At 74.1% G+C, this 112,850-nt stretch carries 102 protein-coding genes, 4 pseudogenes and 1 riboswitch (1 of these 107 only partly in view); of the genes and pseudogenes, 57 read left to right on the forward strand and 49 right to left on the reverse strand.

Features of this window, described 5'->3' with window-relative positions; all coding sequences use genetic code 11:
• The 3 genes from BMY40_RS06195 to BMY40_RS06205 form a co-directional block, all read right to left on the reverse strand.
• On the reverse strand, window positions 1–336 hold a 336-nt coding region (locus tag BMY40_RS06195; RefSeq protein WP_245769890.1), incomplete at its 3' end, for an NAD(P)-binding protein.
• A 12-nt stretch (window positions 337–348) separates the two neighbouring features.
• Window positions 349–2,268: an AMP-dependent synthetase/ligase gene (locus BMY40_RS06200; RefSeq protein WP_093656268.1), complete on the reverse strand. Its 1,920-nt coding sequence runs from the start codon at window positions 2,266–2,268 to the stop codon at window positions 349–351.
• Window positions 2,269–2,427: 159 nt separating this feature from the next.
• Window positions 2,428–3,744: an acetyl-CoA C-acetyltransferase gene (locus tag BMY40_RS06205; protein WP_093656270.1), complete on the reverse strand. Its 1,317-nt coding sequence runs from the start codon at window positions 3,742–3,744 to the stop codon at window positions 2,428–2,430.
• Window positions 3,745–3,818: 74 nt separating this feature from the next.
• Here BMY40_RS06205 and BMY40_RS06210 point away from each other — a divergent pair, with 74 nt between their 5' ends.
• Window positions 3,819–5,213: a 3-oxoacyl-ACP reductase gene (locus BMY40_RS06210; protein ID WP_093656272.1), complete on the forward strand. Its 1,395-nt coding sequence runs from the start codon at window positions 3,819–3,821 to the stop codon at window positions 5,211–5,213.
• 14 nt (window positions 5,214–5,227) lie between these two features.
• Entirely contained in the window at window positions 5,228–6,217 is a 990-nt protein-coding gene (locus tag BMY40_RS06215; RefSeq protein WP_245769891.1) for a MaoC family dehydratase, read from the forward strand.
• Here the strand turns inward: BMY40_RS06215 and BMY40_RS06220 are convergent.
• Window positions 6,203–6,937, reverse strand: coding sequence for a TetR/AcrR family transcriptional regulator (locus BMY40_RS06220; protein WP_093656274.1), 735 nt, complete (start codon window positions 6,935–6,937; stop codon window positions 6,203–6,205). The genes BMY40_RS06215 and BMY40_RS06220 overlap by 15 nt on opposite strands.
• A gap of 79 nt (window positions 6,938–7,016) precedes the next feature.
• Between BMY40_RS06220 and BMY40_RS06225 the strand changes: the two genes are divergently transcribed.
• From BMY40_RS06225 to BMY40_RS06235, 3 genes are all read left to right on the forward strand, one after another.
• Window positions 7,017–7,487, forward strand: coding sequence for an SCP2 sterol-binding domain-containing protein (locus BMY40_RS06225; protein ID WP_093656276.1), 471 nt, complete (start codon window positions 7,017–7,019; stop codon window positions 7,485–7,487).
• 16 nt (window positions 7,488–7,503) lie between these two features.
• On the forward strand, window positions 7,504–8,718 hold the full coding sequence (locus tag BMY40_RS06230) for an acyl-CoA dehydrogenase family protein (protein ID WP_093656278.1): 1,215 nt from the start codon (window positions 7,504–7,506) through the stop codon (window positions 8,716–8,718).
• A gap of 73 nt (window positions 8,719–8,791) precedes the next feature.
• Window positions 8,792–9,706: a serine hydrolase gene (locus BMY40_RS06235; RefSeq protein ID WP_218158235.1), complete on the forward strand. Its 915-nt coding sequence runs from the start codon at window positions 8,792–8,794 to the stop codon at window positions 9,704–9,706.
• Here the strand turns inward: BMY40_RS06235 and BMY40_RS06240 are convergent.
• The gene (locus tag BMY40_RS06240) at window positions 9,676–10,683 is read right to left on the reverse strand and encodes a LysR substrate-binding domain-containing protein (RefSeq protein WP_093656280.1); all 1,008 of its coding nucleotides are present in this window, start codon (window positions 10,681–10,683) and stop codon (window positions 9,676–9,678) included. The two genes, BMY40_RS06235 and BMY40_RS06240, sit on opposite strands and share 31 nt — an antisense overlap.
• An 83-nt stretch (window positions 10,684–10,766) precedes the next feature.
• Between BMY40_RS06240 and BMY40_RS06245 the strand changes: the two genes are divergently transcribed.
• Window positions 10,767–11,822 (forward strand): MBL fold metallo-hydrolase, encoded by a 1,056-nt coding sequence (locus BMY40_RS06245; protein ID WP_093656282.1) that lies wholly within the window; start codon window positions 10,767–10,769, stop codon window positions 11,820–11,822.
• Between the two features lie 99 nt (window positions 11,823–11,921).
• Here BMY40_RS06245 and BMY40_RS06250 read toward each other — a convergent pair whose 3' ends face one another.
• The gene (locus BMY40_RS06250) at window positions 11,922–12,812 is read right to left on the reverse strand and encodes a universal stress protein (RefSeq protein ID WP_093656284.1); all 891 of its coding nucleotides are present in this window, start codon (window positions 12,810–12,812) and stop codon (window positions 11,922–11,924) included.
• A gap of 264 nt (window positions 12,813–13,076) precedes the next feature.
• Complete coding sequence (locus BMY40_RS06255; RefSeq protein WP_093656286.1) at window positions 13,077–13,712, reverse strand: hypothetical protein; 636 nt, start codon at window positions 13,710–13,712, stop codon at window positions 13,077–13,079.
• A 306-nt stretch (window positions 13,713–14,018) separates the two neighbouring features.
• On the opposite strand from BMY40_RS06255, the gene BMY40_RS06260 reads away from it, so the two are divergent.
• The 5 genes and pseudogenes from BMY40_RS06260 to BMY40_RS29040 form a co-directional block, all read left to right on the forward strand.
• Window positions 14,019–14,480, forward strand: a complete 462-nt coding sequence (locus BMY40_RS06260; RefSeq protein ID WP_093656288.1) for a Crp/Fnr family transcriptional regulator — start codon at window positions 14,019–14,021, stop codon at window positions 14,478–14,480.
• A gap of 72 nt (window positions 14,481–14,552) precedes the next feature.
• Window positions 14,553–15,227: a CBS domain-containing protein gene (locus BMY40_RS06265; protein WP_425443084.1), complete on the forward strand. Its 675-nt coding sequence runs from the start codon at window positions 14,553–14,555 to the stop codon at window positions 15,225–15,227.
• A gap of 223 nt (window positions 15,228–15,450) precedes the next feature.
• Window positions 15,451–16,158, forward strand: coding sequence for a response regulator (locus BMY40_RS06270; RefSeq protein WP_093656290.1), 708 nt, complete (start codon window positions 15,451–15,453; stop codon window positions 16,156–16,158).
• Window positions 16,159–16,289: 131 nt separating this feature from the next.
• Complete coding sequence (locus BMY40_RS06275; RefSeq protein WP_093656291.1) at window positions 16,290–16,718, forward strand: pyridoxamine 5'-phosphate oxidase family protein; 429 nt, start codon at window positions 16,290–16,292, stop codon at window positions 16,716–16,718.
• Window positions 16,719–16,734: 16 nt separating this feature from the next.
• Window positions 16,735–16,989, forward strand: a pseudogene (locus tag BMY40_RS29040) (hypothetical protein); the annotation flags it as partial.
• A 122-nt stretch (window positions 16,990–17,111) separates the two neighbouring features.
• Here the strand turns inward: BMY40_RS29040 and BMY40_RS06280 are convergent.
• The 6 genes from BMY40_RS06280 to BMY40_RS06310 form a co-directional block, all read right to left on the reverse strand.
• Complete coding sequence (locus tag BMY40_RS06280; protein ID WP_245769892.1) at window positions 17,112–17,486, reverse strand: cupin domain-containing protein; 375 nt, start codon at window positions 17,484–17,486, stop codon at window positions 17,112–17,114.
• On the reverse strand, window positions 17,483–17,998 hold the full coding sequence (locus tag BMY40_RS29125; protein WP_425443079.1) for a respiratory nitrate reductase subunit gamma: 516 nt from the start codon (window positions 17,996–17,998) through the stop codon (window positions 17,483–17,485). Before BMY40_RS29125 ends, BMY40_RS06280 begins: the two co-directional genes overlap by 4 nt.
• Before the next feature lie 220 nt (window positions 17,999–18,218).
• Window positions 18,219–18,731 (reverse strand): GNAT family N-acetyltransferase, encoded by a 513-nt coding sequence (locus tag BMY40_RS06295; protein WP_093656295.1) that lies wholly within the window; start codon window positions 18,729–18,731, stop codon window positions 18,219–18,221.
• An 85-nt stretch (window positions 18,732–18,816) separates the two neighbouring features.
• Window positions 18,817–19,698: an alpha/beta fold hydrolase gene (locus BMY40_RS06300; RefSeq protein ID WP_093656297.1), complete on the reverse strand. Its 882-nt coding sequence runs from the start codon at window positions 19,696–19,698 to the stop codon at window positions 18,817–18,819.
• 11 nt (window positions 19,699–19,709) lie between these two features.
• Window positions 19,710–20,315, reverse strand: coding sequence for a TetR/AcrR family transcriptional regulator (locus BMY40_RS06305; RefSeq protein WP_093656299.1), 606 nt, complete (start codon window positions 20,313–20,315; stop codon window positions 19,710–19,712).
• 209 nt (window positions 20,316–20,524) lie between these two features.
• Window positions 20,525–20,800 (reverse strand): helix-turn-helix domain-containing protein, encoded by a 276-nt coding sequence (locus BMY40_RS06310; RefSeq protein ID WP_093656301.1) that lies wholly within the window; start codon window positions 20,798–20,800, stop codon window positions 20,525–20,527.
• A 116-nt stretch (window positions 20,801–20,916) separates the two neighbouring features.
• On the opposite strand from BMY40_RS06310, the gene map reads away from it, so the two are divergent.
• Entirely contained in the window at window positions 20,917–21,684 is a 768-nt protein-coding gene (gene map, locus BMY40_RS06315; protein WP_093656303.1) for a type I methionyl aminopeptidase, read from the forward strand.
• Here the strand turns inward: map and BMY40_RS06320 are convergent.
• Window positions 21,671–22,498 carry a methyltransferase domain-containing protein gene (locus BMY40_RS06320; RefSeq protein ID WP_093656305.1) on the reverse strand — a complete coding sequence of 276 codons (828 nt, stop codon included), beginning with the start codon at window positions 22,496–22,498 and terminating at the stop codon, window positions 21,671–21,673. The genes map and BMY40_RS06320 overlap by 14 nt on opposite strands.
• A 113-nt stretch (window positions 22,499–22,611) precedes the next feature.
• Here BMY40_RS06320 and BMY40_RS06325 point away from each other — a divergent pair, with 113 nt between their 5' ends.
• From BMY40_RS06325 to BMY40_RS06335, 3 genes are all read left to right on the forward strand, one after another.
• Window positions 22,612–23,586, forward strand: coding sequence for a LysR family transcriptional regulator (locus BMY40_RS06325; protein ID WP_093656804.1), 975 nt, complete (start codon window positions 22,612–22,614; stop codon window positions 23,584–23,586).
• 265 nt (window positions 23,587–23,851) lie between these two features.
• Window positions 23,852–25,465: a DNA translocase FtsK gene (locus BMY40_RS06330; RefSeq protein WP_143071737.1), complete on the forward strand. Its 1,614-nt coding sequence runs from the start codon at window positions 23,852–23,854 to the stop codon at window positions 25,463–25,465.
• A 149-nt stretch (window positions 25,466–25,614) separates the two neighbouring features.
• Entirely contained in the window at window positions 25,615–27,009 is a 1,395-nt protein-coding gene (locus BMY40_RS06335) for a carbohydrate-binding protein (RefSeq protein WP_093656309.1), read from the forward strand.
• A gap of 182 nt (window positions 27,010–27,191) precedes the next feature.
• Here the strand turns inward: BMY40_RS06335 and BMY40_RS28925 are convergent, their stop codons facing one another.
• A complete protein-coding gene (locus BMY40_RS28925) occupies window positions 27,192–30,857 on the reverse strand; it encodes a substrate-binding domain-containing protein (RefSeq protein ID WP_093656311.1) in 3,666 nt (1,221 codons plus the stop codon).
• A 162-nt stretch (window positions 30,858–31,019) separates the two neighbouring features.
• Window positions 31,020–31,991 carry a pectate lyase family protein gene (locus BMY40_RS06345; protein WP_093656313.1) on the reverse strand — a complete coding sequence of 324 codons (972 nt, stop codon included), beginning with the start codon at window positions 31,989–31,991 and terminating at the stop codon, window positions 31,020–31,022.
• 399 nt (window positions 31,992–32,390) lie between these two features.
• Between BMY40_RS06345 and BMY40_RS06350 the strand changes: the two genes are divergently transcribed.
• Window positions 32,391–34,220, forward strand: coding sequence for an AMP-dependent synthetase/ligase (locus BMY40_RS06350; RefSeq protein ID WP_093656315.1), 1,830 nt, complete (start codon window positions 32,391–32,393; stop codon window positions 34,218–34,220).
• Window positions 34,221–34,310: 90 nt separating this feature from the next.
• Window positions 34,311–35,822, forward strand: a complete 1,512-nt coding sequence (locus BMY40_RS06355; RefSeq protein WP_093656317.1) for a membrane-associated oxidoreductase — start codon at window positions 34,311–34,313, stop codon at window positions 35,820–35,822.
• Window positions 35,823–36,079: 257 nt separating this feature from the next.
• Here the strand turns inward: BMY40_RS06355 and BMY40_RS06360 are convergent, their stop codons facing one another.
• Window positions 36,080–36,724, reverse strand: coding sequence for a CBS domain-containing protein (locus BMY40_RS06360; RefSeq protein ID WP_093656319.1), 645 nt, complete (start codon window positions 36,722–36,724; stop codon window positions 36,080–36,082).
• A gap of 175 nt (window positions 36,725–36,899) precedes the next feature.
• Between BMY40_RS06360 and BMY40_RS06365 the strand changes: the two genes are divergently transcribed.
• The 5 genes from BMY40_RS06365 to BMY40_RS06385 all read left to right on the forward strand — a co-directional run bounded on the left by BMY40_RS06365 (window position 36,900) and on the right by BMY40_RS06385 (window position 40,100).
• Entirely contained in the window at window positions 36,900–37,568 is a 669-nt protein-coding gene (locus BMY40_RS06365) for a class I SAM-dependent methyltransferase (protein ID WP_093656321.1), read from the forward strand.
• Between the two features lie 128 nt (window positions 37,569–37,696).
• A complete protein-coding gene (locus tag BMY40_RS06370; RefSeq protein WP_093656323.1) occupies window positions 37,697–37,990 on the forward strand; it encodes an ArsR/SmtB family transcription factor in 294 nt (97 codons plus the stop codon).
• Window positions 37,987–38,373 (forward strand): VOC family protein, encoded by a 387-nt coding sequence (locus BMY40_RS06375; RefSeq protein ID WP_093656325.1) that lies wholly within the window; start codon window positions 37,987–37,989, stop codon window positions 38,371–38,373. The genes BMY40_RS06370 and BMY40_RS06375 overlap by 4 nt, the downstream gene beginning before the upstream one ends.
• A gap of 300 nt (window positions 38,374–38,673) precedes the next feature.
• Window positions 38,674–39,489 carry a hypothetical protein gene (locus tag BMY40_RS06380; RefSeq protein WP_177213900.1) on the forward strand — a complete coding sequence of 272 codons (816 nt, stop codon included), beginning with the start codon at window positions 38,674–38,676 and terminating at the stop codon, window positions 39,487–39,489.
• Between the two features lie 83 nt (window positions 39,490–39,572).
• A complete protein-coding gene (locus BMY40_RS06385) occupies window positions 39,573–40,100 on the forward strand; it encodes a DinB family protein (RefSeq protein ID WP_093656327.1) in 528 nt (175 codons plus the stop codon).
• A 28-nt stretch (window positions 40,101–40,128) separates the two neighbouring features.
• Here BMY40_RS06385 and BMY40_RS06390 read toward each other — a convergent pair whose 3' ends face one another.
• On the reverse strand, window positions 40,129–40,635 hold the full coding sequence (locus BMY40_RS06390; protein ID WP_093656329.1) for a GNAT family N-acetyltransferase: 507 nt from the start codon (window positions 40,633–40,635) through the stop codon (window positions 40,129–40,131).
• 65 nt (window positions 40,636–40,700) lie between these two features.
• A complete protein-coding gene (locus BMY40_RS06395; RefSeq protein WP_093656806.1) occupies window positions 40,701–41,168 on the reverse strand; it encodes an ATP-binding protein in 468 nt (155 codons plus the stop codon).
• Between the two features lie 175 nt (window positions 41,169–41,343).
• On the opposite strand from BMY40_RS06395, the gene BMY40_RS06400 reads away from it, so the two are divergent.
• From BMY40_RS06400 to BMY40_RS06415, 5 genes and pseudogenes are all read left to right on the forward strand, one after another.
• The gene (locus tag BMY40_RS06400) at window positions 41,344–42,255 is read left to right on the forward strand and encodes a helix-turn-helix domain-containing protein (RefSeq protein ID WP_093656331.1); all 912 of its coding nucleotides are present in this window, start codon (window positions 41,344–41,346) and stop codon (window positions 42,253–42,255) included.
• Window positions 42,218–42,346 (forward strand): DUF397 domain-containing protein, encoded by a 129-nt coding sequence (locus tag BMY40_RS28450; RefSeq protein ID WP_093656333.1) that lies wholly within the window; start codon window positions 42,218–42,220, stop codon window positions 42,344–42,346. The genes BMY40_RS06400 and BMY40_RS28450 overlap by 38 nt, the downstream gene beginning before the upstream one ends.
• A 271-nt stretch (window positions 42,347–42,617) precedes the next feature.
• Window positions 42,618–43,499, forward strand: a pseudogene (locus BMY40_RS28455) (hypothetical protein); the annotation flags it as partial.
• Window positions 43,456–43,656 (forward strand): annotated as a pseudogene (locus tag BMY40_RS06410) (DUF2201 family putative metallopeptidase); the annotation flags it as partial. The pseudogenes BMY40_RS28455 and BMY40_RS06410, both read left to right, overlap by 44 nt.
• Before the next feature lie 161 nt (window positions 43,657–43,817).
• Window positions 43,818–44,510: a hypothetical protein gene (locus BMY40_RS06415; protein ID WP_093656335.1), complete on the forward strand. Its 693-nt coding sequence runs from the start codon at window positions 43,818–43,820 to the stop codon at window positions 44,508–44,510.
• Window positions 44,511–44,704: 194 nt separating this feature from the next.
• Here the strand turns inward: BMY40_RS06415 and BMY40_RS06425 are convergent, their stop codons facing one another.
• Entirely contained in the window at window positions 44,705–45,733 is a 1,029-nt protein-coding gene (locus BMY40_RS06425; RefSeq protein WP_093656339.1) for a LacI family DNA-binding transcriptional regulator, read from the reverse strand.
• 209 nt (window positions 45,734–45,942) lie between these two features.
• Between BMY40_RS06425 and BMY40_RS27955 the strand changes: the two genes are divergently transcribed.
• From BMY40_RS27955 to BMY40_RS06445, 5 genes are all read left to right on the forward strand, one after another.
• Window positions 45,943–46,101 (forward strand): hypothetical protein, encoded by a 159-nt coding sequence (locus BMY40_RS27955; protein ID WP_177213901.1) that lies wholly within the window; start codon window positions 45,943–45,945, stop codon window positions 46,099–46,101.
• 105 nt (window positions 46,102–46,206) lie between these two features.
• Window positions 46,207–46,755, forward strand: a complete 549-nt coding sequence (locus BMY40_RS06430) for a GNAT family N-acetyltransferase (RefSeq protein ID WP_093656808.1) — start codon at window positions 46,207–46,209, stop codon at window positions 46,753–46,755.
• Window positions 46,756–47,052: 297 nt separating this feature from the next.
• Window positions 47,053–49,155 (forward strand): neutral/alkaline non-lysosomal ceramidase N-terminal domain-containing protein, encoded by a 2,103-nt coding sequence (locus tag BMY40_RS06435; RefSeq protein WP_093656810.1) that lies wholly within the window; start codon window positions 47,053–47,055, stop codon window positions 49,153–49,155.
• Between the two features lie 71 nt (window positions 49,156–49,226).
• Window positions 49,227–50,162 carry a helix-turn-helix transcriptional regulator gene (locus tag BMY40_RS06440; RefSeq protein WP_245769894.1) on the forward strand — a complete coding sequence of 312 codons (936 nt, stop codon included), beginning with the start codon at window positions 49,227–49,229 and terminating at the stop codon, window positions 50,160–50,162.
• A gap of 76 nt (window positions 50,163–50,238) precedes the next feature.
• Complete coding sequence (locus BMY40_RS06445) at window positions 50,239–51,135, forward strand: dioxygenase family protein (protein ID WP_093656341.1); 897 nt, start codon at window positions 50,239–50,241, stop codon at window positions 51,133–51,135.
• A gap of 96 nt (window positions 51,136–51,231) precedes the next feature.
• Here the strand turns inward: BMY40_RS06445 and BMY40_RS06450 are convergent, their stop codons facing one another.
• Window positions 51,232–51,867 (reverse strand): hypothetical protein, encoded by a 636-nt coding sequence (locus BMY40_RS06450; protein WP_093656343.1) that lies wholly within the window; start codon window positions 51,865–51,867, stop codon window positions 51,232–51,234.
• A gap of 354 nt (window positions 51,868–52,221) precedes the next feature.
• Here BMY40_RS06450 and BMY40_RS27960 point away from each other — a divergent pair, with 354 nt between their 5' ends.
• On the forward strand, window positions 52,222–52,377 hold the full coding sequence (locus BMY40_RS27960; RefSeq protein WP_177213902.1) for a hypothetical protein: 156 nt from the start codon (window positions 52,222–52,224) through the stop codon (window positions 52,375–52,377).
• A 53-nt stretch (window positions 52,378–52,430) separates the two neighbouring features.
• On the opposite strand, the gene BMY40_RS06455 is transcribed toward BMY40_RS27960, so the two are convergent.
• On the reverse strand, window positions 52,431–53,564 hold the full coding sequence (locus BMY40_RS06455) for a LysR family transcriptional regulator (protein WP_245769896.1): 1,134 nt from the start codon (window positions 53,562–53,564) through the stop codon (window positions 52,431–52,433).
• Between the two features lie 324 nt (window positions 53,565–53,888).
• Here BMY40_RS06455 and snpA point away from each other — a divergent pair, with 324 nt between their 5' ends.
• Window positions 53,889–54,545, forward strand: coding sequence for a snapalysin (gene snpA, locus BMY40_RS06460; RefSeq protein WP_093656347.1), 657 nt, complete (start codon window positions 53,889–53,891; stop codon window positions 54,543–54,545).
• 250 nt (window positions 54,546–54,795) lie between these two features.
• Here the strand turns inward: snpA and BMY40_RS06465 are convergent, their stop codons facing one another.
• The 4 genes from BMY40_RS06465 to BMY40_RS06480 all read right to left on the reverse strand — a co-directional run bounded on the left by BMY40_RS06465 (window position 54,796) and on the right by BMY40_RS06480 (window position 59,081).
• Window positions 54,796–55,806, reverse strand: a complete 1,011-nt coding sequence (locus tag BMY40_RS06465) for a zinc-binding dehydrogenase (protein WP_093656349.1) — start codon at window positions 55,804–55,806, stop codon at window positions 54,796–54,798.
• An 89-nt stretch (window positions 55,807–55,895) separates the two neighbouring features.
• On the reverse strand, window positions 55,896–56,927 hold the full coding sequence (locus BMY40_RS06470) for a glutathione S-transferase family protein (RefSeq protein WP_093656351.1): 1,032 nt from the start codon (window positions 56,925–56,927) through the stop codon (window positions 55,896–55,898).
• A 232-nt stretch (window positions 56,928–57,159) separates the two neighbouring features.
• Window positions 57,160–57,849: an FMN reductase gene (locus BMY40_RS06475; protein ID WP_093656353.1), complete on the reverse strand. Its 690-nt coding sequence runs from the start codon at window positions 57,847–57,849 to the stop codon at window positions 57,160–57,162.
• A gap of 122 nt (window positions 57,850–57,971) precedes the next feature.
• Window positions 57,972–59,081, reverse strand: a complete 1,110-nt coding sequence (locus tag BMY40_RS06480) for an LLM class flavin-dependent oxidoreductase (protein ID WP_093656355.1) — start codon at window positions 59,079–59,081, stop codon at window positions 57,972–57,974.
• 264 nt (window positions 59,082–59,345) lie between these two features.
• Here BMY40_RS06480 and BMY40_RS06485 point away from each other — a divergent pair, with 264 nt between their 5' ends.
• The gene (locus BMY40_RS06485; RefSeq protein WP_093656357.1) at window positions 59,346–59,534 is read left to right on the forward strand and encodes a hypothetical protein; all 189 of its coding nucleotides are present in this window, start codon (window positions 59,346–59,348) and stop codon (window positions 59,532–59,534) included.
• Window positions 59,535–59,592: 58 nt separating this feature from the next.
• Here BMY40_RS06485 and BMY40_RS06490 read toward each other — a convergent pair whose 3' ends face one another.
• Window positions 59,593–59,907, reverse strand: coding sequence for a DMT family transporter (locus BMY40_RS06490; RefSeq protein WP_093656359.1), 315 nt, complete (start codon window positions 59,905–59,907; stop codon window positions 59,593–59,595).
• A gap of 40 nt (window positions 59,908–59,947) precedes the next feature.
• Window positions 59,948–60,011, reverse strand: a riboswitch (guanidine-III (ykkC-III) riboswitch).
• A gap of 1,560 nt (window positions 60,012–61,571) precedes the next feature.
• On the opposite strand from BMY40_RS06490, the gene BMY40_RS28240 reads away from it, so the two are divergent.
• Window positions 61,572–62,234, forward strand: a complete 663-nt coding sequence (locus BMY40_RS28240) for a dienelactone hydrolase family protein (protein ID WP_218158244.1) — start codon at window positions 61,572–61,574, stop codon at window positions 62,232–62,234.
• An 82-nt stretch (window positions 62,235–62,316) separates the two neighbouring features.
• Window positions 62,317–62,970, forward strand: coding sequence for a phosphoribosyltransferase (locus BMY40_RS06500; RefSeq protein ID WP_093656363.1), 654 nt, complete (start codon window positions 62,317–62,319; stop codon window positions 62,968–62,970).
• Between the two features lie 68 nt (window positions 62,971–63,038).
• Here BMY40_RS06500 and BMY40_RS06505 read toward each other — a convergent pair whose 3' ends face one another.
• From BMY40_RS06505 to BMY40_RS06520, 4 genes are all read right to left on the reverse strand, one after another.
• Window positions 63,039–64,229: a globin domain-containing protein gene (locus tag BMY40_RS06505; protein WP_093656365.1), complete on the reverse strand. Its 1,191-nt coding sequence runs from the start codon at window positions 64,227–64,229 to the stop codon at window positions 63,039–63,041.
• Between the two features lie 150 nt (window positions 64,230–64,379).
• Window positions 64,380–64,832, reverse strand: coding sequence for an RrF2 family transcriptional regulator (locus BMY40_RS06510; protein WP_093656367.1), 453 nt, complete (start codon window positions 64,830–64,832; stop codon window positions 64,380–64,382).
• Window positions 64,833–64,844: 12 nt separating this feature from the next.
• Entirely contained in the window at window positions 64,845–66,071 is a 1,227-nt protein-coding gene (locus tag BMY40_RS06515) for an anhydro-N-acetylmuramic acid kinase (RefSeq protein ID WP_093656369.1), read from the reverse strand.
• A 114-nt stretch (window positions 66,072–66,185) separates the two neighbouring features.
• Window positions 66,186–67,565 (reverse strand): MFS transporter, encoded by a 1,380-nt coding sequence (locus BMY40_RS06520; RefSeq protein WP_093656371.1) that lies wholly within the window; start codon window positions 67,563–67,565, stop codon window positions 66,186–66,188.
• A 286-nt stretch (window positions 67,566–67,851) separates the two neighbouring features.
• On the opposite strand from BMY40_RS06520, the gene BMY40_RS06525 reads away from it, so the two are divergent.
• The 4 genes from BMY40_RS06525 (at window position 67,852) to BMY40_RS06540 (ending at window position 70,579) form a co-directional block, all read left to right on the forward strand.
• Complete coding sequence (locus BMY40_RS06525; protein WP_093656373.1) at window positions 67,852–68,088, forward strand: hypothetical protein; 237 nt, start codon at window positions 67,852–67,854, stop codon at window positions 68,086–68,088.
• Between the two features lie 124 nt (window positions 68,089–68,212).
• Entirely contained in the window at window positions 68,213–69,559 is a 1,347-nt protein-coding gene (locus tag BMY40_RS06530) for a 6-phospho-beta-glucosidase (protein WP_093656375.1), read from the forward strand.
• A 101-nt stretch (window positions 69,560–69,660) separates the two neighbouring features.
• Entirely contained in the window at window positions 69,661–70,071 is a 411-nt protein-coding gene (locus BMY40_RS06535; RefSeq protein ID WP_093656377.1) for an SRPBCC family protein, read from the forward strand.
• Window positions 70,072–70,177: 106 nt separating this feature from the next.
• A complete protein-coding gene (locus tag BMY40_RS06540; protein WP_093656379.1) occupies window positions 70,178–70,579 on the forward strand; it encodes an OsmC family protein in 402 nt (133 codons plus the stop codon).
• Here the strand turns inward: BMY40_RS06540 and BMY40_RS06545 are convergent.
• The 3 genes from BMY40_RS06545 to BMY40_RS06555 all read right to left on the reverse strand — a co-directional run bounded on the left by BMY40_RS06545 (window position 70,548) and on the right by BMY40_RS06555 (window position 75,162).
• Window positions 70,548–72,170 (reverse strand): ABC transporter substrate-binding protein, encoded by a 1,623-nt coding sequence (locus tag BMY40_RS06545; RefSeq protein WP_093656381.1) that lies wholly within the window; start codon window positions 72,168–72,170, stop codon window positions 70,548–70,550. The two genes, BMY40_RS06540 and BMY40_RS06545, sit on opposite strands and share 32 nt — an antisense overlap.
• Before the next feature lie 5 nt (window positions 72,171–72,175).
• Complete coding sequence (locus BMY40_RS06550; protein WP_245769897.1) at window positions 72,176–74,149, reverse strand: hypothetical protein; 1,974 nt, start codon at window positions 74,147–74,149, stop codon at window positions 72,176–72,178.
• 155 nt (window positions 74,150–74,304) lie between these two features.
• Entirely contained in the window at window positions 74,305–75,162 is an 858-nt protein-coding gene (locus BMY40_RS06555; RefSeq protein ID WP_093656385.1) for a 3-hydroxyacyl-CoA dehydrogenase family protein, read from the reverse strand.
• 304 nt (window positions 75,163–75,466) lie between these two features.
• Between BMY40_RS06555 and paaI the strand changes: the two genes are divergently transcribed.
• From paaI to BMY40_RS06580, 5 genes are all read left to right on the forward strand, one after another.
• A complete protein-coding gene (gene paaI / locus BMY40_RS06560) occupies window positions 75,467–75,928 on the forward strand; it encodes a hydroxyphenylacetyl-CoA thioesterase PaaI (protein WP_093656387.1) in 462 nt (153 codons plus the stop codon).
• The gene (paaK, locus tag BMY40_RS06565; RefSeq protein WP_093656389.1) at window positions 75,925–77,283 is read left to right on the forward strand and encodes a phenylacetate--CoA ligase PaaK; all 1,359 of its coding nucleotides are present in this window, start codon (window positions 75,925–75,927) and stop codon (window positions 77,281–77,283) included. Before paaI ends, paaK begins: the two co-directional genes overlap by 4 nt.
• 137 nt (window positions 77,284–77,420) lie before the next feature.
• Complete coding sequence (locus BMY40_RS06570) at window positions 77,421–77,906, forward strand: MSMEG_6728 family protein (RefSeq protein ID WP_093656814.1); 486 nt, start codon at window positions 77,421–77,423, stop codon at window positions 77,904–77,906.
• A 198-nt stretch (window positions 77,907–78,104) separates the two neighbouring features.
• On the forward strand, window positions 78,105–79,928 hold the full coding sequence (locus BMY40_RS06575) for a PP2C family protein-serine/threonine phosphatase (protein ID WP_093656391.1): 1,824 nt from the start codon (window positions 78,105–78,107) through the stop codon (window positions 79,926–79,928).
• A complete protein-coding gene (locus BMY40_RS06580; RefSeq protein WP_093656393.1) occupies window positions 79,925–81,025 on the forward strand; it encodes a cobalamin B12-binding domain-containing protein in 1,101 nt (366 codons plus the stop codon). Before BMY40_RS06575 ends, BMY40_RS06580 begins: the two co-directional genes overlap by 4 nt.
• Before the next feature lie 124 nt (window positions 81,026–81,149).
• Here the strand turns inward: BMY40_RS06580 and BMY40_RS06585 are convergent, their stop codons facing one another.
• The 3 genes from BMY40_RS06585 to BMY40_RS06595 form a co-directional block, all read right to left on the reverse strand.
• On the reverse strand, window positions 81,150–81,623 hold the full coding sequence (locus tag BMY40_RS06585) for a hypothetical protein (RefSeq protein WP_093656395.1): 474 nt from the start codon (window positions 81,621–81,623) through the stop codon (window positions 81,150–81,152).
• Window positions 81,623–84,151, reverse strand: a complete 2,529-nt coding sequence (locus BMY40_RS06590; protein WP_093656396.1) for a molybdopterin oxidoreductase family protein — start codon at window positions 84,149–84,151, stop codon at window positions 81,623–81,625. The genes BMY40_RS06585 and BMY40_RS06590 overlap by 1 nt, the downstream gene beginning before the upstream one ends.
• A 193-nt stretch (window positions 84,152–84,344) precedes the next feature.
• Window positions 84,345–86,201 (reverse strand): SpoIIE family protein phosphatase, encoded by a 1,857-nt coding sequence (locus tag BMY40_RS06595; RefSeq protein ID WP_093656398.1) that lies wholly within the window; start codon window positions 86,199–86,201, stop codon window positions 84,345–84,347.
• 378 nt (window positions 86,202–86,579) lie between these two features.
• Between BMY40_RS06595 and BMY40_RS06600 the strand changes: the two genes are divergently transcribed.
• Window positions 86,580–87,827 (forward strand): FUSC family protein, encoded by a 1,248-nt coding sequence (locus tag BMY40_RS06600; RefSeq protein WP_093656400.1) that lies wholly within the window; start codon window positions 86,580–86,582, stop codon window positions 87,825–87,827.
• A 148-nt stretch (window positions 87,828–87,975) separates the two neighbouring features.
• Window positions 87,976–89,001: a sigma-70 family RNA polymerase sigma factor gene (locus BMY40_RS06605; RefSeq protein WP_093656402.1), complete on the forward strand. Its 1,026-nt coding sequence runs from the start codon at window positions 87,976–87,978 to the stop codon at window positions 88,999–89,001.
• Between the two features lie 66 nt (window positions 89,002–89,067).
• Here the strand turns inward: BMY40_RS06605 and BMY40_RS29045 are convergent.
• A pseudogene (locus BMY40_RS29045) lies at window positions 89,068–89,667 on the reverse strand (STAS domain-containing protein); the annotation flags it as partial.
• On the opposite strand from BMY40_RS29045, the gene BMY40_RS06615 reads away from it, so the two are divergent.
• Window positions 89,588–90,337: an SDR family oxidoreductase gene (locus tag BMY40_RS06615; RefSeq protein ID WP_093656404.1), complete on the forward strand. Its 750-nt coding sequence runs from the start codon at window positions 89,588–89,590 to the stop codon at window positions 90,335–90,337. The pseudogene BMY40_RS29045 and the gene BMY40_RS06615 sit on opposite strands and share 80 nt — an antisense overlap.
• A 76-nt stretch (window positions 90,338–90,413) precedes the next feature.
• Here the strand turns inward: BMY40_RS06615 and BMY40_RS06620 are convergent, their stop codons facing one another.
• From BMY40_RS06620 to BMY40_RS06630, 3 genes are all read right to left on the reverse strand, one after another.
• The gene (locus BMY40_RS06620; protein ID WP_093656406.1) at window positions 90,414–91,238 is read right to left on the reverse strand and encodes a MerR family transcriptional regulator; all 825 of its coding nucleotides are present in this window, start codon (window positions 91,236–91,238) and stop codon (window positions 90,414–90,416) included.
• A gap of 117 nt (window positions 91,239–91,355) precedes the next feature.
• The gene (locus tag BMY40_RS06625) at window positions 91,356–92,312 is read right to left on the reverse strand and encodes an alpha/beta fold hydrolase (protein ID WP_093656408.1); all 957 of its coding nucleotides are present in this window, start codon (window positions 92,310–92,312) and stop codon (window positions 91,356–91,358) included.
• A gap of 265 nt (window positions 92,313–92,577) precedes the next feature.
• Entirely contained in the window at window positions 92,578–93,213 is a 636-nt protein-coding gene (locus BMY40_RS06630) for a DUF4230 domain-containing protein (protein WP_245769898.1), read from the reverse strand.
• 987 nt (window positions 93,214–94,200) lie between these two features.
• Here BMY40_RS06630 and BMY40_RS06635 point away from each other — a divergent pair.
• The 6 genes from BMY40_RS06635 (at window position 94,201) to BMY40_RS06660 (ending at window position 99,962) form a co-directional block, all read left to right on the forward strand.
• Complete coding sequence (locus BMY40_RS06635; protein WP_093656412.1) at window positions 94,201–94,851, forward strand: DUF4360 domain-containing protein; 651 nt, start codon at window positions 94,201–94,203, stop codon at window positions 94,849–94,851.
• Window positions 94,852–95,319: 468 nt separating this feature from the next.
• On the forward strand, window positions 95,320–95,994 hold the full coding sequence (locus tag BMY40_RS06640) for a DUF4360 domain-containing protein (protein ID WP_093656414.1): 675 nt from the start codon (window positions 95,320–95,322) through the stop codon (window positions 95,992–95,994).
• Between the two features lie 348 nt (window positions 95,995–96,342).
• A complete protein-coding gene (locus tag BMY40_RS06645) occupies window positions 96,343–97,047 on the forward strand; it encodes a nucleotidyltransferase family protein (RefSeq protein ID WP_093656416.1) in 705 nt (234 codons plus the stop codon).
• A complete protein-coding gene (locus BMY40_RS06650; protein ID WP_093656418.1) occupies window positions 97,044–97,331 on the forward strand; it encodes a BON domain-containing protein in 288 nt (95 codons plus the stop codon). Before BMY40_RS06645 ends, BMY40_RS06650 begins: the two co-directional genes overlap by 4 nt.
• Window positions 97,328–98,092 (forward strand): metallophosphoesterase family protein, encoded by a 765-nt coding sequence (locus tag BMY40_RS06655; protein ID WP_093656420.1) that lies wholly within the window; start codon window positions 97,328–97,330, stop codon window positions 98,090–98,092. Before BMY40_RS06650 ends, BMY40_RS06655 begins: the two co-directional genes overlap by 4 nt.
• A 67-nt stretch (window positions 98,093–98,159) precedes the next feature.
• Window positions 98,160–99,962 carry a RecQ family ATP-dependent DNA helicase gene (locus BMY40_RS06660; RefSeq protein WP_281250740.1) on the forward strand — a complete coding sequence of 601 codons (1,803 nt, stop codon included), beginning with the start codon at window positions 98,160–98,162 and terminating at the stop codon, window positions 99,960–99,962.
• Between the two features lie 31 nt (window positions 99,963–99,993).
• On the opposite strand, the gene BMY40_RS06665 is transcribed toward BMY40_RS06660, so the two are convergent.
• Together BMY40_RS06665 and BMY40_RS06670 are read right to left on the reverse strand one after the other, a co-directional pair.
• Entirely contained in the window at window positions 99,994–100,779 is a 786-nt protein-coding gene (locus BMY40_RS06665) for a VOC family protein (RefSeq protein ID WP_245769899.1), read from the reverse strand.
• Window positions 100,780–100,939: 160 nt separating this feature from the next.
• Window positions 100,940–101,749: an SDR family oxidoreductase gene (locus BMY40_RS06670; protein ID WP_093656422.1), complete on the reverse strand. Its 810-nt coding sequence runs from the start codon at window positions 101,747–101,749 to the stop codon at window positions 100,940–100,942.
• Between the two features lie 225 nt (window positions 101,750–101,974).
• Here BMY40_RS06670 and BMY40_RS06675 point away from each other — a divergent pair, with 225 nt between their 5' ends.
• Entirely contained in the window at window positions 101,975–102,340 is a 366-nt protein-coding gene (locus tag BMY40_RS06675) for a chaplin (protein ID WP_093656424.1), read from the forward strand.
• A 114-nt stretch (window positions 102,341–102,454) separates the two neighbouring features.
• On the opposite strand, the gene BMY40_RS06680 is transcribed toward BMY40_RS06675, so the two are convergent.
• Window positions 102,455–103,378: a LacI family DNA-binding transcriptional regulator gene (locus tag BMY40_RS06680; RefSeq protein ID WP_093656426.1), complete on the reverse strand. Its 924-nt coding sequence runs from the start codon at window positions 103,376–103,378 to the stop codon at window positions 102,455–102,457.
• Window positions 103,379–105,883 (reverse strand): glycoside hydrolase family 2 protein, encoded by a 2,505-nt coding sequence (locus BMY40_RS06685; RefSeq protein WP_093656428.1) that lies wholly within the window; start codon window positions 105,881–105,883, stop codon window positions 103,379–103,381. It abuts the gene before it with no gap.
• A 295-nt stretch (window positions 105,884–106,178) separates the two neighbouring features.
• Here BMY40_RS06685 and BMY40_RS06690 point away from each other — a divergent pair, with 295 nt between their 5' ends.
• The gene (locus BMY40_RS06690) at window positions 106,179–108,377 is read left to right on the forward strand and encodes an alpha-galactosidase (protein WP_093656430.1); all 2,199 of its coding nucleotides are present in this window, start codon (window positions 106,179–106,181) and stop codon (window positions 108,375–108,377) included.
• Between the two features lie 294 nt (window positions 108,378–108,671).
• On the opposite strand, the gene BMY40_RS06695 is transcribed toward BMY40_RS06690, so the two are convergent.
• From BMY40_RS06695 to BMY40_RS06710, 4 genes are all read right to left on the reverse strand, one after another.
• Window positions 108,672–109,691, reverse strand: coding sequence for an ABC transporter ATP-binding protein (locus BMY40_RS06695; protein ID WP_093656432.1), 1,020 nt, complete (start codon window positions 109,689–109,691; stop codon window positions 108,672–108,674).
• Window positions 109,688–111,631 carry a dipeptide/oligopeptide/nickel ABC transporter permease/ATP-binding protein gene (locus tag BMY40_RS28465; protein ID WP_245769900.1) on the reverse strand — a complete coding sequence of 648 codons (1,944 nt, stop codon included), beginning with the start codon at window positions 111,629–111,631 and terminating at the stop codon, window positions 109,688–109,690. The genes BMY40_RS06695 and BMY40_RS28465 overlap by 4 nt, the downstream gene beginning before the upstream one ends.
• A gap of 19 nt (window positions 111,632–111,650) precedes the next feature.
• Entirely contained in the window at window positions 111,651–112,640 is a 990-nt protein-coding gene (locus BMY40_RS06705) for an ABC transporter permease (RefSeq protein WP_093656434.1), read from the reverse strand.
• A 77-nt stretch (window positions 112,641–112,717) separates the two neighbouring features.
• Window positions 112,718–112,850, reverse strand: the 3' end of a protein-coding gene (locus BMY40_RS06710; RefSeq protein ID WP_093656436.1) for an ABC transporter substrate-binding protein. The gene runs 1,556 nt beyond the window's last position; 133 of the gene's 1,689 nt are visible here — the last part of the coding sequence; its start codon lies off the right edge, out of view; its stop codon occupies window positions 112,718–112,720.

Raw genomic sequence — 112,850 nt, forward strand, 5'->3', positions numbered from 1 at the left:
GTTGGCGTAGTTCAGCGAACCGCCGCCCACCCCCGCGCCGGCCAGGATCATCACCTTGTCCATCAGGTGGATGCGCTGGATGCCGTACAGGCCCAGCGCCGGGGCCCACAGGTAGTTCCGCAGGTCCCAGGAGTTCTTCGGCAGCGTCTGGCGGGTGAAGCGCCGCCCCGCCTCCAGCACCCCGACCCGGTAGCCCTTCTCGGTCAGCCGCAGCGCGGCCACCGAACCGCCGAAGCCGGAACCGACCACGATCACGTCGTAGTCGTACGCGCGGTCGCCGTCGCCGCCCCGGCCACTGTGGTGCCCGCAGTGGTGCTCGCCGTGGTGCTCGCTCATGGCGGTACCCCCTCACTTCCGGTAGAGGGCGTCGATCCGGTCCGCGTGGGCGGCGGCCACGGCATGGCGTTTGATCTTCAACGACGGTGTCAGCAGGCCGTTGTCCTCGGTGAACTCCCCCTCGACCAGGGCGAAGCGGCGGATCGACTCCGCCCGGGAGACGGCCTCGTTCGCGTAGTCCACGGCGCGCTGGACGTCGGCGAGGAGCTCGGGGTCCTTCTCCAGCTCTGCGAAGGGTGTGTCCAGGGGGCGCCTGCGCACCGACAGCCAGTGCTCCAGGCCTTCGGGTTCGAGGGTGATGAGCGCCGCCACATAGGGGCGGCCGTCGCCGACGACCATGCACTGCCCGATCGGCGGCCGGCTGCGCAGCCGGTCCTCCAGCACGGCCGGGGAGACGTTCTTGCCGCCGGAGGTGACGATGATGTCCTTCTTGCGGCCGGTGATGGTGAGGTAGCCCTCCTCGTCCAGCGAGCCGAGGTCTCCGGTGGCGAGCCAGCCGTCCCTCAGGGCCTGGGCGGTGGCCTGCGGGTTGTTCCGGTAGGAGGTGAAGACGACACTGCCCCTGATCAGCACCTCGCCGTCGTCGGCGATGCGCACGGCGGTGCCGGGTATGGGCTGCCCGACCTTTCCCGGGCGCGGGTCCAGGGGCGGGACGAGGGTGGCGGCGGCGGTGGTCTCGGTGAGGCCGTAGCCCTCGTAGACGATGATGCCGCAGGCGGCGAAGAAGAGGTTGAGGCGGCGGTCCAGGGGGGAGCCGCCGCTGATGGCGTAGTGGAGTCTGCCGCCGAGCTCCTTGCGGACGCGCCGGTACACCAGCAGGTCGTACAGGCCCCGGGCGAGGGAGAGTTTGAGGCCGGGGCCGGTCCCGGCACTGCGGAAGGTGTCCATGAAGGCCTCGCCGTAGCGCACGGCGATGCGGTCGGCCCTCTCGAAGGAGGAGCCTCGGCCGATCCTCTCCGCCGTGGCACGTCCGGTGTCGTGGATCTTCTCGAAGAGGTAGGGCACGCCGACGAGGAAGGTGGGGCGGAACCGCTTGAGTTCGGGCCGCAGTTCGTCGGGCTTGATGCTGGGCCAGTGGCCGAGTTCGATGCGCGCCTGGAGGCAGGCGATCTGGATGGTGCGGCCCAGGATGTGGGCCAGTGGCAGGAACAGCAGGGTGGAGGCCTTCTGGCCGGTGGCCGCCTCGAAGACCGGGTGCAGCAGTTGCACGGTGTTGTACGCCTCGGCCTGGAGGTTGCCGTGGGTCAGCACGCAGCCCTTGGGGCGGCCGGTGGTGCCGGAGGTGTAGCAGATGGTGGCGACGGTGTCGGAGGTCAGGCCCGCGCGGCGCTCGGTCACCTTCTCGTCGCCCAACTCCCTGCCCAGGTCGGACAGTTGGGCGACGGCCCCGGCGTCGATCCGCCAGGTGCGCGGCGGTTCGGGGAGGGAGACCGAGGCGGCCGCGGCGGTGACGGCGTTCTCCTCGGTCTCCACGACCAGGAACCGGGCGCCGGAGTCGTGCAGGATCCACTCGATCTGCCCTGCCGAGGAGGTCGGGTAGACCGGTACGGTCTGCCCGCCGGCCGCCCAGACGGCGAAGTCGAACAGCTCCCACTCGTAGCGGGTCCGGGACATCAGCGCGACCCGGTCGCCGGCCTGGAGCCCGGCGGCGATCAGCCCCTTGGCGACCGCGTTCACCTCACGGGCGAAGGCCGCCGCGGTGACCGGGACCCACCGGCCCGCCTCCTGGCGGCGCAGCACCACCGCGTCGGGGTCCTGTTCGGCGCCGGTGAAGGGGATGTCGGCGGTGGTGCCCTGGGCGGCGGGCGGCGGGGTGCGCCAGGAGGAGCGCGCCTCGCGTACGGCGCCGCCTTCCCGGATCAGTTCCACCGTCACGCGGTCGGCGAGTTCGCTGCGCTGCTTCGCCCTCTTCAGATCCTTGCGTACGCCCATGGTCGGCTCCTGTTCGCGGCGTGGGGAGGACTGCACTGGCCGGTGTGGGGGGTGGGAGGTGCGGGTCGGGTTCGGGGAGCGGGGGTCGGGGAGCGGTGTCGGGGTCGAGCCGGGAAAGGGGCGGGCCCGTACGGGCGGTGGCTCGTACGGGCCCGGCGGTCAGCGTTCGAGGAGTGCGGTCACGCCCTGCCCGCCCGCGGCGCAGATCGATATCAGGCCGCGCACGGTCGGCTCCCCTCCGTCGGCGGGCCCGCCGCGCTCGGCGGCCTGCTCGTGGAGCAGTTTGGCGAGGGTGCCCACGATCCGGCCGCCGGTGGCGGCGAAGGGGTGCCCGGCCGCGAGGGAGGATCCGGCCACGTTGAGGCGGTCGCGGTCGACGGTGCCCAGCGGGCCGGGCAGGCCCAGGCGGCGGGTGCAGAACTCCTCGTCCTCCCAGGCGGCGAGGGTGGCCAGGACCTGGGAGGCGAACGCCTCGTGGATCTCGTACAGATCGAGGTCGCCCAGCTTCAGCCCGGCGGCCCGGAGCAGCTTCGGCACGGCGTACACCGGTGCCATGAGCAGCCCGTCGGAGCCGTCGACGAAGTCGACGGCGGCGGTGCGGGAGTGGGTGAGGTAGGCCAGGACCGGCAGACCGCGCCGCGCGGCCCATTCCTCGCTCGCCAGCAGCACGGTGGAGGCGCCGTCGGACAGCGGGGTGGAGTTGCCGGCGGTCATGGTGGCCCCCTCGCCCTCGCCGAACACCGGCCTGAGCCGGGCGAGTTTCTCCGGCGTGCTGTCCGGGCGCAGGTTCTGGTCGCGCTCCAGGCCCCGGAAGGGCGTGACCAGGTCGTCGAGGAAGCCCCGGTCCCAGGCGGCGGCCAGGCGCCGGTGGCTGGTGGCGGCCAGGGCGTCCTGGTCGGCACGGGTGATGCCCCACTCGGCGGCGGTGCGGGCGGCGTGCTCGCCCATCGACAGGCCGGTGCGCGGCTCGGCGTTGCGGGGGATGTCGGGGACGGCGTGCCTGGGGCGCAGCCCGGCCAGGACGCCCAGGCGCTGGGGCAGGGAGCGGGCGCGGCGGGCCTTGAGGAGCAGTTTCCGCAGGTCGTCGTTGACGCCCAGCGGTGCGTCGCTGGCGGTGTCCACACCGCCGGCGACGCCGCACTCGATCTGCCCCAGGGCGATCTTGTTGGCGACGAGGATGACGGTCTCCAGACCCGTTCCGCACGCCTGCTGGACGTCGTACGCGGGGGTGCGGTGGTCCAGCGCGCTGCCGAGCACCACCTCCCGGGCGAGGTTGAAGTCCCGGCTGTGCTTGAGGACCGCGCCCGCGGCGAACTCCCCCAGCAGTTCGCCGCGCAGGCCGTGGCGCTCGACCAGACCGGCCAGCGCGGCGGAGAGCATCTCCTGGTTGGAGGCGGTGGCGTAGGGCCCGTCCGCCCGGGCGAAGGGAATGCGGTTGCTGCCGACGATCGCGACGCGGCGGACGGCCGTTGCCATGGCCACCACTCCTTGTGGTAGGAAACCCCTCTACTTACTTCGGAGTAAACTTACTCATGCGTAAGGAGAAATCAATGGTGGATCGCTACCAGAAAATGACGGCCTCCGGACCCGGCGCCCTCCTCGCCCGGCGCCTGGGCCTGCCGCGCCCGGAGATACTGGAGCGCCACCGCCCGGGCCGTCCCGTCCTGTCCGGCCCGGTGGTCGTGGACGGCGCCGAGGGCGGCCGGCTGACCGGGCCGCTGCGCGAGCTGGTGGCCTCGCTGCCGAGCGCGGCGAGCGGCTCCGCAGGCTCTCCCGGCTCTCCCGGTTCCCCCGGCTCCTCCGGTTCCCGGAACGCCACCGCCGCACTGGTCTTCGACGCCACCGGCATCACCGGCAGCGGCGGGCTGCGCGCCCTGCACGACTTCTTCCACCCGCGGATCCGCTCACTGGCCCCCTGCGGCCGGGTCGTGGTCCTCGGCACCCCGCCCGAGGCGGCCGGCGGGGTGCGGCAGGCCGTCGCCCAGCGGGCGCTGGAGGGCTTCGTGCGCTCGGTCGGCAAGGAGTTGCGGCGCGGGGCGACCGCGCACCTGCTGCTCGTCGCGCCCGGGGCGGAGGACGCGGTGGAGTCCACGCTGCGCTTCGCGCTCTCGGCCCGTTCGGCCTACGTCTCCGGCCAGGTGGTCCGGATCGGGCAGCCCGTGAAGGGGACCGCCGCACCGGCCGACTGGGAGCGCCCGCTGGAGGGGAGGACGGCCGTGGTCACCGGAGCGGCGCGCGGCATCGGCGCGGTGGTGGCCGAGACCCTTGCCCGGGACGGGGCGACGGTGGTCTGCCTGGACGTGCCCGGCCAGGGCGGGGAACTGCGCGAGCTGGCCGGGCGGATCGGCGGGGACGCGCTGGAACTGGACATCACCGCCGACGGCGCCGACGGCGTCCTGGCGGAGCACCTGAGCGCCCGCCACGGCGGCGTGGACGTCGTGGTGCACAACGCGGGCATCACCCGCGACAAGACCCTGGGCCGGATGGACGCCGCGAAGTGGGACTCGGTGGTCGCGGTCAACCTCACCGCGGTGGAGCGCCTGACGGAACGGCTGCTGGAGACCGGGGACTCGGGGAGGCCGGTGCTGCGCGAGGGCGGCCGGATCGTGTGCACCTCCTCCATCAGCGGCATCGCGGGCAACGTCGGGCAGACCAACTACGCGGCGAGCAAGGCGGGTCTGATCGGGCTGGTCCAGGCCCTCGCACCGGTCGTGGCCGGGCGCGGTGTCACCGTCAACGCGGTGGCCCCGGGCTTCATCGAGACGAGGATGACGGCGGCGGTGCCGCTGTTCGTGAGGGAGGCCGGCCGCCGCATGAACAGCATGAAGCAGGGCGGGCAGCCCGTCGACGTGGCCGAGGCCGTCGCCTATCTCGCCTCGCCCGGCAGCGGCGGGGTCAGCGGCCAGGTGCTGCGGGTGTGCGGCCAGTCCCTGCTGGGAGCGTGAGGGGTGTGAGGGGCATGAGAGGCATGGAGGGCGCGGGAAGCCCGGAGGACGCGGGCAGCGCCGGCCGCGGGGGGCCGGGACCGGAGACGCTGGAGATGCCGTCCGCGCCGGGCACGGCCGGGCTGTACCTCCGCGCGGTGCTGCCCAAGTCCGGTGGCGGGCGGGGAGTTCCGGTGCCGGCGCGGCGGCTGGTGCTGCGCGATGTCGCGGCCGACCCCGGGCGGCTGCGCCGCTACGCCGGGATCTGCGGCTTCGCCGACACCTCCCGGCTGCCCGTGACGTATCCGCACCTCGTCGCCTTCCCGCTGGCGATGTCGCTGATGACCCGGCGGGACTTCCCGCTGCCGCTGCTCGGGCTGGTCCACATCGCCAACCGGATCGACCGGCACAGGCCGGTCGAGGCCGGGGAGCGGCTCACCTACCGGGTGTGGGCCGGGGACCTTCGGCCGCACCCGAAGGGCACCGCCTTCGACGTGACGGCCGAGGCCGACGACGGAACCCGTACGGTGTGGCGGTCCGTGAGCACGTACCTGCGCCGGGGACGCGGGGCGGCCGGAGCCGGGCCGCGCACCGGGGCCCGGCTCGGCGGGACCGCGTCCGGCGGGGCCCTGCCCGACGGGGTCGGCGACCCGGGCGGTCCGGTGCTGGAGGAGCGCTGGGAGGTGCCCGGCTCGGCGGGGCGCGCCTACGCCGCCGTCTCCGGTGACCGCAACCCGATCCATCTGCATCCGCTCACCGCGCGGCTGTTCGGCTTCCCGCGCGCCATCGCGCACGGCATGTGGACCAAGGCCCGCTGTCTGGCGGCGCTGGAGGAGCGGCTGCCCGACGCCTGCCGGGTGGAGGTCTCCTTCCGGGCCCCGGTCCCGCTGCCCTCGGCGGTGCGCTTCCGTGCCACGGGCCCGGCCGCGTCCTCCGGCACCGGCGTGCTGTGGGACTTCCGGCTGCGCGGGGACGGCGACGCGGGGCGCGAGCATCTGCGCGGCGAGGTCTCACTCCCGGACTGAGCGCCCCTCGCCGGCCGGGCCTGCCGGCGCCGCCGGCGCCCCGGACCTCCCGGCGGGCTCCGGGCCCTGGGGCCCGGAACCCGCCGGCGGTGTCCAGATCTCGCCGGCGAGCACGTTGCGCATGCCCACCCACACCATGTTCATCAGACGCCGGGTGACCCGTTCGGGGGACTCCCCGGGGTGGCGCTCCATCCAGTCGGTGAGCGAGTCCGCCGCGCCCACCAGCGCGTGGGCCACGAAGTCGGCCTCCTCGTCGGCGACCGGGACCGGTCCGAGGGCCTCGCCGATCCCGTCCCGGACCAGGCCCGCGACCTCGGCCATGACCGCGCGGCGGGCCTGGGCGACCTCGGCGGTGATGGTCTCGCTGAGCTGCGAAGCCTGGCGGTGGAGGACGACCCAGCTGTCGCGGTGCTCGGCCACGAAGGCGAAGAAGGCCGACAGCCCGGCCCACAGCCGCAGTTCCGGGGTGCGCACATCGCGCGCCGCGCCCTGGAAGGCCGCCACCAGCCGCTCGGCCTCACGGCGCAGGCAGGCCAGGAACAGGCCCTCCTTGGAGTCGAGGTAGAGGTAGACCATCGGCTTGGAGATGCCCGCCAGTTCGGCGATCTCGTCCACCGAGGCGGGGTGGTATCCGCGCCTGGCGAAGACCTGGACCGCCACGTCGATGATCTGCTGTTCCCGGATCCGCCGGGGCACCCGTCGCCTGCGTTCGCCGCTCACTCTTGCCAGCCTACCTACCGCATCGTAATCTTACTCACCAGTAAATTTACTTCGGAGTAAGAAGAGTGAGGGGAACCCCATGACCAACGGCGTCAGCCGGGAGCCGGCCGACCTCGCCGCCCTCGACTTCGCCGCCGTCTCCCCCGAGGAGTTCGCGCGGATCGTCAAGGGCCTGTCCAACGGGGAGATCGCCGAGATCATGCGCGGCGAGCTGCGCACGCGCGTGCTCGGCGAGGTCTTCCGGCGCATGGAGCGGCAGTTCCGCCCCGAACGGGCCGGATCGCTGGACGCCGTGATCCGCTGGAAGGTAACCGGGGAGACCGAGGTCGTCCACGAGATCGCCATCTCGGGCGGCACCTGCACGGTCCGCGAGGGCCGCGGCGACACCGACCCGCGCGTGACGCTGACCATGGGCGACGCCGAGTTCCTCAGGCTCGTCTCCGGCAACGCCAGTCCCGTGACGATGTTCATGACGCGCAGGCTGAAGCTGGCCGGCGACGTCGGCCTGGCCTCCGGCCTGACCCGCTACTTCGACATCCCCAAGGCGTGAGGGGCGGACTGCGGTCATGAGCGGTTTCTCCCTCGACCTCACCGAGGAGCAGCACGACCTGCGCGAGTGGGTGCACGGCTTCGCCGCCGACGTCGTGCGCCCGGCCGCCGCCGAGTGGGACGAGCGGGAGGAGACTCCCTGGCCCGTCATCCGGGAGGCGGCGAAGATCGGCCTGTACGGTTTCGAGTCCCTGGCCGACATGTACGGCGACCCCTCCGGCCTCTCCCTCCAGATCGCCAACGAGGAGCTGTTCTGGGGCGACGCCGGCATCGGCATGGCCCTGTTCGGCACCTCGCTCGCGGTGGCGGGCATCTTCTCCGCCGGCACCCCCGACCAGCTCGCCGAGTGGGTCCCGCAGTGCTTCGGCGACCAGGACGATCCCAAGGTGGCGGCCTTCTGCGTCTCGGAGCCCGAGGCCGGCTCCGACGTCTCGGCCATGCGCACCCGCGCCCGGTACGACGAGGCGAGGGACGAGTGGGTGATCAGCGGCCAGAAGGCATGGATCACCAACGGCGGCATAGCGAACGTGCACGTGGTGGTGGCCTCGGTGGAGCCGGAGCTCGGCGCCCGCGGCCAGGCCGCGTTCATCGTCCCGCCCGGCACGCCCGGTCTGGAGGCCGGGCGCAAGATCAGGAAGCTGGGGCTGCGGGCGTCGCACACCGCCGACGTCTTCCTGGACGAGGTGCGGGTGCCGGGCCACTGCCTGCTGGGCGGCAGGGAGAGGCTGGACGCGCGCCTGGCCCGCGCCCGCGAGGGCGGAGGGGCCAAGGGCCAGGCCGCCATGGCGACCTTCGAGGTCAGCCGGCCGACCGTGGGAGCGCAGGCGCTCGGCATCGCGCGCGCCGCGTACGAGTACGCCCTGGAGTACGCGGGTGGCCGCGTCGCCTTCGGCCGCCCCATCGTCGAGAACCAGGCCGTCGCCTTCACCCTGGCCGATCTGCGGACCGAGATCGAGGCCGTCCGGCTGCTGATCTGGCAGGCGGCCTGGATGGCCCGCAACGGCCGCGCCTTCGACGCGGCCCAGGGCTCGATGTCCAAGCTGCGCGCCGGCGAACTGGCCGTCGCCGCGACCGAGAAGGCCGTCCAGATCCTCGGCGGCGCCGGATACAGCCGGGAGCACCCGGTGGAGCGGATGTACCGGGACGCCAAGATCTACACCATCTTCGAGGGCACCAGTGAGATCCAGCGCCTGGTGATCGCCCGCGCGGTCTCCGGCCGCCACATCCGCTGACGCCGGCACACCCCGTCCCCCTCCGCCGGGCGGGCGCTCGCCCGAGGGGGACGGGGTGCGGCAGGATGGCCCGGTGGCGGAACCGGGGGACGTGGAGCGGGAGTTCGGAGCGCTGGGTGCCCGGGTGCGGCTGCACGCGCGCTGCGTGGACTGCGGGCGGCAGACGGGGACCGGGGCGGACGAGCCGGTGGTGCTGGCCTCGGTCGTCAAGGTCCCGCTGGTGCTGGAGTTCGCCCGGCAGGCGGCGTACGGCCAGCTTGATCCGGCCGAGCGGGTGCTGGTGCGGCAGGCGGACCGGCTGGGCGGCACGGGCACGGCCGGCTGCCGGGACGACGTGGAGATGAGCCTGCGCGATCTGGCGTTCCTCGCCCTGTCGGTGAGCGACAACACCGCCGCCGACGTGCTGTTCCGCAGGGTGGGCACCGACACGGTGGCGCTGCTGGCGCGGGAGCTGGGGCTGGAGGGCACGCGGATCGCCGGATCGCCCCGGGACCTGCTGGAGAGCGTGCTGGCGGAGGTGGGCGCCGCCGATCCCGCCGCGTTCGCCGCCGTCTACCCCACGCTCTCCCCCGAGCGGATACGCTCCCTGCCCACGTCGGACCCGCGGCGCACCAACAGCGGCACCGCCCGGGACATGACCCGGCTGCTCGCCCTGATCTGGACCGACCGCGCCGGGCCGCCGCGGGCGTGCGCCGAGGTCAGGGAGCTGATGGCGCGGCAGGTGAGCTGGCACCGGCTGGCGGCGGCCTTCCCCGAGGAGGTCGCGGTCGCCGCGAAGTCGGGCACCCTGCCCGGCGTCCGCAACGAGATCGGCGTCGTCTCCCCGCCCGGTGGCGGCCGTTACGCGGTCGCGGTGTTCACCGAGACCGAGAGCCTCGACCGGCGCCGCCCGGACCTCGACGCGGCGATCGGCGCGGCGGGGCGGGCGGCGGTGGAGGCGCTGTACGGCTGCTGCGATCAGCCCTCTTCCGGCCGCCGCACCGCGTAGACCACGTCCCAGGGGCGCGGCGCGCCGTCCGACTCCGCCGTCCTCGGTCCGGGCCGCCCGGCCAGGAACTCGCCCGTCCCGCCCGCCTCGGCGCGCAGCGCGGCCGTCGCGGTGGCCGCCAGGCGCCGGGCGGCCGGATGGGGCGCCGCGGCCGGCCGCACGAAGGAGACCGGCCACCGCGGGCCGTCCGTGCCGAGCGGACGCCACAGGACGCGGGGTTCCTTGCGGGCCACGGCCTCGTGCGCGAGGGCGGCCCCGCGCCCGGCGATCACCAGGCCCATCACCACCTCGGGGCTTCCCGCGTGGACGATCCGGGACGGGTGCCAGCCCTGCGCGCGGCAGGCGCCGAGGGTGGCGTCGTACAGGCCCGGCGCCGCCTGCCGGGGAAAGATCACCAGCGGGCTGCCGCCGAGCGCGGCCAGGGGCAGCGGGCCCGTCCCCGCCTGCGGGGAATCCCGGGGCAGGACGACGCCCAGCGGCAGACCGGTGGCCGGTTCGCCCACCAGTCCGGCCGGCTGCAGTTCCACCGGGTGCTGGAGGAGTCCGGCGTCCAGCTCCCTGTCGGCCAGCAGCCGCACCTGCTCGGCGGTGCTCAGCTCCCTCGGCTCCACCTGCACACCCGGGGCCTCGGCGGCGAAGGCGGTCAGCATCCGGGCCAGCACGCGTCCGGGCAGCTCCGGCGGCACCCCGATCCGCAGCGTCCCGTGCTCGCCGCGGTGGGCGCGGGCGACCAGGGTCCGCATCCGCTCGGCCCGGGCCAGCAGCTCACCGGACTCGGCCAGCAGCGTCTCGCCCGCGGCGGTCAGCCGTACGCCGCGCGAGGTGCGGTCGAACAACCGCGCACCGAGCTCCTCCTCCAGCGAGCGGACGCTCCGGCTCAGCGGCGGCTGGGCCATGTGCAGCCGTTCCGCCGCCCGCCCGAAGTGCAGCTCCTCGGCGACGGCCCGGAAGTACCTCAGGTGCCGTAACAGGTCCACGCTGGGACGATACCGTTTCCGGTATCGCCGGGAACGGTTTTCGATCTTGGACGGGCCGCCGTCGCACGTGCTCTGATCACGGCATGCGACCACTTCCCCGATCCTCTCGCCCCTCCCTTTCCTCCCCCGCCCGCACCTCCCCGGTGTCCCGGCGCGGTCTGCTCGGCGCCTCGGCGGCCGGTGGTCTGGCCGCCGCCGGCCTGACCGCGGCCGTCCCGGCCGGCGCGGCGCAGCCGGCGGCCCGCCCCGCGCGTTCCGATCGCCCCGAGCCGGGCGGGTCCGGCTTCCGGCTGCGCTGGCTGGGCAACAACGGCTGGGAGATCCGCGTGGAGCGGCCCGGCGCCGCACCCGCCACCGTGCTCGTGGACCCGTGGCTGACCCGCTTCCGCACCGGCACCTACTCCCGTAAGGGGGCCGACCCGGAGACGCCGGTGACCGTCGACCGGGCCGCCATCGACCGCCACCGGCTGCGCGCCGACCAGATCCTGGTCACCCACGGCCACTACGACCACATGCCCGACGTACCGCATCTGGCGGCCCGTACCGGCGCCACCGTGCTGGGCACCGAGAGCCACGCCAACATGATGCTGGCGCTCGCCCGGCCGGAGGAGCGGCGCGCCCTGGAGGAGCAGTTGTCGGTGGTGCGCGGCGGCGAGCACATCCGCTTCGAGGGCTACTCGGTCCGGGTGCTGCGCTCCCTGCACTCCATGCCGGGGCCGCGTGCCCGGGTGCCCTTCCCCGGCACCCGCCCCGGCGGCCCGCCGCCCCGCCCGAGGACCATCGCCGACCTCGTCGAGGGCGAGACCCTGGCGTACGCGGTCACCAGCGAGGCCACCGGCTTCACCCTGGTGAACTTCGGCGGCTCCAACTTCAGCGCCGCCGACCTGGCCGGGCTCGCCCCGGACCTGGCGATGATCCAGCCCGGCGGTTCCACCGTGCACGACTACGTGCCGCGCCTGCTGTCCTGCCTGGGCCACCCGCCCTACGTCGTGCCCACCCACTGGGACGACTTCGACGAGCCGCTGGACGCGCCGGCCGTGGACTGGGGCGGCCTGGAGGGCCTGCGCAGGGCGGTGGAGGAGGCGAGCCCGCACACGCGCTTCGTGGTCGTCGACCACCTGGAGGCGTTCACGCCCTGACGCGCCCGGTGCCCCGCCCTCAGACGCCGGGGCCGCGGCCCGCCGGTCTTCGCCGAAGGGTCGCGGCCCGGGGTGCGGCGCCGTCGCGGCGGGCGTGCCTCAGTCGAGCGGGACGACGGCGACGGGCGCCTTGGAGTGGTGCATGACCGCGTGGGCGACCGGCCCGATGTGGAAGCCGATCGGCGAGCGGCGGTTGCGGCGGCCGACGACGACCAGTGAGGCGTCCCCGGAGGCCTCCGTCAGATGGCGGGCGGCCCTGCCCACCACGGCCTGTGCCCTCACCTCGACGTCCGGGTACTTCTCCCGCCAGTGGCGCAGCGCGTCGTTCAGTGCCCGGGAGCTCTCCTCGGCCAGGTCGGTGGCCAGGCGGGGGTCGACGGCGATGGGGTCGACGCCGTAGACCAGCGGCGGGTTCCAGCCGTGGACGACCCGCAGCGCGGCGCCGCGCCGGGCGGCGGCTTCGAAGCCGAACTCGATCAGCTCGTCGGCCGGCCGGTACAGCTCCAGTCCCATGACGACGTCGCGGGACTCGTCGGAGGGCTCGGTGCCCTCCGGTCCGCCCTCCTCCGGCGTTCCGGCCCGCACCAGCACCACCGGGCACTTCACGCGGGCGACGGTGGCCAGGCCGACGGAGCCGATCAGGAAGCCGGCCACGGGTCCCAGTCCGCGTGTGCCGACGACCAGTACCTCGGCCTGCTCGGCGACCGCGGTCAGCACCTCGGGGGGACGGCCGGTGAGCTGGTCGGTGGTGATCTCCAGCCCCGGGTGGCGGCGTGCGAGGTCGTTCGCCGCCTCGCGCGGGATCCGCTGGGCCCAGTGCTGCCGGGTCTCGGGGTCGGCGAATGAGTCCGGAGGGGTGAAGGGGTCGGGCTCCCGCACGTGGACGAGGTGCAGCGGCACCCCGCGCCGTACCGCCTCCCGGGCCGCCCAGCCGGCGGCGGCCAGGCTCTCGGCCGAGCCGTCCACTCCCACGGTGACCGTACGTACCATCACAACACCTCCGTTGACGGGCGGCTCTGTGCCGCCGTGTTCTCATGATCGATCCGGGTACCCGCGTTCGGCAGGGGTCACTGGTCCCTTCCGCGCGGGCCCAATGTCCTGCGGGGCCCGCCGTGCTGTCCCGGGGGATCGGCCGGGAGGTCCGCAAGGGGCGGCGGGGCGGTGGAGACGCGGCGGAGACGGCGGGGGAAAAACGGCCGGCCCGCGGCGCCTCGGGGGCGCCGCGGGCCGGTGGTCCGCTCGGGGGCGGCGGGTTCACCGCAGCCAGGGGAGGCTGCGGACCAGGGGCAGCCGGGCCCACCACCGGCCCAGCCCCCAGGTGTCGCCCGCCGCCGCGACCGCCAGGACGATCATGACGGCGGCGTACATCACGTGGTAGTCCACGAGCGGGTTGGTCGACATGCTGGGGCTGCCGTCCGACAGGTGCTGGGCCAGGGGCCACTCCGCGGCCCACATCAGCGCCATCATCACGGTGCCGGCGACCGCCGTGAGCCGCAGTGCGACGCCGGCGGTCAGGGCCAGGCCGATGCCGAGCAGGCCCAGCATGAACAGCCAGTCCGCCCAGGCGGCCCCGGCGATGTCGTGGAAGAACGACTCCAGGGGGCCGACGGTCACGCCGCTGAGGAAGCCCTCCGTGGGCGAGCCGCCCTCGATCCAGGCCCGCTCGGCGGGGGTCGCGTAGCCCAGACCGAAGGTCTTGTCCGCGAACGCCCACAGGAAGACGAACCCGGTCGCGAAGCGGAGCCCGGCCAGGACGCGGGCCGCGGCCGACGCCGCCGGCACCGCGGCCGCCGCGGCCGCCGTCTCACCGGACGCGGGTGCGGTCCGGGTGGTGCGCCACACCGGGAGGCGGAACCCCCGGTGTCCGTGCGTGTGGCCGTGGACTGCCATCTCACTCATCCCCTTCGCGGAAATCGGCCCGCCGGTCGGGCACGTTCACACCGTCTCGCGGCGGCGGGCGGCGCAGCAGGGGTCCGCGGGCCCGTGTGCGGGGGCCGAAGGTCCCGCCTCCGGTCCCCGTACGGCCCCTGCCCCGGTGTCGGGAGGAATCCGACGATGACGGTGAGGCTCCACTTCCCGGTCGCGGGAGTACAACGGGAGTAGAGGGAGCGGCGGCGGACCGCCACGGCGCCCGCACCGGAACCGGAAGCGGACGCCTCCGCGCACACCACCCACTCACCGCCAGGGAGGCCCGCCATGATCGTCACCGCCAACAACCTGCTCGGTGCGCTGCCTCCGGAGAGCCGCGAGCGGCTGCTGGAACTCGCGCGCGAGGTCTCCTTCCCCGCCGGCGCCCGCATCTCCGAGGAGGGCCACCGGGCCGACCGGTTCTGGGTGATCCGCACCGGCTCGGTCACCCTCGACATGCGGGTGCCCGGCCGCCGCCCGGCGGCGGTCGAGACCCTCTCCCACGGCGACCTGCTGGGCTGGTCCTGGCTCTTCCCGCCCTACACCTGGCAGTTGGGCGCCGAGGCGCTCAGCCCGGTGCGGGCCCTGGAGTTCGACGCCGCCCGGGTGCGGGAGCTGTGCGACGCCGACCCGGTCCTGGGGCGCGCGGTGGCCCTGCGGATGGCCGAGATCATCTCGCACCGGCTGCAGGCCGCCCGCACCCGGCTGCTGGACCTGTACGGGCCCTACGGAAGCGGGCCCATGCCGTGACGCGCGCCCCTGCGCGCCACGGCGGACGATCTCGAGGAGGACAGCATGGACAGTGCGGACAGCGCGGGCACGATGGGCGGCGCGGAAGCCACGGACGGCGCCCCGCACACCCCGCACACCGTCGGCGACGTGATGAGCCAGACCGTCGTCTCCGTGGGCCGGGACGCCCCGTTCAAGCAGATCGTGATGACCATGGAGCAGTGGAAGGTCAGCGCTCTGCCGGTGCTGGAGGGCGAGGGCCGCGTCGTCGGCGTCGTCTCCGAGGCGGACCTGCTGCCCAAGGAGGAGTTCCGGGACGGCGACCCCAGCCGCATGGAGCAGCTTCGGCGCCCGGAGGAGCTGGCCCGGGTGGGGGCGGTGACCGCGGGCGAGCTGATGACGGCGCCGGCGGTGTGCGTCCGCGCCCGCGCCACGCTGGCCGAGGCGGCGCGGATCATGGCGCGCCGGCGCGTCAAGCGCCTGCCCGTGATCGACGCCGACGGCCTGCTGGTCGGCGTCGTCAGCCGCGGGGACCTGCTGAAGGTCTTCCTGCGCCCGGACGAGGACATCGCCCGGGAGGTGCGCCGGGACGTCGTCGAGCCCCTCTTCCCCGGCAGGGACCGGAGCGTGGGGGTGCGGGTGGCGGACGGCGTGGTGACCTTCACAGGTGAGATCCGCAACACCGCCCTGGTCCCGGTGGCCGCCCGGATGGCGCGGTCGGTGGAGGGGGTGGTGGACGTCGGGTTCGACCTGGCGCGGTCCGCGTGAGCCGCCGGTGACCGAAGGCGGCCACCGGTGACCGTCGGTGACCGCCGAGGGCCGCTGGTGGCGGAGCCGGCGTCCGGGGCGGCGTGCCGGTATCGGGCGGCCCCGCGTTCCCGCCCGCGCGTGCGGGCGGTGGGGCCGTTGGGCCCTGGCGCCGGACGGGCGGGTCGGGGCAGGATCGTGGGGCAGGGGGGCGTGCCCCTGACCGACAGCGTGAAGGATCCGTATGACCCAGGCCCAGCAGTTCTCACCACAGGACCCGATCCGGGTGTTCCTCCTCGACGACCACGAGGTGGTACGGCGCGGCGTGCACGACATGCTGGACGCCGAGCCCGACATCGAGGTGGTCGGCGAGGCCGGCACGGCCGAGCAGGCCCTCGCGCGCGGCCCGGCCCTGCGCCCTCACGTGGCCGTCCTGGACGTGCGCCTGCCCGACGGCAACGGCATCGCCGTCTGCCGCGAGCTGCGCTCGCGGATGCCGGAGCTGGCCTGTCTGATGCTGACCTCGTTCGACGACGACGACGCGCTGCTGGACGCGATCATGGCCGGTGCCTCCGGCTACGTCCTCAAGCAGATCAAGGGCTCGGACCTGATCGCCGCCGTGCGCACCGTCGCCTCCGGGCAGTCCATGCTGGACCCGGCGACCACGGCGCGGCTGATGAACAGCCTGCGGGTGCAGGACACCGAGAAGCCCGCCGAGGAGCCGCAGGACGCCGCACTGGCCTCGCTGACCCCCCGCGAGCGCGACATCCTGGCCCTGATCGGCGAGGGGATGACCAATCGGCAGATCGGCCGGCAGCTGTACCTGTCGGAGAAGACGGTCAAGAACAACATCTCCCGGCTGCTGGCGAAGCTGGGGGTGGAGCGGCGCGTCCAGGCCGCCGTCATCGCCACCCAGACCGCCCCGCACTCCACGGGACAGCAGCCGCGCTGAGCCGGTCCGCGGAGGCGGGCGGGGCCGGCGTACCGGGCGGGGGCCGCACACCGGGCGGCACCGCCCGTTTTCGCCCCGGATGGGGCCGACCGGCCCTACCCCCGCCCGGGTGGCGCGCGCACCATGGACGCATGCACCGACACGACGGCTTCCGCGAGCTCGACCGGCAGGAGTGCCTGGACCTGCTGGCCCAGGTCCCTCTGGGACGCATCGTCTACACCGAGAACGCGCTGCCCGCCGTCCTCCCCGTCAACTTCTTCCTGGACCGCGACCAGGCGGTGGTCCTGCGCACCTCGGGCGCGTCCCGGATGGCCCGCGCGGTGGACACCAGCGTGGTGGCCTTCGAGGTGGACCGGTTCGACGAGGCGACGCGCTCCGGCTGGAGCGTGGTCGTCACCGGGCGCGCCTCGAAGGTGACCGATCCCGGTGAGGCCGAGCGGCTGGGCCTGTCCGGGCCCCCGTCCTGGGCGCCGATCGAGGACGGGGTCTATGTGCGGATCGAACCGGAACTGGTGACCGGCCGGGTGCTGGACGACGTCTCCCCCACCGGGACCGTCTGAGCCGCAGACCCCGCGGGTGCCCCGGCCCACCGACCGTCGTGCGACACCAGCCCGCCGTCGGCTGCGGCAGCGTGCTGTCGAGCCCGCGGGACAGTGTGCTTGGGCTTCCCCGGCTTGCTGCTCGGCCTGGGCGCCTTCGCCGCCCTGCTCTCGGGGCGCGTCTGCACCGGGTGCTGCGGCCGGCCCTGAACACCGGGGCGCCGACCGGGGTCGCCTCGTCCACTGGCTGATCCGGCAGTCGCTCTGCGAGCTGGGCCGGATCTGCCCGTACTGCGCCGTGGTGTGGGCCGTCACCATCCCGCTCCTCTGGTACGTGACGCTGCACGACATCCGGCACGGCGTCCCTCCGGTGCCGTGCCGCGCGAGGAGCCGTGCGCGCGCCGGCCGGCGGGATCAGTCCAGCCGGACGGTGAGCAGCACCAGGGCGTCGGTGTCGGCGGTCAGGCGGTGGCGCTCCGCGGGGATGGCGATGAGGTCGTCCGGACCCAGCTCCCACTCCCGGCCGACGGTGCTCAGCGTCACCCGGCCGGTCAGGCACAGCAGCGTCGCGGCTCCCGGCGCCTGGTGCTCGGCCAGTCCGTGGCCGGAGGCCAGTGCCATCAGGGTCACGCTGAGCCCGGGGACCTTGACGACGGTCTGCGCCTTCCGCCCTGAGTCGGCCGCCCCCGCCTCGGCCAGCAGCCACTCCCCCTGGGCCTTCAGTCCGGCCACCTCTCCGGCGGGGTGCTTCTCGCGGTCCGGCTCGGGACCGCCCTGCGGAGTGATCATCGGACACGCTCCCATCCGCGCCGGGGGCACGCGAGCCCAGCCGCGTGTCCCCGGCTCCGGTAGACGATGTAGGGACGGGTGAGGTACCCCAGCGGCGCGGTCAGCATGTGCACCGACCGGGTGAAGGGCCAGACGGCGAACGCCGTAGCCCTCGTCGACGACGTCGGCGGCCACCGTGGCGCCAGCCCCGGTGCCGGTGCCGGTGCCGGTGCCGGTGCCGGTGCCGCGGTGAGCATCAGGTACATCGGCTTGTCGCCGCGGGTGGTGGCGCTGAAGACCGGGTCACCGGCCGCGAACAGCTCGGCGAGGTACTCGACGGGGACGCGCACCGCGTCGGTGGCGGCGAAGAGGTCGGCGCGGTCCTGGGCGTCGTGGTCGGTACCGCCTACCGCGTCGACGACCGGGGACAGCGGCGGGATGTACCAGACCATGGGCATGGTGCGGATCTGGGTGCCGGCGGCCGGGCCGAACCGGCCGAGCGCCTTCCACGTCGTCGGCGGACAGTTCGACACCGTCCACCGGGAGGGCGCCTACCGGCTGCGGCCGGACGATCCGGGCAGCGGCGGGGCACAGGTGCTGGACCTGGCCCCGGCCTCCGGCGGGTTCGTGGAGCTGGCCTTCCCGAGGCCGGTACCTATCCGTTCGTCTCGCACATCATGGGCGACGCCGAACGCGGCGCGAAGGGGGCCTTCAGGGTGACGGACTGAGGCACGGACCGGAGCACGGACCGGCTCACGGACCGATCCTCTTCTCGAACCAGTGGTCGGCGTACTTCCCGCCGTTGTAGTCGGGGATCTCGGTGTAGCCGTGGCGCGCGTACAGGGCGCGGGCCTCGACCAGGTCGGCGCGGGTGTCCAGGCGGATCACCCGCGCGCCCAGCACCTCGGCGGCGGCGCGCTCGGCCGCCGCCAGCAGCCGCGCTCCCCCACCCGTCCCCCGCGCGCCGGGGAGCACGAAGAGCCGGGTCAGTTCGGCGGTCCGCTCGTCCAGTACGCGCAGGCCGGCGCACCCGGCGGGCCGCCCCTCCCACCGGCCCACCAGGAAGTGGCCGGTGGGGCGGGCGAGATCGTCACTGGGCTCCTCGGCGAGCGCCGCGTCGACCTCCTCCTCCCTGGCGCGGCGGCCGTGGTAGCGGCCGACGATGTCCTCGTAGTACGCGCGCAGCAGGGCCGCGGCCTCGGGATGCCCGACGGGCAGGGGCGCGATGTCCCAGAGTTCTCGGCGTTCGGTGTCCACGTGCCCCATCCTCACCGGCGCGGTCCGTCCGCGTCCTCCCGTTTTCCGCCCTGCCCGGTCCCCGGCCGGGGACCGGGCCCCGCGCGGCCGGTGGTCAGGACGTACGGCCGTCCGCGTCGACGGAACGGGTGTGGGCGAGGATCGCGTCGGCCAGCGGCGGCACGGCCGCGCTTCCGAGCGCGTGCCCGAGCCCGGGGACGGTGACCAGCCGCGCGGAGGGGATCGCACGGGCCAGCCGGGCCGCGTGCGGCGGGGGTGTGATCGGGTCCTCCGGGGCGTCGACGACCAGGGTCGGGACCGTCACCCGCGCCAGCTCCTCGCCCCGTTCCATGCCGGACTGGTCGGCGAGAGCGTGTGCGGACGACTGGCGCCAGGTGCCGCTGTGGGCGGCGACCCGGCGTTCGAGGTCGCCGAACTCCTGGGCGTCGAAGGGCAGTACGTCGCCGTTGAGAAGGCGCCAGTGCTCCACCCGCCATTCGAGTTCGGCCTCCCGGTCGCGCTCCTGCCCCATCTGCTCCCACATCGCGAGCAGGCGGGGGTCGGGGCCGGGCAGGTCCTCGTCGCGGATCTCCGGGTCGGGGCGCGCGCCGCCCAGCACGGAGGTGCCCCACAACGCGGCGCTGAGCAGTCGCCGCGGGTGGTCCAGGAGCAGCAACTGGACCAGGTAGCCGCCCATCGACATCCCCGCCACGTGCGCCCGGTCGACGGACAGCGCGTCCAGCACCGCCACGGCGTCACCGGCGAGGTCGCGGACGGCGTAGGGCCGTTCGTGGAAGGCGCGGGTGGAGCGGCCGGTGTCGCGGTGATCGTAGCGGATGACGCGGTGGTGCCGCGCCAGCCGGGCCACGAGTGCGTCGGGCCATCCCAGGCCGCTCGCGCCGGCACCCATGACGAGCAGCAGCGGCGGCAGGTCGTCCTCTCCGGCGGTCTCGACCCACAGCCGGTAGCCGTCCCCCGCTTCGACGAAGGTCTCCATGTGTTCCCCCTTCAGTTCGGGCCGTGGTGCCGCAGGCCGTTGAGCGCGGTCTCCAGCAGCGCGTCGGCGTACTCCTCGGTCAGCGGCCCGCTGCGGGTCAGCCACCGATGCGCCATCGGCGCGAAGATCGCGTCGATGGCGATGTCCAGGTCCAGTGAGGCCGGGAGCTGGCCGGCGCGCTGCGCGGAGCGCAGCCGGGCCCGCTTGGCCTCCCGGGTGGGCTCCTCCACGCGGATGCGGTACTCCTCGGCCAGGGCCTCGTCCTCGACCATCGCGGCCGTCAGCGCCCGCAGTGGACGGTCCACCTCGGGACTGGCGAGTTCCAGCGCGGTGGCCCGCAGGACGGTGCGCAGGTCCGCCTCCAGATCACCGGTGTCGGGCAGCGGCACCGGTTCCTCTCCGTCACCGAAGCCGCGCACGAGGATCGCCTCGAACAGCACCGCGCCCTTGGAGGGCCACCACCGGTAGATCGTCTGCTTGCCGACCCCGGCGCGCGAGGCGATCGCCTCGATGCCGAGCCTGCCGTAGCCGACCTCTCCGACCAGCTCGAAGGCCGCTTCCAGGATCGCGGCGCGGGAGGCCGCGCTGCGCCGGGCGGCCGCCGGTTGCTTGGGCATGACCGGACCGTAGCACAGGCGAGACGGTACGTCTCGTCTCGCTTCCCTCACCGCAGGACACCGCTCCCGGCGGGGCGCAAACCACCGCGTTCGACCCGAAGGCCCCGTGGACACCGATCGACCGAACGCGGCTCCCGCGCCCGGTTCGACGGCGGCGCGAGCAGCGGCCCCGCCCGGGACCGGCCGGGGGGGGAGGGAGCGGGAAGGCGCTACGCCGTCAGCGCACGCTCGCCGTCGTCGCCGCTCCGGGCGCAGACGGCGGCCAGTTCGTCCAGGGAGATCCCCAGCACGGCCGCCAGGGCCGCCACGGTGAAGAACGCCGGGGTCGGCGCCCGTCCGGTCTCGATCTTCCGCAGCGTCTCCGCCGACACCCCGGCCGCCGCCGCGACCTCCACCATGCTGCGCCCACCGCGCGCTTCGCGCAGCAGTGCGCCGAGCCGCTCCCCGCGCTGCCGCTCCCACGGGGTCAGAGGAGTTCTCACCATGACCGTGATACTAATACCGGTATAAGAATTTGTTCGCATCGGCCCGGGCGATGCGCCCCGGCGTGATGCGGCGGGCCCGACACGGGCGGCCCGACACGGACAAGGAGCGGTGGAGCATGGTGGAGATCAAGACCGACGCGGCACTGGAGGCCATGCGGGAGGCCGGGCGCGTCGTGGCACGGGCCCTCGCGGCCGCCCGGGACGCGGCGGGCGCCGGCGTGTCCCTGCGAGAGCTGGACGAGGCGGCGCGCGCCGTCCTGACCGAGGCGGGGGCGCGCTCGCCCTTCCTGGGCTACCAGCCCTCCTTCGCGCCCACCCCGTTCCCGGCGGTGGTCTGCGTGTCCGTCAACGACGCGATCGTGCACGGCGTCCCCGACGGCTACCGGCTGCGCGACGGCGACCTGGTCAGCGTCGACTGCGGCGCGGAACTCGACGGCTGGACCGGTGACGCTGCCGTCAGCTTCATCGTGGGAACCCCCCGGCCCGCCGACCTGGAACTGGTCAAGGCCACCGGGGAGGCGCTCGACGCGGGCATCGCCGCGGCCACCGTCGGGAACCGGATCGGCGACATCTCGCACGCCATCGGCTCCGTCGCCGCAGCCGCCCGCTGCGGCATGCCGCGGGACTTCGGCGGCCACGGCATCGGCCGCCGCATGCACGAGGAGCCCCACGTGCCCAACCGCGGGCGCCCCGGGCGCGGTTTCCCCCTGCGCCACGGACTGGTCCTCGCCATCGAGCCGATGCTGATGGCCGGCGGGAGCGACGCCTACCGCACCGACACCGACGGCTGGACGCTGCGCACCGCCGACGGCAGCCGGGCCGCCCACATCGAGCACACCGTGGCGATCACCGAGGAGGGCCCGCGCATCCTCACCCTGCCCTGACCGGGCCCGCGCCGGGCTCCCGGCGGGCGATCAACTGGAAGAGGCGGGCTGTGTGCCGGTAGGCGGGCCGGTCGGTGACCGCGAGTTCCAGCCGCTCCAGGTCGGCGTAGAAGGCAGGGTCGTGCTTGCGCTCGTCGTCGGTGATGTAGTCGCTGATGCTGCGAATGCCGTAGTGCGCCGCCCCCGGACAGCCCAGGCCGTCCAGTCGGGAGGCGATCTCCTCGGCGGTGTGGAGCATCATGGCGGTGCCGAAGGTGCGGCCGTCGGCGCGGTCCCGGTCGAGGGCCGCCAGCGCGGCGGCCGGGTCCAGTTCGCGTACGGCCGCGACCAGCGGTGCGGAGTGGCGGTTGACGGCCATCACCGACACCACGCCGCCCTCCCGCAGCGGCGCCACGGCCGCGGCCAGCATCCCGGCCGCCGCGTCCGGACGGTCCGCGTACTGCAGGACGTTGTGGCACAGCACGACGTCCCAGCCGCCCGAGGCGATGTCCTGCGGCAACTCCTCGATGCGGGCCCGGACGCGGGTGACGCGGTCGGCGACTCCGGCCGCCTCGGCGCGTTCCCCGGCGGCGGCCAGCATCCCGGGGGCGCAGTCCACCACGGTCACGCGGTGGCCGCGAGCCGCGAGCCGGACGGCGTCGCCTCCGTCTCCCCCGGCCAGGTCCAGGATCCGCAGCGGACCGTCACCGAGTCCGTCCAGGTGGCGCAGGAGGTTGGCCTCGGCGAGGGTGAAGCGCAGCCGCCCCCAGGGCGCCTGCTGCCACTGCCGCCAGGCGGCCATGGACGAGTCGAACCTCTGAGCTGCCCCGGACATGCGAGGAGCCTAACCCGGGCGCCGACTCGGCGATCACAGGCCGGAGTTGTGGTCCGTACCAATACTCCGCCGATGTATTGCCCCCGCGTACCGGGCGGCCCAAGCTGTCGGGCATGGACCTGGAACTGCGGCACCTGAAGACGATCCGGGCGATCGCGGACGCCGGCAGCCTCACCCGGGCGGCCACGGCGCTGGGGCTGGCCCAGCCCGCGCTCAGCGCGCAGCTCAAGCGGATCGAACGCGCCCTGGGCGGGGCGCTGTTCACCCGCGGCCGGTTCGGGGTCCGGCCGACCGCGCTGGGCGAGCTGGTGCTGGACCGCGCCGGTGTGCTGCTGCCCGCGGTGCGCGAACTCCAGGAGGAGGCCGTGCGGTTCGCGCGGGCGTGGGAGGGCATGCCGCGCTTCCGGCTCGGCGGTACGCACGGGCCGCTGCTGGGCGGCCTGGTGGACCGGCTGGCGGAGTCCCACCCGCAGATCGCGGTGACCACGCGCACCTCCTGGTCGGAACGGGAGATCGCCGCGCTGGTGGTCGAGGGGCGGGTGGACTTCGCACTGGTCGGCGCCTGCGGGGAGAGTCCGCCGCCCGCGGCGGACCGGCTGGTGTGGCGGGAGATCGCCGTCGACCCGGTGTTCGTGATGCTGGGCCGGGACCACCCGCTGGCCGAGCGGCGCGAGGTGGAACTGGAGTCGCTGGCGCGGGAGTCCTGGGCGGACGTGCCGGGGGACGGCTGCTTCGCGGACTGCTTCGCCGCCGTCTGCGCCCGCGCCGGGTTCACCCCCGTCCGCGTCTACGAGACCGACACCGCCTCCTGTGTCCATCTGGTGCAGGTGGGACGGGCGGTCGGGCTGTGCCGGGCGACGTTCCCGCCGGCCCCGGGCGTGGTGACCCGTCCGCTGGCCGGGGCGCCGCTGCGCTGGCGGCACCTGATCGGCTGGCATCCGGGCTCGCCCGCGGCGGGCGTCGCGGGCCCGGTGGTCGCCCAGGCCCGCGCGGCGCACACCGAGGCCGCCGCCCGCAGCACCAGCTACACCCGGTGGCTGGCGGACCACCCCGGTTTCGGCGCGGCCTCCCCGACGGCGGTCGGATGACGGTCTGATAACCGTCGGACGATCACCGAACGGCCGACGGACGGCACCGCCCCGCACGACACGCCGGAGCACCCGACCGGTGCCGCGGCGGCCCACTCGGCTCCGCCGCCAAGGGACCGGCCGGAGAACGGAGTTGTGCGGCGGCGGGCAGGCCGCTGGTCCGGGCGTACGCCCGGACGGATGCGGAGTGCCGGTACCACCCCCGCGACGGCGTCCCCCCGTCCGCTACAGTCCGTCGTCCTGGGAAGTGCCACAAGGGGGCTGAATGCGTCGCGATACATGCCCGGTCTGCGAGCAGCGGGCGCCGGTGACCGACGGGGTCATCGGCCACCACGAGAGCGAAGGCCGAAGCTGCCGGGGAGCGGGCCGGACCGCCGCGGAGGCCCCGGCCCCGCGGGAGGACGTTCCACGTCCCGCCGGGGAGAACCGTCAGAAGACGGCCGTACGTCTGTCCACGGCTCTGGGACTGGCCGGCCTGCTCCTCGCCGTCCTCGGAGCCGTCCTCGGCTCCGTACCGCTCCTGGCGGGCGGTGCCGTCCTCCTCGTCGCGGCGGGAGCCGGTGTCCTGGTGAGCCGCCGCGCCCCGGCGGGCGGGCGCGGTACCGCCCGCGAGGCGGCCGGTGAGCGGACCGCCGAGCAGGACGGGGTGAAGGAGAGCGAGGCCGAGGAGACGGAGAAGACGGCGGAGGAGAAGGCCGCAGTCCACGCCGGGCCGGGCTCGTCGGCCGAGCCGCGGCGGGAGGCGGAACACCGCGGGTACGGGGAGGAGAGCGTCTCCGGGTCCGTCCTGGTGGAGGCGGTCTCCGTGGAGGAGAGCGCACCGGAACGGCTCTCGGTCGGCGGCCTGTTCATCTCCGACCCCGGCACGTCCGTCCCGAAGCCGGGACGTTCGGTCCTGGAGGACCGGGAAGACCGGGAAGACCGGGAAGACCGGGAGGACCGGGAGGAGAGCCGGGACGCGGCTCCCCGCACACCGGAGGCCGAGCAGGACACTCGGGAGCCGGAGCCCCGCGCCGACGACCCCGCCGCCCTCGCGGTGAAGGACGAGACGCCTGCCGAGATCCCCGCCCCCCGCGCCGAGGAGACCGCCCCGGTCGCCGTGGAGGCCCCGGCCGCCGTGGAGGTCACGGAGGTCACCGAACCCGTGCAGCCCGCGGAGGCCACCGGCGACAGGACCGCGGCCCCGGAGTCCTCCGCCGGGACCGAGACGCCCGCACCCGCGGAGACGTCCGTGCGGGACGCCGAAGAACCCACCGAGGCCCCCGTCGATGTGCCCGACGCACCCGTGGCCGAGGACGCGGCACCCCGTACGCCGGAGCCGGAGCAGACTGCCGAGGACCTCGACGGGTCAGTACCGTCCGCGCAGTCCGCGCCCGCCGCCACGGAGCCTGTCACGGAGGCCGCCGGGGAGGCCGCCGACGACGAGTCCGCGGCCCCGGAGCCCGAGCGGACCGCCGACGAGCCCGCAGCGCTCGCCGTGGAGCAGGCCGCCCCGGCGGCCGAGGGGACCGGAGCCCCCGAGGCCCCCGCCCCGGCCGCCGCGTCCACCGCACCGTCCGCCGAGCCCGAGCCCGAGCCCGAGCCTGAGCCCAAGCAGGCCGATTCCGGATCCGAGCCCGAGGGCGGTCCGCTCGCCCGGCAGGCGGAGGCCGCCGGAATGGACACCGAGACGCTCCGCGAGATCGCGCAGGCGGTCGTCACCGAGCAGAACGCCAGCATGGTCTACGTGCAGCAGCGCTTCTCCCTCTCCCGTACGGCCGCCCGGCGCGCCCTGGACGCGCTCGAGCAGCTCGAAGTGGTCTCGGCCCCGGCCAAGAACGGGCGGCGCAAGGCCCTGGTCACGTCCCTGGACCACCTCGCCCCGGTGGGCAAGCGCTGAGCCGCTTGCGGCAGCGCAGCGGAAACCGCAGGCCACAAAGGGTACGGCGGCTTCCATAACGCGGTGGGGAGAGGGGAGTTGACAGCTCCTCTCCCCACCGCGTCCGCGTCTACGGTTTCGGTCACCCCGACGAAACCGAGGAGATCCACATGCTCCACAGACGCGTCGCAGGCGCGTGCGCGGCCGCGGTGGCGGCAGGCGCACTCACCCTGACCGCACTGCTGCCGGGCACCGCGACGGCCGATCCCGCCGCGTCCGCCCCGCAGAAGGCGGACGCACGGCAGGCCTCGCCCGCCCTGTCCTCCCTGCCGCCCGGCCTGCTGAAGGCCATGCAGCGCGACCTCGGCCTCACCGCCGGCCAGGCGAAGGACCGGCTGGTGAACGAGAGCCGGGCCGGGGCTGCCGCCGGAGAGCTGCGCCTGGCGCTCGGCGGCGACTTCGCCGGCGCCTGGGTGGCGGGCGACGACGCCGCGACCCTCACCGTGGCCACCACCGACGCCTCCGACGCCCGCCGGATCTCCGCGAAGGGCGCCCGGGCGAAGGTCGTCGAGCACACCCTGGCCGAACTCGAGGCCGTCAAGGCCGGACTGGACCGCGCCGCCGAGAAGAACTCCACCACCGCCGCGCCGGTGTGGTACGTCGACGTCAGGACCAACTCCGTCGTCGTCCGCGCCTCCGACACCGCGAAGGCCCGCGCCTTCGCCGAGGCCGCCGGAGCCGGCAGCGACCTGGTGCGCGTGGTGAAGTCCGCCGAGAAGCCCCGCCCGCTGTACGACCTGCGCGGCGGCGACGCGTACTACATGGGTGGCGGCGGGCGGTGCTCGGTCGGTTTCCCCGTCACCAAGGGCAGCCAGCAGGGCTTCGCCACCGCCGGCCACTGCGGCCGTACCGGCACCAGCGTCTCGGGCTACAACCAGGTGGCGCTGGGCACCTTCCAGGGCTCGTCCTTCCCCGGCAACGACTACGCCTGGGTCGCGGCCAACTCCAACTGGACCGCCACCCCGTACGTGAAGACCTCCAGTGGCAGCGTCCAGGTGGCGGGCTCCACGCAGGCGGCGGTGGGGGCGTCCATCTGCCGCTCCGGCTCCACCACCGGCTGGCACTGCGGAACGATCCAGCAGCACAACACCAGCGTCACCTACCCCGAGGGCACCATCACCGGCGTGACCCGGACCTCCGTGTGCGCCGAACCCGGCGACTCCGGCGGCTCCTACATCTCCGGCAACCAGGCCCAGGGCGTCACCTCCGGCGGCTCCGGCAACTGCCGCACCGGCGGCACCACCTACCACCAGCCGGTCAACGAGATCCTGTCCGTGTACGGCCTGACGCTGAAGACCACCGGCGGCGGCCCGGGCCCCGAGCCCACCGACCCGCCCACCGACCCGCCGGGCGAGGAGCCGGGCGGCACCTGGAAGGCCGGCACCGTCTACGCGGCCGGCGACCGGGTGATCTACGGGGGCGCGACCTACCGCTGCCTCCAGGCCCACCAGGCGCAGCCGGGCTGGGAGCCGCCGAACACCCCGGCGCTGTGGCAGCGGGTGTGAGCACGGTCCGAGGCCGACTCCGAGTCCGGCTCCGAGTCCGGCTCCGAGTCCGATCCCGGATCCGTTCCTGACCACCACCGCGGGCCGCCCGGGTGCGCGGGCGGCACAGGGCCGGAGGGCGCCCCATGGGGGGAGCGCCCTCCGGCCCGCCGTGCGCCGCGCGGCCGGTGGAAGCCGCCGTTCTACGGCACTTCCCGGTAGGCGTGCGGGGCGACGCCCGTCACCTTGCGGAAGACCCGGCTGAAGTAGGCGCGGTCGTGGAAGCCGACCGCGCGGGCGACGGTCTGGACGCTGTCGCCGCTGTGCCGCAGCCGCTCCTTGGCACGCTGGACGCGCAGCCGGGTCAGGTACTCCCACAGCGGCACTCCCAGTTCGCGGTGGAAGAGCCTGCTGAGGTGGTCCTCGCTGACGCCCGCGGCCCGGGCGACCTGCCAGCGGGAGATGCGGTGGCGGTAGTGCTGTTCGAGGTAGACCAGCGCGCTGCGGACCGGGGCTCGGGTGCGGGAGGGCTGCGGGGACGAGGGGGAGGACGGGGACGGCGGTTCGGCGCGGCGTGCCATGACGGCCAGCAGGGCCGCGGTCTCCGCGTCCGTGAGGATGCCGCGGCCCAGGAACACCATGCCCGGGTGCGGCTCCGCGCGGCGTACGTCGTCGGCGGTGAAGCCCTCGTCGCCGACCATCAGGACGGGGGTGTCGGAGCGTTCCGCTCCGTCGTGTGTCGCCTCGGCGACGTCGAAGCCGTCCATGTCGGGCAGGGTGCGGCAGACGACCAGCAGGCAGGGGGCGTCCTCGGCGATCAGGGCCAGCGCGGCGGCGCCGTCCGCGGCGGTGCGCACGGTACGTCCCGGCAGCGCCCCGGCCAGCAGCCGCCGCCACTGCTCGCGGCGGGCCGCGCAGGGGTCGGCGACCACCGCTGGGGCGGTGAGCCCTGGGGGCCGCAGGGCGCGCAGCGCCCGGTCCAGGTCGGGGCCGGAGACGGGGCCGTAGAACAGGAAGGGGGTGTGGCGCAGCGCCGGGTGGTCGTGGAGGCGCCGGACGGCCGACCACTCCTGCGGCCGGGCCCCTTCGGCGTCCCAGACGACGGCGGCCGGTCCGCCCTCCGCGACGAGGGAGGCGAGGTCGTCGTCCGGGTCCAGGCGGCGCAGCGGCAGGTTCTGCCGCCGGGCGAGGGCGGTGGCCTCCGGGGGCGGCACGTTGGCGGCGGCGACCAGGAGGGTGCGGCCGGTGCCCGGGGCGGCTCCGGGTGCGAGGGCCGGGACGGGGGCTGTGCCGGCGGTCTCCGCCGGGGTGGGCAGCGGCAGGTCCAGGCGGAAGCCGCTGCCTGCGGGGCCGCGGTCGAGGGCGACCGTTCCGCCGTGCAGGGCGGCCAGGCGCCGGGCGATGGCGAGGCCGAGGCGCGAGCCGGGGGCGCCGGAGGCGAAGGGCTGGAACAGGTGCTCGGCCTCGCCCGGCGGTACGCGCAGCCCCGTGGCCAGGACGCGGACGCGCAGCAGGGCGGGCAGGACCTCGGCGGTGAGCCGCAGCCGCCCGCCGTCGGCGAGGTGCCCGGCGGCGGCCAGGAGGTTGAGGACGATCTGGCGCAGCCGCGGGGCGTCGGCCTGTACGGCGGGCAGCCGGCGGGGCAGTGCGAGCCTGCGGTCGGCCGAGGCGAGGAGGGGGTGCCGGGCGGCGCCGTGGAACGCCTCGACGAGCACCAGGCGCGGGTCCAGCAGCCGCCGGGACAGGTCCAGGGCGTCGATCTCGGACCGGGACAGGTCCAGCAGGTCGTCGATCAGGCGCAGCAGGCGTGCGGCGTCGCCGTGCGCGCGGCGGAGGGCGTCGGCCGCGCCGGTGTTCGTGCTGGTCTCTGGGCCGGTCTCCGTGCTGGTCTCTGGGCCGGAGCCCGGGCCGAAACCCGGGCCGGGGACGCGGGTGTGGCGCAGGATGGCTTCGACCGGGGTGCGCAGTTCGTCGGTGGCGTTGTCCAGCAGCCGGGTCTTGAGCCTGCTGGCCTGTTCGGCCGCGTCGCGGGCCCGGCGGACCTCGTCGAAGAGCCGGATGCCCTTGAGGGCGGCGCTGATCTGGTCACCGAGTGCCCGGTAGAGCGCGCCCCGGCGCGCGGCGCCTGTGCCCGCTCCCCCGTCCGGGCCCCCACCCGGTCCGCCGTCGAAGAGCGCGAAGCCGAGTTGCTCCTCGCCGATGTGGAGGGGTTCGACGACCAGGGTGAAGCGGCGGTCCTGGGGCAGCAGCCGGTCCGGCAGCAGCAACCGGGCCGGATGGGGCGCACCGTCGTCGTCCCACTCGGGCCGGGGGTACCCGGGCTCCCCCGGCCCGTCCGGCCCGCCGGGTGCGCCGGGTGCGCCGGCGGGTGCGGGCACCGGCCGGGCCAGGAGGCGGCCGGTGCCCTCCCCGCTTAGGTGACCGCCCTCGTAGAGCGCCAGACGACAGCCCGGCACGCCGGTGTCCGGCAGATGGCGGGCGAGCGCGCCGGTGAGGGCCTCCATGTCCACGGCGGTGGTCAGCGCGGTGCCCAGCTCCCGCAGCCGGCGCGCGTCCTGCTGCTCGGCCCAGCGCTCGTACTCCAGCAGCCGGTGGGACTTGTCGGCCACCATCAACCGGGCCTGTCCCAGGAGCCGTTCGGCCCTCGCCCGGGCCTCGGGGGCCAGGCGCGGGGCGAGCAGACCGCGGGCGCGCAGCAGCGAGCGGTCCCAGTCGGCCGCGTCCCCGGCGGTGCGGACGCGGTCGCCGACCAAGCGCTCGACCAGCGGGAGGAAGACCTCGCCCCGGCCGTCGGCGGACTCTCCCCCGGCGGGGCACAGGTCCGCGCGCAGCGCGCCGGCCAGCGCCGTTCCGTGTTCCGGCAGTTCCTCGAACGGCTCCCCGCGACCCTCGTCCTGCCCGGCCGCCTCCCCTGCCTCCCGCACTCCCCGGGCCCCCTGGGTGACGAGAGGCGAGTGGCAGCCGCAGGAGCGGCGGACGACCAGGGCGCCCGGCACCGCGCGCCGGGCCGGCGGCGCCGTGCCGCGCAGCCGGGCGAGGAGGGTGTCCACGGCCAGTTCCCCGAGCTCCGCGAAGGGCAGGGCGACCGAGGTCAGCGGCGGGTCCGCCAGCCGGGCCTCCAGCGAGTCGTTGAAGCCGACGACGGCCACGTCCTCGGGCACCCGTACGCCGTGCCCGGTCAGAAAGCGCAGGGCGTCGGCGGCCAGGACGTCGCTGCAGGCGACCACCGCGTCGAAGTCGCGGCCGGGCCGCAGGCCCCGTACGTCGGTCAGGACCCGCATCGCGGCGGCGCCGGCCCCGCCGCCGAAGTCCGCCGAGGCGACGGTCAGGGAGCGGTCCGGGGTGATGCGGTGGCGGGCGAGGGCGTCGGCGTAGGCGCGGTGGCGGTCGCGGGAGACGGGGTTCGCCAGCGGCCCGCGCACACAGGCGAGCCGGCGGCGGCCGTGGTCCTTCACCAGGTGGCTGACGGCCGCGCGCATCCCGGCGTAGCTGTCCAGCTGGAGGGTCTCGTGGTCCTCCAGGGCCCGGTTGAGGCTGACGACGGGTAACTCCCGCAGCCGCCGCACCAGCCGGGCGGCCCGCTCGTCGCCGTCGGCCGGCAGGCCGAGGGTGGATGTCCAGCAGATGACGCCGTCCAGCCGTTCGGGGCCGACCAGTTCGTACAGCGCGGTGCGCGGCGCGCCCGCGGGCCGCAGGGGGCCTCCGGGGAAGCACACCAGGTTGACGTCGCACCGCTCGGCCGCCGCCAGGACGCCCGACCACAGGGTCGCGCCGACGCCCAGGTGGATGTTGGCCGTGACCAGCCCGAGGGTGGGTCTTCCCTTCCCCGTGCCTTCCCTCCGCGCCGGTACGGGTCCGCGTTCCGCCATGGCCTGCCTCGCTCGTCGCTCGGTGACGGCCCCCCTCGCCCTGCGGTGTCCCCTCCCCCGGGGCGCAGGACGATAGCGGCGGGTACGCGTCCGGGCAAGACAGACGGTGGTCTGCCCTGCCCGGACGGTGTGGGGTGGGGTGGTTCGGCGGACGGTGCCGGGTCAGATCTTCCCGACGCCCGCGCCCGCGGTCACGATCGACTTCACCGACGAGGCGTTGTCGGCGGTGTAGCCGTAGGGGATGGAGGCGACGGAGCCGCCGGTCTCGCCCGAGCCGGAGTTGACGAAGTGGTTGTTCCTGGCCGCCAGGCCTCCGTCGTCCGAGGAGCCCTCACCGCGGTGGAAGGGGTCCCTGACGTTCTCGAAGTAGTTGCCCTCCACCAGCACGCCGGCGTTCTCGGTGGAGGCCACGCCGTAACTGCCGATGTTGCTGTAGTAGTTGTTCAGAACGTGGACGGGGTTGCCGAAGCGGACCCGCGGGTGGCGCTGGTTGGTCCCGTCGAACCAGTTGTGGTCGTAGGTGACCCGCAGCTTGCCGCTGTCCTCGCCGCCGTTGCTGTCGGAGTGTCCGAGCAGGAACGTCTTGTCGTGGTCGTGGACGCGGTTCCAGGAGACCGTGATGAGGTCCGAGGCGCGCTTGATGTCGAGGGCGCCGTCGTTGGCGTTCGAGATGTCGTTGTGGTCGATCCAGACCTTGGTGGAGTACTGGACGTTGATGGCGTCGTCGTTCGAGCCGGTGAAGGTCAGGTTGCGGATGATCACGTTGCTGACGTTGCTGACGTTCAGCCCGCTGCCGGTGATCTTCCCGGAGGTGCCCACGCCGACGATGGTCTTGTTGGACGCCACCTTGGTCATGCTGCTGAGGTTGATGGTGCCGTTTACCTGGACGACCTTCGAACCGCTGCTCTGCACTTCCTGGACGAACTGGCTCGCGTTCGTCACGGTGACGGTGGGTCCGCCCGCGCCGCCGGTGGTGCCGGCGCCGAAGCCGATGGGCGAGTTGGCCGCCAGCGGGCTCGGCGCCGGCGCCTCCGCGGCCGAGCCGCTGAGCGCGTTGACACCGGTGAGGGTCATGGCGGCGGCCGTGGCGGCCACGGCGCCGATCAGCTTGAAGCGTGCGCTCGTCCTGCGCATGGGGGGTGCTCCATCCGATGAGGGGGGATTTCACGGATACGCATGCGTGTGTTCGTTCCGTTACCGCGCGGCGACTCTTCACCGATGCTAGGGCGGCGTCTGTGGACGATGACGGTTGCCGTGTGGACTATGGCGCGCACATGGCCGTAGGACCCCTCACCGGTCGAACGGCCCGTGAACGCGGCGGAGTCCACGGCGCGGCCCGGCAAGCCCGGTGAACGCGGCGGGCCCGGCGGCGCCCGAGGGGTGCGGCAGCGCCCGGCCCGCCCGGCCCGTCCGGAAGACTCGTACAGGAGAACGGTTTTTGATCAAGGCCTGTGCAACGGGTGCGTTCATCGGTATTTTTCGCCCCCTGCCGCCCGGAAAGCGATGCGGCAGAGGTCCGGTTATGGGGGTGCCGTGCGCGATTTCAGCCTTCCGCCCGTGGTGGAGCCGATGCGGACGGGAGGGTTGGCGGACTCGGTCCACGAACTGGCCGAGCGCGACCCCGGCTTCGCACAGCTCGCCCGCAGCGAGGACCCGGCGGGCGGTGAGTGGGCCACCGTCACCGCCGCCGCCTTCCGCGACGAGGTGAGGGCCCTGGCCAAGGGCCTGCTGGCCGACGGCATACGGTTCGACGACCGGGTCGCGGTGATGGCCCGCACCCGCTACGAGTGGACGCTGTTCAGCTACGCGCTGTGGACGATCGGCGCCCAGGTCGTGCCCGTCTACCCAACCTCCTCCGCCGAGCAGGTGCGCTGGATCCTGGCCGACGCGCAGGTGGTGGCGATCGTCGTCGAGCACGAGGAGCACGCCATGACGGTGGGCTCGGTGTGCGACGCGGCACCGTCGCTGCGCCGCATCTGGCAGCTCGACAACGGCTGCGTACGGGAGTTGGCCGAGCTGGGGCGCGGCGTCACCGACGATCTGGTGGACCGCCACCGCCTCGCGGTGACACCGCGCTCGGTCGCCGCCGTCACCTACACCTCCGGCACCACCGGGCGCCCCAAGGGCTGTGTGATCACCCACGCCAACCTCGCGGCCGAGTGCGACATCCTGCTCGCCGGATGGCCCGGCCTCGTCGCCGCGCAGGGCGAGCAGCCGTCCATCCTCGCCTTCCTGCCGCTGTCCCACATCTACGGGCTGATGGTGCAGGTCTTCTGCATCCGCAACGGCATACTGCTGGGCCACCAGCCCGAGATCGCGCCCTCCCTGCTGCTGCCCGCGCTCGCGTCCTTCAGGCCGACGTTCGTCTTCGCCGTCCCCTACGTCTTCGAGAAGATCTACCGCAGGGCGCGGCAGGTCGCCCTGGAGGCCGGCAAGGGCGATGTGTTCGACCGGGCGATGGACGTCGCGGTGCGCTACGCCGAGGCCGTGGAACGGCACAACGCGGGCGCGGGTCCCGGCCCGGGGCCGATGCTCAGGGCCTCGCACGCGGTCTTCGACCGCACCGTCTACCGGAAGCTGCGGGCGGTGCTGGGCGGGCGTGTGCGGTACGCGGTCTCGGGCGGCTCCACGCTGCGGCGCGAACTCGGCCTGATCTTCGCCGGCGCCGGGATCACGGTCTACGACGGCTACGGACTGACCGAGACCACCGCGGCGGTGACCGGCCAGCCGATGGGCCGCGTCAAGTTCGGCACGGTGGGCCGCCCGATGCCGGGCCACTCCGTCCACATCGCCCGCGACGGGGAGATCTGGGTGCACGGCGACGTCGTCTTCGCCGGCTACCTCAACGACCCCGAGGCGACCGCCAGGGTGTTGCGGGACGGCTGGTTCGCCACCGGGGACGTCGGCCACCTGGACGACGAGGGCTATCTGGTCATCACCGGACGCAAGAAGGACATCATCGTCACCAGCGGCGGCAAGAGCGTCGCCCCGCAGATCCTGGAGGACCGCGTCCGCGCCCATCCGCTGGTCTCCCAGTGCCTGGTCGTCGGCGACGACCGCCCCTACGTCGCGGCGCTGATCACACTCGACCCCGAGGCGCTGGAGCACTGGTTCCGGCTGCGCGAGAGGGAGCCGCTGTCCCCCCGGGAGGTCCTGCGCGACGAGGAGCTGCACGCGGAGGTCCAGCGGGCGGTGTCCAAGGCCAACAACGCGGTGTCGCGGGCGGAGTCCATCCGGGCCTTCCGGATCCTGCCCGCGGAGTTCAGCATGCGGGACGGCCTGGTCACACCGTCGCTGAAGATGCGGCGGGCGGCGATCACGAAGATGTACGAGGCGGAGATCGAGGCCCTCTACGCCTCCTGAACCCGGCGCCCGGTTCGCACGGGAGCCCCGGAAAGCCGTCCCTGGAAACGGAGTTGACGCCCCCGGCGGGGCCACGGCACCATCCGCCGGGTGGAGATCACCGACCTCACCCCGGCCGAGCTCCGCGTGTGGCGGGCGTTCCCGCTCAACGAGGGCGTCGATCTCCGCGAGAGCGCGGACGACGACCCGGCGGACGGCGCGTCGTGGGGTCCCGGGCGCACCGTCCGCGCCGAAGTGCTGCGGGCGCTGCTCCTCGACGGCCCCACCACCGGTGGCCGGGTGCCCGGCCTGAAGCTGACCGGCGCGCGCGTCACCGGCCGGCTGGACCTCATGTACGGGACGGTCGACCCCGCCATGCGACTGCGGTCCTGCCACTTCGAGAAGCCGCCGAACCTGTACGGGGCGCAGGTCCGCGCCCTCGTCCTGAGCGACTCGGTGCTCCCCGGCCTCACCGCCGGCACCCTCCGCGTCGGCATCGTGCTGCGGATGACCGGCTGCCGGGTCACCGGCCCCGTACGGCTCGCGGGGGCGCAGCTGTCCGGGGCGCTCTTCCTCGACGGCGCGGTGCTGGGTGTCCCCGGAGCGCGAAGCGGCCGACCACCGGGCCCGGAGCGGGAGGATTCCGGGGAACGGCCGGAACCGGCCCTCCAGCTCAACCACGCGACGGTCGGCACCGACGTCTGGGCCGTGGGCCTCACCGCCCACGGCCGGGTGCGGATGGACGGCGCCACCGTGGGCGGACTGGTGAACCTCGACGACGCCGAACTGCACGACCCGGACGGCCTCGCCCTGGAGGCCGAAACCCTGTCGGTCGGCACCGACCTGCGCGCCGCCCGGCTGCGCGCCCGCGGCATGGTCAACCTCAGCGGCGCCACGATTCCCCGCCGGCTTGTCCTGAGCTCCGCGCGGCTCTCCACCCCCGCCGGGCAGGCGCTGCGGGCCAGCGTCAGCACCATCGGCGAACTGTGGCTGCGCGGCACGGCCCCGGTGCAGGGGGCCGTGAACCTGCGCGGCGCCCAGCTCGACCTGCTGGAAGCCGCCCCGGAGGTGTGGCCCGAGCGGGTCAGGATCGACGGGCTCACCTACCGGCGGCTGTCCCCGCACCTGCCCGCCGAGCGGCGACTGCCGCTGCTGGAACGTGAGGAGACGGGCCATCTCCCTTACGCGTACGAGCAGTTGGCCACCGCGTACCGCGCCGCGGGCGACGAGGTGGGCGCCCGCACCGTGCAACTGGCCAAGCTCCGGCGCCACCGTCGCACCCTGCCTCCGTACGCCAGGCTCTGGGGGTACGTCCAGGACGTGACCGTCGGTTACGGCTTCCGCCCGATGCGCGCCGCCGGATGGCTGCTGGTCCTGCTGCTCACCGGCACACTGGCCTTCGCCCGGGAGCGTCCCCGCCCGCTCAAGGCCGACGAGGCTCCCGACTTCAACCCCGTCTTCTACACCCTCGACCTGCTGCTGCCGATCATCGGCTTCGGCCAGGAGGCCGCCTTCGCGCCCCGGGGCGTGCACCAGTGGCTGGCGTACCTGCTCATCGTCACGGGCTGGATCCTGGCCACGACCACCGCGGCGGGCGTCACCCGCGCCCTCAGCCGCCAGTGAGCGCAGCCGCGGCGGGCGCCCTTGGATCGCTGGGCGTGCCGATCGTCGCCGACCCGGAGCGCGGGCACGTCCCCCGTACCTGCCCCTGGTCAACGGGGCGCGCGGCCGTGTCGTCCGCGCCACGGAGAGGAACGAGATCGTGCGGACGCCGGACTGGCGCCGCGTGCACGCGGCCCTCAGGCGCGCGTCCGGTCCTGCGCTCGGCCGTCGGCGTGGCCGCCCGGCGGAAGGGGCGGACCGGTGAAGGGGCGGAACGCTCAGCCCGCCCGGACGGCGGCGAGGCGGGCATCCACCGCGGCGACACCGTCAATACCCTGGCACAGGCCCACGACCACCGGGACGAGACGCGGCTCCGGGACGTCTCCCCGAAGGGTGACGACCCCGTCCCGGACCTCGACCGCGACGGCGCCCTCGTCCAGGCCCAGGATGTCCCCCAGGACGTCCTGCTCGACCTCGTCGCGGATCTCGGCGTCGGATCGGATGAAGACGTCGAGCAGGTCGCTGCGGGTGACGATGCCGGTGAGGAGCCCGTCGTCGTCGACCACCGGCAGCTGCTTGACGTGCCGCCCGCGCAGTTCCCGCGCGACACGGGGGATCGTCCAGTCGGCGCGGGCGGTGAAGACGGGGCTGCTCATGAGCGCGCCCGCGGTCCGGGCCCGGGCCTTGCCCCAGGAGCGCTCGTCGTCTCCGTCCTGCCCCTGCGGATCGGGCATGCCGGTCTCGTGCCGCAGCACGTCGGACGCGGACACGACGCCGACGGGGGCGCCGTCGTCGTCGACGACCGGGGCCGCGACGATGTCGTTCGCGTCCATCAGGGCGGCGACCTCCGGCAACGGTGTGTCGGGGCGGAAGGTGACCACGTCCTCGGTCATCACGTCACCGACCGTGTGGCGGTACAGCATGGCATCGGCCTCCTCCGCTTCACGGCGCCGGCCGCCGCGCCCTCGCCGGCCGGTCCGCGCCGTCGCCGTCCTCCCTCCCCATGACAACACCGCGCCGCTCCGGCGGCCAGTGCCGTTCGGCCCGACGGGGAGGCCGGCGGTCCCACGACCAGGGCCGCTGTCCTATCCTCGGCCGATGCGCTTACACCCCATCGACCGCCCGGCCGATCTCGACACGGTCCGTGAGTCCTATGACCGGGTGGCCGACAACTACGTTCACATGGTCCAGACGACGGGCTGCGGCGACATCCGCACCCATCCCTGGCTCAAGGCGTCGATCGACGCCTTCGCCGACACCGTGCGCGGGCTCGGCCCCGTCCTCGACGTCGGCTGCGGCCCCGGAACGGTGACCGCCTACCTCGCCGAACGCGGGCTCGACGTGTCCGGGGTCGACCTCTCTCCCCGCATGATCGAGAACGCGCGCCGTCTCTACCCGCACTGCCGCTTCGATGTCGCCTCCGCCACCGACCTCGACCTCGGTGAGGCGTCCCTCGGCGGCGTGCTCGGGTGGTGGTCGCTGTTCAACCTCCCCCGCGACGTCCTCCCCCAGGTCCTCGCCATGTTCGCGCGCGCCCTGAAGCCGGGCGGACACCTCATCACGGCGACACACGTCGGCGACGAGGACATTGCGCGCACCGAGGCCTACGGAGGCGTCCCCGTCCACTGGACGACACACCAGTGGCGGCCGGAACAGCTCGTGGACCTGATCGAGCGGGCCGGCCTGCGCCCGGTCGCCGAGCTCCGCCTCCCCGCCGATGAGCAGACCGGTCCGGGCGTGGTCGTCATGGCCAGGCGCCCCGGCTGAGGGACGGACGCCGGGCCCCGTCGCCCGGCGCCTGCCGCCGCCGTCCGCCGGCGGAGCCCGCCTCTTCGATCAGACGAGGGCGGCACGCCTCTTGATAGGCAAGTAGCCACTTGCCTATGGTGTTGGTCGTGGCGGAGGACCTCTTCAAGGCACTGGCCGACCCCACCCGCCGGCGCATCCTCGATGAGCTGGTGGAGCGGGACGGCCAGACCCTCTTCGAGATTTGCGCAAGGCTGGCGAACAAGCACGGTCTGGGGCTGTCCCGCCAGGCGATCAGCCAGCACCTGGCCGTACTGGAATCCGCCGGTCTGGTCGTTTCACGGCGCCAGGGCCGCTACAAGTTCCACGACCTGAACACCGAACCCCTCGAGCTCATCGTGACCCGATGGCTCAGGCCCGACACCCCGGAGAGCACATCATGAGGATCCACCTCACCAGCGTCTTCGTCGACGACCAGGACAAGGCCCTGCGCTTCTACACCGACGTGCTGGGCTTCGTGAAGAAGCACGACGTCCCGCTGGGCACGGACCGGTGGCTGACCGTGGTCTCGCCGGAGGATCCCGACGGAACCGAGCTGCTGCTCGAGCCCTCCGGCCATCCCGCGGTGCGGCCGTACAGGACGGCACTGGCCCAGGACGGCATCCCGGCCGCCTCTTTCGCCGTGGACGACGTACGGGCGGAGTTCGATCGGCTGCGCGGGCTCGGGGTGCGCTTCACCCAGGAGCCGCTGGAGATGGGCGCGATCACCACCGCGGTCCTGGACGACACCTGCGGCAACCTGATTCAGATCGCGCACAGCGGGTGAGGCACCGGCCCGGGCCTCCCCGGCCCCGGGCCCACCCGTTCGACGAGGCATCCGCCGCGATCCACCGTCCGCCGTCAGGTTCGGACGCACGGCACGGGCGAGGCGGCGGCACGGCGCACGGGCACCACAGCGGGGACTGCCGGCGCAGCCGCCCCTGACAGAGCAGCGCCCGCAAGGGGTCTCCGGGAGATACGGGGTGAATTCATGTCTCCCACACTGCCGACGGATCCACGTCCGGGCATCCAGGGGTCGCCCCGGAACGGACCCCGACCTCACCTGGTCACGCCCTAATCTGGCCCCATGGCAGGAGATGTGGACTTCCGAGTCGGCGACGTACTGTCCGTCACCTGTCCGTTCACCGGGGCCCGGGTGACGGGCTTCGGGCCGGATCACCTGGCTCTGGAATGGCCGTGGTGGCAGCCCGATCCCAGCGGCGAGGTCGGCCACTGGAACGGAATCGTGGCGCTGGGGCTCGTTTTCGGAACCCACGTGTGGGAAGAGACGGGACTGTTCCGCACCGACCCGGCGCCGGAGCACCTGGAGCCAGGGGACGTGTGCCGGGTCGGTGTGCCGCCGACGGTGGTCCATGTGACCGCCGTCGACCGCTTCGACCCGCCGCTGAAGACCGTCTGGTTGCCCCATCCCCGTCTGGTGGTCTCGGTGCTCCCCAGAGGTCTGTCACACCGGGAGGTTCCGGTGGCCAGCCATGACGACGGCACCGGTTACGAGATCTACCCGGGTGACGGCATACCGTTCACCTTTGACCTGCTGTTCCGGCCGTACGCCTCCCTCCAGCCCGGCGACGAGGTCGCCGACGCCGTCGGCAGGGCATGGCGGTTCGACGGGCCGTGGGCCTGGTACGCTTTTGACGGCGAGGCGGACCCTGCGGCTCCGCAGTGGCCGCTGTCACTCCTGGCTCGTGCCGGTGTACCGCGCACCCCGGAAGCCGTCGCGACGGTGGCCCGTTCCACGGAGACCGGATCCCACCGGAACGTCCTCCTACGCTGGACCGAGCTCACCGACGCCGCCCCCACGCCCCCGGCACGGTCGTCCCTTCCTCCCGGTAGTCCCGGCACCACGGGAGACTACGAGTGGAGCCCAGGCCGTGCGCGGTGACCATCCGGCCCGGGCGGCACCGGTCCCGTCTCGGGGATGATCTCCGGGAGGACGCCCGAGGAGAGCCCGGAGAGAGGAAGCACATGGCCACGACACCGGACGGCCGAACCGTCCCGCCGCCGCACGCCGACGAACGCACCATGCTGGAGGGCTGGTTGGACTTCCACCGGGAGACCCTGGTGCTGAAGTGCTCGGGGCTGGACGACCGCAGCCTTCGCACCGCCCCGCTGGAACCGTCGCCGATGACGCTGCTGGGCCTGGTCCAGCACCTGGCGGAGATCGAACGCAACTGGTTCCAGCGGGTCTTCGCCGGTCTCGACGTGCCGCCGGTCCACGCGGACGCCGGCTGGGACGGCTTCGGGCTCGTCCCGGAGCGCGGCATGGACGAGGCGCTGGCCGCCTGGCGCGCCGAGGTCGCGCGGGGACGCGAACTGACCGCCGGCGCCTCACTGGAGGCGACCGGCAGACTTTCGGAGCAGGAGGCCGCGCACATGGGCAGCGAGGACGTCTCGCTGCGCTGGATCCTGGTTCACCTGATCGAGGAGTACGCACGCCACAACGGCCACGCGGACCTGCTCCGGGAGCGCCTCGACGGCACCACCGGCCCCTGAGCGAACCCGCGCCGGCACCGCTGTGGTGTCACAGTGCCCGGCGCATACAGACCCGCGGCCACCGGTCCAGGCCGTGGGCCGCTTCGCGCTCGCGGATCTTCCGCAGACCGGGAGCGAGCCCGGTGTCGTCCATGATCTGGAAACCGCAGCGTGCGTAATAAGGGGCGTTCCACGGGACCTGGGCGAACGTGGTGAGAGTCAGGGCGGGTGCGCCCTCGCTCGTGGCGTGTGCCGCCAGATGCTCCAGCAGCGACCGGCCGACACCGCGGCGCGCGCTGTCCGGATGCACCGAGACCTGCTCGACGTGGAGGTTGCCGTCGACACGGTCGGCGATCAGGTATGCGACCGGGACATCGGCGCCGTTGGCCACGACCCAGGCCAGCCCGGCATGGTGGTAGCGGGCGAGCTCACCGAGCGAGAGCGGCTCGTCCTCGGCGATCTCCGGCATGCCGATGTCCCGGAAGCACTGCCCGGCGGCCCTCTCGATGTCCTGGAGGACGGGCAGCTCGTTCAGGCGCACAGCTCGGATGGACATGCACGCATTCTCCACGGCACACCGGAAGGCGCCGGCAAACACCCCGGCACAACCGCCCGGTCCTATCAGTGGTCCAGGGCCGCCACCTCCGCCCAGACCGTCTTGCCGACGGGGTCGCGCGGGACCGCGCCCCAGCGGGTGGCGAGGATGTCCACCAGGAGCAGACCGCGCCCCGACTCGTCGTCGGCGGACGGTGAGGGCGGGGCGGCCGGAGGCCGGATTGGGGAGGCGTCCGAGACCTCGATACGGACCACGTCCCCTCGCGCTTCGAGCGCGAGACGGAAGCCGCGTCCGGGCACGCGGCCGTGCCGTACCGCGTTGGCGGCCAGCTCGCCGACCAGCAGGGAGACGGTGCACGAGAGGTCCGACGCGGCCGGCCACCCCCACTCCTCCATGCGCCGTACGGCGAGCTTCCGGGCGAGTCTCGCTCCCTTGCCGGATGACGTGAACCGCATTGTGAACAGCAGGGTTTCGGTGTTACCCGAATGTGCCGCGCCCGGCTGCGGTTCCTCGTCGGGCGTGGTCGTCGTCATCAGCACGGAGTCGTCCTTCGCTTCCTCGTTCGATCCGCAACGTAGGCGGATCATTACGTTCCGTGCTTAAGGATCGACCGGCGGGCCTAGGCTCGGAAGGGGATGAAGCCTTACCTTCCAGCCGGTAAGAAACGGAAGTGATGTTTTGGCCAAGGATGTTGATCCCGGGGCATCGATGGCGGCCCTGTTCGGTTCGCGGGTGCGCAGACTCCGCGTCGCCGCCGGGCTGACCCAGGCGGAACTGGGCGAGAAGGCGCATGTGGTCGCCAGCCGGATCACCCAGGTCGAGCGGGCCTCCGGGGCGAGACCGACGCTTGAGCTGGCGCGCACGCTGGACGACGCGCTCGGAGCGGACAACCTGCTGGTCGACCTGTGGCCGTACGTCTACCGCGAGACGTTCCCCGACTGGTCGCGCAGGTTCATCCACCTCTCGGAGCGGGCGGTGTTCATCAAGCAGTATGCGGCGCACGTGGTGCCCGGTCTTCTTCAGACCGAGGACTACGCACGAGCCGTACTGAGTCTCGACGTACTCCTCAAGAGCCGGGAGCAGTTGGAGGAGCGGATCGCCGCACGACTGGCGCGACAGGAACGGCTCCGGTCATCGGACCGCCCCGGCCTGTGGATCGTCCTGGACGAAGCGGTGCTGAGGCGTCCGATCGGCGACCGGTCCATCATGCGGGGCCAGTTGACCCGACTGTTGGAGGCCGCTCAGGAATTCCGCATCACCGTGCAGGTGTTGCCGTTCGGGCAGGGCGGGCACGAAGCGCTGGGCGGTTCGCTCACAGTGCTGGAACTCCCGGACGGCTCGGAGGTGGCCTACAAGGAGGGCGCCGATTTCGGCCAACTCATCGAGGAACCGTCCGAGGTCAAGCGCTACTCGGAGATCTACGATCGGCTGCGGGCGGCAGCCCTGCCCCCGCTCATGTCTCTTGACATGATCCGATCCGCGCTGGAGGACAACCGTGAAGCGAGTGTCCCGTCCCGATCTCAACGGCGCCGACTGGCGCAGGAGCAGCTACAGCAACCAGGCGGGTGGCGACTGCGTCGAGGTGGCCGACGGCTTCCCCGGCAGCGTCCCCGTCCGTGACAGCAAGGTCCCGCACGGGCCGGTGCTGGCATTCCCGCCCACTTCCTGGGCCTCCTTCATAAGCGAGTTGAAGGCCGACCGCCGCGCCTGAGCGATCCGAGGGCCGGTGCGCGTCGGCTCCCCGGGCCCGCCGGACCCTCGTCCACGAGGGTCCGGCGGGCCACGAACTCCCTTAAAGAACCGGGAGAAAGAACCTCCCACCCACCCACCCTTTCCCCTCGTCACCCGTACGGGTGACGAGCTTGCGGGTTTGAGAAGCGGGCGGTTACGTTCACCGCGACAATCGCAGACAAGTACGGCCCCCGGCCGGGACTGGCATCCCGATCGAGGGCCTGACCGATCAGGAAGAAGCGACCTTCCCAATGGCTGGCCCGCAGTTTAGCGCGCCCGAACGCGCCCGCGCCGGTGCACCGACATCCGGCGTGATTCACGTACGCACCCGCCTCACCACCGGTTTCACCGTCCTCGCCAACGCACTCGCCCAGCAGCCCGGCAGCGCGGTCACCATCGGGGTGGCGGCGTACATCGCCTCCCTGCCGGACGGCGCCCCGGTGAGCATCACCGCACTGTGCGAGCACTTCTCCGAAGGCGAGATCCTGATCTCCCGGGCCCTGCGGGAGCTGGAGGCGTCCGGGCACCTGGAGCGGCGGCGCGAGCGCGGGCCGGACGGCCGGGTCCGCACCCGCACCTACTTCCACGACGTACCGCCGGGCGACGACGACCCGGACCCGACCCCGCCGCCCGGCCGCCGGCGCCGTCCCGCGCCCGTCCGCGTACCTGTACCGGCTCCGCGTACGGCCTCCGGCCCGGCACCCCTGCCGTCTCACCCTGCACCGGCCACCGCTGCCCCGGACCCGCTCCCGGCCGTGGTGCGATCGCCGCAGGCGCCGCCTGCTCCGCTCGGCGAGGCCGATCCGCACGCGGTGCGGGTCCTGGCCTCCCTCCGCACCGTCGATCCCCGGCTGATCCTCTCCGAGAGCGAGGCCGCCCGGCTCGCCCCGGACGTGGCCCGGTGGCTCGCGGCGGGCGTGTCTCCCGCCCGGATCGCCGAGACGCTCACCGCCGGCCTGCCCGAACGGCTCCTGGCCCGCCCGGCCCGCATCCTGGCCTTCCGCCTGGGCGAGCCGCCCCTGCCCGCGCCCGCCTTGGCCCCGCCGCCCGCCAAGCCGGTAGTCCTGCCCCTCCAGACCTGCGACGGCTGCGAACGCGCCGTCCGCGCGGCCCCGCCCGGACGTGATCGTGGCCCTGACGGACGGCCAGACGCCGTGGCCCTCCGCCCAGCCGCCCTGCCGTACCGTGGTCGGTCTCTTCCCCCGTCCCGCCCGCGCGGTGGACGAGGAGAACCCCGACTACGTCCCGGACGCCCCGCCGCCCTGGGCGCGCGTCGTCACCATCGGCTGAGGGTCCGCCCGCGGTCCCCGGGAGGCGGCCTGCGAGCCGGCCGGGGACCGCTCCCGGGACCGGCCCGGTCCCTCCGGGCCGTACTCAGCGGCTCGAACCGGTGGCCGCGGGCGGGGCGGCCGCGTCCTGCCCCGTACGAAGGGCGGTGCAGAATGCGGGGCATGACGCACCCCGCGGTGGACTGGTCGCAGCTCAGGCACGCGTACGGACCGGCAGACGACATACCCGTCCTCTTCGACCGCCTCACCGGCGGCCGAGAGGACGAGAGGGTGTGGCACGACCTCTGGTCGGCGCTGTGCCACCAGGGCACGGTGTACGAGGCGAGCTACGCCGCCCTGCCGGCCCTCGCGGACATCGCGGCCGGCCGTGCACCCGGCGACCGGAGGCAGGCGGTGCTCATGGCGGGCCTGATCGTCGCCGAGGCCGACGCGGCGCAGCGTTCCCGCTACGCCTCCCGGATCGACGAGTTGGCGCCCGCGGCCCGTGCCTGCCTGGCCGAGGTCCCGGCCGGTGAACCGGAGACCTTCGTGTATCTCGCGCAGAGCCTGCTGGCGTTCGAGAACGTACCGGTCTGGTCTCAGCAACTCGACCTCCTCTTCGAGGAGTTCGAGACCGAGTGTCCCGAGTGCGGGGCGGCCGTCTGTGTTCTGCTGGGCGAGTACGCGGACGAGTGCGACGCCGAACTGCACCCGGCGAGTCCGGACGAACTGACCGGCATCGGCGCCCGGGTCCACGCCATGGCGCTTGGCGCCGGCCGGTGTGAGGTCGCGGACTGGGTGACCCGTCTCTTCGGGCATGCGACGTGCCCGGAGTGCGAGGCGAGGTTCGGCGTCTCCGAGAGCGTCACCGGCTAGATGCTCCGCCCACGAGCGTTGTCGACGCTCGTGGGCCTTGGTCATGCGAAGATCCCCGCTGTGGTGGAGCTGTCCAGGGCTGCACCGCAGAGAGGGCTTCGCGTCCCACCGTGGCACCCGGCTGACCGTGCACGGCAGGCGGCTGCTGGCCGAACGTGTCACATCCGGCAGCCTCCCGTACCGGCGCGGACGGGCTACAGGGGCGCGGTGTCGCGGGAGGGGGCGGCGGTGCTGGCGCGGACGGTCAGGGTGGGGTCGGGGGCGCGGCGGTGTTCGACGCGGTGACCGGCGGCGACGGCCTTGAGCCGGCGGGCGGCCAGGGCGCCGTAGGCGGCTATGTCGCGGCGCAGCGCGGTCAGACCGGGGTGGACCAGTTCGCACAGCGGCGAGTCGTCCCAGGCCACCAGGGAGATGTCGGCGGGGACGCGGGCGCCCAGGCTCTGCGCGGCGCTCAGGCCGGAGACGGCCATCACGTCGTTGTCGTAGAGGATCGCGGTGGGGCGGTCGTCGCTCTCCAGCAGTGCGCGGGTGGCGGCGCAGCCCTGTTCGCCGCTGTAGTCGGCCTCCACGCTCCGTCCGGTGACGCCGTGCTCGGCGGTGGCGGCGGCGAAGGCCTCGGTGCGGATGAGGGTGTGCCGCAGGACGGCGGGCCCGGTGACGTGGGCGATGGAGCGGTGCCCGAGGCCGGCGAGGTGGTCCACGGCGGTGCGCACCCCCGCCGCGTCGTCGCTCCACACGGCGGGCAGGCTTCCGGTGGCGACGGGGGAGCCGATCACCACGGCGGGCAGGCGCAGTTCCTCCAGGACGCGTATCCGGGGGTCGTCCACCCGCAGGTCGACCAGGAAGACGCCGTCGACCTTGCGCTGCGCCCACCAGGCGCGGTAGGTGGCCGTCTCGGCGTCGGCGTCGGGCGCGACGGTGAACAGCAGGGAGGTGCCGTCCCCGGACAACTCGCTCTGGATGCCGGAGACCAGTTGCATGAAGAACGGCTCCATGCCCAGGGATCGGGCCGGGCGGTCCACCACCAGTCCGAAGGCGCCGGCCCTGCCGTCGGACAGGGCCCTGGCCGCGCTGTTGGGCTGCCAGCCCAGCTCCTCCGCGATGGCGAGCACCCTGGCCCGGGTCGCCTCCGACACTCCCGGGCGGCCGTTGAGCGCGAAGGACACCGCGCTCTTGGTCACCCCCGCACGGCGGGCGATGTCCACCATCGTGGGACGCTTCAACGCTTCTCCCTCCCGCCCGCGGTCACCGGCGAACCGGGACTCATCCTAGAGCGGCCCGCTCACGCCCGGAACACCGTTCCGAAGGCCGCGGGGCGGCCTTGGGAGGGCCCACACATCACCCGCGCCCGCCGGGGTAGGAGGCGAAGAGGACAACCGAGCGCAAAGGGCGCAGCTCGCCACGGCGGGCACACGTGAACGCTGGAGGAACCGTGCCGGGCATTCTGAGCAAGATCGCCATGTTCTCCCGAACCCCGCAGGGCCGCCGACTGACCGCGAAGGCCAAGAGGGTCGCCTCCGACCCCCGCAAGCGGGCCGAGGCCAAGCGCGCCCTGGGCAGGCTGCGCGGGCGCGGGTCCGGGCACCGCTGAGGCGCCCCGCCCCTGCCTTCCCCGAGCATCGCCGCCCGCCGCCGTGCCTCCACGGCGGCGGGCGGCGGCGTGTGCTGCCAGGATGAGGGCATGGTCGAGATCGGCATGGGCGGCACCGGCGGGATCGCACTCGTTCACACGGCGGATCTGGACGCCTCCGTCCGGGCGGCGGCGCGCTCCCTGCTGGACGAGGTGTTCGAGGGGGACATGACCGACCAGGACTGGGAGCACGCCCTGGGCGGTGTGCACGCGCTGGCCTGGGAGGGTTCGGAGCTGGTGGGCCACGCCTCGCTGGTGCAGCGGCGGTTGCTGCACGGCGGCCGGGCGCTGCGCACCGGCTATGTGGAGGGGGTCGGGGTCCGCGCCGACCGGCGCGGGCACGGGTACGGGGCGGCGCTGATGGGGGCGCTGGAGCGGGTGGTGCGCGGCGCGTACGACCTGGGGGCGCTGGCCTCCAGCGACGAGGCGCTGGGCTTCTACGCGGCGCGCGGCTGGCTGCTGTGGCAGGGGCCCACCTCGGCGCTCACCCCTTCGGGCACCGTGCGTACGGAGGAGGACGACGGGTGCGTCCACGTCCTGCCGGTGACCGGTGGTGCGGCCCTGGACCTGTCCGGTGAGCTGGTCTGCGACTGGCGCGAGGGCGACCTCTGGTAGCCGGCCGGCTCCGCCCGGCGGCTCCGGGTGCCTGGCGCGGCCCGCGCGGGAGGCCGCCGGACTCCGGCCGGAGCGGCTGCGGGCGCCCTCGGCCGTCCGGCGGCGATCCTCCGCAGACGGATTGTCTGCGGATGCCATGGGTGTCATGCTCACAACACCTGTCGGTAAACCGGCGGTAACCCCCTACAGCACCGTGAGGAGCCGCACGTGAGCGATTCCCGATCCCAGCGGCGCACACCGTCCGGCGACACCCCGGACGGACCGTACACACCGGCCGCACCGGGCGCGTCCGCCCGCATGCCGGGCAGCAGCCGCCGCAGCCTCCTGCGCGCCACCGCCGCGACGGCCGGGCTCGGCCTCGCCGGGCTCCCGACGGCCGCGGTCCACGCCGCCGAAGGCACCTCCGCCCTCCGCACCCCGGCCGCCACCGGGCAGACCGGCGGTGCGGGAGCCGGCTCCTATCTGGTGGGCCGCGGCATCGCGGACGCCACCGGCGAGGTGGCCGAGGTCGGCATGATGGGCTACGGGCGCACCGACCAGCAGGCCCAGGGCCTGCACAACCGGCTGCGGGCCCGCGCCTTCGTCATCGCCGACCGGGCCCCGGACGGCAGCGCCGGGGAGCGGGTGGCCCTCGTCGTGGTCGACTCCCCCATGATCTTCTCCAGCGTGCACCAGGCGGTGCTGCGCGCCCTGGACGAGCGGTACGGCGGCCTCTACAACGCCCGCAACACCATGATCACCGCCACCCACACCCACGCCGGGCCGGGCGGCTACTCCCACCACCTGCTCTACAACATCACCACGCTCGGCTTCCACGCCAAGACCTTCGACGCGGTCGTACGCGGCATCACGGAGGCCGTCGGCCGGGCCCACGCCGATCTGGCACCCGCCGAACTCTCCCTCTCCCGAGGGGAGTTGCGCGGCGCCAGCATCAACCGGTCCCGCGCCGCCTTCGACCGCAACCCGGCCGACGTCAAGGCGCACTTCCCCGACGCGACCGACCCGCTCACCACACTGCTGCGGATCGAGCGGCAGGGACGGCTGGTGGGCGCGGTCAACTGGTTCGCCACCCACTGCACCAGCATGTCCGGCGACAACCGGCTCGTCAGCGCCGACAACAAGGGCTACGCCGCCTACCACTGGGAGCGCGAGGTGGCGGGCGCGGACTACCTGGCCGGCGACGCACCCGAGGTGATCGCCGCCTTCGCGCAGACCAACGCCGGCGACATGTCCCCCAACCTCGACCTGGAGCCGCCGACCACGCCGGAGGACTTCGAGCGCACCCGCGCCAACGGGCTGCGCCAGTACGAGGCGGCGGCACGGCAGTTGGAGCGTCCCGGCACCCGGCTGTCCGGCGGCGTGGACTCCCGGCTGGTGTACGTGGACCTCTCCGACGTCACCGTGGAACCGGAGTTCACCGGAGACGGGCGCACCCACAGGACCGCCAAGCCCGCGGTCGGCGCGGCCATGGCGGCGGGCAGCACGGAGGACGGGCCGGCCTTCCCCGGCTTCTCCGAGGGCGAGAACCCCTTCTGGGACGCCGTCTCCCACTCGGTGGTCTACACCGTCTCGCCGGAGCTGCGCGACGCCCACGCGCCCAAGGCGATCGCCGTGCCCATCGGGGAGATGAACCGGATCTACCCGTGGGTGCAGGAGATCGTGCCCGTACAGCTGGTGCGGATCGGCCGCCTGTACCTGATCGGCGTCCCCGGCGAGGTCACCATCGCGGCGGGGCTGCGGCTGCGCCGCACCGTCGCGGAGGTCACCGGCGCCGGGCTGGACGACGTGCTGGTGGCGGGCTACGCCAACTCCTACTTCCACTACCTCACCACCCCCGAGGAGTACGACGCCCAGCACTACGAGGGCGGCAGCACCCTCTTCGGCCGCTGGCAACTGCCCGCGGTCCAGCAGGTATCGGCGGAGCTGGCCCGCGCGATGCGCGACGGGCGGGCGCTGCCGACCGGCCCGGAGCCGCCCGACCTGTCCGCCGCGCCGCTCGCCCTCCAGCCGCCGATCGTGCTGGACGCCCCGCAGATCGGGCGCTCGTTCGGGGACGTGCTGACCCAGCCGCGCGAGAGCTACCGGTCCGGCGAGCGGGTCACGGCCGTGTTCGCCGGGGCCCACCCCGGCAACGACCTGCACCGGGGCAGCACCTATCTGCGGGTGGAGCGGTACGAGGGCGGGGTGTGGCGCACGGTCGCCGACGACGGCGACTGGTCGACGGCCTTCCGGTGGGAGCGCGACGGGATCGCCGCCTCGAAGGTGACCGTCACCTGGGACGTGCCCGCCGGGACCGAACCCGGCCGCTACCGCGTCCGCTACCACGGTGACGCCAAACCCCTGGTGGGCGGCGCCCGTTCCTTCTCCGGCACCACGCGCACGTTCACCGTACTGGCCTGATCCCTCCCCGGCGGCCGGGCGGCCCGCACTATGCTCCACCGGGCCGCCCGGCCGCCGAGGGGGTGGGGTGAGTGACGTACGACCCGGTACCGCTGCACCGGCTGGAGGTGCCCGCGCCGAACGAACTGCCGTTCGCCATCGGCTCCTTCGACACCATCGGCCCGCTGTCACGCGCCGCCTTCCCGCACCGGCACGTCTTCCACGAGATCGTGTACGTCACCAGCGGCCGCGGCACGCACGTGGTGGACGCGGTGCCGTGGCGGCTGAGCCCGCCGAACCTCTGCGCGGTCGCCCCCGGGCAGGTGCACCACTGGCGCGGGGTCTCGGGCCTGAACGGCTGGGTGGTGCTGTTCACCGACGACTTCCTGCTGGAGCACCCGGAGGACCGCGAGACGCTGCGGGCCCTGCGGGAGCGGCCGTGGCTGCGGCCACCGCGCGACGAGGCGGTCCGGCTCTCGGCGCTGCTGCGGGAGATGGACCGGGAGTACCGCGGCCGGGGCGGGGGCTTCGTCTCCGTCCTCCAGTCCTATCTGCACGTCCTCCTCGTCCGCGCGAGCCGGCTGTCCGGCGGCGGTACACCCACTCCGGCGGCCGGGCGGACGGGTGGAACGGCCCGGGACTTCGGCCGGCTGCTGGAGGAGTCGGAGGCGGGGCGGCTGTCGGTGCGCGAGTGCGCGGCACGGCTGGGCGTGTCGGTCGGTCACCTGAACGAGACGGTCAAGCGGGCCACCGGGCGCACCCCGGGGCAACTCCTGCGGCGGGCAAGGGTGCTGGAGGCCAAGCGGCTGCTGACGGGGACGGGGATGACCGTGGGCCAGGTGGCCCGGCACACGGGCTTCGCCGATCCGGCGTACTTCTGCCGGTTCTTCCGCCGGGAGACCGGTGTCAGCCCCGGCGCCTTCCGCCGCGGAGCCGGGGAGGGCGGCGGGGCGGGCGCGGACGGAGGGGTGGACGGGGATCGCGGGGCGGACCGGGGCCGGACCGGATCGAATCACCACGAACGCTGAATCCTGTCCATCGTCTCGCCCCGGACATCCGCATAGGTTCAGACCTGCTCGCGAAAGGTCCATACCACCTTCCCCGATGCCAGGAGAGACCGTGGAAGACCACACCACCCCCCACTCCGGGACCGGAGCCGGAGACGGAGCCGGATCCGGCTCCGGGCCGCGCCCCGGACGCTCCGCCCCCATCAGCCGCAAGAGCGTGCTCAAGGGAGCGCTGCTGGCCGCTCCCCTGCCGCTGCTCGTCGGCGGCGCGCCGGCCCTGGCCCGCACCCTGCGGCCGTCGTCCGCCGGGGAACCGCTCCCGCTCACCCCGTACTGCGACGACGGGGACGATCCCACGCCCCCGCAGATGGAGGGCCCCTACTTCAGGCCGAACTCACCGCGCCGCACCTCGCTCGTCGACGCGGGCACCCAGGGCACACGGCTGACCGTCAGCGGGTACGTGTTCGGCCGGTCCTGCCGGCCGCTCCCGGACGTACTGCTGGACTTCTGGCAGGCGGACGCGGGCGGCGCCTACGACAACACCGGTTACCGGTTCCGCGGCCACCAGTACACCGACTCGCGGGGGGCGTTCGAACTCACCACGATCGTCCCCGGGCTGTATCCGGGCCGCACCCGGCACATCCACGTCAAGGCGCAGGCCCCGGGCCGCCCCGTGCTCACCACCCAGCTCTACTTCCCGGGCGAGCCGCGCAACGGCACCGACGCGATCTTCGACCCCGCGCTGCTGATGAACGTGCGGACGGTCGGCTCGGCGAAGGAGGCGACGTTCGACTTCGTCCTCGACGTCTCCCAGACGCCCCCGCCCACCACCCCGCCCCCGGACGGCCCCGGCGACACCTGGCGCGCGGGGGTGGGCTACAGGGCCGGCGACCGGGTGGAGTACGGCGGCGCCTCCTACACATGCCTCCAGGCGCATCTGTCCCAGGCCGGCTGGGAACCGCCGAACACCCCGGCCCTGTGGCGGCGGGCCTGATCCCCGGCCCCTGAGCCCCGGCCCGCGACCCCGGCCCCGCACCGGCTCCGTCCCGGCACCGCCGTGGCGGCCGACCGGCCGCAAGCGCGATCGCGGTCAGTCGGCCGCCACGGCCTCGGCGTCCGGGCCGCGGTGGGAACCGAGGCAGGCCAGGAGTCCGGCGCGGTGCAGTTCGGCGATCGGCGACATCAGGTCGGGGTGGCGCAGCAGGGGCGCGGCCTGCCGGTCGAGCCCGTCGGGAGCGGCCAGCCTGCGGAAGTCGACCGCCAGCCCCCGCGCGTGCTCGCTGCGCAGGGCGCCGGCCACCGCCGCCTCCACCAGATCCGGCGAGGTCAGCAGGCAGGCCGCCCAACTGGCGAGGACCTCGTCCACCCAGGTGCGCCAGGCACTCCCCGTCTCGCCGGGCTCACGGGGCACGGGGATCCACGGCAGACCGGCGGACGCACCGCCGGGGTCGCCGGGACCACCGGGGTCGCCGGGGTCGCCGGGACCGGCCGGCTCCGGGGCCGCCGCGCCGGTGATCCGGTCCAGCCGCAGGGCGCCGCCCGGGCCGGCGACCGCCACCAGCGCGGCGTCCAGCAGCGTCGGATAGCGCAGCCAGGCCGCGACCGTGACCGCCTGGCGCGCCTGCGCCTCGGCCAGGGACGCGCTGAGCGCACCGCCGGCGGTCGGGTAGGAGCGGACCAGCCACCGGGTGGTGGCGGCTATGACGGAGGAGAGATCAGCAGACACCTTGGTCCCGCATTTCGGAAGGGCGGATTCCGGTATTCGGTGACTCGATGGTAGCGAGCCCCGCACGGACTGCCGGGGTGAGTTGCGACACCGGGGGCCCGGCGGCGCGGAGAACACCCGGCCGGGAGGCGGGCGGGGGCGGATCGCGCGGAGAGGGTCTCGTCACAGGCCGTGCGCCGGGCTACGGTGGCGTGTGACAGCCGCGTCCTCCCGGTGGTGACCGCACCGGCGGCGCGGGCGGACCCGGCGGGACACGGCGGAAGGGGAACTGCCGTTGAACTGCACCACATGCGGAGCCACCGTGATCCAGGGCCCCGACGGGCGCTGGTCCTGCGGCAACTGCGGAGCGACCGGATGACCCCATCGCACTCCGACGTCCCGGCGCCCGACGTGGCCGTGATGCACTGCGCGCAGTGCGGCTGGGCCGTCCAGGAGGGGCCGCGCGGCGGCTATGTGTGCACCCAGTGCTTCCACACCGTCGAGCCGCCGCTGGGCTTCCGCGGAGGCTGACCCCGGCGGTCCGCCGCACACACCTCACCCCGCCCGCCCCACCCGGCCACTCCTCATCCGCGCGCCCGGGGTACGCGCGGCACGGCGGTGTGCTGAGCGGTGCGCCGCGCGGCGCGGAGCTGGCCCGCCACCGCGGCCAGGACGTGCTCCGGCGATGCGTCCGGCAGGCCGTCTCCGGCGTCCGCGTGACCGGGCAGTTCGGCGGCGGACGGCCCGAGGCCGCCCTCCGGCGGGGGGAGCAGCGGGCTGCCGTGGCGCAGCAGCCACCAGCGGTAGGCGGGGCTGGCCCAGGCGACCTCGGCGTAGGCGGCCATGAGGTCGGCGCACAGGCCCCCGACCTCCGCCGCCGGCGGACTGTCGGAGCGGCAGGCCAGTAACAGCCTTACCGCCAGCGGGTCGCCGCGCAGCGGGCGGATGACCATTCCCTGGCGCTGCTGCGAGACGGGCTGGCACACGCTCACCGCCTCGCCCCCGGCGATCAGCGCCGCGGCGGTGGTGTTGTCGGGCACGTGGACCATGCGCGGGTTCAGTCCGGCGGTCGCGAAGGCGCGGCGCGTGGCGGCCCACTCGCCGTCCGCCGTGAAGTCGACGATCCACTGGTCGTCGGCGAGGTCGGCCATGTCGACCACCCGGCGGCCCGCCTGGGGGTGGGTCTCGGGCAGGGCGATGAACTGCGGTTCCCTGGCGACCAGGACGTGCTGTTCCACTCCCGGGGGAAAGCGCAGCGGGAAACCCTCCGGCTCGTGGACGAACGCCACGTCCACCTGCCCGTCGGCGACCGTCTGGAGCAGCGAGTTGGCGGAGACGTCGATGTGGATCCCGGTCTCGGCACCGGGGTAGCGGGCCCGGAGCCTGCGCATCCACCCGGCCACGGCACGGCTGGCCGTGCTTCCGATCCGCAGCCGCGCGCCTCCGGCCAGTGCCGCCGCGCTCCTCGCCTCGCTCACCAGGGCCGCCATGTCCGCGACGATCGGACGTGCGCGGCAGAGTACGGACCGTCCCAGTGCCGTGGGGCGGCTGCCCGTGCGCTCCCGGGTGAACAGCCGTCCCCCGATGGCGTTCTCGATACGGCGCAGCTGCGTGGTCAGGGAGGGCTGGCTCATGCCCAGGCTCAGCGCCGCCTTGCGGACGCTGCCGGCGTCGGCGATGGCGCACAGCACGCGCAGATGCCTCACGTCGAGCTCCACTCCTGGAGGATAACGACGCCCCAACGGGCGGCACCAGCCGTCCAAACGCCGCCGAAACGGCATGCCCGGCGTTCCCGGCGCACGACTTCGGCCGTTCTCGGACGGGACTCCTCCGGCAGGGCTCCTCCGGCCGGCCTCCGGGGAGGGCGGGCGGCGGGGGACCGGGCGGTGCGATCACGGGTGATAACGCGGCGCTATCGCCGGTTGGCATCATCCCGGCGGCGCGGAGGTCGAACACAATCCTGACTGACCGAAGTTCCTCCGCCGGACCCGGCCCCCTCAGGTTCCGCACCCGGGTTCACCGACGAGAAGGAGACCCCCCACATGAAGTCCTCCAGAGCGGCCCTGGCCGCGGCGCTCGGCCTGGGCATGTCCCTGAGCCTGGCCGCGGTGCCGGCCTCCGCGGCCCCCGCCCCGGCCGACCGGCTCCCCGCCTCGATCGCCGCGTACTCCGGCTCCCCCGCCGACCAGGCCAACACCAGGGCCTTCTTCGAGGCCGTGATGGAGTCCGCGCTCTCCAAGCAGCAGGCCACCGGGGCGCAGGCCGTCACGGTCGTCTACGACGCCAGCCGGGCGCCCTCGTTCGCCACCGAGATATCCCGCAGCGCCCAGATCTGGAACTCCTCGGTCAGCAACGTGCGCCTGGTGTCGGGCAGCAACGCCGACTTCCGCTACTACGAGGGCAACGACTCGCGCGGCTCCTACGCCAGCACCGACGGCCGCGGCAACGGCTACATCTTCCTGGACTACCGGCAGAACCAGGTCTACAACTCCACCCGCGTCACCTCGCACGAGACCGGCCATGTGCTGGGCCTGCGGGACAACTACTCCGGGCCGTGCAGCGAGTTGATGTCCGGCGGCGGCCCCGGCCCGTCGTGCACCAACGCCTACCCCAACGCCGCCGAGCGCAGCCGGGTCAACCAGATCTGGGCGTACGGCCTGAGCGCCTTCCAGAAGGAGTCCGCCGCCAAGGCCCGCTGACGGCAGGGCGGTCGTCCGGTGCGCCGGCTCACCGGACGACCGCCGATCGGCGCGGCCGCCCGCCGGCCCGGCGTTTCCTCCCCCCACGGACGCCGGTCCGGCGGCCTTTCTCCGGCGCCGGGCAGGAGAGTCGATACCCTGCCCGGCGCCGGCGCCCACCGTTCGCACAGCCGGCACCGTCGGCACAGCCCGTACAACCGCCGGACCGTACGACCGTCGGGCCGCAAGCAGCCCCACCACCGTCGCCGCCTCAGGGCCGCAGGATCAGCCGGACCGGATTGCCCTCCTTGCGCAGCAGCCGGTCCACCGCCTCCTGTGCCTCCGCCAGCGGCAGCACCCCGCTGACCGACCGCGAGAAGTCCAGCCGGCCCCGCCGCACCAGTTCGACGAGCTGCACCACGTGCTCGTCGGAGGAGCCGTAGTGGCCCAGCACCTGCTGCTGGAAGTAGCTGAAGGCGGTGCCGTCGCTGATGGTCAGCGGCTTGTCGGTGAGGCCGACCAGGACCAGCCTGCCGCCCGGCCCCAGGCAGCGCACAGCCTGCTCCCGCACCGCCGGCACCCCGGCGAAGTCGAACGCGGCGGCCAGCCCGGCCCCGCCGGTCTCCCCCCGCACCCGGGCGGCCAGCTCGGGGTCGTCCGACGAGAAGGCCATGTCGGCGCCGAATGCCAGGGCCCGCTCGCGCGCCTCCGGCAGGGGGTCCACCGCGATGATCGGCGCGGCACCGACCAGGCGCAGCAGTTGCACGCCGTGCACGCCCAGACCGCCCGCGCCCCAGACGCCGGCCGGACGCGCGGGCTCGGCGCGGGCGGTGGCGGTGATGGCGGCCCACGGGGTGGACACGGCGTCCGGGATGATCGCGGCCTGCTCGAAGGGCAGTTCGTCGGGGATCTCCACCAGCGTCGACTCCGCCGCCACCGCGTACTCGGCCCAGCCGCCGTCGTAGTCCACGCCGCGGGTCCACACCACCCCGTCCCGCTCCTCCCCGGCCTGGAGCAGAACGCGCTGCCCCGGCCGCCACCGGGTCACGCCCGCGCCCGGTTCGGCGACGACGCCCGCGACCTCGTGGCCGAGGGTGACGGTGTCCCCGCGCAGGTACAGCGGGGTGAGGGTGCCGTCGATCAGGTGCACGTCCGACAGGCAGACCCCCGCGGCCTCGACCTTGACCAGCACCTCTCCCGGCCCCGGCCTCGGGGTGGGCACCTCCTCCACGAAGAAGGAGCGCGTCTTCACGTTCAGCCGTCCGGCGAGCACGGTGACCACCTGTCTCCCACATCGGTGCCTGTGATCGTCCCCCCGTCCGGGCCGGGGTACCCGCGCAGGGCGCGGGGAACGCGGCCCGGCGCCCGGTTTCACGCCCCGCCGGTGCCGGCCCGGCCCGGGGCCGGGATCTCCTCCGCCGCGGGCGGCGGACCGGGCGGGGTCCCGTCGCCGAAGGGCCGCCCGCCCAGTTCCTCGCGGTGGTGCGGGGTCAGCCACCCGGACAGGTCCGGGCCGAGCGGCACGATCTGGGTGGGGTTGATGTCGGTGTGCACCTGGTAGTAGTGGCGCTTGATGTGGTCGAAGTCGACCGTGTCGCCGAAGCCGGGGGTCTGGAAGAGGTCGCGGGCGTAGGCCCACAGCACCGGGTCCTCGGTCAGCTTGTTGCGGTTGCACTTGAAGTGGTTGTGGTAGACGGCGTCGAAGCGCACCAGGGTGGTGAACAGCCGCACGTCGGCCTCGGTGATGGTGTCCCCCACCAGGTAGCGGCGGCCGGCCAGGCGCTCGGAGAGCCGGTCCCAGCAGGCGAACAGGTTCCGGTAGGCGCGCTCGTAGGCCCGCTCGCTCTTGGCGAACCCGGCCAGGTACACGCCGTTGTTCAGGTTGCGGTAGACGTCCTCCATCACCTCGTCGATCTCGTCGCGCAGCGGCTCGGGGTACAGGTCGGGCGCGCCGTCGCGGTGCAGCGCGGTCCACTCGGTTGCCAGGTCGAGCGTGATGCGCGGGTAGTCATTGGTGACGAGCACGCCGCTGGGGACGTCGACGATCGCCGGGACGCTGACGCCGCCGTCGTAGCCGGGCTCGCGGGCGGCGTACGCCTCGCCGAGGAAGGCGATGCCCAGCACCGGGTCCCTGCCGTCCGGGTCCAGGGTGAAGCGCCAGCTCCGCTCGTCCTGCAGGGGGTCGGCGACCGCCAGGGAGATCGCGTCCTCCAGGCCGAGCAGCCGCCGCACCACCAGGGCGCGGCTCGCCCAGGGGCAGGCCCGGCTGACCACCAGCCGGTACCGTCCGGCCTCGACCGGCCAGCCGTCGGCGCCGTCGGCCGTGATGCGGTCCGTGAAGTGGCTCGGGGACCTCTTGTACTCGGCTGTCGTGCTGCCGGGGTTGCCGACGCTGGTCGTCATGGGGCCGTCTTCCTCTCGGGCTCTCGGTCTCTCGGGCTCTCGGTCTCTCGGGCGTCCCGGCCGTCCGGCTCCCGGCGGCGGGGCGCGGGAACGGGACGCCTACCCGCTCCGCGCCCCGGCACCCGTACGGCCCGCGGCCCCCGTACCTCCGGCGGCCCCCGTCAGCTCCCGCCGGCCGCGGCCCGCGCCGCCCCGGGCGGACGCGGCTGGCGGAGCCGGTCGGCGGGCGGTGTCAGTCGAGGCCGAGGGCGGCCAGATGCCGGGCGAAGGGGACGACGGTCTCGGTCCCTCCGGCCCCTTCTGCCCCGTCGGCTTCCTCCTCCCCGCCGGTCTCTCCCGTCCCGCGGGCCTCATCCGTCCCGCCGGACCTCGGCCGGCCGCCGACCAGCTCGGCCAGCTCCCGCGCCGCCCGGCCGATCCGGGCGGACAGCTCGCCCACCCTCTCGTCCACGCCGCCCCAGTCCTCGGAGGCGGCGTAGACGGCGGTGGGGACGGTGACCGCCCGCAGGTAGGCGAACATCGGGCGCATGGCGTGCTCGATGACCAGGGAGTGGCGCGGGGTGCCGCCGGTGGCGGCCATGAGGACCGGCTTGCCGTGCAGCGCGGTGTTGTCGAGGACGTCGAAGAAGGACTTGAACAGACCGCTGTAGGAGGCGGTGAAGACCGGGGTGACCGCTATCAGGCCGTCGGCCCCGGTCACGGCCTCGACCGCCTCGGCCAGGGCGGGGCCGGGGAAGCCGGTGACCAGGTTGTGGGCGATGTCGGTGGCCAGGTCGCGCAGCTCCACCACCCGCACCTCGACCGGGCGTTCCCCGCCTTCCAGTTGCCGCCTGGTCGCCTCCGCCAAACGGTCGGCGAGCAGGCGGGTGGACGAGGGGCGGCCGAGGCCGGCCGAGACGGCCGTGATCCGGATGGGTTCCATGGTGCTTCTCCTGCGCGGGTGGTGTCCGGTGTGCCCGGTGTGCCCGGTGGGTTCCGGTCCGGGGCCCGGGGTCTGAGGCCCGGAGTCCGGACCCCGGGGTCCGGTGGGATGTGGCGTCGGGGTCAGGCCGTGGCGCCGGGGGCTCCGGCGGCGGCTCCGGCCTCGCGGCGGGCGACGAGGGAGGCGTGCGTGGGGGCGTCCGGCACCTGCGCGGGGCGCCTGGCGGCGAACTCCTCGCGCAGCACGGGCACGACCTCCTCGCCGAGCATGTCGATCTGCTCCAGCACGGTCTTCAGCGGCAGTCCGGCGTGGTCCATCAGGAAGAGCTGGCGCTGGTAGTCGCCGGCGTAGTCGCGGAAGGCGAGGGTCTTCTCGACGACCTGCTGCGGGCTGCCCACCGTCAGCGGGGTCTGCTCGGTGAAGTCCTCCAGTGACGGCCCGTGCCCGTAGACGGGCGCGTTGTCGAAGTAGGGGCGGAACTCGCGGACGGCGTCCTGGGAGTTGCGCCGCATGAACACCTGGCCGCCGAGGCCGACGATCGCCTGCTCGGCGGTGCCGTGGCCGTAGTGGGCGTAGCGCTCCCGGTACAGGGAGACCATGCGCTGGGTGTGCTCCTTGTTCCAGAAGATGTTGTTGTGGAAGAAGCCGTCGCCGTAGTAGGCGGCCTGCTCGGCGATCTCCGGGGAGCGGATGGAGCCGTGCCAGACGAACGGCGGGACGCCGTCGAGCGGGCGCGGGGTGGAGGTGAAGCCCTGCAGGGGGGTGCGGAAGCGGCCCTGCCAGTCCACCACGTCCTCGCGCCACAGCTTGTGCAGCAGCGCGTAGTTCTCGATGGCCAGCGGGATGCCCTGGCGGATGTCCTGCCCGAACCAGGGGTAGACCGGCCCGGTGTTGCCTCGGCCCAGCATCACGTCCACACGCCCGTCGGCCAGGTGCTGGAGCATCGCGAAGTCCTCCGCGATCTTGACCGGGTCGTTGGTGGTGATCAGGGTCGTGGAGGTGGACAGGATCAGGCGCTCGGTGCGGGCGGCGATCCAGCCGAGCATGGTCGTCGGCGAGGACGGCACGAAGGGCGGGTTGTGGTGCTCGCCGGTCGCGAAGACGTCCAGGCCCACCTCCTCGGCCTTGAGCGCGATGGCGACCATGGCCTTGATGCGCTCGTGCTCGGTGGGCGTCCGGCCCGTGGTCGGGTCCGGGGTGACGTCGCCCACGGTGAAGATTCCGAACTGCACTGCGCTCACATCCCAATGGTTGATTGTTCAATCACTTTGTCGAACAGGCGGATGTCCCTCCCTATTCCTGCCGCTCCCCACCGAGGAGGCATGGACACCCGCGGCGGGGGAACCGCGTAGCGCGGAATCCCACAACGGGCTTCCCACCCGCGGTGGCCGCCGGGCCACGGACGGGCGGCGGTCCGCCGCCGACCGCGCACACGGCCCGTACGGCCCGCACGGGCAGCCCGTACGCAGCCCGTACGAGGCAGGGAGCGAGGCACCATGTTCAAACGCCGTCGCAAGGAAGAGCGGCAGGAGAAGGACCAGCGGCTCAGGCAGGTCGCCAAGGAGCACGTCCGCCACCTGTCCGGCGAGACCGCCAAGGGACGGGTCGATCCGGCCACGACCGAGCGCACCGGACAGGAGAAGGGCACCTCCGGCACCTCCGACGAGGGCGACACCTCTCGCTGAGGACGGCTCCGGCCGGACGCGGTGGGGCCCGGCCCGCACGGACCGGGCCCCACCGCGCTCACTCCAGGATCTTCAGGCCCACGACACCGGCGACGATCAGCACCAGGCAGAGCACACGCCCGGTGGAGACGGGATCGCCCAGCGCGGCCATCCCGTACAGCGCCGTGCAGACGGCCCCGATGCCCACCCACACCGCGTACCCGGTGCCGATGGGGATGCCTCGCATCGCGTAGGCCAGGCCGCCCATGCTCAGGGCGAGGGCGACGACGAACAGCACACTGGGCCTGAGCCGGGTCAGGCCCTGCGACGCCGAGAGCGCCGCGGCCCACACCGCTTCCAGGAGCCCCGAGACGACCAGTACGACCCACGCCATGACGCGACCTCCGCAGGTGATGTTGCCTTGCTGCGTATGACCTGCGCCGTCTTGTCCTGCCGGGTACGACGCGCTCGTCCGGGGCGCGGGGGCGCCACGGCCAACGTAGCACCGCCCGCACCGCGCCCCGGACGCACCCCGTCCGCGCCCCCGTCATGCCGACGCGCTTCCCGGGCACGCGTGGACACATGCGCTACTACGCCGACCTGCACGTGCACTCCCGGTACAGCAGGGCGTGCAGCCGCAACAGCGATCTGCCGCACCTGGCCTGGTGGGCGCGGCGCAAGGGGATCACCGTGCTGGGCACCGGCGACTTCCTCCACCCCGTGTGGGCGGGCGTGCTGCGCGAGTCGCTGGTGCCCGCGGAGCCGGGCCTGTTCCGGCTGCGGGACGACCTCGACCGCGAGGTGCTGGAGACCCTGCCGCCGGCCTGCCGCGGCCCGCTGCGCTTCCTGCTCCAGGTGGAGGTCGCCACCAACTACCGGCGCGGCGGCCGGGGCCGCAGGATCCACCACCTGTGCTACGCGCCCGGCTTCGACGCGGCCGGGCGGCTGGCCCGCGCCCTGTCCCCGTACGGCGACCTCGCCTCGGACGGCCGGCCCGCCCTGGCGATGGACTCCCGTGATCTGCTGGAGGCCGTCCTCTCCTGCGGCGAGGGTTCCTACCTGGTGCCGGCGCACGCCTGGACGCCCTGGTTCGGCGTCCTCGGCTCGAAGTCCGGCTTCGACGGCGTGGACGAGTGCTACGGCGACCTGGCCGGGCACGTCTTCGCGCTGGAGACGGGCCTGTCCTCGGACCCGGAGATGAACTGGCGGGTCTCCTCCCTGGACCGCCTCCGGCTGGTCAGCCACTCGGACGCGCACTCCCCGCCCATCCTGGGCCGCAACGCCACCGTGTTCGACACCGAGGTGGACTACTTCGCGGTCCGCCGCGCGCTGGAGACCGGCGAGGGGTACGCCGGCACCGTGGATCTGTACCCGGAGGCGGGCAAGTACCACCTGGACGGGCACCGCGCCTGCGGAGTGCGGCTGGAGCCTGCCGGGACCAGGGAGCGCGGCGGCAGGTGCCCGGTGTGCGGCAGGAAGCTGACCGTCGGTGTGCTCCACCGGGTCGAGGAGCTGGCCGACCGTCCACCCGGGCGGAGGCCGTCCACCGGCGGCGAGGCCCTGAAGATCGTCCCGCTGCCGGAGATCGCGGGCGAGATCCTGGGCGTCGGGCCGAAGACCAAGTCCGTCGAGCGCGCCCTGGAGGGTCTGACCGCCGCGCTGGGCCCGGAGCTGCCGCTGCTGCTCCAGGTGCCGGTGCGCCGGGTGCGCGAGGCGGGCGAGCCGGAGGCGGCCGAGGCGATCGAGCGGCTGCGCGCCCACCGGGTGCGGCGCGAGCCCGGCTACGACGGCGAGTTCGGCTCGATCTCGCTGTTCGGCCCCGAGGACGCCGGGGAGCAGCGGGAGCAACAGGGGCCGCGGGAGGAGCCGGGGCCGGGAGGGCGGGAGGAGCCGGGGCCGGGAGGAGCCGGGGCCGGGAGGGCGGGAGGAGGAGGCCGCGTCGGCGGGCGGGGCGGACCGGTAGCACGCGGTGGCGCACCGCCCCTTCGCGGGCGCATACCGCCGGGGCCGACGGGTACCCCTGCGGCGCACCGATCCCCACAGCACGGGAGGTGGCCGATGCTCCCCCAGACACTGAGGATCCCGACCGACGGAGGAGCCGCCCTGGCCGGGGACCTCACCATGCCCGACGGGGCCCGCGGCGTCGTGGCCTTCGCCCACGGCAGCGGCAGCTCCCGGCACAGCCCGCGCAACCGGGCGGTGGCCGGGGTCCTGCAGGACGCCGGGCTGGGCACGCTGCTGTTCGACCTGCTCACCGAGGACGAGGAGCGGACGGACACGGTCACCGCCGAGTACCGCTTCGACATCCCCCTCCTGGCGCGGCGTCTGGTGGCGGCGGTCGACTGGCTCGGCGGCCGTCCGGACACCGCCGGGGTGCCGATCGGACTGTTCGGGGCCAGTACGGGCGCCGCCGCGGCCCTGGTGGCCGCGGCCGAGCAGCCCGACCGGGTGCGGGCCGTGGTCTCCCGGGGCGGCAGGCCCGATCTCGCGGGCGGCGCCCTGGACCGGGTCGCCGCGCCCGTACTGCTGATCGTCGGCGGCGAGGACCGCGAGGTGCTGCGGCTGAACGAGCAGGCGGCCTCGCGGCTGTCGGCCCCGTGCACGGTGCACGTGGTGCCCGGCGCCACCCATCTGTTCGAGGAGCCCGGCACCCTCGACCAGGCCGCCGCCGCGGCCCGCGACTGGTTCGTCCGCATGACCCGGGAGACGGTGCCCCGGTGACCCGTCCCGCCGCCGTACCGCTGCCGCACCGGCGTCCGGCCCCCGCGCGGCGGGACCGCAGGGAAGCGAAGGGAGACAGATCATGCGCTTCCACGACCGCACGCAGGCGGGCCGGATGCTCGCCGAGCCGCTGCGGGACCTCCAGCGCGCCGGAGAGATCAGGGACCCGCTGGTCCTGGCGCTCCCCCGGGGCGGCGTCCCCGTGGGCGAGGAGGTCGCCCGCGCACTGCACGCGCCGCTGGACGTGCTGGTCGCCCGCAAGATCGGCGCGCCGTTCAACCCCGAGTTCGGCATCGGGGCCGTCGCGGGCGAGGGCCCGCCGCTGCTCGACGAGCAGTCCCTGCGGATGCTCGGCCTGACGGCCGGGGACCTGGCCGGGCAGGTCGAGCGGGAGCGGGCGGAGCTGCGCCGCCGCGAGGACCTCTACCGCGGCGGCCGTCCCGCCCCGAGGCTGCGGGGCCGTACGGTGATCGTCGTCGACGACGGACTGGCCACCGGTGTCACCGCGCGCGCCGCGCTGCACGCCGCCCGCGTCCTGGAGCCGGAGTCCCTGGTCCTGGCCGTTCCGGTCTCCTCCGTGCAGGCGGCCGCGGCGATGGAGGCGGTGGCCGACCGCCTGGTGTGCCTGGAGACCCCGCCGTCCTTCCAGGGGGTCGGGCAGTGGTACGAGGACTTCCACCAGGTGGGCGACGAGGAGGTGATCGCCGCCCTGAGGGCCTCGGCCGCCGCGCGGTGAGGGGCGCGGCGGCCCGTGCCGGAGCAAGCCCGGCCGGCGTGCCCAGTCGGCGTGCCCAGTCGGCGTGTTCAGTCGGCGTCGAGGCCCAGGTCGGGGCCGAAGGACTCGTAGTGGATGCGGGAGGCGGGGATTCCGCGCTCCAGCAGCCGGGTGCGCACCGAGCGCATGAACGGAACCGGCCCGCACAGGTAGGCGCGGGACCCCTCGGGGATCTCGACGTCCGACAGGTCCACCAGTCCGGTGCGCCCGGCCGGCCACTCGCCCTCGGGACGCTCGTACCAGACGTGGAGGGCGGCGTCGGGCAGCTTGGCGGTGAGCAGTTCCATCTGCTCGCGGAAGGCGTGGGAGGACTCGGCCCGGTCTCCGTGCACCACCGTCACCCGGCGCGGTGAGCCGGTGGCGGCCAGGTGGGCGAGCATGCTGACCATCGGGGTGCAGCCGATGCCCGCCGAGGCGAGCAGGACCGGGCCGTCGCCGTCGTCCAGCGCCACGTCACCGAAGGGGGCGCCGACGGTGAGCACGTCGCCCTCGCGGACGTTCTCGTGCAGCCAGTTGGAGACCTCGCCGGCCGGGTCGCCGCAGACGCGCTTGACCGATATCCAGCGGTCGTCGCCGCCGGGGGCGCAGGAGAGGCTGTACTGGCGGATCTGCCGTGCCCCGTCGGGCAGGGTGACCTGGACGGAGACGTACTGCCCCGGCCGGAAGGGCGGCACGGGGCCGCTGTCGGCCGGGCGGAGCATGAAGGTCGCCACCTCGGCGGTCTCCTCCAGGCGGCCGACCACCTTCCAGGGCCGCCACACGTCCCCGTCGCCGACGCCGCTCGCGGCGTACAGCCGCGCCTCCATGGCGATCAGGGCCCCGGCCATCAGCCAGTACACCTCGTCCCACGCCTCGGCCACCTCGGGGGTGACCGCCTCTCCCAGGACCTCGGCGATGGCGTCGAACAGATGGCGGTGTACGACCGTGTACTGGTCGGCGGTGATGCCCAGGGAGGCGTGCTTGTGGGCGATACGGGCCAGCAGCGCGTCGGGGCGCCGGTCCGGGTGCTCCAGCAGCATGGTGGCGAAGACGGCGATGGAGCCCGCCAGCGCGCGGCTCTGGGTGCCGTTGGCCTGGTTGCCCCGGTTGAACAGGTCGCGCAGCAGCTCGGGGTGGGCGGCGAACATCCTGCGGTAGAAGACCGGGGTGATGTCGCCGATGGCGGCACCGATGGCCGGCAGGGTGGCGCGTACGACGGCGGTGGACTTCTCGGACAGCATCACTGTCTCCTTAATTCGCACTACAGATGCGAGTTTTGAGGCGCACGGAACCACTCCACGGCACCTCGGTCGGTTCGCGGTCCGGCCGGGCAAGGGCCGGGGCCGGGGCCGGGCAGGGCGGGGGTCCCCGAGGGGACCGGAGCCGGACGGCTACGAGGGGGACGGCGGCCCGGTGAGCAGGCGGAGCACCACGGGCCCCGCGGGCCCGCCCACCAGATCCCGCACCGTCAGCGGGTCGAGCGCCGCGTAGAACGCCTCCTGGGCCTCGTACAGCGCGGACCGCAGGCGGCACGCGCCGCGCAGCGGGCACGGCGCGGACGGATCCTCGCAGCCCACCACGTCACCGGCGCCCTCCAGCCGCCGGACGAGCCAGCCGACGGAGGCCTCCCGGCCGCGGGGGGTCAGCTCCAGCCCGCCGCCCCTGCCCCGCCGGGCCTCCAGCACGCCCATGTGCTGGAGGCGGCTCACCACCTTGGACACGTGCGTGTACGGCGCGGCCACCGACTCGGCGACCTCCCGGGAGGTGGGGACCTCGCCCTCGTCCATCACCGCCAGGCGCATCACCACGCGCAGCGCCAGATCGGTGAACTTCGTCAGCCGCATGCCACGACGGTATCAATACGCATTTCCGATGCCGATTTGGGGGTCCTGTGAAGGTCCGGTACGGGGAGCGCCCCGGGAGACCCGGAGCCGTACGGGCGCCGGCACGTCCCAGGGCCGCGGCGGAGGCCCGCCGCGGCCCGGTGTGACCGACCCCAGCACACGGGCGTGGCGCGCACCGGTGCAGGCCGGGACCGTGCCGGGCAGACCGAGGGCGGTGAGGAAGCCCAGCAGCGCGAAGGCGTACGCCTCCTTGGCGCCGGAGGGCAGGCCGAGTTCGTCGGAGACGCGCACCGGGACCCCGTCCAGGGCCAGGGCGAGCCGGGCCAGCAGCACGGGGTTGCGGGTGCCGCCGCCCGAGGCGATCACCTCGGTGCCGCCGGCCGCCCGTACGGCGTCGGCGACGGTGCGGGCCGTCAGCTCGGTGAGGGTGGCCAGCACGTCCTCGGCCGGCAGGTGCCCGAAGCCGGCCAGGGCGGTGCGCAGATAGGCGGCGTTGAACAGTTCCCGGCCGGTGGTCTTCGGCGCGGGCCGGGCGTAGTACGGCTCGGCCAGCAGCCTGTCCAGCAGCGGTCGGCAGACGGTGCCCGCGGCGGCCAGTGCCCCGTCCGCGTCGTGGTCGGCGCGGCCCCCGGTCAGCTCCCGCACGGCGGTGTCGAGCAGCACGTTGGCGGGCCCGGTGTCGTACGCCAGCGGGCCGTGCGCCCCGTGTGCCACCGTGATGTTGGCGATGCCGCCCAGGTTGAGGGCGACGGGCGCCCCCGGCCGGCCGCGCAGCCACAGCACGTCCAGGGCGCTCACCAGCGGCGCCCCCTGCCCGCCCGCGGCCACGTCGCGCGGGCGCAGGTCGGAGACGACCGTGCGGCCGGTGCGTTCGGTGATCCAGGCGGGCTGGCCGAGCTGGAGGGTGCCGCGCACCCGGCCGTCCTCCGTCCAGTGGTAGCAGGTCTGCCCGTGCGAGACGACCAACTCCGCTTCCCCTGCGCACAGTTCGCGGTCGGCGCGGTCGGCCGCCGCCGCGAGGGCCTGCCCGAGGAGGGTGTCGAGCCGGCAGACCGCCGCCATGGTGGTGGACGACGGCGGGAGCGCCGCGAGCAGTTCGCGGCGCAGCCCGCCGGGGAAGGCGCACTCGATGTCGCCCAGCGGGGTCAGGACAACGGTGTCGCCCTCGATCCCCAGATCGGCGGCCGCCGCGTCGATCGCGTCGCAGGACGTGCCCGACATCAACCCGATCACCCTCATGCCCGTGCCCTCCTCCTCGCCCTCCGCGGCGTCCGCTCCGCTCGTTCGGCCCGTGCCGCCCGTTCCATCCGTTCCGCCCGTTCCGCCCGTGCCATCCTTTCCGCCTGTGCCCGGTCAGTCCCGCAGCGCGCGCCGGTGGTCGTCGCCGCGCAGCGTGAGCAGCGCCGGCAGGCCCACCGCGCAGACGGCCACCACGTACAGCGCGGGGACGTCGGCGTCGCCGGTGCGCTTGATCAGCTCGGTGATGATGAGCCCGGCCGAACCGGAGAACACCGCGTTGGACAGCGAGTACGCCAGCCCCAGGCCGGTGTAGCGGACGGTGGTGGGGAACATCTCGGCGAGCATCGCCGGGCCGGGCCCGGCCAGCAGCCCCACCGCCGCGCCGGCCGCGAAGACCGCCGCCGCCCTGGCCGCGGAGGAGGCGTCCGGGTCCTGGAGGAGGTTGAGCAGGGGGAAGGCGAGGACGATCAGCGCGACCGTCCCGGCCACCATCACCGCCCGCCGTCCGATCCGGTCGCTGAGCGCCCCGGCGGGAAGGATGGCCAGCGCGAAGCCCGCGTTGGCCACGACCGTGGCCAGCAGCGCCTGCTGGAAGGAGGCCCCCAGGGTGCTCTGGAGGTAGGAGGGCATCACGACGAGGAAGGTGTACCCGGCCGCGGACCAGCCCATCAGGCGGCCGATCCCCAGTCCGACGGCCCGCCAGGTCGCGGCGGCGGACGGCCTGCGTGCCGCGGCGGGCGCAAGGTCCGCTCCCGCGCCGCGCGCGTGCCCGGCGGAAGCGCCGGAGGAGCGCCGGAAGGAGGGCGTCTCCTCCAGCCTCAGCCGCAGCCACAGTGCGGCCAGCCCCAGCGGCACCGCCAGCAGGAACGGCAGCCGCCAGCCCCACCGCTGGAGGTCCCCCTCGCCGAGCACCGTGGCCAGCAGGGCGGCCAGGCCGGCGCCGGCGAGCAGGCCGAGCGCCACCGTGAACGACTGCCAGGCCCCGTACAGGCCGCGCCGGCCGGGCGGCGCGAACTCCGTCATCACCGACACCGCGCCGCCGAACTCCCCGCCCGCCGAAAGTCCTTGGAGGACGCGGACGAGGGTGAGCAGCCACGGCGCGGCGGCGCCCACGGTGGCGTACGTCGGCAGCAGGCCGATGGCCGCCGTCGCGGCGGTCATCAGCAGGACCACCAGGATCAGGGTGGGGCGGCGGCCGATCCGGTCGCCGATCCGGCCGAACAGGGCCGCGCCCACCGGGCGGAAGAAGAAGGCCAGCGCGAAGGAGGCGTAGGTCTTCACCAGGGCCTCGATGTCGCTCCCGCCCTCGGGGGTGAAGAACTGCGCGGCGATGATCGTCGCGAAGTAGCCGTAGACCCCGAACTCGTACCACTCGATGAAGTTGCCGACCGATCCCGCCACCAGGGCGCGCCGTGAAGCGGGCGGCGCGCCCTTCCCGTCCCCGCCCTCTCCGCTTCCGGTGCCTGCGTCCCCGGCCTCCGCGGTCGTCGTCATCGTCCCGCCCTCCCGGTCCGTCGGTGCGCGCCCTGCCGGGCCCCGCCGTGGGTGTCACGGCCAGTCATGCCCCGTCGTCGGGGAGAAGATGTCCGGAAACCGGACCTTGTTGTCGCGGGCACGTCACGCCGTCCGTGCCGTGACGCCCCGGAGCGTCGGCCGGGCGGGTGGTTGCGGTGCGCCGGTCGGAGCCCGGCCGCCGCGTCACGAGGGGAGCCACCGGGCGCCCACCGCCATCCTTGCGGCTGACCCACCCAGCGGACGACCGGCGGAAGGGACACATGTCATGAGCGTGTGCGAGGTGTGCGGCAACGACTACGAGATGGCGTTCGAGGTGCACGCGGCGGGCGCCGTCCACGTCTTCGACAGCCTGGAGTGCGCGGCGCACCGGATGGCGCCCATCTGCGAGAACTGCCAGTGCCGCATCCTGGGCCACGGCTCGCAGTCGGCGGACGGGCGGTTCTTCTGCTCCGCCCACTGCGCGCGGACGCAGGGGCACGTGGCGCTGGTCGACCACGGCTGAGCGGCCGGACGACGGCCCCGTACCCCGGCGCGTGGCCGGTGTGAGACCGTGGCCGCGTGAGACATGACGTCGTGACGACCGTGCCGCGAACCGCGTCGGGAGCGGCTGCCGGAGGTGGCCGGGCATGAGGCTCACCGTGCTGGGCGGCGGCGGGTTCCGGGTGCCCCTGGTGCACCGGGCGCTGCTGGAGGACTCCGGGGACCGGGCCGGCCGCGTCACCGAACTCGTCCTGTACGACACCGACCGCACCCGGCTGGACGCGATCGGCGCGGTCCTCTCCCACCAGCGCGGGCGGCACACCGGCCCGGCCCCCGCGCTGCGCGCCACCACCGATCTCGACGACGCGCTGCGCGGCGCCGACTTCGTCTTCTCCGCCATCCGGGTCGGGGGCCTGGCCGGCCGGGTGCGCGACGAGCGGATCCCGCTCGCCGAGGGGGTGCTGGGGCAGGAGACGGTGGGCGCGGGAGGCGTGCTGTACGGCCTGCGCACCCTGCCGGTGGCCGTGCGCGTCGCCGAGCGGATCGCCGAGGTCGCCCCCGGTGCGTGGACCATCAACTTCACCAACCCGGCGGGGATGGTGACCGAGGCGATGGCCGCCGTCCTGCGCGAGCGCGGCCTGGGCGAACGCGTCATCGGCATCTGCGACTCGCCCGTCGGGCTGTGCCGCCGCGCCGCGCGCGCCCTGGGCGCCGACCCGGACCGCGCCGGCTACGACTACGTGGGCCTGAACCACCTGGGCTGGCTGCGCCGCCTCACGGTGGACGGCCGCGACCGGCTGCCCGAGCTGCTGGCCGACCCGGCCGCGCTCGCCTCCTTCGAGGAGGGCAGGCTGTTCGGCGCCGACTGGCTGCGGACCCTCGGCGCGCTGCCCAACGAGTACCTGCACTACTACTACTTCAACCGCGAGGCGGTCGCCGCCGTCCGCGGGGCCGGGGCCACGCGCGGCGAGTTCCTCCACGGCCAGCAGTCCCGCTTCTACGAGCGGGCGCGGCCGGACGACCCCGCGCAGGCGTACGACGAGTGGGAGCGCACCCGCCGCGAGCGCGAGGAGACCTATCTGGCCGAGAGCCGCGAGGCCTCCGGCGGCTGGGAGCGCGACAGCTGCGATCTGGAGGGCGGGGGCTACGACCGGGTGGCGCTGGCCCTGATGCGGGCGATCGCCCGGGACGAGCGCACCACGCTGATCCTGAACGTCCCCGGCCGCGGCGCCGTCCCCGGGCTGGACGGCGACGCGGTGGTCGAGGTGCCGTGCCTGGTCGACGCCTCCGGTGCGCACCCGCTGGCGGCCGGCACCGTGGCGGCCGACCAGCTCGGGCTGATGCTCACGCTCAAGGCCGTGGAGCGGGCAGCGATCGAGGCGGCGCTCACCGGTTCGCGCGAGGCGGCGCTGCGGGCGCTGGCGCTGCATCCGCTGGTGGACTCGGTGGGGGTCGCCGGGCGGATCCTGGACGCGGCGGGCGGGTTCGGCTGACCGTGCCGGAGGCGGGCCGGCCGGGGGACGCGGGGATGCCCGGCCCGGATGGGGGTACGCAGTGCCGGGTCCGATGTCGTACGACCCGAAAGCGAGATCCGGTGAGTGAGTACGAGCGTTCCCGCACCATGCCCGCCCTGCCCGAACTGGTCTTCGACCAGGTCAGCGATCTGGAGCGGCTGGACCGCTGGCTTCCGTCGGACCTCCACGCCCATGTGGAGGACCCCCCGGCCGTGACCGTGCACGAGGACCGCACCGGGCACGACATCCGGGCCCTGTTCCGCACCCGGCCAGACCAGTTCCGGGCGGAGTGGGGTACGCGCGACGAGGGCGCGTACGCCGGCTGGCTCCAGGTGGCGGGCATCGGCAGCGGCGCCAGCGAGGTGACCGTGCACCTGTCCTTCTTCGACGAGAGCCACGCGCCCTCGCGCGAGGAGGTCGACACCTCCCTCGACCGGAGCCTGGACAGGCTGGAGGAGGAGGTGCGGATGCGCACCGAGGACGCGGGCTGAGACGGAGGGCCCTGTGCGGAGGCCCGCGCGAAGCCGGGCGGGGCGCCTTCGAGGCGTCACGCGTTCGGAGGCGCCTCCCGCCGGAGCGCACGGGTAGATCTTCCCCATGGCCCCAACCCAAGAGGATCTGTACACCGCCCAGGCCCGCTCCCTGCACGGCACCGGCCGGGTGGACGTCTCCGGGAGGGCCGGCCTCCCGGTCGGCGCCCCCGGCGAGCTGGGCGGCAGCGGGCACGGGTACGACCCCGAGCAGCTGTACGCGGCCGCGCTGGCCACCTGTCTGCACCAGGCGCTGGTCATCGCGGCCACCGAGACCGGCGTGGACCCGTCCGGCAGCGAGGTGACCGCCCGCGTCCGGCTCAGCAACGGCGGCGCCCAGCACTACCGCTTCGACGCCACCGCCGACGTCTCGCTGCCCTCCGCCGAAGGGGAACGGCGCAGTCGCGTCATCGAACAGGCCCTGCGCATCTGCCCGATCAGCGACCAGCTCGATCCTCCCCCGGCGTGACGCACTCCTCGGGCGGCTTCCGGCGGGTACCCTCTCGCTGGGGGACGCACACGACCTCGACCAGGAACGGCTCGGCCGATTCCCTTCCCTCCGGTCCCTGATCGGGTCCCCCTTCGGCCCGCTGCTCAAGTCTGAGGACGGGAATGGCCTTCTCCTTCGGGTTGCCGTCCTCCTCGAAGGCCAGGAACCCGCTGGCGCCGGGCACCCGGTCGCCGTCCATCACCTGGAACATGCCGCCCACCGTCTCGCCGTTCACGGGGATGCCGCTCCTGGCCGCCATCCGCGCACCGTGGACGGCGGTCAGCACCGCATCGTGGGCCATCATCGCCTGGCCGTCGTCACGTGAGTCCCCCGGGAACAGCTCCGCCAGCCGCTTCGGCCGCTTCTCCGCGTCCTTCGACGCCTCCCCCGCCACCGGGCTTCCCTCGTCCTCCCCGCCCTCGCGGAAGTACCAGATCGTCGCCGGGGAGACCCCCCGGGACCCCTTCTTCCACATGTCGGGGTGGGCCAGCCCGGTATAGAGCACACGGATACCGTTGCGAGCCGCCTGCTCCATCTCGTCGCTGGTGAGGTTGGTGGTGTCGTCGCCGGTCATCACCGTGAACTTCCGGTCCTGGCACCTGGAGCGGTTGGCCAACGAGTTGAGGAAGCGGGTGAGGTGCCGACCGCGGCCGGCGAAGTAGATCACATCATGCTTGTAGTCACACATCTGCCCGGATATCTGGGACAGCTGGGTCTCCCAGGCATCGGAGAGCGAGGAGTCGAACACCTTGGTCTCGACGACCAGCTCCGGCCTTCTCCCGTCTTCGGTGAACTCCCGGGTGAAGTCCCCGCTGAGGGTACTGGCGTACAGATTCTCCCTGGCCTTGTCCTCGACCACCATGACACGGTGGCCGCTCTCCCGTTTCCTGAGGTATCTGGCCGCGGCCCACGCCTCGTTCGCGTTGGTCGGAGCCACCCGGACGAAGCCCTCCATCTCGCGGATGTTGGTGGCGGTCATGGTGCCGGCCACCGTGGCCACCCCCTCCCTCGAAAGCCTCTGCACGGCTTGCTGGTTGCGCTGGGTGCTGGGGCCGAGACCGGTCACCGCCACCAGCCTCTCCCCGGACTTCCGCCCGATCAGCTCCCCGACCGTGTGCTCCCAGTACCGGGATCCGCTGCCCACGTTGGCGACCAGCAGCCTGACCAGGGGCTTGCCGCTCAGGTCCCAGCGGTTGGCCCGGCGCTGGGCCAGATAGGCGCCCTGGAGTTCGTGCTTCACCGATTCCACCGGGTTGCTGTCGGTCTCCCCGGGCGTCAGGGTGGTCATGTAGGCGATGCTGACGTAGGGCGCGCCCCGCTCGCTCTCCTTGGCGACGAACTCGTTCTCGGCCTTGATCATCCGCATCACGTCGTCGAATTCCCCGTCGAAGGAGTACGAGCCGTCGGTCACCCCGACGCACTCTCCCGACGACCCCTTCTTCACCACGCCGTCCGCGCACCGCGCCCACCACTTGTAGGCCACCGGCAGCGCCACCGCGAGGACGGCCAGCACCACCGCCGCGACGGCGACGCGCCTGGCGGTGCGCAGGGACACCCTAGGACCGGCCACGCCTCTCACCACCTGTCCGCGGCGGTCAGCGGGTGCCGCCAGTGCCGGTAACGCTCGGCCTCGTCATACAGAGCCACGATGTCGCTCCCCCTCAGTTCGGACAACCGGTCGTACTTGCCGGCTATCACGTTGTTCAGCCGCATCCCCGGGTCGCCGAGCGGGTCGCTCCACAACCAGCGCGCGTACACCAGCCCCCGGATCACCAGGGTGTCGGTGATCAACCGCGCGGGTTCCTCAGGCGCAAGTTCACCCAGCAGCGCCAGTGCGGGACGGTCCACGGGCAGGCGGTTGGGCGCCGCGGTGACGGTGTTGAACGTGTCCAGCCAGTCGGCGGCGCTCCACTCGCGGAACCGGACGACCAGGCGGCTCACCACTTCGTCGATCCGGTGCGCGGCCAGCCGGTGGTAGAGCGCATCCGCCTCCCGGCCCTCCGCCTGGAAGTGGTCACCCAGCAGGTCGTGGGTGGTGGTCCAGGCGTCCGGGTCGGCAGCCAGCCGCCATAGCAGCAGCCTGCGCAACCAGGGGTGCAGGCACGGCTCCGGCCGCTCCGGGTCGAGCAGCCACCGCGAGCGGACCTCGCTGAAGACCGGCTCGTCGGAACTCCCGGGAACCGTCGCGCCCAGGACCCTGCTGCCCACCGCCAGGTCGCCGGCCGCCGAGTACCTGACGAGCGCGGCGCGTTGTGCTGCGGAGAATCCCTCCAGCAGGCGTTCCAGCGCCACGTCGGCCAGGGGGAGCCCCCGAGCGCTGCGCAACCTGCGGCCGGGCAGGGCACGGAGCCACAGATCGAACTCGCTGTCGCTGCGGCGGGGTACGTCGGCCCGGTCCAGTATCTCGGTCACCTGCTGCACCGCCGCGGGCAGGCCGTTGGTGAGCCGGTGCACGAACGGCGCGAGGCCGGAGTGGCGGGGCGAGGCCAGTTCGATGCTGGTGCGCACCTCGTCCAGGGTGAGGTCGCGCAGCCGCAGCGGATACCACCAGGAGTCGTCGCTGTCGTGGGCGGGCCGGTGCCGGTGCCAGTCGGCGAGCGAGACGCGGTCGGGGTCGCGCAGCCTCCATGGCCACTGGTCGCCGCTGGACGGACCCCAGTTCTCCGGCCAGCGGTTGGAGCTGCACACCACCGTCATCGGATCGCAGGGGGTGCCGGACAGCGCGGCATCGCGGCGGGAACCGGTCAGCAGGTCGAGGAAGAGGTGCCCCTGCTCGGTGTGGCAGTTGTCCAGCAGGACCAGGCAGGAGGGAGCGGTGAACCAGCGCTCGGCGGCATGGCGCAGATCGTCCAGGAAGGCGGCGAACAGCACCCGGTCGAGGAGCCTCTTCTCCTGCACCGTGCCGTTGTGGCGCCACATGTTGAGCTCCAGCAGCGCGTCCCACGGGTCCCGGGAGGGCACCAGCGGGTGGTCGCCGAACCACTGCGGGACCCCGGAGAACAGCCGCCCCGGCAGACCGCGCCCGCCGCGCCGGGCCGCGTCCCCCAGGATCGCGGCGACCACCGCCGGGGTGCCGCCGGGCGCTCCCAGCGCGCCGCCGGCGACCTCCAGGAAGGCCGCCAGGTAGTTGCCGTGCTCGGCCTCGGCCTCCTGCCGGAACCGGTCCAGCTGCTGCCGGACGGCCCGCCGCCCCTCCGAACGGCTGGACATCCGCAGTTCGTTGTCCGAGGCGAGCAGCCCCATGGTGAGCCGGGGAAAACGCAGGACGCGGTACTGCGGGAGCCTGCGCTCCAGCTGCCGGGCGATGAGGGCGAGGGCGTGGCGGGGCAGCAGGGCCTGTCCGGAGGCGAAGTTGAGGTACGCGAAGGGGTGTTCGACCCCGAACCGGCCCATGATGACGCCGTGCGTCTCGCTGGCCCCGCTGCCCCGCGGCCCGACCAGCATCGTCACCGGCCGCTCGGTGCCCGGTGGCTGTCCCAGGCACTCGTCGACCAGACCGAGGACGCCCCCGCGTCCTCTCATCCACAGCGCAGCCGTCGTCTCCCCCACCCGGTCCCGCCCTCCCCCGTGACAACGCAACCGTCGGCATACGGAGGATGCCACGTTCCGTGCGTGAGCGACAGCGGTGGGCGACGGTTTTTCCGGAGGCCTTCCGGATCACCCGGGTCCGCGCCGCCCCGCCGCACGGACCCGGTCCCGCGGGGTCAGCCCTCCCAGGTGTAGAAGCCCCGGCCGGTCTTGCGGCCCAGCTCGCCGCGGGCGACCTTCTCCCGCAGCAGCTCCGGCGGCGCGAAGCGCTCGCCCAGGGTGTCGTGGAGGTACTCGGCGATGGCCAGGCGCACGTCGAGGCCGACGAGGTCGGTCAGCCGCAGCGGACCCATCGGGTGCTTGTAGCCCAGGCTCATGGCGGCGTCGATGGCCTCGGGCTCGGCGACGCCCTCCTCCACCATCCGGATCGCCTCCAGGCCGAGGGCCACACCCAGCCGGCTGCTGGCGAAGCCGGGCGAGTCCCTGACGACGACGTCCTTCTTGCCCAGGGCGCGGACCCACTCCAGGGCCGTCCGCACGGTGTCGTCCGCCGTCCGCCCGGCCACGACCAGCTCCACCAGGGCGGAGGCGGGCACGGGGTTGAAGAAGTGCATGCCCAGGAACCGCTCGGGGCGGGCCAGCGCGGTGCCGAGCTCGGTGACGGACAGGGAACTGGTGTTGGTGGCCAGCACCGTCGTCTCGCCCACGGCCTTCTCCGCGGCGGCGAGCAGCCGGGCCTTGAGGGCCGGATCCTCCGGGACCGCCTCGACGACCAGATCGGCGCCGGCGGGCAGGTCGTCCACGGTGGTGACGGTGGTGACGCGCGCCAGGACCCGTTCGGCCGGCTCCTCCAGCCTGCCGCGCTCGGCGGCCCGGCGCAGGCCGGTGGCGACGCGCTCCAGGGCCGCCGCGGCGGCCTCCTTCCCGCTCTCCACGACGACCACCGCCGAACCGGCCGTCGCGAAGGACTGCGCGATGCCCGCGCCCATCCGCCCGCCGCCCACCACGCCGACGGTTCCCGGTGCCGCTGCCATGAACTCTCCTCGTGTCTGTCGCGTCTGCCGTCGCGTCGTTCGCCGTGCCCGCCGCGTCCCGCTGTCCCGCGCCCGTCCGTGCGTCCACACGCGCCGTACCCGCGCCGGGACGCACGCCGGGAACAGGGCGACCGTACCGGCGGGCGTCCCGTCCCTTGACAGGCGGTCCGGGTGTCGGTTTACCTGACGTCGCCGCAAAGCTAACCGAATGGTCGGTCGGGCTCAAGGGTCGCGGGCCGGCCACGGCGCCCCGCGGTGTCCCCCAGCGGCCCACGACGGCCCACGACTGAAGTGGTGGAGGCGGATGACACAGCTCACGGAGACCGGACAGGGCCCCGCCCAGCGGATGTTCGCCGCCGACCGGGCCTCCCGCGGCCTGGGCATGGAGCTGCTCCGGGCCGGGGACGGCTCGGCGGCGGTGCGGATGACGGTGACCGCGGACATGGTCAACGGCCACGGCGTCGCCCACGGCGGCTATCTGTTCACGCTCGCCGACACCGCGTTCGCCTGCGCCTGCAACAGCCACGGTCCGGTGACGGTGGCGGCCGGCGCGGACGTCGTCTTCACCGCTCCCGCCCACGAGGGCGACGTGCTGCTGGCCGTCGCCGAGGAGCGCACCCGCTCCGGCCGCAGCGGCGTCTACGACGTGACCGTCCTGCGGGACGCGGACGGCCGGGTGATCGCCGAGTTCCGCGGACGCAGCCGCACCGTCGGCGAACGCGGCACGGGCGGACGCGGCACCCCGGCGGGGAAGGAGGCGTCATGAGCGGCGGACCGGCCGATACCGCGCCCCCGGCCGCGACTCCGGCCCCTCCGCCGGGCCGGGCGCCCGCACCCGCCGCGCTGGACGCGGCCGAGCGGATGGACCGCGACGAGCTGCGCGCCCTCCAGCTCGACCGGCTCCGCTCCACCCTGCGGCACGCGTACGAGAACGTGGAGCACTACCGGCGCGCCTTCGAGGAGGCGGGCGTCACCCCGGAGGACTGCCGCTCCCTGGCGGATCTCGCGCGCTTCCCCTTCACCACCAAGGCCGATCTGCGCGACACCTACCCCTACGGCATGTTCGCCGTCCCGATGTCGCGGGTGCGCCGGCTGCACGCCTCCAGCGGCACCACCGGACGTCCCACCGTGGTCGGCTACACCGAGGGCGACCTGGAGGTGTGGGCGGACGTCGTCGCCCGCTCCATCCGGGCCGCCGGCGGCCGCCCCGGGCACAAGGTGCACATCGCCTACGGCTACGGCCTGTTCACCGGCGGGCTGGGCGCGCACTACGGGGCCGAGCGGGCGGGCTGCACCGTCATCCCGGCCTCCGGCGGGATGACGGCCCGCCAGGTGCGGCTGATCCTGGACTTCCGGCCCGAGATCATCATGGTCACGCCCTCCTACATGCTCGCCCTCCTCGACGAGTTCGAGCGCCAGGGCGTCGACCCGCGCGACTCCTCCCTGGAGGTCGGGATCTTCGGCGCCGAGCCGTGGACGGAGGGGATGCGCCGTGAGATCGAGGAGCGCGCCGGGCTGCACGCGGTGGACATCTACGGGCTGTCGGAGGTGATGGGCCCCGGCGTCGCGCAGGAGTGCGTGGAGACCAAGGACGGGCTGCACATCTGGGAGGACCACTTCTACCCGGAGGTCGTGGATCCGATCACCGGCGAGGTGCTGCCCGACGGCGAGGAGGGCGAGCTGGTGTTCACCTCGCTGACCAAGCAGGCCCTGCCGGTCGTCCGCTACCGCACCCGCGATCTGACGCGGCTGCTGCCGGGCACCGCGCGACCCGCCTTCCGCCGCATGGAGAAGGTCACCGGGCGCTGCGACGACATGATCATCCTGCGCGGGGTCAACGTCTTCCCCACCCAGATCGAGGAGATCCTGCTGCGGGTCCCCGGTGTCGCCCCGCACTTCCAGATACGGCTCACCCGCCGTGGCCGGATGGATCACATGACCGTGCGCGTCGAGGCCCGCCCGGGCACCGGGCCCGGGCAGCGCGCGGCAGCCGCGGCGGCCATCGCCCGGGACGTCAAGGACGGTGTCGGCATCACCGTCGACGTCGACGTCGTCGATCCGGAGACCCTGGAGCGCTCGGTGGGCAAGATCCGCCGCGTCGTGGACGCCCGCGAGGGCTGATCCGGCGGTGTCCCGGGCCGCGGTCCGGGGGCGGCCGGCCGGGCACCCGGTCGGCCGCCCCCGGACTGCGGCGCGCGGCGCGGACTGCGATGATCGCAGTCCGCGCCGAGGGGGACGGAAGGGATGGATGGGACACCGTGCAGACGTTCCTGCCGCTCCCCGACTTCGCCGGGACCGCCCGTGTGCTCGACGCCCGGCGGCTGGGGAAGCAGCGGGTGGAGGCCCTGCAGGTGCTGCGCGCCCTGACCGTGCCCGGCTACGGCTGGGCCCGGCACCCGGCCGTGCGCATGTGGACGGGGTACGAGGAGGCGCTGGTCCGCTACGGCATGGAGATCTGCCGCCACTGGCGCCTGGCGGGACGTGCCGACACCTGCGAGGCGACGATGCTGACCGATCTGCGGCACGCCACCGGCATCGCCGTCCCCCGCTCCCAGGAGGAGCTGGAGGCGGCCGGCGAGCTGCCGCCCTGGCTGGGCGAGCCGTCCTTCCACCGCAGCCACCGCTCCTCCCTGGTCCGCAAGGACCCCGGCCACTACGCGCCCCTGTTCCCGGACGTGCCGCCGGACCTGCCCTACGTGTGGCCCGCCTCCGACCGCGGCCCCCGCTCCCGGGAACCGGGGTGAGGGCCCGGCCCGGGGGTACGGGAGGAGGGTGGCGGCGAGCAGGGTCCGCGAGGACCGCGCGGGCGGGGGCGCGGTGGGGTGGGTTTGCGCCTGTCGCCCCCTCCGCGAGATCGTTGACGTAGAGCAAATGTCCACCTGTGCCGACCGTCGAAGGGGGGACCGGGCGGAGCACCGCGGGTGCCGTGCCCTTGTTCTTCCGTGAGCAATCCTCCTCTCTCCCCGGACGTCTCCGGGGACGCGCACGCCCAGGCCGGCGGTGGCGGGCCCGCCGCCGCGTACCACCGCGCTCCGGCCGGGCCGGCGGTCGAGTCGGCGCCGGCGCCGCTCGTCGCCGTGGACCGGCGGGGGCGGGTGTCGCTGGTGAACGCCGCGGCGCGCGTGCTGCTGCCCGGTCTCGTCCCCGGGGTCCCGCTGGACGACGGCGTGGCGCCCGGCTGGCTGGTCTCCGCCGTACGCGGCGGACACCGCGGGCAGGACGCCGGGGCGGCCGGGACGACCGGGGCAGTCGGGACGGGCGAAGCGACCGGGACGGCCGGGACGGCGACGGCAGCCGCGGCGCACGGCCCCCTTCGGGGGCGCGCCTTCACCGCGTACGCCGCTCCCCTGCCGGACGGGCACACCGCCTGGTGGCTGTCGGACGTCACCGGCCGGGAGGACGCCGAGCGGTCGCTGCGGTCGGAACGGGAGAGCACCGCGTTCCTGGCCCGGGCCTCCGCCCGGCTCCAGGCGTCGCTCAACCCGCGCAGGTGCGTGGTGGCGACCGCCCGGCTGGCGGCCGACCACCTCGCCGACGCCGCCGTCGTGGTCCGCCTGTCGCGGGACCGCCGCCCGGAGGTGACCCGGGCGGTCTCCGACGGGCGGCTGGAGGAGGAGACCCCGTCCGCGGCCGTGGAGGAGATGCCGGGGCTGGCCGAGGCGCTGGCCGGCTTCCCCCCGGTGTCCTTCCGCTCGGTCGATCCCGGCCGGGTCCCCGCGTGGCTGCTGCCCTCCGGGTTCGGCCGCCCGGCCTCGCTGACGGTCGTCCCGCTGCCGGGCAGCGGCGGGATCGCCGGCGCGATGGTGCTGCTGCGCCGTGCCGGGGGCGGGAGCGCCGGTCCGGGCGAGGATGCGGATCCGGGCGAGGACACGGGTTCGGGCGAGGACACGGGTTCGGGCGAGGACGCCGTGACCCGGATCTTCGCCGCCCGTGCCGGTGCGGCGATCTCGGCCGCCGCGCTCTACGCGGAGCAGGTCGCCACCGTCGCCGTGCTCCAGCGCGAACTGCTGCCGCCCGCGCTGCCGCACCCGGAGGGCGTGGAACTGGCCGGGGCCTACCGCCCCGCCCAGAGCGCCCAGAGCGTCGGCGGCGACTTCTACGACGTGCACCCGGCCGACGGGCCCGGCCGGGACACCGACATCGTGCTCGGCGACGTGGCCGGCAAGGGCCCGGAGGCGGCCGTCCTGACGGGGAAGATCCGCAACACGCTCACGGCGCTGCGGCTGGTCGAGTCCGACCACGTACGGCTGCTGGACCTGCTCAACCGCGCGCTGCTGAGCGGCCCCCAGGACCGGTTCGTCACCCTGGTGCTCGCCTCGTTCGGCGCCCCGGATCCCGCCACCGGCCGGGTCGCCCTGCGGCTGACCTCGGCCGGGCACCCGCCGCCGCTGCTCCTGCGGCTCGACGGGACGGTGGAGGCGGCCCGCACCTCGGGCACGCTGATCGGCGTGCTGCCGGAGGCGTCCGCGACCACCTGCTCCACCGTGCTCCTGCCCGGGGAGACCTGCCTGCTGTACTCCGACGGCGTCACCGAGGCCAGGGGCGGGCCCTACGGCGAGATGTTCGGGGAGGAGCGCCTGGCCGAGGCACTGGCTTCCTGCGCGGGGCTGCACGCCCTGGCCGTCGTCGAGCGCGTCGGGATGCTCACCTCCGAGTGGCTGGCGGGCCGGGAGCACGACGACATCGCGCTGGTGGCCGTCACCGCGGCCCACCGCACCCCGCTGAGCGCGGTGGGCGGGGCCGTCCGCTCCGGGGAGGAGCGGTGAGCCCGGGGGCGGAGCCCCTGGGGAGCCGGGCCGAGAGTTTCTGGGCGGCACTGGAGAACGCCGACGAGCACTCCGCCGTCGCCCAGGTAAACGAGGCCCTGGACCGGGGCTTCGCGCCCGAGGACGTCCTGCTGGAGGTCATCGCGCCCGCGCAGCGGCGGGTCGGCGTCCGCTGGGCGGAGAACCGGCTCACCGTCGCCCAGGAGCACGCGGCCACCGCCGTCAGCGACCGCGCCGTCACCGCGGTCGCCGCCCATCCGGCGGCCCGGGTCCCCGCCCGGCTCGGCCGGGTCACCGTGGCCTGCGCCGACGGCGAGTGGCACACGCTGCCCGCCCGGCTGGTCGCCGAGGTGCTGCGGCTGCGCGGCTGGCACGTGGACTTCCTCGGGGCCCATGTGTCCACCCGGCATCTGGTGTCCCATCTGCACTCCACCGGCCCCGACGCGGTGGCCCTGTCGTGCTCCCTGCCCGTGCGGCTTCCCGTCGCCCACGCGGCCGTCACCGCCTGCCGGGCCGCCGGAGTGCCCGTGCTGGCGGGAGGGGCCGGGTTCGGCCCGGGCGGCCGCTACGCACGTCTGCTGGGCGCCGACGCCTGGGCCGGCAGCGCCCGCGGCGCGGCCGAGCGCCTCGCGGCGGGCATCGCGCCCCCGTCCGCGCTCCCCCCGACCGCCGAGGAGGCGCTGCCGCACCTGGCCGACCGCGAGCACGCCCTGGTCGAAGAGGCCAGCCGGCGGCTCGTCGACGAGGTCATGGCGGTGCTGCCCGAACGGTTCCCGCGGTCGCGGGAGTGCACCGGACGTCAGCGGGAGTACACCGTGGAGGACCTCCACCGCGTCGTGGAGTACCTGGTGGCCGCGCTCTACGTCGACGATCCGGGGCTGTTCGAGGGCTTCACCGTGTGGACGGGCCGGATCATGGCCGCCCGGAACCTTCCCGTCCAGGCCCTGTCCGCGGTGCTGGAGACCATGGCCGGGACCTTCCGCGAGCTGCCCCGCGCCTCGGCGTACATCGCCGCGGCACGGGCCGCGCTCGGCCGCGAACTCCATTCCCCCTCAACGGAATCCACCCCGGGGAGGGGGAACGGGTCCGCCGGCTAGCGCGGCGGAGGGCCGGCGAGGCCCTCCGATGTCCGGCGGGGTCCGGCGGGGTCCGGCGGGGTCCGGCGGGGTCCGGCGGGGTCCGGCGGGGTCCGGCGAAGGCGGCTCCCCGGCCCGCCCGGTGTCAGGTCGCGACCAGCAGCGCCTGCGGGGCCGCCGCCTTCAGCCGGGTGTTGAGCCAGGACAGCTGGCGGCCCGTCTCCCCCTCGCAAGCGTGGGCGAGTTCCAGCAGCTCGCGGTCGCGCGCCCCCTGGGCCGCCTGGGCGACGGCGGTCCAGGTCGTCTGGACGAGTGTGCCCAGCACGTACAGGTCCTGGAGGTCGCGCAGCAGCCCGACGGGCCCCTCGCGGACTCCGGCGAGTCCGTCGGCGTGCAGCCGCTCGGGCTCCTCGACGTCCTCGCCGGCGGCCTGCTCGCCGTAGCGGCGGGCGATGGGTCCCAGGCGGCGGACGTGCTCCTCGCTCATCTTCGCCAGGGTGTCGCAGGTGTGGTAGACGTCGCCCTCCGCGGCATGTCCCTCCCCCACCGTGCGCAGGGCATCGGCGAGGGTCTGCTCGCTGCGGTGGAGCAGACCGACGTAGACGGCCAGATGGGGCATCAGGACCTCCCTGGGGCGGCGACCTCGGCGATGTGGCCGGGTGCCTCGTGGGTGACGGCGGGGTCGCACGGATAGTCGGGGGTGGCGGTGGGCTCGGCGGAGGTGTCCGCCTCCGGTCCGCCCCGGGTCGGCGGTACGGAACCGCCGGCCGGCTCCGAGGCGGTCGTGGTGGGCGCGGGTGCGGGGCCGTCGCCGTCGGCGACCTTCACCACCCGGCAGGCGGCCGTCTTGAAGTACGGCTGCTTGGACACCGGGTCCCAAATGGTCATGGTCAGTTCGTTGGCCTGCCGGGGCGCGCCGTCGGTCGCCACCTCGTCCGGGTCCCAGCGGCCGTAGTGGAAGGGCGCGAACACCGCGCCCTCCCTCACGTGCCCGATCCGGGCGCGTACCTCGATCGCTCCGCGCGGCGACTCCACCCGCACCCGGTCGCCCTCCGCGATCCCCAGCCGCCGCGCGTCGGGGACGGACAGCTCCACCCAGGCGTCGGGCGCGGCCCGGTTCAGCTCGCGGGAGCGGCCGGTCTTGGTGCGGGTGTGGAAGTGGTAGACGGTGCGCCCGGTGGTGTACAGCAGCGGGTACTCCTCGCCGGGCTCCTCGTGGGGCGGCACGTAGGCCGCGCCCTTGAGGTGGGCGCGCCCGGCCGGAGCCTTGGCCCGGTACTCCTGGGGGGTCACCGTGCCACCGGTGAGCAGGTCGTGGCCGTAGGTCTCGCAGTACTCGGGATCGGTGTTGAACACGCCGTCCGCGTAGAGCCGGTCGGTGCCCTCGGGGTGCTCCTCGGTGCAGGGCCAGGGGATGCCGGTGGGGCCGCGCAGCTTGTCGTAGGACAGGCCGCTGTAGTCGCAGGGGCGGCCGCGGCTGCACTCGCGCCAGGCGTCGAAGGCCTCCTCGGGGGTGCGCCACTTGATCAGCGGCGCGCCGTCCCTGTCGCGGAAGTCCATGGCGTCGGCGTACATCAGGAAGATGTCCAGGTCGCTCCTGGCCTCGCCGGGCGGTTCGACGGCCTTCTCGGACAGGTGCACGGTGCGGTTGACGTTGGTGTAGCAGCCGGTCTTCTCGCCCCAGCCGGCCGCGGGCAGCACCACGTCGGCCAGCTCGGCGGTCTCGGTGAGGAAGAGGTCCTGGACGACCGTGAAGCACTGGTCGCCGCCGAGGATCTTCCGGATGCGGGACGACTCGGGCATGGAGACGACCGGGTTGGTCGCGGAGATCCACAGCAGCCCGACCGAGCCCTGTTCGGCGTAGCGGAAGATCTGCATGGCGTGGGTGGGCGGAGCCCAGTGCGGGATCGTCAGCTCGTCGACGTTCCACAGCTCGGCCAGTTCGCGGACGTGCGCGGGGTTGCTCCAGTTGCGGAAGCCGGGCAGGTCGCCGTCGGCGCCGCACTCGCGGGTGTTCTGCGCGGTGGGCTGGCCGTTCATCTGGAGCACCCCGGCGCCCGGGCGGCCGATCATGCCGCGCAGCAGGTGCAGGTTGTGCACGGCCACGGCGGCGGCGGTGGCCTGGTGCGACTGGTAGAAGCCCTGGAGCACGGTGGACAGCACCCGCTCGCTCTCCCCGAAGATCCGTGCCGCGCGCCGTACGTCGCCGGCGTCCACGCCGCAGATCCGGGCGGTCTCCTCGGGGGTGTAGGGCTCCACCGTCTCGCGCAGCTCCTCCACGCCCAGGGTGTGGCGCCCCACCCACTCCTCGTCCACCCAGCCGCCTGCGAAGAGTTCCCGGGTCAGGCCGTTCATCAGGGCCATGTTGGTGCCGACCCGGGGCGCGAGGTGGACGCCGCCGGTGCGCTCGGCCTCCTCTGCGACCTTGGTCCGGCGCGGGTCGACGCACACCACCTTCGGCGGGTCGTCGGCGCGGGTGCGGTCCAGTACGCGCATCCACAGCACCGTCTGGGTCTCGGGCATGTTGTGGCCGAACAGGAAGATCGCGTCGCAGTGCTCGATGTCGGTGTAGGAGCCGGGCTGCCCGTCGGTGCCGAACGACTCCTTGAAGGCGGCGGCGCTGGTGGCCGTGCACAGCCGGGTGTTGCCGTCCATGTGCGGGGTGCCCAGGCCGGCCTTCCCGATCACGGCCAGGGTGTAGTACTCCTCCAGGAAGAGCTGGCCGGTGGTGTAGAAGCCGTGGGACAGCGGACCCTTCTCCGCCAGCAGCCACCGGGAGACCTCGGCGATCCGGCCCATCGCGGTCTCCCAGTCGGTCTCGGTCAGGCGGCCGTTCTCGCGGACCAGGGGCCGGGTGAGCCGGTCGGCGCTGTTCGCCCAGGACCAGCTCCCGTACAGGCCCTTGGGCCCGAGCCGCCCGTGGTTGACCACGTCCGTGGCCACTCCGCGCACCCCGACCATGCGCCCGTCCTTGACGGCGATCTCACAGCCGCAGCCGTTGCTGCACAGCACGCAGGCGGAGCGCACCCAGCGCTCGACGTCCTCCTCGGCCACCCCCTCCTCCAGATGGCGGTCGACCCGGGCGGGCCACACCGTCCCCTTGGCGTGCGGTGTGCGGGGTCCCCAGATGTCGGCGATCCGGTCCATGCGCGTCCTTTCCCTGCCTGCTCCGTGCCGTGCGTGCGTGCCGTGCGGCCGTGCCACGCGGTACCCCGGGAAGGCGGCGGGAATGCGTGCCCGGGTCGTCTTCCCACCGGAGGAGGGGCGGCGGAGGGCGCCGAGGCCCTGCGTCCGGGTGCCCCGCGGTCCCGGCCGCCCGTACGGCCGCGGGATCGGGCTCTCAGGGCAGCGGTGGCCGGTCGGGCCCGCGGGGCGCCCGGGTGAAGACCTCGTCCGCGTCCAGCGCCTCGGCTCCCGGGGCCGACCTGGACGGGTCCGCCGGGCTGCGCACCGGTTCGCCGCGCGACGGCGGCGGGGTGTGGTCGCCGGGGGCCCCCTCCCCGTACCGCGGCAGCCGCAGGGCCAGCAGGGCGACGTCGTCGCCGCGGGGGTCCATGCGCTCCAGCAGTTCGTCGCAGAACTCCTCCAGACCGTGGCGGGCCAGGGCGGAGGCGTGGCGGCACAGCAGCTCCATGCCGGTGTCGATCGGCCTGGTGCGGCTCTCCACCAGGCCGTCGGTGTAGAACACCACCGTCGCCTCCGGCGGCAGGTCCTCGTAGGCGTCGGGCCAGTGCAGCCCCAGGTTCAGGGTCGCGCTCATGCCCAGCAGGGGGCCGTGGCCGGCGTCCAGGAAGCGGGTGCCGCCGTCCGGTGCGACCAGCAGCGGCGGCGGGTGCCCGGCGTTGACCCAGTGCAGCCGCCAGGGCCCGCCCTCACGGCCCTCGATACGGGCGAAGACGACGGTGGCCATGGGCGCGTCGCTGGTGTTGGTCATCGCCTCGTCCAGACGGCGCATGATCACGCTGGGTGGCTCCCTGCGGTCCCAGGCCAGGGCGCGCAGCATGTTGCGGACCTCGGCCATGTGGGCGGCGGCCTGGAGGTCGTGGCCCGCCACGTCCCCGATGACCATCGTGGTGACCCCGTCCTCCAGCAGGAAGGCGTCGTACCAGTCCCCGCCGATCTCGGCCGCCACCTGCGCGGGGCGGTAGCGGGCGGCCATCAGCAGGTGGTCGACCTGGGGCAGCGGGGTCAGCAGCTGGCGCTGCATGCTCTCGGCGACGTGCCTCTGCTGATCGAAGAGGCGGGCGTTGTCCACGGCCAGCCCGGCCCGGCGGCCGATGTCCGCGAGCACCATCACCTCGTCGTCGGTGTACGGGGGCGAGTCCCCGGTGCGCGCCGCGGTGAAGGCGCCGAAGACCCGCCGGCGGCTGTGCAGCGGCACCACCACGGCGCTGTGCCCGCCGAGCCGTTCGAACAGTCTGCGGTGGGCCGCGATGAGCGGTGCGTCGGGTTCGCGTGCGAGGTCCCGGGCGTCCAGCAGGACCGTCTCGGCGTCGCGCAGGGCGCGTACCAGGCCCGCTCCCGCGGACTCCGCCAGCGGCGGCAGGACTCCCTCCAGTTCCCCGGCCGCCGCCGGGTCCGCCCCGCTGTGCACGGCGATGCGCCGTACCTCGTCCTGCTGATCGGTGAGCATGTCCACCGCCGTCCAGTCGGCCAGGCCGGGCACCAGCATCCGGCCCAGTTTCCGGAGCACCCGGGGGACGTCCAGGCTGGAGATGAGGACGGAGGAGACCTCCGACACCAGTGTCAGCCTGGTGGTCAGGGCCTCCAGCGCCTCCAGGTAGGCGGCCGTCTGCCGCTCGGCGGCCCTGCGCACGCTGAAGTCGTGGAAGGCCAGGACCAGGCCGGTCGGCTCCCCCGGCAGCTCCAGCGGGGCGGCCGACCAGATGACCGGGAGGGTGGTGCCGTCGCCCCGCAGCAGGTACTCGTCGCCCCCCTCGCGCGGACGGCCGTCGGCGAGGACCGCGAGCATCCGGCAGTCCTCCCGGGGGATCTCCGCCCCGTCCGCGTCGCGGTGCAGCAGATTGTGCATGTCATGGCCCAGCATCTCCGCCGACGGCCGCGCCACCATCCGCTCGGCCCGGGGGTTGGCGGCGATCAGGCGGCCCATGGAGTCCGTGGCGTAGATGCCCGCGCCCAGGCTGTCGAAGACCGCGCGCAGGACGTCGGGCTCCCGTGTCCGGTCGGCCTCGCTCATCGCCCCGCCGTCCCTGGTGGTCCCACTGCCCTTCACCGCCTCCTCGCCCGGCCGGCCGCCGCGTCCCGCTCTGCCCGTACCGGCGCCGTGCGCCCGCGTACGCCCGGTCCGCGGCACTGCCGACTACCCGGTTCCCGCCTACCCAGACATTCCGCGCCGCCGGACGGACGGGCGTACTCCGCCCGGGTGGGGCGGGGTGGGGCGGACTGCCGGGGGCGCGGCCGGGCTCTGCGGCGGGTGGGGCGATGGGAGGGGCTGTGGGAGGACGGCCGGGCGGGGTGGCCGGAGGACGACAGCGCGGGATGGCGGGAGGACGGCAGCGCGGGGCGGTGGGAGGACGGCCGGTATCGATCTTCCACGGACGGGAAGGGCCGTAGTGTGCCTGAAGTTCCCGAACCCGTGATCGAGCTGGTGCGGCGGCGCAGGGAGCCGGTGGTCGTCCAGGCCCTCCGCTCCACGGCGGCCGCGACGCTCGCCTACGCCGCCGCCCTCTGGCTGACCGACGCCCGGGCCCCGCTGCTGGCCCCGCTGACCGCGCTGCTGGTCGTCCAGGTCACCCTCTACGCCACGATCACCAGCGGCATCACCCGGGTCAACGCCGTGGTGGCCGGGGTCACGGTCGCCGTCGGTTTCAGCGCCCTGGTGGGCCTGAGCTGGTGGAGCCTGGGCCTGCTCATCCTCACCTCCCTGGCCGTCGGGCACCTGGTGCGGGCCGGCGACTTCATCCCCGAGGTGGCGATCAGCGCCATGCTGGTGCTGGGGGTGTCCCACGCCACGGACCTGGCCCTGAGCCGGGTGCTGGAGACCCTGATCGGCGCCGCGGTCGGCCTGCTGTTCAACTTCCTGTTCGTGCCTCCGGTGTGGGTGCAGCCCGCCGAGGAGGCGCTGGTGGACCTGGCCGACCGGATGCGGCGGCTGCTGCTGCTCATGGGCGAGCAGCTGGGCGTCCCCACGCCGGTGCACCGGGCGGCCGCCCGGCTCCACGAGGCCCGGCGGCTGGACAACGACATCACCCAGGTCGACGCCGCGCTCGTACAGGCCGAGGAGAGCCTGCGCCTGAACCCCCGGGTCAAGGAGGCGCTGCTGTCCCGGGTCGTGCTGCGGACGGGCCTGGACACCCTGGAGATCTGCACCACCGTGATGCGCGCGATGTCGCGGACCCTCACCGACCTGGCCAGGGCGCGCGAGGAGGAGCCGCTGTTCCCGCACGAGGTGGCCGAGGCCGTGGAGGAGCTGTTCGGCAACGTCGCGAGGGCGGTGCAGAGCTTCGCCGTCCTGGTCACCAGCAGCGACAGCGCCAGTTCCGAGGAGGCGGAGGACCGGCTGGCGGCCGAGATGGAGGCCGGACGCGCCGGGCGCGAGCGGGTCGCGCACCTGCTGCTCGCCCGCGTCCAGGAGCATCCGCGCCAGTGGCACCTGCTGGGGGCGCTGCTGTCGGAGTTCGACCGGGTGCTGGACGAGCTGGACGTGGAGAAGCGCTCGACGCGCCTGGCGGAGGAGCTGGACCGCTACACCCGCGAGGAACGGGACAGGCACCCGGTGCTGTACGAGTTCAAGCGCCGCTTCCGGCTGCCCCGCCGCCGCCGTCGCCGCCGCAGTCCCGACGCCGACCGGGCGGAGGTCTGAGGACACCCGTGCCGCGTCGGGGCGCGATTGTCAGTGGCCGGTGGTTTGCTGGGAAGCGGTCGGCCGGAACTCGGCAGGCCGGTCCGGAAGTGTGCCGCGCCCCCCTGCCGCCGGGCGGAGGGCCGGACGAGGGTCACAGGGGGCCTCGATGAGTGACGTCGCGACGGCGAGCAGCACCAAGGGCGCGGCCGCGCGCGAGCCCGCGGAGCCGGAGCAGCGGGCGGAGCTGCGGCTGGAACGGCACCGGGTGGAGCTGACGGGCTACTGCTACCGGATGCTGGGGTCGGCCTTCGAGGCGGAGGACGCCGTACAGGAGACGATGGTGCGCGCATGGCGCGCCCTGGACCGCTTCGAGGGCAGGTCCTCACTGCGGTCGTGGCTGTACCGCATCGCCACCAACGTGTGCCTGGACATGCTCGGAGGCAGTCGGCGGCGCGCCCGCCCCATGGACCTGTCGTCCCCCTCGGGGGCGGAGAACCCGCCCGGGCCCGCCCTCCCGGAGGCCACCTGGATAGAGCCGATGCCGAGCGGCCGGATCCTGCCCGACGGCGGCGATCCGGCAGAGACGGCCGTGGCGCGGGAGTCGGTCCGGCTGGCCTTCATCGCGGCCCTCCAGCATCTGGCGCCCCGGCAGCGTGCGGTGCTGATCCTGCGCGAGGTGCTCGCCTGGCGGGCGAGCGAGGTCGCCGAGCTGCTGGGCACCACGGTCGCGTCGGTCAACAGCGCGCTCCAGCGTGCCCGCGCCACGCTCGCCTCCGGTGAGATCACCCCCGACGGAAGCACGGATTCGATGGACGAGGAGCAGCGCGCCCTCCTCGCCCGCTACGTCAGCGCCTTCGAGTCCTACGACCTCGACGCCCTCACCGCGGTGCTGCACGACGACGCGACGCTGTCGATGCCGCCCTACGGGCTGTGGCTGCGCGGCCACGCCGACATACGGGCGTGGCTCACCGGGCACGGCGCGGGCTGCCGGGGGTCACGCCTGGTGCCGGTCACGGCGAACGGCTGCCAGGCGTTCGGGCAGTACCGGCCGGATCCGGACGGCGGCTTCTCACCCTGGGCGCTGCAGGTCGTCGAGGTGTCCGGCGGCCGGGTCACCGCGCTCAACTCCTTCCTGGACACCGCGCGGCTGTTCCCGCTGTTCGGGCTGCCTCCGCGCCTCGCTCCCCGCTGAACGCCCCCGGTCCGGCACCGCGCCGGTGCCCGCGCCGGCGGTGAGCAGTTCCGCGTCCAGCCCGGTCCAGGCGAGGAACCGCAGCAGCCCGCCGTCGGCGTTGCCCAGCCGTATCCGGCGGCCAAGGCGGCGGGCGGTGAGCTGCATCCGGGCCAGCGCCTCGACGGTGACCATGTCCGCCTCGCAGAACTCCCCGGTGTCCACGACGACCGGGTCCGCCCGGGTGCGGTTCAGTACCCGGTGCAGCCGCTCGCACAGCAGCGGTATGTCGGCGCGGGTGACCGGGCCTTCGGCGGCCAGTACGAGTGAGGCCGTCTCCCCGCCGGGCGGCCGCGGTTCCTCATGAGCTGCCAAGACCGGTCCTCCTGCCATGGGGGTCACCGGGGCAGACCGGCCGGACGGACGGAACTCATCGCCCCCGGCGCGGCCGCCGGTGCGGCGGCCCCGCCCGGGGGTGCTCCGTCCGGGCGAAACGGGTGCTGCCCGTCCGCCCCCGTCCGGCCGTGCCCGTTTCGGCTCCCCGCCCGGGGGGCACTCCGGCGCGGACGCGACAGCGGCCGCAGCGGCCGAGTGAGGAGGCAGCACCGTGGGCGAAGCGGTACGGCTGGATCTGGAGGGCAGGAACGCGCTGGTGACGGGCGGCGCCCGTGGTCTGGGCGCGTCCATCACCCGTCGTCTCGCACGGGCCAAGGCCGCCGTGCGGGTGGTAGACGTACGCCGCGAGGAGGGCGAGAAGTTCTGCGCCCGGCTCAGCGAGGAGGAGGGTGCGGACGTCCGCTTCCTGGAGCTGGACGTCCGCGACCCGGAGGCGGTCGAGGCGGCCTTCCGTGGGCTGGACGAGGCCCCCTGGCCACTGGACATCCTGGTCAACAACGCCGCGGTGGACGTCTCCAAGCCGATCGAGCACCTGTCCGCCGAGGAGGTCACCAGGGTGGTCTCCACCAACCTGCTCGGTCCGATGTACATGTGCCTGGAGACCTACCGGCGCATGGTGGCACGCGGCGGCGGGCACATCGTCAACATCCTTTCCACGGCCTCCAACCGCACCTGGACCGAGGCCGGCCCGTACTCGGCCGGCAAGTCGGGACTGCGCGCCTTCACCCACACCCTCTTCAAGGAGGCGCAGCGCGACTGCATCGGCATCGGGATCACCGGGGTTATCGCGGGAGGCATGGAGACCCCGTTCGTGACGGAGCGCTTCCCCGACGCCGACACCTCCAAGCTGCAGAGCCCCGACATCGTGGCGGACGCGGTCATGTGCGCGCTGTCGGTCCCCGAGGGCAGCGTGATGCCCGAGGTGGTCGTGGTGCCGCGCAGCGAGTCCTCCTGGCCGTGACCGGCGCGCGGGGCGGTCCGGTGCCCGCTCCCGTCCTCGCGGCGGGGACGGGAGCGGGCACCGGTGCCGTACGGGGTCAGGCCGGTGTGATCGGCTCCTGGAGTTCGGTCACCCACTTCTCCCTGTCCTGCGGGCACTCCAGGTACAGCTCCCGCGCGTAGCCGGCCGAGCGGTGGCCCGCGGTGTCGATCCAGCGGGCCAGGGCCTGGGCGGTGGGCATGACGCGGTCCATGGGGCCGCGGTGGACGATGGTGGCCGCCTGCTCGATGCCGGGCAGGTCCACGATCTCGAAGTCCTCTCCCCCGCCGGCCCCGGACGCGACCGTGACGCCGGCGTGGACGACGACCGCGCCGCCCCCGCCGGGGGCGTCCTCGTACCAGGCGATGCCCGGCCCGGCCGGTTCCACACCGGCCCGCTCCAGCCGGCGGCACAGCTCGTCGTACAGCGGCTGGATGACCGGGCCGATGTGCTCGGGCCCGAAGCCGTCGGCGATGCCGGTCAGCTCGGCCACCCGCACCGGCGGAATGCTCTTGACCACGATGTCCTCGGTGGGCATGCGCCCCTCGCTCTCGATCGTCCGGAGCCTCGCCTCGACCCGGGCCAGCCGCGCGGTGGCGGCCGCCACCGCGTCCTCCAGTTCCGCCCGCCGCAGTCTGAGCATCCCGCGCAGTTCCTCGGTGCCCAACCGCTCGTCGAGGATCGACCTCACCTGTTCGAGGGTGAAGCCGAGGTCCTTCAGCGCGATGACGCGGTTGAGCCGGGCGAGCTGTCCCGCCTCGTAGAAGCGGTAACCGCTGACCGGATCGGTCCGGGCGGGGCGCAGCAGCCCGATCGCGTCGTAGTGCCGCAGCATGCGGACCGACACGCGGCCGTGCCTGGCGAAGTCTCCGATGGTGAACATGACGCCTCCCACTCCAGGGCCTCACACGGTGTCAGGGTCAAGCCCGGGCGGCACGGGTGTCCCGAAGGGGTCCGGGCGGGGCCTTCGTGGGGCCTTCCCCGGGCCCTCGCGGAGCCTTCAGCCGCCGTGTCCGGGGCTGTCCGCTCCCGCGCCCGGGGAGAGCGCGGAGGCGGCGTCCAAAGCGGCGGGGGCGGTGACGCGGCCGTCCGCGCGGGCGGCGTTGCGGGTGATGGCGTCGGCCAGGAGCGGCCAGAGCTGTTCGGGGAGGTCGTGCCCCATGCCGGGGACCACCAGGAGTTCGGCGCCGGGGATCGCGGCGGCCGTCGCCTCGCCGCCGCTGCGGTCGATGAGGGGGTCGTCGGCGCCGTGGACGACCAGCGCCGGAGCGGTGACGGCCCGCAGGTGCGGCGTGCGGTCGGGCGAGGCCAGGATCGCGGCGTACTGGCGCGCGAAACCGTCGGACCGGGGGGAGCGGTCGTAGGCGGCCTCGGCACGCTCGCGCAGTTCCTCGGGGGTGGCCGGGTATCCGGGCGAGCCGATGACGGAGAACGAGCGCACGCCCCGCTCCCCCGCCTCCCGCCGGTCCCGGGGCGGCGGCGCGGCCAGCGCGGCCAGCGCCCCGGGGGTGCCCCGGCCGACGGAGCGGTCCCCGGTGGTGGACATGATCGAGCACAGCGAGCGCACCCGCGAGGGGTGGTCGATCGCGAACTGCTGGGCGATCATGCCGCCCATCGAGGCCCCTGCGATGTGCGCGGCGTCGACCCCCAGGGCGTCGAGCAGGCCCGCGGCGTCCCGGGCCATGTCGGCGATGCGGTAGGGGGCGGAGGATGTGTCGCCGGCCAGGACGGCTCTGATGTCCGGGGGCGGGCAGTCGTCCACGAAGGTGGACAGACCGCAGTCGCGGTTGTCGTAGCGGACGACGTGGAAGCCCCGGTCGGCGAGCGTCCGGCAGAACTCCGGGTGCCAGGCGGTCATCTGGGCGCCGAGGCCCATGACGAGCAGCAGCACCGGCCCGTCCGGGTCGCCGAAGGTGTCGTACTCCAGTTCCATCCCGTTGGACAGGGCGCGTGGCATCGTGTTCCTCCTCGGCGGGGCCCGGCCGGGACCGGGCCGGTCGGCTTCTGCGGCCGTCGGGCGGTCCGCCGCCCGTCGCCGGGCCGTACGGCGGCCCGCCGGGCGGGAGCTGCCTACCAGCCGGTCGGTACGATAGCGGGGCCGCGTCCGGGAGGGAACGGAGGAAGCCCCCGGGCAGGGACACTCCAGGCGACGAGTCCCGCGACGGACCCCGCCGCGACCCCGTGCCGGCCCCGCAGCGGAGGGAGTACGCCGGCGCCCGCGCTCAGCCGCGTCCGCCGCCCTCCTCGCCGAAGGTCACCGAGACCTGTTCGAACCCCAGGGAGCGCAGCAGGTTCTCCAGCATGTCCTGGGTGTTCGCCTCGGCCCGCTTCGCCAGCCCGCTCTCCTTCGCGGCCTCGCCGATGTGCTCGACCGCCAGCCGGTGGACCTCCCGCTCGTCGCCGGGGTTGTCGGAGAAGACGTCGCCGAGCCGGTCGAGCAGGCCGCGCTCCTTGGTGACGGCGTACGAGCGCTCGGCGTCCAGCGCGGGCTTCTCCAGCCTGGCGTGCGGCAGCCGTACCGTGGCGCCCCTGCGGTCGTCCGTGACCGTGACGGCCTCCTCGCCGAGACCGCCCAGGTCCACGTACGCGCCGACGCTGCCCGTGCCGACGAACAGCGTCCGGCTGCCGCGCACCGCGTCCGGCAGGAACTTCGCGTCCTTGTCCAGGTCGACGACGACCTGGAAGGTGCCGGAGGCGCCCTCGTAGCGGCTCATGTCCCTGAGGGACTTCAGCACCGCTGGGCCGGTGCGGTCCTCGGTCTCGGTGGCGAACGGGTTTCCCAGTTCGGGCAGGAGACGGAGCTGCCCGGCCAGCAGCGCTCCGGCCAGCACGAGGACCACCAGCAGGAGCGGGGCCATCCACCTCGGGGAGGGCGTGGACCTGTCGGACCGGACCATCTGCGTGCACCTCCGTCAGCGGCGGGAGACTCCGTCAGGTGGGGTATTCCCCGAAACTTCCGCCGCATGGCAGGGAGTTGGCGCCGCGTCGGCAGGGGGCGGGGCGCCCCGCGGGCCTGCGGAGCCACCGGGCCACCGGGGCCACACCGCTCCCCCGGAAAGGAGATTCTCCGTTCCGCGCGCCGGACACCGCTCCGGCGAGCATGTTCCACCGGCAAGTCCGGAAGCCGTCGGCGGATTCACCCGCAAGCCGGCCGAGGCGGGGAACACGGATGTCCGCCTCCCCTCCACCCGCCCGCGCCCCCTTACTCCGGCGCCCCCCGCATTCCCCGTGGCGTGAATCCGTGGGCGCGGCCGCTGGGCCCCGTCGGCGGTGACGGGCGCTCCGGGCCGCGTCCGGTACACCGTTCGCTGAGTATCGGACAACATCGGCGGACCCGTCCCGCCGGCCCGGGGAAAGCGGGCCGGAAACCACTGAAAGCGTTCTCCGTTCCAGTGATCGCCAGGGAATCCGAACAATTTCCACATGCGATGTGCGGGGATGTCGATTCCCTGTAACGGGCACCGGGGTTTTGTTTCGGCCTTGTTATCCGGCCGTTGTCCGCGCCCTTGCCCGGCCACCCGCCCCTCCTTATGTTGGGAGCGCTCCCACTCCCCCGTCCGCGAGCCGGCGGAAGAGTGGCTCCATCCGACCGCACGGTCGTGCGGCGCCGTACCGCCCTTCCGCACCGCCGACGCACGTCCCGACCACTCGCACCGTCCGCGCGGGCCGCGGACCGCTCCGGCCGCGACCCGGCCGGACGCCCCGGCGCCGGGCGCGGCGGCGCGTACGGCACCACCGAGGAGCCGGGAGCCCGGATGGCACCACCCGCACACCTCAACTCCCGTGGACCGACGGAGCCGGGACCGTCCCTTTCCCCCGCGTCCACGACGAACGATTGGAGAATCATGTCCGGAGTCCTCCTGGCCGGCGGAGCGGTCGCGGCGTTGATCGCCTCGACCCTCTCCGGCGCCGCGCTCACCGCGGAACCGACCTCCACGGTCCCCGACGAGAAGATCCAGGTCGGCATCAACACGGTGAACGGCTCGGGTTGCCCGGCGGGGACGGCGGCCGTGGCCGTCTCCCCCGACAACACCGCCTTCACCGTGACCTACAGCGACTACCTCGCCGCGGCGGGCGTGGGCACGCAGCCGACCGATTTCCGGAAGAACTGCCAGCTCAACCTCGACGTGCGCGTCCCGCACGGCTTCACCTACGCGATCGCCAGCGTCGACTACCGCGGCTACGCCTACCTGGAGGAGGGCGCCACCGCCACCCAGAAGGCGCACTACTACTTCCAGGGCTCGGCCGAGAACACCTCGTCGTCGCACCGGATCGCCGGTCCGTACGACAACAACTGGCAGACCACCGACAGGGCCGAGATCGGCGAACTGGTCTGGGCGCCCTGCGGCGTGGTCCGCAACTTCAACGTCAACACCGAACTGCGGGTGGACGGCGGCCAGTCCGCCGACAAGACCACCAGCTTCATCGCCATGGACTCCACCGACGGCGCCGTCAACACCGTCTACCGGATCGCCTGGAAGAAGTGCGAAAGCTGACCCCAGCGGTCAACGCGTAGCCGCGCCCGGCCCGTCCGCGAGCGGGAGGGCGCGTCCCCTCCGGGGACGGCCGCGCTCCACTCCGGGCATGCCGTGCTCCCGGCACTCCGGTGCGGGTGGCCGGGAGCAGGCGGCACGCGGCCACCCGCGCCGGCGGCCCCGGACGGAGGGGGACCCCGGAAAGCCCGGAAGCTCACCGCCCCGGGGCCGGCAGGCCGGACGGCACGGGCCCGCGCCCAGTCCCCGTGGAATCCGCCGCGCCCGGCGTCCGGGATTCCACGGGGAGCCGCTCCCCCGGGCTCCCCCGATTTCCTCCCCCGGCCCGCCTTCCGCACCGTACGCGCGCTCACGCGCCTCCTGCCCGCGGTGCGTACCGGTCACGCGGTCACGCGAATCGGTCAGTTCCATTCGGCAAACGCGTCGGGTTTTCCTTTCCCGTCGCGCCCCACAACGCTTGATTGGAGAACCATGTCCGGAGCACTTGCCGTGGGCGGTGCGATCGCGGCGTTATTCGCCTCGTCGCTCTCTTCGAGCATCGTCGCCCCGAACCCGTCGTTCGAGGACGCGCCGACCGACAAGATGGTGATCGACGTCGTCACGGTCAACGGCTCGGGGTGTCCGCTGGGAACGGCGGCCGTGGCCGTCTCCCCCGACAACACCGCCTTCACCGTGACCTACAGCGACTACCTCGCCCAGGTCGGCGTCGGAGCCAGACCGACCGATTTTCGGAAGAACTGCCAGCTCAACCTGGCCGTACGCGTCCCGCAGGGCTTCACCTACGCGATCGCCAGCGTGAACTACCGCGGCTACGCCTACCTGGAGGAGGGCGCCACCGCCACCCAGAAGGCGCACTACTACTTCCAGGGCCAGGCCGAGACGAACGAGGGCGTCCACCGCTTCAACGGCCCGTTCGACGACAACTGGCAGGCGAACGACGTCACCGAGCTCGGCGCCCTGGTGTGGGCTCCGTGCGGCGAGATCCGCAACTTCAACATCAACACCGAACTGCGGGTCAGCGGCGGCACCTCGAACACCGCGGAGACCACGAGCTTCATCGCCATGGACTCCACCGACGGCGCCGTCAACACCGTCTACCAGCTCGCCTGGAAGAAGTGCGAGACCGGCGCCGGGGGCGGCGCGTGACACCCCCTGCCCCGACCGCGCGCTGAGGCACCGCGGTGCGCGGAGCCCGGGCCGGACTCCGCGCACCGCCCGCAGGCGGCCCGCCCCCGCGGCGGGCCGCCTGCCTGCCCGCTCGGCGTGTCCACCTCTCCCGTCCGCCCCGCCGGTCCGCTCCGGTGCGCCCGGTATCGGCCGGTATCGAACGGACGACGGCGGGTACCGGTGCTCTCGTGGAAGCCTCCGGCCCCGGTCGGCCGTACGACCGAGGAGGCCGGACCGGCACCCCGCGGCCCCCGGCGGTCCGCCAGGACGGCGGCGCGGTGTAGCGGCGGTGGGGAACGACGAGACGACCTGGAGAGCGGAGTGACTGTGACCGAGCATCCGGGCGAGGCGGCACCGGCCGAGCGGAACGTACCGGCCGCCACGCGCCCGGCGACCGGGACCGGCGGCGGGCAGGACCGCCGGGAGACCGACGAGGGGCTCGAGGAGCTGCCCCCGAACCTCACCCAGGCCATTCTGGAGGCCACCAAGCAGGTGGCGTCCCTGCTGAAGGGCGCCGGACACCCCTTCGCCCTGGCGGGCAGCGTCGCCGTCTACGCCCACGGCGGTCCGGGGAACCTCCAGCACGACGCCGACTTCTGCATCCTCCCCGAGGACGCCGACACGGTGGCCGCCACGCTCCGCGACGCCGGGCTGGAGGTGTACACCCCGCCGGAGGACTGGCTGCTCAAGGCCCGGTGCATGGGCCAGGACATCGACCTGATCTTCGAGCTGGCGCGGCAGCCGGTGACCCGCGAACTGCTGGGGCGGGCCGAGGAACTGCCCGTGGAGTCGGTCCGCATGCCCGTGCTGTCGGTGACCGACCTGCTCGCCAGCCTGCTGAACGCCTTCACCGAGCACCACTGCGACTTCGGCGCCGTGCTGCCGATCGCGCGGGCCCTCCGGGAGAAGGTCGACTGGTCCCGGGTGCGGCGCGAGTGCGGTTCGGCGCCGATGCCGGACGCCTTTCTCTACCTGCTGGAACGCCTGCAGGTCATCTCGCCGGAGGACGACGACCGTGGAGGACGGCCATGACGGAGCCCGACACCAGCCGGGGGAACCGGACAAGCGGCGCGGACAACACCGAGTACCGCATCGCCCACCTGCAGGAGAGGCTCGTCCGCGAGGAGGTCGCCGAACTCGGCATGCGCATCGAGTCCCGCGGCGGCACGGTGGTCGTCAGCGGCACCGTCCCCACCGCCGAGTGCCGCGACACCGTCGTGCGCGTCGCGGAGGAGGAGATGGGCGGCACACCGGTACGGACCGACATCGTCGTGGCCGACCCCACCGCCCCCGACCGCCCTGAGGAGCTGGCATGATCCGCATCGCAGCCGTCGGCGACATCCACATGGGGCCGGACAGCAAGGGGGTGCTGCGCCCCGCCTTCGAGACCCTGCCCGACTGCGCCGACCTCCTGCTGCTCGCCGGGGACCTGACCCGCCACGGCACGCCCGAGGAGATGCGGGTCGTCGCCGAGGAGGTCGCGGACCTGCGGGTGCCGGTGATCGCCGTGCTGGGCAACCACGACCACCAGGACGAGCGCCCGGAGGAGGTCACCGCGGTGCTGCGGGACGCGGGCGTGACCGTCCTGGAGGGCGAGGGGACGGTCCTGGAGGTGAACGGCACCCGCGTCGGCGTCGCGGGGACCAAGGGGTTCGGCGGAGGGTTCGCCGGGCGCAGCGGCGGCGAGTTCGGCGAGCCGATCATGAAGGAGTTCATCCGCTACACCCGCCGCTGCGCGGACGGTCTGCGGGCCTCGCTGGAGGAGCTGGACCGGCGGGGGTGCGCCGTACGGATCGCCCTGACGCACTTCTCCCCCGTGCCCGACACCCTCGCCGGCGAGCCGCTGGAGATCTACCCCTTCCTGGGCAGCTACCTGCTGGCCGAGGCGGTGGACGCGGCGGGCGCCGACCTGGCCGTCCACGGGCACGCTCACGCGGGCACCGAGCACGGTATTACCAGCGGCGGTGTGCGGGTGCGCAACGTCGCCCAGCCGGTCATCCGGCGCGCCTTCGCGGTGTACCACCTGGAACCCGGCGCGGAACGCGGGGCCGGGGCGCTGGCCGAGGCCTCCCGCTGACCCTCCGGTGCGCCCGCCGCCGCACCGGCCCGCGCACCCGCCCGCGCGCACGAGAGGAGAGCACGCCGTGCACGACGCCACCGGGGCCGACCGCGGACCCCCTTCCCCGGACGACGCCCGGGCCCGGCTGGGGCGTGTCGCCGCGGAGGCCTTCGGCTGGAGTGAGCTGCGTCCCGGCCAGGCCGAGGCCATGGAACAGGTGCTGCACGGCCGGGACGCGCTGGTGGTGATGCCCACCGGTGCGGGGAAGTCCGCCGTCTACCAGGTGCCCGCGGTACTGCTGCCCGGCCCCACCGTGGTGGTCTCCCCCCTGATCGCGCTCCAGCGGGACCAGGTCGAGGGGCTGTCGGAGAGCGAGGCGCCGGACGCCCCGACGGCCGTCGCGGTCAACTCCGCCCAGGGCGCCGGCGAGACCGCCGAGGCCTGGCGGGCCGTGCGCGAGGGGGACGCGGAGTACCTGCTCCTCTCCCCCGAGCAGCTGGCCAAGGACGAGGTGGTGGAGAGGCTGGCGCGGACCGGGCCGTCGCTGTTCGTGGTCGACGAGGCCCAGTGCGTCTCCTCCTGGGGGCACGACTTCCGCCCCGACTACCTGCGCCTGGGGCATGTGGCGCGGCGGCTGGGCCGCCCCACCGTCCTCGCCCTGACCGCCACCGCCGCCCCTCCCGTGCGCGAGGAGATCGTCGAGCGCCTGGGCATGGAGCGTCCCGCCCGGATCGTGGCCGGCTTCGACCGCCCGAACCTCCGCCTGGAGGTGCGCAGCTTCCTGGACGAGGCGGAGAAGCGCCGGGCCGTGGTGGAGCGGGCCGCCGCCGAGGCCAAGCCGGGCATCGTCTACACCGCCACGCGCAGGGAGGCGGAGGAGTACGCGGAGCAGCTGGCGGAGCTCGGTCTGTCGGCCGTCGCCTACCACGCGGGCCTGCGGTCGGCCGAGCGCTCCCGCGCCCACGAGGCGTTCCTCGACGGCGGGCTGGACGTGGTGGTGGCCACCTCCGCCTTCGGAATGGGCATCGACAAGCCGGACGTGCGGTTCGTGCTGCACGCCTCCGTACCCGGCTCGCCGGACGCCTACTACCAGGAGATCGGCCGGGCCGGGCGCGACGGCGCCCCGGCGTCGGCCGTGCTGCACTACCGGTCCGAGGACCTGGGGCTCCAGAAGTTCTTCTCCTCCGGGCGCCCCGACACCGGAACACTGGCCGACGTCGCCGGAGCGGTGTACGGCCGCGGTGCCCCGCTGCCCGCGTCGCGGGTGCGCGAGCGGACCGGGCTGTCCGCCAGCCGTCTCACCGCCGCCGTCAACCTCCTGGAGGAGGCCGGGGCGGTGGCCGTCACCCCGGACGGCGAGCTGGTGCCGACCGGGGACGCCGACCCCGAGGAGGCCGCCGACCGCGCGGCGGAGCTGGCCGAGGCGCGGCACAGGCTGGAACGGTCGAGGGTGGAGATGATGCGCGGCTACGCCGAGACCACCGGCTGCCGCCGCCGCTTCCTGCTGGGGTACTTCGGCGAGGAGTACGAACCGCCCTGCGGCAACTGCGACAACTGCCTGGCGGCCGAGGAGGAACGGAACCGGGCGCGGGACGGGGAGGGCCGCGAGCCGGAGCGGTACGAGGAGCGGGGGGCGCGCGGCCTGCCCGACCGGCCCGTGCCCCGTGTCGAGGAGGGTCCGCGACCGGACGCGGGCCGGTTCCGCACCGGGGCGCGGGTGCGCCACCGCGAGTGGGGCGAGGGCCTGGTGATGAGCGAGGAGGAGGACCGGATCACCGTCCTGTTCGACACGGTCGGCTACCGCACCCTGTCTCTGGACGCCGTGGTCGGGCAGGGACTGCTCGCCCTCGACGAGGAGGCGGACGGCCCCGACGAGGAGGGCGGCTGACCCGCGCACCCCGGTGGCCCGGCCCGCGGGCTCAGGGCGCCCGGTTCTCGACCGAGAACAGGGCGCCCTGCGGGTCCCGGACGACCGCCTGCCGCCCCGAGGGGGTGTCGGCCGGGGCGGAGACCACCTCGGCTCCCAGAGCCTCCGCCTTCACCGCCGCCGCGTCCACGTCCTCGACGCGGAAGTGGACGTGCCAGTGCGGCCGCACCCGCGGGTCGGGCGCGTCCTCCACCGCTCCGCCGCTCAGCCCCGCCACGGTGCGCTTGTCGATGCGCAGGATCACCCGGTCGTGCTCGTAGCGGATGTCGTAGCGCTCGGGGTCCCCCTTGTCCCAGCCGAACACCTCACCGTAGAAGAGCGCGGCGGCGAAGGCGTCGCGGGTCAGCAGCTCCAGCCAGGAGGGGGCGTTGACCCTGCTCCCGGCCTGCCACTCCGGGTCGATCCCGCCCTCCCAGATCCCGAAGACCGCCCCCGCCGGATCGGCCGCCCACGCCACCCGGCCGGAGGCGAACCGCACCGGTCCCACGGCGACGGTCGCCCCGCGCTCGCGCACCCGCCCGGCCGCGACGTCGACGCTGTCGGAGGCGAAGTACGCGGTCCAGGCGGTGAGGGTGCGCAGGCTGTCCTTGGCCTCGCCCAGTCCGGCGACCGGGACGTCCCCGGCCAGCGCGACCACGTAGTGGCCGAGCCGCTGCGAGCCCGGCCGGTACCGCCAGCCGAAGAGTTCGCCGTAGAAGTTCTGCGCGGCCTCCAGGTTGGGAGCCAGCAGGGTGACCCAGCAGGGCGCGCCCTGCGGCACGCGCTCGGTCTCCGTCACGGCCGATCACCACACCGTCTCTCGTCCGGGCCGTCTCGTCGGGCCGTCTTCTCCGGGCTGCCGCGGCTCCCTCCCGCCAGACCGATGCTGCCCTCTCGCGGCGCCGGTGGGAAACCGGCGTCCACCAACCGGGGCAACGGCCGTCCCCGGCGGGGGCCGTTCAGGGGCGGCGCCAGGAGTCGCTCTCCAGGTGGGAGCCGGCCTGCGGGCCCATCCGCAGCATGCCGCCGTCGACCGCCCACGACGCGCCGGTGACGTAGGCGGCGTCCGGCCCGGCGAGGAAGGCGACCACGGCCGCCACCTCGCGGGCGTCGCCGGGCCGCCCCGCGGGGATGCCGGGCCGCTTCTCGGTGGTCACGTCGGTGTCCTCCTGGCCGGTCATCGGCGTGGCGATCTCGCCGGGCGCGACGGCGTTGACGGTGATCCTGTCGGCGGCCAGTTCCAGGGCCATGACCTGGGTGAGCAGGCCGAGTCCGCCCTTGGCCGCGCAGTAGGGCGCGGCCCCCACCCGCGGCTGGTGCTCGTGGACGCTGGTGATGTTGACGATCCTGCCGCCGTCGCCCTGCCGGATCATGCGGCGGGCGGCGCGCTGCCCGCACAGGAAGGGGCCGACGAGGTCGACGTCGAGTACCTGCCGGACGGTGTCGAGGCCGATGTCGAGGAAGGGGGTGGCGGTGCCGGTGCCGGCGTTGTTGACCAGGACGTCGATCCTGCCGAGTTCGTCGGCGAGGCGGTCGACCGCGTCGACCGCGGCGGGCAGGTCGGTGAGGTCCATCCGCTCGACGGCGGCCCGGCGTCCGTGGGAACGCACCTCCTCGGCCGTCTCCCGCGCGCCCTCCTCGTCCTCGTGCCAGGTGATGCCGATGTCCATCCCCTGCTCGGCCAGGCGTACGGCGGTGGCGCGGCCGATCCCCGAGTCCGCACCCGTGATCACCGCGACGCGGGCGGGGGATTCGCTGTGTGCGTTCATCAGACCTCCTGGATCGGTTCCCGGGCCGGGTTCCGGTACCCGGGCGCCTTGCGGCGAAACGGCCTCGTCCCCCGGCGGCGGGGCCGCCAAGGCCGCCTCCGGGCCGCCTTTTGACCACCATTCGGCCTAATCGTGGTGACCTTCAGGGCGGTCGGGCGTTGGTCACGGCACCACCGCCTCCAGTCGGGCGGATGGGTGTTTGTTCGCTATAAGGAGTGACTCTTCATGTCGCGTATTGCCAAGGCTGTCGCCGTGACGGCCGCCGCCGGTGCCGCTCTGGCCGGTTCCGCCGGAGTCGCCGCCGCCGACGCCGGGGCGCAGGGCGCCGCCATCGGCTCCCCGGGCGTCATCTCCGGCAATGTCGTCCAGGTGCCGGTCCACATCCCGGTCAACGCCTGTGGCAACACGGTCAACATCGTCGGCCTGCTGAACCCGGCCTTCGGCAACACCTGCATCAACGGGAACCAGTTCCAGGCCAAGAAGGACCACGGCAAGAAGCACCACGCCAAGAAGGACCACGGGAAGAAGCACTACGACAAGAAGGACCACGGCAAGAAGGACTACGGCAAGAAGCACCACGGCGGTCGCTGACCGCGCCGCCGGCCGAGTCCGGATCCTAAGGAACCTCCGGGGAGGAGGCCCGTGGCACGGGCCTCCTCCCCGGAGGTCTTCGCTGCCCGCGCCACCGTCCGGGCGGGCCCGGCGTCAGGCGGTGGAGGGGACGGCGCAGCGTGCGGTGCTGCCCCGGGGCACGCACCGGGCGGTGGGCGACCACCGCTCGGCGACCGGGAGGCCGTCGACCAGTTCCAGCACCGACTCGGCCACCAGTACGCCGTACTGGTGCACGTCCACGCTCATGGTGGTCAGCGGCGGCGACGCCAGGCGGCACATCGTCGAGTCGTCCCAGGCGATCAGGCTGAGCCGCTCGGGGACGGCGACGCCCATCTCCTTGGCAGCGCCCAGCCCGGCGACCGCCATCACGTCGTTGTCGTAGAGGATCGCGGTGGGCGGCTCCGGCCGGCGCAGCAGCTCCGCGGTGAGCCCGGCCCCCGACTCGTCGGAGTAGTCGCCCTCGACGACCACCGGTTCGACACCGGCCTCCCGGCACCCCTGAACCAGTGCCTCGGTGCGGGCACGGGTGTGCAGCAGTCCCGCCGGGCCGCTGACCCGGGCGATACGGCGGTGGCCGAGGTCGAGCAGGTGCGCCAGCGCCTCGCGCACCGGACCCGCGTCGTCGGTGCGGACCGCGGGCATGGGCGTGCCTCCGCCGCCGCCCGCCTCCGCTCCGCCTCCGGGGGCGTCACTGCCCGCACCCGCCAGGACGGCGGGCAGCCCCAGTTCGCGCAGGACCGGCAGCCGCCGGTCGTCGACGGTGCGGTTGACCACCACGACCGCCTCGACCAGCCCGCGCTCCGCCCACCGGCGGTAGGCGGCGATCTCCGCCTCCTGGTCCGCCACGACGTGCAGCAGGAGGGACAGGCCGCGCTCGGCGAGCCGTTCTTCGATGCCGGCGATGAACTCCATGAAGAACGGCTCGATGCCCAGCAGCCTCGCGGGACGCGCGAGCACCAGCCCGACGGCTCCCGAGAACCCGGCGCCCGCCGTCCCGGTGTGTTCCGAAGCGTCCACTCAGTACCGCACCACCGGAGCGCTCAGGGCGTTGGCGGAGCGCAGCACCGGCGGCTCCGTCAGCACGGCGGGGTCGATGTCGGCGTCGGTCCGCACGGTGAAGGAGCGGCTCTCCCCCGCCGGCAGGGACACCAGCATCTCGTCCACGACCGCGTCGGGGGCGACCCGGTCGGCCAGGACCGCGATGTCGCGCGCGAACGACGAGGCCCTCACGTCCACCCGGTAGCCGCCCGGGACGGCGACGGCCTCGGCCTTGAGCGGCGCGGGGTCGTAGTCCAGCTCCACGTCCTCGGCGAAGAGGTGCACGGCGCGTGCGTCCGGCGCGGTGGCCACCAGCACCTCCCTGCGTGCGTCGTCCGGGCTGACCAGTGACGTGTCCAGTTCGGTAGGGGCGACCGAGCGGGGCGGCACGTCGAGGGAAAGCTTAACGCTCCGCAGTGCGATGCCCGCGAAGGTCTGCCGTTCCAGGAGCAGCTCGCCCCTCCACGGCTCGTCGTGGTCGTTGACCGCGATCAGGACGGGCCGGCCGTCGCGGGGCTGGACGGTCAGCAGCCGGGGCGCGTAGGCGTGGCGCAGCCCGTACCACAGCGGCTTGGGCCGCTCGCCGCCGTCCACCGCCGCCCAGGAGGTGACCGGCCAGCAGTCGTTGAGCTGCCAGACGACCGCCCCGGCCGTCCGCGGCCACCAGGAGCGGAAGTGCTCGATGCCGAAGGCGACCGCGCGGGCCTGGTTGAGCTGGGTCGCCCAGTGCCAGTCCTCGAAGGTCCTCGGCTCGGGCAGGTGGGGTGCCATGCCGCGGGCGAGCTTGTCGTTGCCCTCCTCGGCCTTCTGGTGCAGCAGGAAGGCCGGCGAGGTCGGCGTCATCGGCTCGTCGTGGATCCACTGCGTCAGGGTCGCCCAGGTCGGGGGTCCCTGGAAGCCGAACTCCGAGCAGAACCGCGGGATGTGGTCGCGGTAGTGGGTGTAGTCGGCGCGGTTCCACACCTCCCACTCGTGCCGGGTGCCGTGGTCCTGGTCGTTGGGGTGGGTCCCGTCGATCGGCGCGCCGGGGCTGTAGGGGCTGTTGGCGCAGTAGAAGCGGGTCGGGTCGAGTTCGGCCACGATGGAGGGCAGCAGCTCGGTGTAGTAGCGCAGGCCCCAGGTGCGGCCCTGGAGCTGCTCGGGCCAGCCCCAGTCGCGGAAGCCCCACATGTTCTCGTTGGCGCCGTTCCACAGGGCCAGGGAGGGGTGCGGGGTGAGACGGGCGACGTTCTCGCGGGCCTCGGCCTCGATCTCGCTCCACAGCGGTTCCTCCTCGGGGTAGGAGGCGCAGGCGAAGGGGAAGTCCTGCCAGACCAGGACGCCGCGCTCGTCGCAGACGTCGTAGAAGTCCTCGGTCTCGTAGATGCCGCCGCCCCACACCCGCAGCAGGTTCATGTGGGCGCCGACGGCCTGGTCCACGCGGCGCTCGATCCGCTCGCGGGTGATCCGGGTCAGGAAGTGGTCGTCGGGGATCCAGTTGGCGCCCTTGACGAAGACGGGCCTGCCGTTGACGACGACGGTGAAGGGGGTGCCGATCTCGTCGGGTGCGGTGTCCACGGTGACGGTCCGGAAGCCGATGCGGCGCTCCCAGGTGTCCAGCGGCTCCCGGGAGCCGGCCTCCCCGGGGACGCCGAGGGTCACGGCGAGGCCGTACAGGGGCTGGTCTCCGTATCCGGCGGGCCACCACAGGCGGGCGCCGGGGACGGTGACGGTGACGGTGACGGTCGCGGCCGTCTCGCCCGCGGGTACGGTGGCGCGCTCGGTGCGGCCGTCCACGGTGGCGGTCAGCTCCAGGGGGGCGTCCCCGCCGGCTCCGTCCGGGCCGGAGCGCTCGACGTCGACGTGGATCTCGGCGCGTCCGGTGCCGTCGGCGTCCACCGTCACCAGCGGGCGCACCCGCGCCAGGCGCGCGGTGTGCCAGCGCTCCAGGCGCACCGGCTTCCAGATGCCCGCGGTCTGCAGGTCCGGTCCCCAGTCCCAGCCGAAGCTGCAGGCCATCTTGCGGACCATGTTGAAGGGGTGCGGGTAGACGTGGTCGCGGCGGCCGAGGTTCCGCTCGACCTCCTCGGCGTACTCCAGTGCGGAGCGGAAGGAGACGGCCAGCTCCTGGGTGCCGCCGGTCAGGGCGTCGCGGACGTCGAAGCGGTAGGCGCGGTGCATGTTGGCCGTGCTGCCCAGCACCTTCCCGTCCAGTTCGACGGTGGCCACGGTGTCCAGGCCGTCGAAGACGAGGTCCACCCGCTCCCCGGGCTCCGCGGCGTCGGCCGTGAGGGCGAGCGTGTAGCGCCAGTCGGTGCGGTGGGCCCAGGCCAGCTCCTCCTCGGCCCGGTCCAGGTAGGGGTCGGGGATCAGGCCGGCCGCGAGCAGGTCCAGGTGGGCGCTGCCCGGCACGGCGGCCGGTACGGTCCGGCCCGCGACGCCTGCGGGGACCGGCCCCCCGGTCGCCGACAACTGCCAGCCGTCGTGCAGGGTTTGGCGGATCATCGGCGCTCACTCCTTGGTCGGCTCCGCGGCGCGGAGCGGCTGTTCTGGGAAGGCGTCCGGGAGAGGACGGGAGAGACGGGGGTCGGGAAGGGGCGGGAGAGACGGGGTTGGGAAGGGGCGGGAGAGACGAAGTCGGGCGGAGAGAAGGCGGTCGGAGGACGGACGGGAAAAGGCGGCCGGCCTCCGGTGGATTTCTCCCTCACGGGCCGAGTATCGTCGCCCGAGATTCTTACGCCACCGAACAAAGTAAGTCAACGGCGCCTCCGGCGCCGGTTGGCCAGGACGGAGACACACCGTGGCATCACGTTCCGCTCCCCTTCCCCTCGATGTGACGCACCTGCGGGCGGCCGGCGTCAGCCTCGTACTGGACCTGACCGGCGGCACCCTCCCCCGGGTCCTGCACTGGGGTGCCGACCTCGGCACGCTCGGCCCCGAGGAGCTGGGCTCCCTGCGGCTGGCCGGGGCGCCGCAGCCCATCGGCTTCTCCGTGGACGGCCCGGTCGAGGTCTCGGTGCTGCCCGAGCAGTCGGCCGGCTGGCTGGGCACCCCCGGCCTGGTGGGCAACCGCGGCGGCCGGGACTTCTCCACCGCCTTCGCCGTCCGCGAGGCCGCCCTCACCGGGCCCGCGGAGGGGTCCCGCTCCCCCGGCGGCGGAGGCGGCGCCACCGTCACCGTCCTCGCCCGCGACGAGGCCGCGGCCCTGGATCTGGAGCTGGTGATCGAGCTGACCGCGTCCGGACTGGTGCGCCAGCGCGCCACGGTCGCCAACCGCGGCTCCTCCCCCTTCACCGTCGACGCCGTGAACCTCACGCTGCCGGTGCCCGCCGAAGCCGTCGAGCTGCTGGACTTCACCGGGCACCACCTGCGCGAACGCAGCCCGCAGCGCACCGCCTTCACCCAGGGGCTGCGGATGCGGGAGAACCGCACCGGCCGCACCGGCTACGACAGCGCCTACCTGCTGGCCGCGGGCACCGCGGACTTCGGCAACCGCTCGGGCGAGGTGTGGGCCGTGCACACCGCGTGGTCCGGCAACCACCGCACCTTCGCCGAGCGCACCTTCCACTCGGTGTCGCTGCTGGGCTCGGGCGAGCTGATGCTCTCCGGCGAGGTGGTGCTGGAGCCCGGGGAGTCCTACGCCTCCCCCTGGCAGTACGGCTCCTACGGGCGGCACGGCCTGGACGAGGTCTCCGCCCGCTTCCACCGCTGGCTGCGCTCCCGCCCGCACCACCCCTCCACGCCCCGGCCGGTCACCCTCAACACCTGGGAGGCGGTCTACTTCGACCACGATCTGGACCGGCTGCGCGCCCTGGCCGACGCGGCCGCCGCGGTGGGCGCGGAGCGCTTCGTCCTGGACGACGGCTGGTTCGGCTCGCGCCGCGACGACCGGCGCGCCCTGGGCGACTGGTACGTCTCGGACGAGGTGTGGCCGGACGGACTGGGCCCGCTGACCGGTCATGTCACCGGCCTGGGCATGCAGTTCGGCCTCTGGGTCGAGCCGGAGATGGTCAACGAGGACTCCGACCTGGCCCGCGCCCACCCCGACTGGGTCATGGCCGCCGGCGACCGGCTGCCCGGCGCGGCCCGCCACCAGCAGGTCCTCGACCTGGCCCGCCCGGAGGCGTTCGCGTACATCCTCGGGCGCCTGGACGAGCTGCTGGAGGCGTACCCCATCGCGTATCTGAAGTGGGACCACAACCGGGACCTGGTGGACGCCGGGCACCGGCCCACCGGCCGCGCCGGCGTGCACGGCCAGACCCGGGCGGTCTACCGGCTGATGGACGAGCTGCGCCGCCGCCACCCCGGGGTGGAGATCGAGTCCTGCTCCTCCGGCGGCGGACGGGTGGACCTGGAGATCCTCCAGCGCACCGACCGGGTGTGGGTCTCGGACTGCATCGACGCCCTGGAGCGCCAGACCATCCAGCGCTGGACGAACGCCCTGATCCCCCTCGAACTCATGGGCACCCACGTGGGGTCGGACGTCGCGCACACCACCGGGCGCCGCCACCCGGTCGACTTCCGGGCGGGCACGGCGCTGTTCGGGCACTTCGGCATCGAGTGGGACCTGACCGCCGCCGCGCCGGAGGAGCTGGCGCGGCTGGCGCAGTGGGTGGACCTCTACAAGGAGCTGCGCGGCCTGCTCCACACCGGCGTCCGTGTCCACGCCGACCACCCGGACCCGGCCCACCGGCTGCACGGGGTGGTCGCCGAGGACGGCTCGGACGCGGTGTACGCCCTCGTCGCCACCGCCTCCTCCGCGATGTACCCGGCCGGTGCGATCCGGCTGCCGGGGCTGGACGCGGACGCCGTCTACCGGGTGCGGCCGCAGGCCCCCGGCGACCTGCCGGACGGCAACGCCCACCACTGGGGCGTCCGCCTGCCCTGGTGGACGCCGGAGGGTGTGCGGCTGCCGGGCCGGGTGCTGGCGGCCGCGGGGCTCCAGGCCCCGGTGCTCCACCCCGAGCGGCTGGTGCTGCTGCGCGCGACCCGGGTGTGAGCCGTGCGCTCGGTGGCGGACCGGCGAAGGCCGGCCCGCCACCGAGCACCGGCGCGCGGACGGGGCACGCCTCGCGATCCCGGTGCGCGCCGGGCACCGGCAGGGCGGGCACGGGGCGTGCGGACGGGACGCGGGGACCCGGGACACCTCGGCACTCCTCGTCGCCGTGAGCGGCCCCGCGGGCGGACCGCCCGCGGGGCGTGCGCGGGGCGTGCGCGGTCCCGGGCCGCCGGGGCCCGGGACCGGGAAGCGCTGGTCCCGGCGGCCGGCGACGTGCCGTACCGCCGGGCGGGCCTACGCGGTGGCCGTTCCCTCGGCCGCCGGCCGGCCGGCGCGGTCGGCGGAGTCGGCCCCGGGGCGCAGCCAGCACTTCGCGTAGTGGTCGTAACCCACCTCGAAGTCCTCCGGCATACGGGTGCAGGCCTCGAACGCCATGGGGCAGCGGTCCCGGAAGGTGCAGCCCGGATCGTCGCCGGGGAGGGTGGAGCCGCCCGCCGGCTCGATGCCCAGCGCCTCGGTGAGCCGGGCTCGGTCGCGGGCGTCGGGGTTGGGCGCGGCGGCCGCCAGGATCCTGGTGTACGGATGCCGCGGATTGAGGATGACCTCGTCCGCCGGCCCCCTCTCCACCACACGCCCTCGGTACATCACCAGGATGTCGTCGGAGAAGTGCCGCGCGGTGGCGAGGTCGTGGGTGATGTAGAGGACCGCGAGGTCGTCCTCGCGCTGGAGGCGGGCGAGCAGGTTGAGCACGCCCAGCCGGATGGAGACGTCCAGCATGGAGACCGGCTCGTCGGCGATGACGACCTGGGCTCCGGGCGCCAGGGCCCGGGCGATGGCCACGCGCTGGCGCATGCCGCCGGACAGCTCGTGGGGACGGCGCTGGGCGATGTCGGCGGCCGGGGTCAGATTGACGCGCTCCAGGAGCTGTTCGACCTTCTGTGCGACCTCCGCCTTCCCGCGGGCCCTGCCGTGCAGCTTCAGCGGACGGGCCAGGTGGTGCTCGACGGTGTGGAAGGGGTTGAGCGAGGCGAAGGGGTCCTGGAAGACCATCTGCACATGGTCGCGGTAGGCACGGTCGGCCACCCGCCTCCCGTCGGGGCCGGTGGCGGTGATCCCGCCCGCGGTGGGCTTCTCCAGACGGGCGATCATGCGGGCGACCGTCGACTTGCCCGACCCCGACTCACCGACCAGTGCGACCGTCCTGCCGGGGGCCAGGGTGAAGGAAACGTTGTCAACCGCGCGGAAACGGGAGTGGCGCAGGCCGGAGCGTATGGAGAAGTCCTTGGTCAGGCCGCGTACTTCGAGCGTCGTCATCGCGAGCCCGCCTCCTTCACGATCGTTTCGGTGCCGGTGCCGGTGCCGGTGCCGGTGCGCTCGCGGGCGCTGGACTCCCCGGTGCGGATGAACGCGCCCCGCTCGCCGGTGAGGCTGGGGAAGGAGTCGAGCAGCCTGCGGGTGTAGGGGTGCTTCGGGTCGTGGTGGATCTCGTCGGCGGTGGCGTACTCGACCACCTCGCCGTCGCGCATGACCGCGATGCGGTCGCTCAGCTCCAGCAGCAGCGGCAGGTCGTGGGTGATGAAGACGACGGCGAAGCCCAACTCGTCGCGGAAGCGCAGGATCTCCCTCAGGATGCCGCGCTGGACCACCACGTCGAGGGCGGTGGTGGGTTCGTCCATGATCATCACCTGGGGGTCGAGCAGCAGCGCCATGGCGATCATGACACGCTGCCGCATGCCCCCGGAGAGCTCGTGCGGGAAGGAGTCCAGCCGCCTCGGATCGACCCCGACCAGGCGGAGCACCTCGGCGCACCGCTCGCGGCGGGCCTGCGCGGACATCCCGGGGCGGTGGGTGGTGAGCACGTCCTCCAGCTGGGCCCGGATGGAGATGACCGGGTTCAGGGCGTTCATCGCGCCCTGGAAGACCATCGACAGCTTCGACCAGCGGAAGGCGCGCAGTTCCTCCTTGCCCAGGGCGAGCAGGTCGAGGTCGGAGCCGTCGCGGTCGTGGAAGACGACCGATCCCGAGGTGACCTCGGCCGGCGGCCGGTGCAGCCGGTTGATCGCGTACGCGAGCGTGGTCTTGCCGCAGCCGGACTCCCCGGCCAGGCCGAGGATCTCGCCGCGGCCGAGGGTGAGCGAGACGTCCTTGACGGCGTGGGTGGGCTTCTCGCCCCGGTAGGCCACGTTGAGGTTCTCCACCGTCAGGACGGCGTCCCGGCCGGAGTCCTCGCGGCCGGTGACGGAACGGGCCGCGGCCGTACGGGTCTTGCGCCCTCCGGCGCTCCCGCCCCCGCGGGTGCGGCGGGATGCGGCCGGGACGGTGCGCAGCTTGGGGTTGATGATCTCGTCGATGCTGAAGTTGATCAGGGAGAGGCCGCAGCCGAACAGCGCGATGATCAGGCCGGGCGGGCCGAACCACCACCACGCCTCCCGCTGGAGGGCGAAGCCGTTCTGGGCGTAGTAGAGCATCGTGCCGAGCGTGTCGGAGCCCGAGGCGCCCAGACCCAGGAAGGACAGGCCCGCCTCGCTGAGGATGGCCAGGATGACGGCGAACACGAACTGCGAGGCCATCAGCGGCAGCAGGTTGGGCAGGATCTCCACGGAAACGATTCGCCAGGGCTTCTCGCCCGCCACCTTCGCCGCGGCGACGTAGTCGCGGTTGCGCAGGGAGAGGGTCTGGGCGCGCAGCACCCGGGCGGAGGCCGCCCAGCCGGTGATCGCCAGGACGACCGCGATGGTCCACCAGCCGCGCTGCTCCGCGGGGACGAAGCCGGCGATGACGATCACCAGCGGCAGGCCGGGGATCACCAGCATCACGTTGGAGAACAGGGAGAAGCCCTCGTCCACCGCGCCGCCGGCGTAGCCGCCGATGACGCCGAAGACCGCGGAGAGCAAGGTGGCCAGGACGCCCACCAGCAGACCGATCTGCAGTGAGCCGCGGGTGGAGTGGGCCAGCAGGGCCAGCACGTCCTGGCCGGTCTGGGTGGTGCCCAGCCAGAACTCGCCGCCGGGCGGGGTCATGCTGATGTTGCGGATGGTGTCGGGGTCGCCGGTCAGCAGCGGTCCGAGGATCCCGAACAGGGCGATGGCGCCCACCAGGCCCAGGCCGATCCCGAGCTTGGGCGACCAGCGCGGCACCAGGGAGCGCCAGCCGCCGGAGCCGGGGCGCCGGGGGGCCGGGGAGACGCCGGTGGTGCCGGCCGGGGTGTCCGGCGCCGCGCCGGCGGTCTCGGCGGGCGGATTGATGTTCGTCACGGTGTCGGTTCCTCAGCTCTCAGTTGCCGGCGCGGGTGCGGGGGTCGATGAGGCCGTACAGCAGGTCGACGACCAGGTTGGCGCCCAGCACGGCCACCGTGATGACCAGGAAGATCCCCTGCATCAGGGCGTAGTCGTTGTTCTCCACGGCCTGCAGCAGCCTCGACCCGATGCCGGGGTAGGAGAAGACCTGCTCGGTGATGACCGAACCGGAGACCACGAAGCCGAGGGAGATCGCGAAGCCGGCGACGGACGGCAGGACCGCGTTGCGCGCGGCGTAGCGGGTCATGATGCGCCGGTCGCGCAGTCCCTTGGCCTGGGCGGTGAGGATGTAGTCCTCCGACACCGTCGAGACCATCATGTTCCGCATCCCCAGCAGCCAGCCGCCCACCGAGGAGATCACGATCGTCAGGGCGGGGAGGGTGCCGTGGTAGACCGCCGAGGCGATGAACTCGCCGTCCCAGCCCGGGGTGAGGATCACGTCGTACCCGCCGTTGAGCGGGAACCAGCTCAGGGCCGTGGCGAAGATCGCGACCAGGATCAGCGCCAGCCAGAAGTACGGCACCGCCGCGAGCACGGTGGTGGCCGGGATGAGCGAGTCCAGCCAGGAGCCGCGCTTCCACCCGACGACGGCGCCGAGCCCGACGCCGAGCAGGAAGGACAGCAGGGTGGCGATGCCCACCAGCACGATCGTCCAGGGCAGCGCGTCCCCGATGACGGTGGCGACCTCCGCCGGGAAGACGCTCACCGAGATGCCCAGGTCGCCGCGGAACAAGTTGGCCAGGTACGAGAAGTACTGGGTCACCAGCGGTTCGCCGGTGTCGGTTCCGAGGAGGAGCTCGTAGGATCTGCGGACCGACGGGTCGGTTGCGCCGCCTCGCTGTTGCAGCTTCGCCATGAGGGTGTCCACCGGGTTCCCCGGCATCATCCTCGGGATGAAGAAGTTCAGGGTCAGCGCCGCCCACAGGGCGACCAGATAGAACCCGAGCTTCCGGGCGTAGTACCTCACCGATCTCCGCCTATCACTGTGTGCCTCTCCTCGGAACCGTTCACTGCCGTGTCACCGCCGTGCCGGCCGCCGGGCCGTCACTTGCCGGCGGGCTTGAGGGCCTTGTAGATCTGGGCCTGGTCGGGGCGGCTCCAGACCGCCGGGACGGCGTAGAGGTTGTACTCCGTCGGCCAGCCCTCGAACTTGGAGGCGTGGTACTCGCTGGTGGTG

Origin of the sequence: Streptomyces radiopugnans (assembly GCF_900110735.1) — a bacterium.
GTDB lineage: Bacteria > Actinomycetota > Actinomycetes > Streptomycetales > Streptomycetaceae > Streptomyces > Streptomyces radiopugnans.

Bases quoted from the DNA above. Each gene is read 5' to 3' on its own strand.
- BMY40_RS06200 (WP_093656268.1), bottom strand. From the start codon at position 2,268: ATGGGCGTACGCAAGGATCTGAAGAGGGCGAAGCAGCGCAGCGAACTC.
- BMY40_RS06205 (WP_093656270.1), bottom strand. From the start codon at position 3,744: ATGGCAACGGCCGTCCGCCGCGTCGCGATCGTCGGCAGCAACCGCATT.
- BMY40_RS06210 (WP_093656272.1), top strand. From the start codon at position 3,819: ATGGTGGATCGCTACCAGAAAATGACGGCCTCCGGACCCGGCGCCCTC.
- BMY40_RS06215 (WP_245769891.1), top strand. From the start codon at position 5,228: ATGAGAGGCATGGAGGGCGCGGGAAGCCCGGAGGACGCGGGCAGCGCC.
- BMY40_RS06225 (WP_093656276.1), top strand. From the start codon at position 7,017: ATGACCAACGGCGTCAGCCGGGAGCCGGCCGACCTCGCCGCCCTCGAC.
- BMY40_RS06230 (WP_093656278.1), top strand. From the start codon at position 7,504: ATGAGCGGTTTCTCCCTCGACCTCACCGAGGAGCAGCACGACCTGCGC.
- BMY40_RS06245 (WP_093656282.1), top strand. From the start codon at position 10,767: ATGCGACCACTTCCCCGATCCTCTCGCCCCTCCCTTTCCTCCCCCGCC.
- BMY40_RS06250 (WP_093656284.1), bottom strand. From the start codon at position 12,812: ATGGTACGTACGGTCACCGTGGGAGTGGACGGCTCGGCCGAGAGCCTG.
- BMY40_RS06255 (WP_093656286.1), bottom strand. From the start codon at position 13,712: ATGGCAGTCCACGGCCACACGCACGGACACCGGGGGTTCCGCCTCCCG.
- BMY40_RS06260 (WP_093656288.1), top strand. From the start codon at position 14,019: ATGATCGTCACCGCCAACAACCTGCTCGGTGCGCTGCCTCCGGAGAGC.
- BMY40_RS06265 (WP_425443084.1), top strand. From the start codon at position 14,553: ATGGGCGGCGCGGAAGCCACGGACGGCGCCCCGCACACCCCGCACACC.
- BMY40_RS06270 (WP_093656290.1), top strand. From the start codon at position 15,451: ATGACCCAGGCCCAGCAGTTCTCACCACAGGACCCGATCCGGGTGTTC.
- BMY40_RS06275 (WP_093656291.1), top strand. From the start codon at position 16,290: ATGCACCGACACGACGGCTTCCGCGAGCTCGACCGGCAGGAGTGCCTG.
- BMY40_RS06280 (WP_245769892.1), bottom strand. From the start codon at position 17,486: ATGATCACTCCGCAGGGCGGTCCCGAGCCGGACCGCGAGAAGCACCCC.
- BMY40_RS06295 (WP_093656295.1), bottom strand. From the start codon at position 18,731: ATGGGGCACGTGGACACCGAACGCCGAGAACTCTGGGACATCGCGCCC.
- BMY40_RS06300 (WP_093656297.1), bottom strand. From the start codon at position 19,698: ATGGAGACCTTCGTCGAAGCGGGGGACGGCTACCGGCTGTGGGTCGAG.
- BMY40_RS06305 (WP_093656299.1), bottom strand. From the start codon at position 20,315: ATGCCCAAGCAACCGGCGGCCGCCCGGCGCAGCGCGGCCTCCCGCGCC.
- BMY40_RS06310 (WP_093656301.1), bottom strand. From the start codon at position 20,800: ATGGTGAGAACTCCTCTGACCCCGTGGGAGCGGCAGCGCGGGGAGCGG.
- map (WP_093656303.1), top strand. From the start codon at position 20,917: ATGGTGGAGATCAAGACCGACGCGGCACTGGAGGCCATGCGGGAGGCC.
- BMY40_RS06320 (WP_093656305.1), bottom strand. From the start codon at position 22,498: ATGTCCGGGGCAGCTCAGAGGTTCGACTCGTCCATGGCCGCCTGGCGG.
- BMY40_RS06325 (WP_093656804.1), top strand. From the start codon at position 22,612: ATGGACCTGGAACTGCGGCACCTGAAGACGATCCGGGCGATCGCGGAC.
- BMY40_RS06330 (WP_143071737.1), top strand. From the start codon at position 23,852: ATGCGTCGCGATACATGCCCGGTCTGCGAGCAGCGGGCGCCGGTGACC.
- BMY40_RS06335 (WP_093656309.1), top strand. From the start codon at position 25,615: ATGCTCCACAGACGCGTCGCAGGCGCGTGCGCGGCCGCGGTGGCGGCA.
- BMY40_RS28925 (WP_093656311.1), bottom strand. From the start codon at position 30,857: ATGGCGGAACGCGGACCCGTACCGGCGCGGAGGGAAGGCACGGGGAAG.
- BMY40_RS06345 (WP_093656313.1), bottom strand. From the start codon at position 31,991: ATGCGCAGGACGAGCGCACGCTTCAAGCTGATCGGCGCCGTGGCCGCC.
- BMY40_RS06360 (WP_093656319.1), bottom strand. From the start codon at position 36,724: ATGCTGTACCGCCACACGGTCGGTGACGTGATGACCGAGGACGTGGTC.
- BMY40_RS06365 (WP_093656321.1), top strand. From the start codon at position 36,900: ATGCGCTTACACCCCATCGACCGCCCGGCCGATCTCGACACGGTCCGT.
- BMY40_RS06375 (WP_093656325.1), top strand. From the start codon at position 37,987: ATGAGGATCCACCTCACCAGCGTCTTCGTCGACGACCAGGACAAGGCC.
- BMY40_RS06380 (WP_177213900.1), top strand. From the start codon at position 38,674: ATGGCAGGAGATGTGGACTTCCGAGTCGGCGACGTACTGTCCGTCACC.
- BMY40_RS06385 (WP_093656327.1), top strand. From the start codon at position 39,573: ATGGCCACGACACCGGACGGCCGAACCGTCCCGCCGCCGCACGCCGAC.
- BMY40_RS06390 (WP_093656329.1), bottom strand. From the start codon at position 40,635: ATGTCCATCCGAGCTGTGCGCCTGAACGAGCTGCCCGTCCTCCAGGAC.
- BMY40_RS06395 (WP_093656806.1), bottom strand. From the start codon at position 41,168: ATGACGACGACCACGCCCGACGAGGAACCGCAGCCGGGCGCGGCACAT.
- BMY40_RS06400 (WP_093656331.1), top strand. From the start codon at position 41,344: ATGGCGGCCCTGTTCGGTTCGCGGGTGCGCAGACTCCGCGTCGCCGCC.
- BMY40_RS06415 (WP_093656335.1), top strand. From the start codon at position 43,818: ATGACGCACCCCGCGGTGGACTGGTCGCAGCTCAGGCACGCGTACGGA.
- BMY40_RS06430 (WP_093656808.1), top strand. From the start codon at position 46,207: ATGGGCGGCACCGGCGGGATCGCACTCGTTCACACGGCGGATCTGGAC.
- BMY40_RS06435 (WP_093656810.1), top strand. From the start codon at position 47,053: ATGCCGGGCAGCAGCCGCCGCAGCCTCCTGCGCGCCACCGCCGCGACG.
- BMY40_RS06445 (WP_093656341.1), top strand. From the start codon at position 50,239: ATGCCAGGAGAGACCGTGGAAGACCACACCACCCCCCACTCCGGGACC.
- BMY40_RS27960 (WP_177213902.1), top strand. From the start codon at position 52,222: ATGACCCCATCGCACTCCGACGTCCCGGCGCCCGACGTGGCCGTGATG.
- snpA (WP_093656347.1), top strand. From the start codon at position 53,889: ATGAAGTCCTCCAGAGCGGCCCTGGCCGCGGCGCTCGGCCTGGGCATG.
- BMY40_RS06470 (WP_093656351.1), bottom strand. From the start codon at position 56,927: ATGACGACCAGCGTCGGCAACCCCGGCAGCACGACAGCCGAGTACAAG.
- BMY40_RS06475 (WP_093656353.1), bottom strand. From the start codon at position 57,849: ATGGAACCCATCCGGATCACGGCCGTCTCGGCCGGCCTCGGCCGCCCC.
- BMY40_RS06485 (WP_093656357.1), top strand. From the start codon at position 59,346: ATGTTCAAACGCCGTCGCAAGGAAGAGCGGCAGGAGAAGGACCAGCGG.
- BMY40_RS06490 (WP_093656359.1), bottom strand. From the start codon at position 59,907: ATGGCGTGGGTCGTACTGGTCGTCTCGGGGCTCCTGGAAGCGGTGTGG.
- BMY40_RS28240 (WP_218158244.1), top strand. From the start codon at position 61,572: ATGCTCCCCCAGACACTGAGGATCCCGACCGACGGAGGAGCCGCCCTG.
- BMY40_RS06500 (WP_093656363.1), top strand. From the start codon at position 62,317: ATGCGCTTCCACGACCGCACGCAGGCGGGCCGGATGCTCGCCGAGCCG.
- BMY40_RS06505 (WP_093656365.1), bottom strand. From the start codon at position 64,229: ATGCTGTCCGAGAAGTCCACCGCCGTCGTACGCGCCACCCTGCCGGCC.
- BMY40_RS06510 (WP_093656367.1), bottom strand. From the start codon at position 64,832: ATGCGGCTGACGAAGTTCACCGATCTGGCGCTGCGCGTGGTGATGCGC.
- BMY40_RS06515 (WP_093656369.1), bottom strand. From the start codon at position 66,071: ATGAGGGTGATCGGGTTGATGTCGGGCACGTCCTGCGACGCGATCGAC.
- BMY40_RS06520 (WP_093656371.1), bottom strand. From the start codon at position 67,565: ATGACGACGACCGCGGAGGCCGGGGACGCAGGCACCGGAAGCGGAGAG.
- BMY40_RS06525 (WP_093656373.1), top strand. From the start codon at position 67,852: ATGAGCGTGTGCGAGGTGTGCGGCAACGACTACGAGATGGCGTTCGAG.
- BMY40_RS06530 (WP_093656375.1), top strand. From the start codon at position 68,213: ATGAGGCTCACCGTGCTGGGCGGCGGCGGGTTCCGGGTGCCCCTGGTG.
- BMY40_RS06540 (WP_093656379.1), top strand. From the start codon at position 70,178: ATGGCCCCAACCCAAGAGGATCTGTACACCGCCCAGGCCCGCTCCCTG.
- BMY40_RS06555 (WP_093656385.1), bottom strand. From the start codon at position 75,162: ATGGCAGCGGCACCGGGAACCGTCGGCGTGGTGGGCGGCGGGCGGATG.
- paaI (WP_093656387.1), top strand. From the start codon at position 75,467: ATGACACAGCTCACGGAGACCGGACAGGGCCCCGCCCAGCGGATGTTC.
- paaK (WP_093656389.1), top strand. From the start codon at position 75,925: ATGAGCGGCGGACCGGCCGATACCGCGCCCCCGGCCGCGACTCCGGCC.
- BMY40_RS06585 (WP_093656395.1), bottom strand. From the start codon at position 81,623: ATGCCCCATCTGGCCGTCTACGTCGGTCTGCTCCACCGCAGCGAGCAG.
- BMY40_RS06590 (WP_093656396.1), bottom strand. From the start codon at position 84,151: ATGGACCGGATCGCCGACATCTGGGGACCCCGCACACCGCACGCCAAG.
- BMY40_RS06595 (WP_093656398.1), bottom strand. From the start codon at position 86,201: ATGAGCGAGGCCGACCGGACACGGGAGCCCGACGTCCTGCGCGCGGTC.
- BMY40_RS06605 (WP_093656402.1), top strand. From the start codon at position 87,976: ATGAGTGACGTCGCGACGGCGAGCAGCACCAAGGGCGCGGCCGCGCGC.
- BMY40_RS06620 (WP_093656406.1), bottom strand. From the start codon at position 91,238: ATGTTCACCATCGGAGACTTCGCCAGGCACGGCCGCGTGTCGGTCCGC.
- BMY40_RS06625 (WP_093656408.1), bottom strand. From the start codon at position 92,312: ATGCCACGCGCCCTGTCCAACGGGATGGAACTGGAGTACGACACCTTC.
- BMY40_RS06630 (WP_245769898.1), bottom strand. From the start codon at position 93,213: ATGGCCCCGCTCCTGCTGGTGGTCCTCGTGCTGGCCGGAGCGCTGCTG.
- BMY40_RS06635 (WP_093656412.1), top strand. From the start codon at position 94,201: ATGTCCGGAGTCCTCCTGGCCGGCGGAGCGGTCGCGGCGTTGATCGCC.
- BMY40_RS06640 (WP_093656414.1), top strand. From the start codon at position 95,320: ATGTCCGGAGCACTTGCCGTGGGCGGTGCGATCGCGGCGTTATTCGCC.
- BMY40_RS06650 (WP_093656418.1), top strand. From the start codon at position 97,044: ATGACGGAGCCCGACACCAGCCGGGGGAACCGGACAAGCGGCGCGGAC.
- BMY40_RS06655 (WP_093656420.1), top strand. From the start codon at position 97,328: ATGATCCGCATCGCAGCCGTCGGCGACATCCACATGGGGCCGGACAGC.
- BMY40_RS06670 (WP_093656422.1), bottom strand. From the start codon at position 101,749: ATGAACGCACACAGCGAATCCCCCGCCCGCGTCGCGGTGATCACGGGT.
- BMY40_RS06675 (WP_093656424.1), top strand. From the start codon at position 101,975: ATGTCGCGTATTGCCAAGGCTGTCGCCGTGACGGCCGCCGCCGGTGCC.
- BMY40_RS06685 (WP_093656428.1), bottom strand. From the start codon at position 105,883: ATGATCCGCCAAACCCTGCACGACGGCTGGCAGTTGTCGGCGACCGGG.
- BMY40_RS06695 (WP_093656432.1), bottom strand. From the start codon at position 109,691: ATGACGACGCTCGAAGTACGCGGCCTGACCAAGGACTTCTCCATACGC.